Genomic DNA, 96,357 nt, shown 5'->3' with positions numbered 1-96,357 from the left:
AAACGCAGGAACTTGACCACTACGACCAATACAAACGATACCTAAAGGCGGGTCACTTCTCGGTGGAAACGCCGGGTCAGCTCTCAGTGGAAATCAACAGTCGCATCGCCAAATATGGAATTGTGTCATCCATCATGTCGTAAAGCGCCATCGTGATGGGGTTGCGCCTGACGCCGTGTGTCGCCGAAAAATAGGTTTCGAAGGTCGAAGCGATGTTGCCCGCGGATTTCGTTCGATTATTCAGGAAAACGAATTTTCTTAGGATCCAATTGCTATACCCGTGGGCGGCGATGATCCGCACGTAGCTTTCAAGCGCACCGTTATAGTCTCCCTGTTGCACGAGCTGGTTAGCAGCCGACAGCGCTTCGATGTATTCAAGAAGCTTCAAGGCCTCTTTATTAATTCGCGCAACTTGCGCATCCAGCTCGCTCTCAAGCGGCACATCTACCAGCCTTATAACGCTCGAGGATGTGACAGGGTACTTTGGGTAGTTGTCGAGATAGGGTTTTTTCTTGAACAGTGGGCTCTGCTCGATGTACTCATAGACCGCCCTGGTCTCATTCGGTTGGAGCGACCGTCTAAGATTGTTCAAAGTCTCTCGAAAGGGGCCCTCTTTCGAATTTGAAAAGAGCCCTCTGAGTAAATTGGCAGTTTGTGGACGGACTTTCAGGCGCATCGTGTTGTATTTCTTTGGAACGTAGAGAAGCAATGGAGCGTGACTCGCAATCGATGTCTAGTGCGGACTTCCATTGCATTCACCTTAAATTGCGGGTGAAGTCCACGAAGACCATCGCGGCAGACAGTGCTTGCGCCCCAACGCTCAGTTCACGAGTTGAGGAGCGCCGCTCAGGCGAAACAGGAAGCCGCTGTATGGCAGCCTCGCGATGATATGCCCGTTCTTCGCGATTGCGCCGGCGGTGACGCCCCTGCAAAACAGGCTCACTCCACCCTGCTTGCGCTGGCAGATTGCATCGGGGCTGTCGATCAGGTTCAGGCCCGGAAGGCCAGTCACCAGGACGGTTAAACCATCAGGTACCGCTCCGATCGGCTGGACCACCACGATCCTGACGCCTGCTGCCCACGCCGCTCCGACTGCGAGGATGGCAACTCCGAACACTACACAAAGGATTTTGGCTACGGTCATCAAGCACCCACTTTCGAACCGTCGAAGCGCAGGCCGCAATGCTTGCATACGTTCGCGACCATAAGGATCGTCTCCCCGCAGTCCGGGCAGGTCTTGGTGGGTCGGGCATCTGCAACCTGATTGAACGGAACGGTAGCGGGCGCCTGAAGAGAAGGCAGGCACGCGATCAGGATCAATCCAAAGATTCCCAAAATGCATCCGATCAGAAACCAACCGACGCCGGTACGACCTTTCGAAGATGCGATGATGCCGGTCACCACTCCGCAGATCAGCCATGTTATGACAATGAGCATACCGCCTACTCCCCGCAGCCGATCACGACGCCGCTATTGGTGATCGTGCATTCGTTGCCTTCGCTGTCGACCGAATGGACGCCCGTAGAATCCGACCAGCTCTTGACTGAATAGGAGTTGCCCTCGCTGTCGTCGCTTCTGATTTCCGTGCTCCCGCCCGGAAGAGTGCGCGTCGTTGAATCGACGCCGTACGAATTGCCCTCGGTATCCGACGAGCGAACGTGAAAATCGCCGTCGGCGTCCTGATAGCTCTCCGAGCATACCCTGTAGGAACCCTCGCCGACGCATTCGGCCTGGGCACAAGGTGTCATAAGGACATACGTCGCCGTCGCGGCGACAAGTATTCTTGTCCGCATCATAAGTTCCGTTTGTAAAAGTCACCCCAGCGTTGCAGAACCCCTCCGGCCACCGCATCGCAGACGCTAGATTGTTAGCGTAACAATCAACTGAAAGTCGATAGCAGTCATCGGCCCTTTTTGGGACTTTCACACCCCGCTCCGCGCGCTTCGGTCGCATCTGGGCCGCGCAGTCGCGACGTCAAACATCGACTGCGATTCCGTTCAAGACCGGCAGGCTATTTCCCGGCGCCTTCGTTCAAGAATGTCCCGATCCCACAATAAAGCCGAAGGATTCGCGCTTCAACGTCGACGTGATCGCGTGCGCCCGGTGGCAACCTTTCTTCTTGGTCTAGCCTTGAAGGCCATGATCGCGACCACCGCAATGATAAGGCCGAAGACTTTTGCGACGCTGGATCCATCCTTTTCCGGTTCGCTCCGACCCGTATCGTTAGTCCAACTGTTCATCGCAGGCTGAACAGGTGCAGCCGCCACGTCGGGTGACGGGCTCGCAGTTCCCGACGGCACAATGGCTGGAGGCGTGGCCGCCGTATCAGGTGTTGCCGTGTCGGGCGTCGGCGACACGACATCGGGGAAGAGTGAGCGGAGTGATGCTTGATCGACCACGCCGCTGGGATTCAGGCCCTTAGATCGCTGATATGCTTTCAACGCGGCGACCGACTTCGGTCCCCAGATGCCGTCCGGCGTGCCAGCGTCGAAGCCTTCTCCCGACAGAGTTTGCTGAACCTGCGGCACCGGCTTGATCTCGGCTCGGGCAGGCACGCCGAAGCACAGTCCGACGAGAGCCGTCGCCACCGCGAAAATGCATGTTCTGTCGTAGCGCAAGGTTGCACCGCTCGTCGTCAAAGTCGGGCCAGCATACACGCGCGCGCTCAACCGCCAATAGTCATCTCCAAGGGGGCGAGCCTCGGCTTGTCGAATTCGGTCTAAATGTTCAAAAAAAGTCACAAAACAACTTGGGCGGTTAATTTCCTGGTGGCAGTGTGGCCCGCATAGTTGCCAGAACCTGATTTGCCCCGTCAGAAGACACATCATGAATATTAAAGTCCAACCGGTCTTCGCGCCGTATCTCGAAGAAGCTATCGTTCGATTTTCCTACCTCTATCCCGGCGTGAAGGTCACGATCGAGGCCGACGGAGTGACCCTGGACGACGATGGCGCCGAGCTGCTGGCCGCGTTTCAGCACACCCTCTATCGACAGAAGATCTATCGCGAAACCGAAGGCACTCGCCGCCGCATGCTTGAGAGCCTGCTGTGATGGACGTCATGCCGTTGAAGTTCCGACCCGTCCCCTCCGGCCGCTTTCTCTTTTGTGACGACGCCGGCGGCTTCTTCGAGGCGCCGCAGGAATTCCTGGAGCGATATGCCGAAGGACGCCTGACCGGCGAAGACGAGCGGTTTCTTGAAAGCAACGGACATGCTTTCAACCGTCCTGGAGATCTCCGCTTTCAGTCATTCGGCTACAGATGGGCGCGACGCCTTCATATGCCGACGGAGCTCGACTACGTCATTCTCGTTCCCACCCTTCGGTGCAATCTTGCCTGCTCGTACTGCCAGGTCAGCCGCGTAAACCAAAGTACGCCGGGGCACGACTGGGACCGTCGCACGTTGCAGGCCGTCATCCACTGGCTGGACGGCCTGCCTACCGATAAGATCAAGATCGAATTCCAAGGGGGCGAACCTCTTTTGCGTCTCGACGTCCTTCAGGAAGTTCGCGGCTTCGCCCGCCAGCGGTTCAGGACGTCAGAGTTCGTCGTATGTACGAACCTGCAGGACGTGAGCGAAGGCGCCTGGGAATTCCTGTCCAGCGCCGACACCTACATTAGCACCTCGTTCGATCCGACCGTTGCCTTGCACGAACGAAATCGCACAGGCACGGAAGGCCTCACCGGCCGCTTCCTCGCGAACCTGGACAAGGCGCTCTCCCTCTGTCCAGGCCGCGTTTCGGCGCTGCCGACCTTCGATCCCGACGCGCTGCCCGATCCGGAAGCCGTCATCGCGACCTACGCCTCGCACGGACTTCAATCCTTGTTCCTCAGACCGGTCAACCATCAAGGATTTGCTCGCAAGCGGTTCCGCACCCGCGACGTCGGCGCAGAATGGAACGACTACGTCAGGCGTTTCATTCTCGCCCTTGTCGAGCATAACGCGACGTCCTCGATACCAATGGAAGAGTTCTACTTTTCCCACTGTCTTCGTCGCGTGCTGTTGAGCGGGCACGACGGACATGTCGATCTCCGAAATCCAAATCCGGTCGGATTGAGCTACGTGGTCGTCGATCACGACGGATCCTTCTACCCGACGGACGAAGCCAGGATGATGGGCCGGCTCGGACAGATCGACCTACGGATGGGCAACGTCCACGAAGGATTCGACGCCACGGTCGCTGAAGCGATAAACGCCGAGTCCTTGAACACCCTCGACGCCGACTGCGTCCACTGCCCCTACCAGGCTTTCTGCGGGGTCGATCTCATCGACGACCTTTCCAGGTACGGCCGAATTGACATGCCGCGTCATGAGACGGATTTCTGCAAAAGGCACCTTGGCATATTCGACCTCGTGTTCGAGCTGATCTATTCCGATGACGAAAAGGTCAAAAAGTCGGTGGCCTTATGGGCAGGGCTCGAAAGTCTCGAACCTGAACTTCTGCGGGTGCACTCATGATACAGCTTCGCATCCCGGTTCAGCCCTTTCCGGCGGTCGAACCTCTTGTCGTGCGCCTTCGCGAGACGGGCGATGCTCTTGGGCCGCACGACGCCGTTTTAAAGCGCGTCGACGGCGATCGCAGAGAATACGACTTCCAGGGCTTCGCTCTCGAGGTCGACGCACCTGCGCACGTCAACCTCGCCGACGACGTCATCCTGATCGCTCCTGGCCAGGAGAGCGCCCGGCGTCTCATCCGAGCCGACTCCCGCCACAATACGCTTCTGGTAACAGAACAGTGCGACCAGCTCTGCCTGATGTGCTCGCAGCCGCCGAAGAAACACCACGTCGATCTCTTCAGCGAACTGAAGATTGCGGCATCGCTGGCGCCGCCTTCCGCGTATATCGGCATTTCAGGCGGCGAGCCCCTTCTTCACAAGCGTCAACTGTTCGAGATGCTCGAAGAGTTGACCGCGGTGCGGCCTGATCTCACCTTCCACGTCCTGACGAACGGCCAGCACTTTGACGACGATGACGTCCTTGCGTTGAAGCGCATCGGCGTCGACAAAGTGCTGTGGGGGATACCGCTCTATTCCAGCGACGCCTCCCTCCACGACGCGATCGTGCAGAAGGAAGGCGCCTTCGAAAGGCTGCTCGAATCATTCAGCATCCTTTTCCGTGCAGGGTCCTCGGTGGAGCTCAGGACGGTGGTTCTCGAGCAGAACTACGCGTCGATGCCGGAGCTCGCCTCGTTCGTCGGAACCACCCTTCCCTTCGCCGAACGATGGGCGATCATGCAGTTGGAGAGCATCGGCTTCGGACGCATGAACTGGAGCCGGATATTCAAGGACACGTCGATCGACTTCGGGATGATAGCAAGCGCGATCAACATCGCGACGGCGAAGGGCGTGTCGGTCCAGCTCTACAATTTTCCACTCTGTTCGGTACCGGAAGCCTATCGCGGACGCGCGTCGGCGGCCATTTCCGACTGGAAGAACAAGTTCGAATCCTTCTGTGCCCAGTGCTCTAGCAAACCGCGCTGCGGAGGGTTTTTCGAATGGTACGATCACTCCAAAGGATTCAAGAAGCTGGGGCCGATATGAAGCGACGCGTTTTTCTCATTCCATCGCTCTTGGCCGCGGGCTTCCTGCCCGTGAAGGCCGACGCCATGCCGGCTTCGGAAGTGACGAAGAAGCCAGACCCGCAATCCGTTTTTGAAAGGCTCAAGCTGCGCCACGTGTTTTCGCTCACGGGACATCGCTCCCATTCGAGCCACAGCTCTCACAGCTCCCACAGCAGTCACAGCTCCGGCAGTGGCGGCGGATATCTTCCACGCACCAGCTATTCCGCTCCTTCTTATGATCCGGCGCCTGCTCCGCCACCGGCACCCCTGTACACGGCACCGACCTATACCTCGCCCGCTGTGCAGAATCCCGTCCCGTCGGCTCCGAGTGTTGTCGCGCCGGCGAAAGTGCTTCCGGGAAATTCCGCGAAGTTCAAGCAGATCGTCATTCTGGTTCAGTCCGGCCTGACCGCCTACGGTTACTATGCAGGCTCTCTCACTGGCGTTGTCGATGAAGATACTCGTGCCGCGCTTTCCCAGATGCAGAAGGATAACAATCTTAAAGTGACCGGAACGATTACGACGGAGGTCCTCACAGCCTTTCGTATCGAAGCCCGTTGATGGGCCAGCCCGTCACTGAACCAAGCACCCCCCTCCATGGCGGTGCCCGACCGCACGCGGGAACCGCTATCGGACCTGCGAGTTCCCTTTTCTTAGAAGGAGAACCCAAATGCCTACGAACTCTATCCCGAGCTCCGCGAAGCTTCCCCCGAAATCCTTGAACGAAGACACGCAGGACGACGAGCTTCCCGAAACCAATGTCGACGACCAGCGTGCCCCGCCCGTAAACATGGGTAACAGCCGCGAGGCCGGCGACGGCGTCACGGATGCCGATCCTGAGACCGGCAGAGCCGATCCGAAGGATCACATCCCGGCCCCGCAGACGGCGAACCGGGAGTAGCGCGATGGCCGATCGTGAAGGTTACACGAATACCGACGAACTGAAGGCAGATGACGAGATTTCGCCACGGCCTTCTCGCAGCGCGGGCGGCGATGCAACGAAACCGGCGACAACCAATGCCCACGAAGGCGATGATGACGCCCAGCGTGTCCCGCGGCCGGCGACATCCAAATAGGAGGACGACATGTCCAAGATCACAGACAGCCTGAACGACCGGCCGAAGGACTCCACCATCGCACAAAGCGGTCCCGGCCTACCGGATGATTCCAGCCAGCCGATCGAGGCAACCGAAGAGGAAGCGGATCGTATCCGCGCCAAGTTCGAGGACGACGCCCGAGCCAAGGTGAAGAGGGAAATCGACGAGCAGGTCGAGAAGCCACAGCGCGGATCGGCGTGATTGCAATGCCAGGAGCGTTTACCACGATCAGTATATTCGCTTTCGATCTCGATGACCACGGGCAGCCCGTTCAAGTCTGGGAGACGGTCGTCGACGGGGACGAGCCGGGCGCCGTGGAGGAAGCGAAGGAACTTGCCAAGCATCATGCGGGAACCCTCGTCGTCAAACGTGAGGGACTTCCGGCCGTCGGCGACGAAGGCGATCCGATTGTCGTCTTTCAGACTGGCAAGATCGGTGACTTCGACTAGCCCGCGAGCCGACGCTCCTCGCCCGAAGTCATCTTCCCCACCATCGTTGCAACGACACCCAGCCCATAGGGCTTGGGAACGAACACGGCATGGCCGGGGAGTTGGTCTGGCCGGAGGCGATGGCCGCCCGATGCAATGATGACCGGCACGTTCATGTGGGTCGCTGAAATCATCCTTGCGAGATCGAGGCCACTCAGGCCGCCAAGCATGTCAACGTCTGTGACGACGGCATCGATCTTCCGCTGTCCCAGCGCGGCTACGGCTTCAAGGACATTCGCAGCCTCGATCACGTCGTAGCTTCGTCGAAAAGCGTGTCCGCGAGCATCATCCTGATCAGGATTTCATCTTCGACAATGAGAACCGTACGCTGGTACATGGCAGTCTCCGCTCCGTGGTCGCAAGGTGAACTCGCGTATCCAGATATAGACTGCCCCTCGGAACGGAGTATTTGCCTACATGTTTAATAAAATGCGAATGATCGACCCTCCTCGTCCGATGCCTTTGCAGACTTAAAGCTGGCGGGATTGCTGCTCGGCCTGAAGCCGGGCGGCGCGCAGGTGTTCGGTCTTCGCTTCGCGGAGCCGACGTTCCTCCGCGAGGGCGTCGCGAGCTATCTGGTTGGTTCGTTCGCGGTTTTCCATCCGTTCCTGCGTCGTGAGGGAATTCCGACGCCGCGCCGAGTTCTCGGTCATGATGCTTCCTCCATATTGCGGGAGGAAAACGAACGACGAGGCGAAAGGTCTCCGTCCGCTATAGGACGGATGAGTACACTGTCGGCGCTGCTGCAGCCGCTAGCTCTTATCGGCCGACGGCCAGTCGTTTGCAGGCTCTTCGACCGCGAAGCTGTCGTCTTCCGGCGGATCCGGGTCTCGATCCACCGCGACTTTGAGGTTTCCAACCTCTTCGATGATGGCGTCGAAGACGTCGTCCTGCTTCGCTCCGGCGACGACGAAAGTGTCGACGAAGTCCTCCAGTTTGTCGCGCAGGCGCGCCCTCCAGTCGTCGGTCATGACTTCCTCCTCTTCTTGACGGGCTTATCGCTGAGTTCGATCCAAACCGGGGCATGGTCGCTGGTGTGCTCCCAGCCGCGGACATGCTTTTCTACCCCGGCTTTCGACAGCCGTTCGGCCGCCTCCGAACTCAGCAGGAAATGATCGATCCGTAGTCCGGCGTCGCGGGCGTAGGCGTTCCTGAAATAGTCCCAGAAGGTGTAGATGCGCTCGTTTGGATGCAGATGACGAAGGGCGTCCGTCCACCCCTGGTCGACCAGCTTCTTGTAAGCCTCCCGCGCCTCGATGCGGAACAGGGCGTCGTCCGTCCACCGCTCCGGCTTGTACACGTCCAGCTCTGTCGGCATGACGTTGTAGTCGCCTGCGAGGATGACAGGCACCTCCAGTTCGAGCAGCTCGGCCGCGTAGTCCTGCAGTCGCTTAAACCACCGAAGCTTATAGTCGAATTTCGGACCCGGATAGGGATTGCCGTTCGGCAGGTACAGGCCGCCGATGACGACCCCGTCGACGATCGCCTCGATATAGCGGCTGTGCTCGTCTTCCGGCTCGCCCGGCAGCCCCTTCCTAGTCAGGTGTGGTTGCTGCCCCTTGGCGAGGATCGCGACGCCGTTCCATGACTTCTGGCCCTGCCAGACCGCGCCGTAGCCTGCGGCCTCGATCGCCTTGAGCGGGAACTTCTCCTGCGGCGCCTTCAGCTCCTGGAGGCAGACGACGTCAGGCGATGCCTCGCCAAGCCAGCGCAGAAGGATTTCGAGCCGGCCGTTCACTCCGTTCACGTTGTAGGTAGCGATCTTCAAGCCTGCCCCTCTTCGAGATCGCGTTCCTCCTCGATCGCGGACAATCGGGTTTTCGCCGCGTCGAGCACTGCGGTCAGGAATTCGACGCGCGTCCATCCGACGAGATGGGCTTCCTCGACCAGGAGCTGGATGGCGTAGTCGACCGTCTGGTCGAGTTCTACTTTTCGCTCAGGGGTGTCAGGCTCGTTTGTCGGAGGGTCGATCATCAAAATCTCCGTGCCGTGGTGGTCGTGGCCGTTAACCCGCAGATGTAGCGATCGTTCCGCGCGGCGTCCGGGGCGGGGCCGACGGACGATATTGGCAACGATCTACCGTCCGGCGACGGAGTGCGGAACTCAGGGCGCAGACGGTGGTTGTGATCGAGAAGGAGATCGTGCCATGACAAAGATCACGGACGGGCCCAACGACCGCCCCAAGGACGAAACCATCGCTCAGACGGGCGGCGGCATACCAGACGATTCCAGCGCTCCGATCGACGCCTCCGACGAAGAGATCGCTCGCGTCCGCGCGAAACTTGTCGCGGACGACCGAGAGGGTGAGAAGAAAGACCTCGAGAAGAAGCTCGAACGCCCAAAGCACGGCACGGCCTGACCGAGGGACGCCCCGCATGAGCTACCTGGTCGAAATCCTTCTTCCGGTAACCGGCGACGACGGCCGTACGGTTCTTGAACGAGCCCGGAACGAACTTACGGAAGAATTCGGCGGCGTCACGATGCACCTGAATGCGCCTGCGGAAGGCCTGTGGGAGAACGATGGCGACGTAGACCGGGACAGGATCGTCGTCGTCGAGGTAATGACGGACGAGCTGGATCGGCAGTGGTGGGCTGCCTTTAGACGGGAACTGGAAGCTCGCCTCGATCAAGACGAGATCGTGATCAGGGCCGCTCAGGTAGAGCGGCTCTGAAGCGCTCCCGACAGTCAGCGATTGCCGATTTCAGCCTCGACCTTCTTGCGCGAGTTCCCGGCCGCCTTCACGGCCTTCTTGACCGTGTCTTTGGAAACGCCTTCCTTCTTCGCCTCGTATTTGACTTCGTGGTCCTGACCGCCGGCGACTTTAGCTCGGTCCTGGGCGCGGCCTCTCGATGTGGTTGCCATGATAGCCTCCTGAAAGTTTCGACCTCGAGAAAACGGGCGTCGAATCGAGAAGTTCCATGTCCTAGGGCGCGAGGCACTCCTCGCAGATGCCGCAGCCGTCGTCGTCCAGGAAGGATTGCGGTCTCCCGCAACAAAGACAGGTAAATGCGCCGTCGCGATCGACTTCGTCGTGCTCCGGCGGCAAGATTTCGATCTCGGGGGCGACTGTCAGTTCGAGGGCGTCGTGTTCCATCTCGAGTGCTCCAGGTTCGAGGACTCTTCTGAGATGGTGGGGCTTTCGACCGAAACAAGAAGGCCCTTCTCTCGCGCAGCGATTGGGGGTAAGTGGGCTGGATGTGCGACGGAACAGACCAGATGAAGACCCGATATCTATGGACGCTCGAGCAAGCCGGCCGAGAGGCCAGAAGCGGTCTCGACACTCTCGACGAGCTGGCCGTCGCCTTGTTGCGTGAAGACCTTCCGGGGGTGATGCCGGCCGACTGGATCGTGGCGACCCTCCAGATTGACGAAGACGACCGCGGCAGGGCGGAACATGTGTCGCCGTGCGGTTGGTCGCTGCGCGTCAGACGACTGCAAGACGCGGTCGATGATCATTCCTCGATCTCATAGACGGCCGCGTTGTCCTGCACGTCTCGCAGTCCCTTGTAGGACGCGTGCCTGAGCTTGCCGTCGTCGGTCCAGGCGCGGTATTCGACCTCGGCTATAAGGGTGGGCTGCGCCCAGACGACATTCTTTCGACGTCCGTGGTAAGTGATCGGCGGCTTCTTCATGACCAGCTTGTCAAGCATATCGCGCAGTTCCACGGCGTCCTTGTATTTGAATCCCGTACCGACGGAACCGACGTACTGAAGGACGTCGCCCTTGCGCGCGGCCAGCAGAAGGCTTCCGACGCCGCCGCGGGCAACAGCCGACTTCTCGTAGCCAACGATGAAGAAGCTCTCTGACTGGATGCACTTCACCTTGACCCAGTCGCCCGTACGGCCGGAACGGTACGGGCTGTCCGGGTCCTTGAAGATGACGCCTTCAAGCCCGTGTTCGCAGGCCGCGTTGAAGATCGAGACGGCGTCGCCTTCGATCTGCTCGGAGAACCGGATCGCCCCTTCCCGGCCGTCGAGCAGCTCTTCCAGCAAATGCCGGCGGCTCGACAGCTCCATCGTCTGGAGGTCGTGCCCATCGAGGTAAAGCAGGTCGAAGGCGTAGAAGACGGAACTGCCCGAGGCCAGCTTGCCTCCCCTGCCGCCCAACGACCTCTGCAATGCACCGAAGTCCGATCGTCCCTGCTCATCAAGCACGACAGCCTCGCCGTCCAAGATCGCGCTCGCGACGCCCAGCTCGCCCGCGGCGTCGGCAACGGCCGGAAAGCGCGCTGTCCAATCGTGGCCTCCTCTGGTGAGGAAGCGGACGCCGCCTGGTTCGATGTGGATCGCGCCTCGATAGCCGTCGAACTTGATCTCGGCGATATAGCGAGAGTCGGTGGGAGGCCTGGGCTTCAAGAGTGCCAAGGCCGGTTCGACGCGCAACGGCATCGGATCCAGAAGCAGATTCGGCTGGGCGGGGTCGCGACGCTTGCGCGCCCGGCCCCTGAGGGGATGGTCGTCGGCGAGAAGAGGCTGGGAACGCTTGTTCATTTCTCGAACTTTATCAGAAAAGGCTTATGGATGAATTGCCTGTGGCGGCGGGGATGCTACGATGAAGGAGTGTCGCCCGTTCCCGGACGCACCACTCTCCAACTGCCCCGCTCCGGCGGGGCCCTTCTTTTGTCATCACCCTGCCTTGCGCATCTCCGCCATGTCGTCGGGAAGCACGTGCATTCCAGCCGTGTGCGCAGCATGCACAAATGCCTCGCGAGCCGTTTCCGCGTCGACGTAGAGCTCCATCGCGTCGAGCGAAGTCGCCAGTGCTCGATGGAAGGCGGGATTGGTCTTCGCCGACTGTGGCCATCCCCCCATAAGCATTGCGGCCACGTCGTCGACGCAGAACGCCTGCCGGTACCTGCCGGCTCCGTCGATTTCTACATGAAGCGGACGGACAGGGACTTTCAGATCAGAAGTGGTCATCACGCAATACCTCTCGATGTCACAACGAATCACATGGGAGCTGATTCGTCGGCGTCGAGTCGATTTCTGCGAAAGGCACCGGGTGAGATAAATCGGACACAACCTGTACGACGTGCTAGGTTGCTTCATCGCTCGCCACTATCAAGGGCGCGAGCGCCGGGAGCCTTGGGCACTCTCGCCCCAGGAGGAGGTTCCGGCCATGGATGGCAGCGGCGCCGCAGATTTAAGCAGCAATCGTATTCTCAACATGCTTTCGAACGAAGATTTCGCATCGGTCGGCTCGTCCCTCGAAGAGATCGAGATGCCCCAGGGCTTCGTCATGGCCCGCGCCGAGGCACTGATCGACTACGTCTACTTCCCATCGTCGGGCTTCGGTTCGGTCATGGTCGTCGGCGAAAACGGTAAGCGGGCCGAAGCCGGCATGTTCGGACGCGAAGGATTCACGCCTCTTGCCGCGGCCGTCGGCGACGACCGTAGCATCTACGAGATCGTCATGCAGGCACATGGGGGAGGACATCGCGTTCCTATTGATTCCTTCTCGAAGGCTGTAAACGCCAGGCCGACGTTTGCAGCGGTCCTGGCCAAGTTCACCCACGTCTTTGCGGCACAGGTCGCCTACACCGCGCTTTCGAATGCGACAGATCACGTCGACCGGCGGCTCGCCCGCTGGATCCTGATGAGCCACGATCGGATCGACGGCGACGTCATCCGGATCACGCACGACTACATCGCAGTGATGCTGGGCGTCCGCCGTCCGGGCGTGACGACCAGCCTCCACGTGCTTGAGGGGCTTCTTCTAATCAAGTCGGAGCGCGGTGCCATCACGATCAGAGACCGACCCGGACTGGAGGCCTACGCAGGCAAGTCCTATGGCCGGCCGGAACAGGAGTACGAGCGGGTCTTCGTGTCGGGTACCCCAGAACCCCGTCTCGCGACAGGATGATCACGCTAGCCCATCAGGCGCCAGCCACTGGATCGGGTCGTCGCAGGGCGAGCGACCGCACAATGCCGATACGAGACAGCCGCTTCCATTTCGACCGCGTGACGGTTCCTTGGAACTCTGCCCCTGGCGTGGCGTTCGGTGCGGAGCGGAGAAGACGATGCACGACGACGACTACAACTGGATCAGCAGACGCGCGCACGCCATATGGCAGAGCGAAGGCTGCCCCAACGGACGCGACAGGGACCACTGGTCGCAAGTCGTAAACGACTGGCGCGACAAGCAGCATGCCCTCGCCTCAACCGCACCCACCGACGAGGTCCGGCGGGTGCTCGTGGTGGACGACGAGGCCAGTGATGATGATGGAAGAGCGAAAAGGCTATCAAAACACTGACGAACTTCAGGCCGACGACGAGATCTCCCCTCACCCATCGTTTGGCGGTAAAGGCGGCGCGACCGCTTCTCGAGATGCCGACGACATTGAGGACGACATCGAACGCATCCCTCGGCCTGCAACATCCGAATAGGAGGGCGCCGTGTCCAAGATCACAAACGGCCCCAACGACCGCGCCAAGGAAGTCACGATTTAGCCAGAGCGGTCCCGGCCTGCCCGATGATTCCAGTGAACCCATCGAGGTTATTGAAGACGAAGCGGAACGCATCCGCGCCAAGTTCGAGGCCGACGCCCGCGCCAAGGTCAAAAAGGAGATTGAAGAGCAGATCGAGAAGCCCCAGCGCGGTCGGCGTGATCACGATGCAGGGCATTCTATCCATCAGCATCTTCGCTTTCGATTTCGGCCATAGCGGACAGCCCGTGCACGCGTGGGAGGCGTTCGTCGATGCGACAGAAGCGGATAAGCGGAAACTGAGGGTTATTGCGGTCGTGCTGACCGGAGTGGAACAAAAATCGCACCGGCGCTTTCTCCTGTGCATCGAAATCGAGGAGAAAGACATGAAGAAGATCATGATTGCAACCGCCGCTATCGCCTGTTCGTTCGCGGCTTCTGCATACGCCGACGGCGCGGTCACTGGTCTGGTCGGCGGCGCCGCAACGGGTGCGATTGTTGGTGGCCCAGTAGGCGCGGCCGTAGGCGGCGTTGCTGGTGCAATCACCGGCGCGGTAATTGATCCGCCGCCGCGTGAGGTTGTGACCTATGTCCAGCAGGCACCGATCCCGCAGCAGACCGTCGTTGTCCAGCAGCCGGTCGCGGTAGGGGCGGCCTTGCCCGCGGACGTGGTCGTGACGCCCGTCCCGGAAAATCCGCGCTACGGCTATGTCGTTATGGGCCAGCAGCGCGTGATCGTGGAGCCGCAGACGCGCAAGGTCGTGCAGGTCATCCAGTAACGCGGCCAAGGGGCTGCCCGCGGCGGCCCCCTTTCAATTCCGTTTGATAAGCATGTCGTCCTCCCCGACGACCTCGACGCGGACGTCTGATGCGGCCGCTACCTCTCAAAACACGAAGGCCACATCCATGACGCCGCTCTTCACCCCGCTGCGCAAGGCGCCGCTGTCGGCAGTCTTCAAGTCGAGTTCCACCATTGGGAAACGGCGGTGGAACTCCGCCAGCAACTTCGGCAAACGGCTAACGCACAAGGTTTCAAGCGCACCGATCACAAGCCTTCCGGATACCACTTCGCCGGCCTCCGCGACCACCGAATGTGTCTCCTTCGCTAGCTTGAGCAGTTCGGCGGCATCGTCGATCAATCGCAGTCCCGCCGGGGTTAGCGTCAGTTTCCGACGGGACCCGTCGAACAGCTTGGTGCCGAGGTCGGTTTCCAGTGCCTGGATCTGCTCGGTCACGCTTGATTGCGAAAGATGAACTCGCTCTGCGGCGCGGGTGAAATTCAGGGTTTCGGCGACGGCGGCGAAAGTGGTGAGATGACGGAGCTGAATGACTACCTCCACTCGGAATATATGCAATGTCGCTGTAACATCATTCAGCGCAAGCTGCCACGCAGTAACAGTCTTGGGGCAGCCGGATTTCGAGCGCCGAGCCGCGAAGCTTTGCCGCCACAAGTTAAGGCGCTCTTGTAAGGCGCGGATGCCCGCCACTCGGCGAGCGCAGTCAAGCTAATCGGCGCCGGCATGGGTCTCGTCTGAAAGGAACTGCGACGCCCCTTCCTCAATACCACGACTCATTGATGGCGGCCGCCTAATGTAAGGAAACTGCAGTCGTTCGAGCCGCGGTGGTATTGGAGTTGGGCTCCTGGACCCTGATCAGTGATTGGAACAAACACTTGAGCTGAGTGTTCCTGAGCCACTCACGAACCCGTGAATGGAGGATGAAAGCAATGACCGAACCGGTTTCCACAGTCGCGCACATACACTCTCGCGACGACAATCCTTACCTTAATGCCGCGCTGAACAAGGTTCATGGGGCGCGGTCTTTGCAGGCGTTGCCGTCGCGCTCGTTGTCCAACTGCTACTCAACCTGCTGGGTGCTGGCATCGGCGCCGCGGTGATCGATCCTGGCACGAGCGACAACCCAAGCGCCGCCACTCTCTCCGTCAGCACGGCCGTCTGGTTCGTCGTTAGCGGTCTCATTGCCTCCTTCATCGGCGGCTACATCGCGAGCCGTCTTTCGGGTCGACCGGTGCGCTCGACCGGCGCCCTCCACGGGGTGAGCTCGTGGGCGGTCACCACGCTTGTCGTCGTCTACCTGCTGACGACTTCTGTAGGCGCGCTCGTCGGCGGCGTCTTTTCCGGTCTAGGCGGTATAGTCTCTAGCGCTGGATCGACAGCCGCGACGGCAGCCACGACTGCGGCCCCGGCTCTTGCGACCGCCACCGATCCAATGGCCGGCATCGAGCAGAACATCCGTGACGCTTCTGGCGGCAACGACCCTGCCGCTCTTCGCGACGCGGCCGTGGCATCGGTAAGGGCGGCGATCACGGGCGACCAGTCGAAGGCCGGGGAGGCTCGAAACCGAGCCGCAGACGCCATTCCCAAGGCGCAGAACATTCCTGTCGATCAGGCGAAGCAGCAGGTCGCCCAGTACGAAAAGCAGTATACGGACGCCGTCGCACAGGCGAAGCAGCAGGCCACCGAGGCGGCCCAGGCCGCAGCGACCGCCTTCTCGGCCGGTGCGATCCTGGCATTCATCGCCCTCGCCGTAGGCGCTATCGCCGCGTGGGTCGGCGGCGCCGTCAGACCACGCACGTGGTTCGATATGAAGAAGTCTTTGTCGCACGGTAAATTCGAAATCAACGTGAGGCCGTCCCAGTGACGGCCCCGACACGCAACGAAAAAGGAGAACATCGATGAGCATCTTCGACCGTATCAAGCACGCCATCTTCGGCGATGCCCATGCTGCGCCCGTACCGGAGGCATCGACCGCCGGGACCGCGGCTTCGGCACCGACCTCGCAGTTGCCGCAGTCTCCGACAACACCGTCGGCCGGCGTCTCCACCGAGGCAAGCACATCCCCGACCGCCGAGCAGATGGCGTCGCCTGCGCAGGAGCCGGCCCGACCAGGCAGGGACACGACGCCGAAACCCTCTGTCGACATCGAACCTATCTTGAACGCCGCAGCCCAGAAGTCGGGCCAGAAGCTTGACTGGCGGCACTCGATCGTCGACTTGATGAAGGCGCTTGGAATGGATGCCAGCCTCGAAGAGCGAAAGGAACTGGCGCAGGAGCTCGGCTATTCCGGGGACGCTCACGACAGCGCCAAGATGAACATCTTCCTTCACAAGGCGCTGATGAAGAAGCTTTCCGAGAACGGCGGCAAGGTGCCAGGCGATCTGCTCGACTAGGCTATTTGAGATTGCTGTCGCGTTGGCCGGCCTAAGTTCATCCTGGCCGGCGTTTTCGTGGCGGGTGCTCTCTCGTGTTCGCTTAGCACCGCACTAGGCTTCCGCGCGAATGGGACCGACCCAATGTGCTCGTCACGACCTCGGCGCTCTTCATCATCGCCCTAGAGCGGGGGGAGGCTCACGAACTCGAAGCGAGGCACAGAAGTGAAGAACCACGGCCTGACGGGCTCCCACCTCACCGTCAACGCCGTCTCCTTCAGGCTTCTCGATCCCGACGAGCTTGTCTGTGATGGCGGTGGCGAATTTGAAGAAGCATTTCGAAGATGCGCACCGGATGACGATACCGCCAACTTGGACAATAGCTCCAGGGATTCAGCTAGTGCAAGGCTGCTGACGTCGGCGCGTTGACGCGCGTTGACCACCGTCCGACGTAAGTGCCGATCAGCATGGTCGAAAGATCATCGAGAGAACGATATCCCTCGTTGAAAAAATCAATCGCCGCCGTGCAAAGCGTGTGGGAAGCGCGATCATCGGGATCGACCTCGTAATAGCGGTACCACGCCTGCACTGCCTCGGACAGCATTCGAAAGTCTTTGTCATGAGTAGGCATGAGGTTTCCTCCAGCCCCTTCAAGTAGCCCTCTGGGGTGGGACATCAAGTCCTGGATAGTGACTACGTTCTTCTGGCTCTCTTGTGCGAACGATATGATTTCGGTCGGTTGCAGTTGTCGAACTAGCGCATGCGCGCCTGCCGCTCAGCTTCAAGGCGGGCGGCCAGTCTCGAACGTTTGCTCTTCTAGCCGCATTGTCTGAGCTCTTCGTCGAGAGCTTTGCGTGCCACCTTATCTGGATGCCGTCGTGCCGCTAGCCTGTCCGTTGCAGTGTTTGCTTTTCCTGTCATCTGCCATCGTGGTGCCTCCATTGAACCACCCGCGACTTCAATATCGATTTCGAGCCTGTTGGGAAACTCCGTCTGAAAGCGGAGGAACATAATCGAGGCGTGCGCATTGGTGTTCGATCTCTGCGCCGACACCGCCGTCCCGCAGAGAACCGGCCACCAGGCCAACCAAACCTAGGAGGACATGATGGCTACCAGTTCCACAAAGACGCTCGATGATCTTTTCCTCGATACGTTGAAAGACATCTATTTCGCGGAAAAACAGATCTTGAAGGCGCTGCCGAAGATGGCGCGCGCCGCCGAATCGGAAGAAGGCAAGGCGGGCTTCCTGCAGCACCGCGACGAGACCCAAGGCCAGATCGAACGCCTCGAGCAGGTGTTCGAAATTCTCGGCAAACCGGCCCGCGGCAAGACTTGCGAGGCGATCCAGGGCATCATTTCCGAGGGCGAGGAGATCATGGAAGAGTTCAAGGGCTCGCCGGCCCTCGACGCCGGCCTGATCTCCTCTGCGCAGGCCGTCGAACATTACGAGATCGCCCGCTACGGCACGTTGATCGCCTGGGCCAACCAGCTTGGTCTGACAGACGCCGTGCCGCTGCTGCAGGCAAACCTCGAAGAGGAAGAAGCGACCGACGCCAAGCTGACGCAGCTTGCCGAAGCTCAGGCGAACGCCAAGGGCAAAGGACCCAAGGCAGCCTGAGCCGTCACGCTTTCCCCGGAAGGCCGTCTTGCGAGGCGGCCTTTTTGTTATTCGCCATCTTACGACAGGAGACATCGCAATGGCCAAGCGACCAACTAAACCGGCGGCTTCCGAGTCCGCAAGCGACACCGTCACCATCCACGACCAGCAACTGCATCGCGGTGCAGGCGGCGAGCTTCATCAGTATGCCGAGGACGGACACGACGTTCTGACCACGGCCCAGGGCGGACCGATTGCTGACGATCAGAATTCCCTACGTGTCGGTGCGCGCGGACCGCTTCTCGTCGACGACTTTCACTTCCGCGAGAAGATCTTTCACTTCGATCACGAACGTATTCCCGAACGCGTGGTCCATGCGCGCGGCTACGGCGCGCACGGTTTCTTCGAGACCTACGAATCCTTGTCGGACATCACACGTGCCGACGTTTTCCAGCGTGCCGGCGAGAGGACGCCGGTCTTCGTGCGGTTCTCCACGGTCGCCGGCAACAAGGGCTCTGCGGATCTCGCACGCGACGTTCGCGGGTTCGCCGTGAAGATGTACACCAAGGAAGGCAACTGGGACCTTGTCGGAAACAACATCCCGGTCTTCTTCATTCAGGACGCCATCAAGTTCCCGGACATGGTCCACGCAGCCAAGCAGGAACCCGACCGAGCTTTTCCGCAGGCACAGACCGCCCACGACAACTTCTGGGACTTTATCAGCCTGACGCCGGAGAGCATGCACATGGTCATGTGGATCATGTCGGACCGGACGATCCCGCGGTCGTTCCGCTTCATGGAAGGATTCGGGGTCCACACCTTCCGCTTCGTCAACGCCGAAGACAAGTCGACGTTCGTGAAGTTTCATTGGAAGCCGAAGCTTGGGCTGCAGTCGGTCGCGTGGAACGAAGCGGTCAAGATCAACGGCGCGGATCCCGACTTCCACCGCCGCGATCTCTGGCAGTCGATCCAGTCGGGCAATTTCCCCGAATGGGAACTCTGCGTACAGCTCTTCGGCCAGGACTTCGCCGACAGCTTCGACTTCGACATTCTCGACCCGACAAAGATCATCCCCGAGGAGATTCTGCCGGTCCGGCCGATCGGGCGTCTTGTCCTCGACCGCATGCCGGACAATTTCTTCGCGGAAACCGAGCAGGTCGCGTTCATGACGCAGAACGTCCCTCCAGGCATCGACTTCAGCAACGACCCGCTGCTGCAGGGTCGAAACTTCTCCTACCTCGACACGCAGTTGAAGCGTCTCGGAGGGCCGAACTTCACCCATCTGCCGATCAACGCGCCGAAGTGTCCCATGCACAACTTCCAGCAGGACGGTCATATGGCCATGCGCAATCCCGTCGGGCGGGTCAACTACCAGCCCAACTCGTTCGGCGAAGGACCGCGTGAATCCCCAACCCGCGGGTACCGTCACTTCCCTGCCGAAGAGCATGGCCAGAAGGTCCGCCTCCGTCCGGAGAGCTTCGCCGACCATTACAGCCAGGCGCGCCAGTTCTACATCAGCCAGACGGGGGCCGAACAACGCCACATCGCCATGGCGCTCACCTTCGAACTCAGCAAGGTGGAGACCCCGGCGATCCGCGAAAGGATGGTATCCCATCTGCTCAACATCGATGAGACGCTGGCGACGACGGTCGCCCAGAAGCTCGGCTTTCAGTCGATGCCCAAACCTGCCGACGCGGCGATGCCCACACGACAGGACCTTGAAGCCTCGCCCGCACTCAGCATCGTCGAGCGCGGACCGAAGCGGTTCGAGGGCCGGAAGCTCGGCATCCTCGTAGCCGACGGCGTCGACGCCAAGCTTCTGAAGGGTCTGACTGCGGCCGTCACCAAGGCGAACGCCGTGTTCGAGATCATCGCTCCGAAGGTCGGCGGCGTGACGGCGGACGACGGGAGCTGGGTGCAGGCGCACCATATGATCGACGGCGGACCATCGGTGCTTTTCGACGCCGTCGCGCTTCTGACGTCGCATCAGGCGATCGAGGACCTCGTCAAGGAAGCGACAGCGCGGGACTTCGTGGCGGACGCCTTCCAGCACTGCAAGTACATCGGCTACGACCCGTCGGCGGTGCCGCTCCTGGACAAGGCCGGGATTTCCGGATCCCTGGACGAGGGCACGATCGCCCTGTCGGACACGACGGGCGGCCTTGCCAACTTCGTGGAAGAGCTTGGCAAGCTTCGCGTCTGGGGACGCGAGCCCTCGGTAAAGCTCGGCAAGGCCTCGCCCCCCGTGGAATAAGAACTGAAGAAGGGCGCGGAGTGATCCGCGCCCTTCCCTCGCCGCTCAGCTCGCGGTTACTTGGAGTTCTTGTGGCTCTGCTCGCCGGCCTTCACGTGCTGCTCGTGCGAACCGCCCTGCTTGCCGGATGACGAGCTTGCGCCTTTCCCGGATGAAGCGCTTTTGCTGCTGCCCGATTTCGAACCGCCCTTGGATGTATCTGTCGATGCCATTTCATTCTCCTCCGTTGAGAGACCTAGCGTCTCCGGTAAAGAACTTGGGCGCCTTCTAACGGTTCCGGCGTACAGGAACAAACATTGCGGCGACGGGTTATCGCCCGACTTAGGAACCGAGAGGTAGAGATGGAGTGGCGGGGAAGAAGACAGTCGGATAACGTCGAGGATCGGCAAGGTCAAGGCGGCGGGCTCGGTGGAAGTCCGTTCGGTCGTGGCGGCGGCTTCAGCCTGCCCGTCGGGCGCAGGAGTGGCGGTCTCAGCATCGGCACCATCATCTTCCTCGTCGTGATCTACCTGATCTTCAAGGCCATGGGCATCGATCTTGTGCAAGTCATGGACGGGGGAAGTACCGGTTATGATCAGAGCGACCAGCAGAATGGGGGAAGTCAGACCGCCTCGACGGACGAGATGACGGCGTTTGTGAAGACCGTCCTCGCGGAAACCGAGGACACCTGGCAAGGCATCTTCCAGGCCCAGGGCCGAACCTACGATGATCCGACGCTCGTGCTGTTTCGCGGCCAGACAAGGTCGGCATGCGGGGCCGCCTCGGCGGCGTCCGGTCCTTTCTACTGCCCGGAGGATCAGAAGGTCTATCTCGACACCGCGTTCTTCGAAAAACTGAGCAACCGGTTCGGCGCGAGCGGCGATTTCGCGGAGGCGTATGTGGTGGCTCACGAGGTCGGCCATCACGTCCAGAACCAGCTTGGCATCCTTCCGAAGTTCAATGAAGCGAGGCAGCGGATGAGCGAGGCCGATGCTAACAAGATGTCGGTTCGCGTGGAGCTGCAGGCGGATTGCTTCGCTGGGATCTGGGGCAAGTACACGCAGCAGAAAGGCATTCTGGATGCGGGCGATCTGGAGGAGGCATTGAACGCGGCCCAGCAGATAGGTGACGACACGCTCCAGAAACAGACGCAGGGATACGTCGTTCCGGACAGCTTCAACCATGGGACATCAGCTCAACGCGTGAAGTGGTTCAAGCAAGGATTCGACAACGGGCAGCTTTCCGCCTGTGACACCTTCTCCGGGCCTGTCTGATGGCCGCCGGAACGAAGAGCCGCAAGCAGCCTCCACGTCCAGCGCCACCCGAAGTCGAGGACCATGGCGCCTTCCAGCGTCGCTTCTGGGCGGCACAGCGGATAGCGTGGGTCGTATTTTCCTTGATCTTGATCGCGTGCCTGCTGGGCCTTCTCGGCCGCGGGGGCATGTTCGCGACATCGACGATCGCTTCCTCGGGCGGCTCGATCGACATCCCGACGATCTCCAGGTGGAACGCGCCCGACGAAATGCGGGTCGCCTTGGCTCCTGACGATAAAGACCAGATTCTGTTCGTCGATGGGAGATTCCTCGAAGCCTTTTCAATCGAAGGCGTCGACCCTCCTCAAAGGGCACGCTCCAGAAGGATGGAAGGATCGGCTACGTCTTCGTTTCCGATCCTGCGGCCGAGGCTAAGATAGTTTTCAGGCTCCACACGCAGCAGCCGGGCCTCCGCGCCTTCCTCGTCGGCATCGGTGACGACGTCGCCGAGCACACTGCCTTTATCCTGCCCTAGGAGAAACCATGAGCGCCGTCGTACGCGGGCTCGCCATCTACTTCGTGCTGCTCATCATCATTCGCCTTTCAGGCAGACGCACGCTCGCGCAGATGACGCCGTTCGACCTGGTCATCGTGCTCGTCATCTCCGAGACCACGCAGCAGGCGATGCTGGGCGACGACTTCTCGATCACCAATGAACGGTCCTGCTTATCCTGACTCTCTTCGTCACGGACATCGGTCTCTCCTACCTGAAGAGATGGTGGCCGCGTGTCGGCCACGTTATTGACGGCGTGCCGACGATCCTTGTCACCGACGGGACGTACGACGAACGCGCCCTGCGAGGCTGCCGTCTGGACAAGGAGGATGTCATGGAGGCGGCCCGTTCACAGGAGGGGATCGAGAAGGTCGCGGACATCAAGTTTGCGATCCTCGAGGTCAGCGGAAACATCAGCGTCATCCCGAAGAAGGGATCGTGAAGGCCCGGCCGTTCCACCCGTCGTCGCTACCGCACATCGACCTGCTGTCGAAGCGGCGCCCCTCGCCGGTGTGGATCCCCGCAGTCGGAACCTTCGCCCGCGACCGATATTACTCCTTCCTGCAAGCAAGGAGATCGCCCGATGTTCGTACGTGACGTGATGACCCGCCAAGTCGTGACCGCAAGCCCTGACGCGAGCATAAGGTCCGTCGCCAGGCTGATGTCCGAAATCGACTCTGGGATCATCCCGATCATCAACAGCGAAATCCTCGGCGTCGTCACCGACCGCGACATCGTCGTGCGCGCCGTCGCGGAAGGACTCGACCTCGAACAGCCCGTTTCGGAAATCATGACTGCCGGGGTTGAAAGCTGTCTGGAGACCGACGATCTCCGCGAGGCGTCGGACCGGATGTCGGAACTTCAGATGCGCCGTCTTCTCGTATTCGACGACGCGGGCCGGGTCACTGGAATTCTATCGCTCGGCGATATAGCCGAGCTTGATGAGGAGCTCGCGGGCGTCACTCTGCAAGAAGTCAGCGAAAACTATTAACGGGCTTGGACCGAGGTCTGGGCGGGGCGACGTCGAGCCTCGCCGTGGTCCCGGACGCAGTCCCTTCCTGCCGCCTTGGCGGCGTAGAGCGCGGTGTCGGCGGCCCTGAGCAGCCATGCCGCATCGCCCGCCGCGTGGGTCGAAACACCGACGCTCACAGTGACGACCTTCTTCTCGCTGAAGAGATGAGGGAGGCCAAGGGCCCTTACGCTGGCCGTCGCCAGCATGCCCATCGCGCAAGCCTGATCCGATGGGATGCCCGGTAGGATCACCGCGAACTCCTCGCCCCCGTATCGGGCGACCACGGCTCCGCGCACGCCGGAGAAGACTTCGGACAGAGAGGCGGCGACGTTCTTCAGGCACTGGTCGCCTTCAGGATGACCGTAGCCGTCGTTGAACGCCTTGAAGTGGTCGACGTCGACCATCAGAAGCGACGTGACGCCGCGGCCGGCCGCGGCTGCGAGCGCTGCGTCGAAGGTCCTTCGGTTGGTGAGCCCGGTGAGGCCGTCCGTACTGGCAAGCGACGCAAGTCTCTCATTCAGCTCCCGAAGACGCTCCTCGCGCTCGCGATGGACCGTCACGTCGGAGAAAACGATGATTGCGCCGCCGTCGCCGGTCCGGCTTGTGCGGGCGTCGATCGTCCGCCCGTCCGCCAGCCGGATCGCTCTTTCGCCGGCCTTCATCAGTACGTCGGCAGTCCGTTCCACGACCCCTTCGAGATCGTTAGCAGGCCGCTGCTGCTCTCCGCGTTCCAACGATGCCCTGACGATAGTGCGGATGCACTCGCCAGGAGCCCGTACGTCTGCGGTCAGGGGAAAGAGTGTCTTGAACCTATCGTTGTGGAAGACCAGGACGCCTTCGGCGTCGAACATGGCGAGACCTTCCGCCATGCTTTCGATCGCATCCCGCAGGCGTGCCTGGCTCGCCTGGAGTTCCTGCTCCAGACGCTTGCGCTCGGTGATCTCACGATTGTGCGTCACTACTCCGACAATGACGCCGTCTTCGTCGCGGAGCGGCGCCTTTAACGTCGACAACCAGGTTTCCGCGCCGTCGGTCCTAACAAAGCGCTGCTCGACGGTCACCGGTCCGCCGGTGTTAAGGACTTCCAGCTCTGGGAGCCGGAAGAGATCGCCGGTCTGCCGACCGTAGAAGTCGCTGTCGGTCCGTCCCACCAGCCGTTGCACAGTCGTACCCATGAGTTCCGCGGTCGCCGGATTAGCAACGATGAAACGGCCGTCCCTGTCCTTGGCGTTCAAGCAGTCCGGCAGAGCTTCGATCACCGATCGGTAGAGCGAGTTCTCATGGGTCGCAGCCTGCCGCTTGAATTCCTGGACGATGGCTAGTCCGGACAGCAGGGTCGCGCCGAAGATGATGATCGCGAGCGGAACCGTCGTCGCCGAAACCTCGCCCCAGAAAGACGCAGGGTAGCGGACATAGAAGCCGACGACGCCGCAAACCGCCGCCCAGCAGGAGACAACGATCATGGGACTGAAAGAGTCGATGCGGCCTCGCATGATCCTGCGGAGAAGGAGCCCGCCGAGACTTGCTGCAAGAATCTGAGGAATGGCCACAGGGACGCCCGCGCCTCCGATCGCCAGTCGCCTCAAGATCGCCGCCGCAAGCGGGAACAGCGCGCTCAGAGGTCCCCCGAAGTAAGCCGATACTGCAAGCAGGGTATAGCGCGCGTCGAGGAACACGCCGGGAAGATATTCGACCGGGATCGCCATCGTGCCGAGAACGCCGGCACCCATCACCAGCCCGAAGGCAAGGTCGGTGGCGCGAACGCCGATCCTGACGACATGGCGGCGGCTTAGCATCCAGACGGACGTCGCGATCGCGATGATGGCGAGGTTAGGCAGAAGTGCATGCCACAAGTTCATTCGTGTCCCCCGGACTTTCATGAGCGTTATTTCATGCATTCGTAAAAAACTGCGGAATCCACAGACGAACTTCTGGCGAACGCAATCTTGGTCCAATAGCGGACAAAACCAACGATCTGTCGTTTTTCCGAGAGTTTTGCCGCGTCGTGGCGGAACCTTGCACGCTCCTGCAAGTTTTGGTCGTTGGTCATGGGGAACCTAGAATGCAGCCTGCGAATTTCCGAGCAGAATTCCGTGAAGTCCTCCAGGAACTTACAGATCTTTCCGGCGACGCGCCGGTGACCGACAGGGTGCTTTGGACCGTCGAGTATCTGACACGCGGACCGATCTGGTATCACTTCAATGGCTACTGCCGCGACGGCATGCAGGTCTCTTCGGGAAGAGCCTTTCATACCTCCGATGGCTCGGTAGCCAACGACGAGGGCATCATGATGACCTTCCGTCTTCTCGATTTCCAATACAACGGGTTCATCGGCGCGTATGCCGGCGACCGGCGCCTTTCGACCCAGATAGCCTCGGAATTGCTGAAAGGATTCGAGCGGGTTCCCGAAATAGTAACCGTCACTATAGATCGCGAGAGAGGCCCCTCCGAGAGCGGAAGTACCACCTCTACGACGAACTTCGTCTATGTCGGCTTCGAGCGGCTGGAAGACGTCGATGACGTCGGCAGCGGGAAGCAGTTGGCGGCGAGCCCGTCTTTCCTATCCCGCTACTGGTGCAGGGACCGGATCAGCATTGTGGGACCGGTCGACGAATACTGGCGGCCGAAGCCGCTAAACGCCGACGGAGCGATTTAACGTCCGCCCTGGAACCTAGCCGGCCTCCCTTGGTTGGGGGTCTGTCGTCCGGCGCGGCTTCTTGCAAGGCCACTGCGATTCTCCGGCCGTGCTGGGCGGCGCCCACGGCTTACGGGATCGCGGTCCCTCGAGGAGCGGAGCGACAACATCAAACCGCCTGAAGCCGTCCGGTCCAGTCGGATGACCTGACTCTTGTTCCGGCGACCGCGATACGCGGTGCTGTCGCGGAACCCATTCCTCGCGAGCGGCGTTTCTCGGGCGCCGGAGGACACAATGCAGCATGAAGACTACGATTGGATCAGCAGACGGGCACATGAGATCTGGCGGGCGGAAGGCTGCCCCCATGGGCGCAACCAGGAGCATTGGTCGCAGGCCGTCGACAACTGGCGTGACAAGCAGCATGAGCTAGCTCCGCCAGCACCCACCGACCATGTCAGGCGAGTGATGGTGGTGGACGACGAGGCCCTTATCCGCTTCGCTACCGTCGAGGCTCTGGAAGACGCGGGGTTCGAGGTGTTTGAGGCGGGCAACGCCGACGAGGCGCTCGTTCTGCTTCGACGGTGCGAATTCGACGCGGTCTTCACGGACGTCAACATGCCGGGGACTACCGACGGGCTGGGCCTCATGGCGATCGTAAGAGCCCGATCACCTCGGACTCGGGTGATCGTGACGTCCGGTCACGTTCGCCTCGGCGCTTTCGATCTCGCCAGCGGAGTATCGTTCATTCCCAAGCCCTATGCGTATGACGCGGTCGTCGGGATGCTCAAAGGGCCTGGCGCGTAAACATTGTCACATACTGACGAGGCTACGCATGAAGTTCTTTTTTCATGTCAGGGACATCGAATCCTACGAAGAAGACCTCGAGGGGACCGAGCTTCCTTCGCTTTCGGCGGCGGTCGAGGAGGCTCGACAAGCCGCGCGCGAGATGGTCGCCGAGCTTGTACTTCAGGACGCCCTGGTGGACGGCCGCCGGTTCGAGATCGCCGACGAAAACGGCAATGTCCTAGAGCTAGTCGGCTTCAAAGATGTTGTGCGGATGGAGTAGTGTCCGACGCCGGACGCCATCGGAAATCGATCCGCATGTAGACCTGCGGACATCAATGATTCCCACGTCCAGGCAGGAGCGAGGTCGGAGATCGTCGTAGGCGGCATTTTAGCCTGGGTCGCCAAGACCGGGCGATGCGAAGGTCATCTCGAAGACCAGGCCATCCTCACGGTAGTCCGACCGCGTGAGAGCGCGGGCCTGCGCCGGGAAGGCGCGTTCGATCAGGATGCTTCCAAAGCCCCTGTGCGACGGCGCGGCGACGACAGGGCCGCCCGACTCCCGCCACCGGATCTCCACGCGTCGATCTTCCTCGCGCCAGTCAACGTCGACCCTGCCCTCCTCGCAGCTCAGGCTTCCGTATTTTGTGGCGTTGGTCGCCAGCTCATGAATTACCAGGGAAAGCGGGAGGGCGACGTCGGCAGGAAGTACGACTTCCGGCCCTTGCAAGGACATGCGCTCGTCCCCGTCGCCTACGTGCGCCCGTAGCGACGCGCACAGTACCTTCCTTATCGAGGAGGAACTACCTTCCCGAAGGAGGATGATGTCGTAGGTGTTGGCGAGGGCGGCAAGACGTTCGGAAAAGGAGCGATACTTGTCCGGCTCGCTTTTGGCGAAAGTCTGACGGGCTATAGCTTGGACCAGGGTGAAGCCGTTCTTCACCCGATGAGAGAGCTCGCGGTTCAGCAACGCGCGTTCATCGTTCGCGGCCTCGCTCTGCCTTCGGCGATTGTCGAGTTCGTCCAGCAGGGCGTCCAGCGATGCTCCGACGGCTCCCAGCTCGTCCCGTCCCTTCATGCGGGTCCTCGCATCGAGTTCGCCGCGGCGCCATCGCTCCAAGACGCCGGCGATGCGAGCGATTGGCGAGAGCAGAAATCGCTCTCCGATGAACATTGAGAGGATAAAGGCGATCGCTGCTCCCACCGCGATGCCGATCGAATTGTTGATGGTGGCCCGGTTGATTGGTGCGAAGGCCTCGTCCGTCGAGAATCCTGCGCTGACGTAGAGAGGACTGCCGGGAAGCGCGATGGGCCGATACCCCAACACCCGGCGCGTGCCGTCCTGGCTCCGAACTTCGAGAACGCCAGGTTCGCTCGAATGGATGAGATGCTGGTATTCATCGGGGATTACCGTCCCGACAAATCGTTCCGCGTAAGGCACCCGTGCCACGATCGTGCCGTTTCCGTCCGCGAGAGTGACCGCGTTCCCCCGAGCTATCCCTCGCTCTTCTATCCGGCTCTGCAGCCAGTCCAGACGGATGCCGGTCACGATCACGGCCTTCACTTGACCGTTCTCGACGAGCGGCATGGCGAGCGGCAGCACCGGCGTGCCGGCGATCCGGCTTTTGGTGAACGTTCCGACCACGAAGTCCTGCGTCCTGATAGCAGCCTGGAAGTAGTCGCGATCGGCAAATGTCGCTCCCGCGGGCACAGCCGCGCTTCCACACACCAGCGAACCTTCGGGCGTAAGGACGAAGATCGTTCGCACGTTCGGGACCTTCGACGCCAAGGATACGAGCGCGTCGTTGCACAGCGCGACGTCGCGATTCCTAACGGAGGGGATCGCCGTTATGGCAACGAGGAGCGACCGCGACCCCTCGACGATCCGCTCGACTTCAGAGCCTGCCTGACGTGCGGCCTGTGCCGCCTGAGCGCGCACTTCTTGACTGCGCTGCTGGCGCATAGCGAACTCGTTGTAGCCCATCATCGTCACGACCGGCGCAAGCGCCGCCATGGCCACGGCCACCAGCTTCAACCTCATCTTGCGTCCCCTCAGGCGTCATCTTACGACCGCACTGTTCCTGCCAGACCGGGCGGCAATCCACTTGCGGAACTCCAGCAGCCCATCAGTCTAGCCCCGCTCGACGTCCTTCAAGGCGCCAGCCAGTGCGCCGTCCAACTGCTGCTGCGAGAACGGCTTCGACAATTTCGAGCAGCGGACGTCGACGCCGCCGGGGAGTTCGGCATAGCCGGTTGCGAGAACTACGGGAACGGTCGGATAACGGTTTGCGACGTCACGAGAAAGCTCGGCGCCTGTCATATGTGGCATGGCATGATCCGTGACGACCACGTCGGGAAGCGGCCCCTGCTCCAGCAGCTTCAGGGCCTCCTTGGCAGAACTCGCGGTCGCGACGTCGTGACCAAGATCTTCCAGCATAAGAGCGGTGTTCATAAGGACGAGCGCGTCGTCGTCCACAGCGGCGACATATAGCTTCCGGTTCGTCCCGACGGGCTGCGTCTCGACCTGTCTTTGGAGTTGAACGGTCGTGTCGGCGGCGGGAATCCAGAGCTCCGCAATGGTCCCCCGACCCGGAGACGATCTGACCACGAGGCTGCCCCCCGACTGTGCCATGAGCCCGTGCACCATCGGGAGACCGAGACCCGTGCCTTTTCCGACGCCCTTCGTGGTGAAGAACGGGGTTACGGCCTTTTCAAGCGTTTCGGCGTCCATTCCCTCGCCCTCGTCCTTCACCGAGAGACAAACGAACGATCCGGCAGCCAGATCCTTTACCTGCCCTTCCCCAACACCTGGACTCTCGCGGCGACGGTGATCGTTCCGCCGTCCGGCATTGCATCCCTGGCATTGACGACGAGGTTCAGGAGAGCGCTTTCGAGCTGGTTCGCATCGGTTGAAACCTTTGGAAGTCCCAGTGAGAACGACGTGACGATCTCGATCGTCGGCCCTATGGACCGGCGAAGCAGTTCGGCCATCCCAGAAACAAGGGACGGGACATCGACAGGTTCGAGCAGCAAATCCTGTCTGCGCGAGAAAGCCAGCAGCCGCTGGGTGAGCGACGCGCCACGCTTCGCGCCGGCGATGGCGTTGTCGATGAGACTTTCGACGTCGGGCATCGCCGCGACGCGCTTCTTCGCGATTTCCAGGCTCCCAAGTACTGCCATCAGAAGATTGTTGAAATCGTGCGCGACGCCGCCGGTGAGCTGGCCGACGGCCTCCATCTTCTGCGCTTGGAAAAGCTCTTGCTGCGCCTTCTCCAAAGCTTCCTGAGCCTGCTTCTTCTCCGTGATGTCGCGCGTGACCTTCGCGAAGCCCAGGAGCTTTTCATCTTCGCTCCGGATCGCATCTACGATTACATTCGCCCAGAAGCGGGTCCCGTCCTTGCGAACACGCCAGCCTTCGCGCTCGAACCTTCCCTCCACCTCGGCGGTCGACAGCGCCGTCGCAGGGAGCCCTGCATTACGGTCTTCATCCGTATAGAAGCGCGAGAAGTGCTGCCCGATGATCTCGTCGGCGTCGTACCCCTTGATCCGCTGAGCGCCGACGTTCCAGCTCGCCACGTTTCCTTCGGGGTCGAGCATGTAGATCGCATAATCCGTCACTCCCTGCACCAGACGGCGAAACTGCTCCTCGCTACGCTTCAGCTCCTCCTGTGCGAGCTTGCGTTCCGAAAGATCACGCGTGATCTTGGCAAATCCAACGAGGCGGCCATCCCGGTCGCGTACGGCATCGATGACAACGTGCGCCCAGAAGCGGCCCCCGTCCTTCCGAACCCGCCAGCCTTCAGCTTCGAAGCGGCCCTCGCGCTCCGCGGTCGCCAGGGCCGTAGCGGGAATGCCCGCCGCCTTGTCCTCAGGCGTATAGAAGCGCGAGAAATGTTCGCCAAGGATTTCGCTCTCGGCATATCCCTTGAACCGCTGCGCGCCCGCATTCCAACTGCTGACGTGCCCGCCCGTGTCGAGGAGATATATCGCATAGTCCGTGATCGCATCGACAAGAAGACGGTAACGTCCTTCGATCGAGGCCGTCTGCAATGTTTCCACGTGAGCCGTCATCTCTCCCCCGAGAATTTCATTGAGCTGCTGCGAACTTAGAAAGACGGTTCGACCTGGGCAAGGTCGTCGTTTAGCCCTTTTTTCGTTCTCGCCGGATTACCGTGACCGAAAGAGGAGCGGGTTTGCAGTCCTTCCGGGGTCAGCCTGCACATGGGCGCGTAAGGCATCGGGCCGGGCTCGAGAACGACCAGCCCCGCCTCCCGCGCACGAATGACGGTCTTGAGGCCGACATGCAGGGGTGGCGGCTTGAACGTGTCTTCGGTCAGATGGGCCAGCAGCTTCGCAATCCGGTTTGTTGAACTCCGCATCCGCGGCTCCTTGCCGAAGAATCATCCCGTGTCAAGCTTCTGCATCATAGGCCGGGGCGCCGCGCCTGTTGAGGCCATGTCTTCGACCGTACAAAGCTCCGGGGGCGGCAGTTGCGAGTTTTGATGGACTCGCTATAGGCGAAACACAACGAGGAAGCAGCCATGGACAGACATGCAAAGATACGCGCCGCCAAGGAACATGTGGCGGCGAAGATCGGAGACATCATTGTCAAGAACTTCGACGCCGGCGGGCTCGCCCTCGAAACCGAAGGCACTTTCACGGCGCTTCTCGAAGCCTTCCGCGCCGTGGAAATTGCGGAGAAGTATGATACTGAGACCGAGCACGCGAAGGACTCGGAGGACTACAGGCAGGGAGTGCTTCGGAACGTCGAGTAACGTCGTCCGATCACCAGCAGACCGGCTTGACAAAATTTGCATCGGCCGTCTTGCAGACAACTCCCGGCGAAAATATCTGGACGTTCCAAGAGCCTTATGATCGCCCCTTGGCATTTGGTCCCGAGACCAGCTCACGGGCACCTAGCAATCCCCTTTCAAAGCATGACCTGCGCATTTGCATCGACGTCGTGAAGACGATCGCGCGAGAGCGGGGGCTTGCGAAGGATCCGGCGGCGGTCGCCGAGCTGATGACGGCGGTAGCGCACACGTTCAACAAGGGCCGTCGAACCTGTGACGAACTGGTGGCGGACAATGAGGTCCGACGCCAGCCGCGCGGGGAGTGTCCGGTAGATGATTTGCCGGACGCTCCCCATGGAGCCTTCGGACTGAGGGTCTCCGGACAGGTGCAAGAGCATGTCAGGAGCTTTTCACTAGAACCTTGTCGATGCGGATGCCCGAAGTCAGCCGATCAGCACGATCTTCTTCCCATCGTGGATCGATCTGACGACGCGGTCCTTCCCCAGCGCCTCCCATTCCGAAGGCGTATAAAGCGTAAGATCGATTTCCCACGAGATCGCATTCCGTATCGTTTCGATCGCAGTTGCCAGATCGAATACGTCGAGTCCGCCGACAATCACAAGGTCGATGTCGCTGTCGGGGCGGTCGTCCCCTCGCACGACCGATCCGTACAAAAACGCAAGCTCAACCCTGTCACGGAACAGCTCAAGTTCGCGAGAGACGACCGAGGCGAGCCCGAAGCTATTCATGCAGATAGATCGTAGTTCGCCGAAGATCGGACTGCGCGTGTTGACCGCGTAGAAGCTGGTTTCCGCGCCGGGTTTTCGTGACAACACTGCTCCGTTCGAGGCCCGAAAGAACGTTACGTCCGGCACCGACGCCCGCGCCGCTTATCGCTATCAGCTCGCTGGTACCATACTGGCGGCTGGGGTTCATCAGCAAGGGTGTAAGCATCTTCTGCTGCCGCACCGACAACATGAAATCCAGCAACGACCTAGCGAACCTCTTTCTGGATCGATCGAACCATTAGTTGGACTTCGAGTTTGAACCAATTTCCCACCGCAGCCTTAGAGCAGGCGACCGCCGAGGCCGCAGGCCGTGGCGCCATCCGAGCGGACCTTGTAGATAGCGAGCCTCTCGTGTCGGAGTACCGTGGATCGTTCCTACGTTCCTTGCGGCTCCGCCATAAGACTGAAGAGGACGACTATGTACTGCTTCTCGGTCTTGCGACCTCGCTGAAAGGCGGCCTCTTCCACCTGTTGGTTTCCGGATTCGAACTTTTCTTCGAGAAGCGCTCGGCCGTGCGGGTTGGCAGGTTGTACGAATGGTTCGACCACGTTGCCCGAGACAGGACATTTCCATCGAAATCACAGAAGGACGGAACTCGGGGGACGGTCCCAGTGACCCACGACGCGGCGGTTGACAAGCGGCCGCTGTTGTTACCGGAGGGACGAGGATTCGTCGCGGTCGTTCAGCGGCGCGCTAAACGGGCGCGCGCGACGAGAGCAGATGTCAGACCGGCAGCAGCGTCATCTCACCCGGCAAATCGAGCTTGGAGGAGGCGTTGCGAACGGACTGGGCATACCCTATCGCCTGCGCCACCAGCTCCGGCCGGTAGGGTTTCTGAAGAACGCCGATCGCCGAAGTGCTCTGCATGACTGCCTCCGGGTTTCCCGTTGCGAAGATGACGGTGACGCCAAGACGGTGGAGATGATCCGCGACGAGCGGTCCGGTCGCACCGTCGCTCAACCGGACATCGACAATGGCTATCTCGGCCTCGCCCGCCACCTCCTTCGCCTGCTTCAGGGATCCGACCGGACCCACGACATCATGGCCCAGGGAGAGAACGACGTCCTCAAGCTCCATGGCGATGAGGAACTCGTCCTCTACAATCAGTATGCGCATCGACAACTCCGACGGGCTTCCATGCCCGCCTTATCCAAGAGCCTCCTTAAATGAGCAAGCGGTACCGGAAATCAACCTTAACGGCGCGACGGTGCGGTGCCGTACGGAACAGGGAGGCACCAACGACAATTCGCGTCCGCGAAACCTTTCGACGGGACACGCGTTCTCGCGACCGAGGAGGTCGCCATGCCCACACAGATTGGTAACACGATCCTTTCGTCGCTTCCCCGCCGGGAGCTGATCGCGCTCGAGCCGCTCATCGAGCGGGTTCCGCTGGCTCAGGGGCGTGTCATCGAGGCGTCGCGAAAGGAGATCGAGAGCGTCTGGTTCATGGAGCAAGGGCTGGCGTCGATGTTCATCGAGGCCGACCGTTACAAGAGCGTCGAGGTCGGCATGGTGGGATACGAAGGATTGGTGGGAAGTTCGGTTCTCAATGGCGTCCGCAAGGCCCTAACGAAGACGATCATCCAGGTACCCGGCACCGCATGGCGGATCGATGCAGAAGACTTCGTTCAGATGCTGCCATCCTGTCCGCAGTTGGAGAATTCCTGCCGCGACTTCTACCAGAACCTCGTCTGGCAGATGGCCGGCACAGCCCTGTCCAATGCGCGCGGCCACATCGAACAGCGTCTCGCGCGATGGCTTCTCATGTGCCAGGACCGGATCGGCGGCGTTCACATCCGGATCACGCACGACTATCTCGCCGCAATGCTCGGCGTCCGGCGACCGGGCGTGACGAACGCGCTCCATACCCTGGAGGGCGAAGGATTCGTTCGCTCGACGAGGGTGAACATCGAAATCCTCGACCGACAGAGGCTCGAAGCGTTCGCGGGAAGCTTCTACGGCGAGGCCGAGAGAATGAGGCAGCATCGCACCACAACGGACGGCACACAAGCGAGACCGCAACAGGGAACCTTTGGCACCGTTCACAGTTAGCGCGGCCGTAGGAGGTCGCCAATGTCTCGATACTACTTCAACCTACGCCACTTAGATCGAGTGCTGCCGGACCCCGACGGATCGGAACTCGCATCGCTTGAAGACGCCCGCCTTGAGGCCGTTGAGGTTCTGTTGGATCTCGTGGCCAATAGCATCGCCGCTAGGTCGCGCGACATCCCTCTCGGCGTGGAGGTTGCCGACGACGATGGCGCGGTATTGCTCGCCATCAGCCTTCAAGACGTCCTGCCGCCGGCTCTGCAGCGGGCGTAAGGGGCCGTCGCCCTGTTGATGAGACTTTAGAAGACCTGTTACGTGCCGAAGTTATTGGATGACCTTGTCCAGCGCCTCTTTCAACTGTTCCAGGCCGTGCGGCTTTGTTAGCAGCGCTGCCCGGGAGGAGTCTGCAAGTTCCGGCCCGGCATCCATACCCGTCGCGAATACGATTCCGATTTGCGGCCACCGCAGCCTCACCTCCCGGCAGAAGTCTTCGCCGGACATGCCCGGAAGCCCGAGGTCCGACACCAGGACATCGATGCCTCCGTTCTCCAACAGCGGGAAAGCATCTTCCGCCGATCCGGTCTCGACCACCTCGCAGCCGAGCTCCGTCAGCATGTCAGCCTCGGACATCCGGATGAGGTCGTTGTCTTCCACCAGAAGGACCCGCCGCTTTCTGTTGGCGATCTCCGAGGTGGCAGTTGCCGTTACCGCCGCGTCCGAAGCAGCCCCGTTGTCGCCGCTGCCTACACCCTCAGGACGCCTGAGGCCAGCCCTCATCTGCTTCGTATTGTTGAGGACGTGGCGGATCTTTCGAGCCATCGCATCTCGGGTGTAAGGCTTCGACAGGAGTTCGACGCCGACGTCGAGCTTGCCCCCGTGAACGATCGAATTCTCCGTGTAGCCTGACGTGAAGAGTACGCCCAGTTCCGGCATGCGTTTTCGCGCTTGGCGGGCCATTTCCGCAGACTTCAAGGGGCCGGGCATGACGACGTCGGTGAACAAGAGGTCTGAGGAAGTCGCAGTCGGACGCCTACTCCATTTCGTCGCGGCAAACAGCGCCGGCCAGCAATCTCTGGCAGGCGGCCGGCACGCTGCAGACCTTGGTGACCAGCCGCGGCGCTAAAAGCGGCCGACCAAGTTTGGAAGCAGACGGCATCTTTATATCGGCTCCGAACGCTTTCACCTTCTTCGTGGGCCAGCATCGAGATTCGATGGGGGTGCCGTGGACGGTAGCCCCATTCAGGACAGATCGAAATGGAACTGAAGCCGCAACGAGTTTCTTCGCGAGATCCGGACAACCAAGAGGCAAGGAAGACCGGGTTCAACACGCTCCGCTCGCGTCTGCAGGCGGATGAGACGCTGAGCCCGATCGTGATCGCAACCTTCCTTCCGGGAAGCGGACGTTCGACCGCCATTCGTCCGACGGGCGAGAGAACCGGGACGTGGACGTTGTTCGGCGGGAGAAGTACTTGCATCGCTAGTGGAAGATGGCGTACTCTTCATTATCAGGATCAACGCCGGGATCGCGCTTCAGGATTGGCATCAAGATCCGACTTGACCTTTTCGGTTCCATTCGATCTAAGCGTCTTAACTTGCGGACGCCCTCATTCGACATGATGGCCCGAGCTGTCGTTTTCCCACATGGCGTAGAAGGAAGCATTCCATGTCCGTTATGTTGCGGAACAACGTAAAGGTACGCGGCGACGGCCCGCGGACAATAGTATTTGCCCATGGCTTCGGCTGTGATCAAAACATGTGGCGGTACGTGGTGCCGCATTTCGAGAAGCACTACTCGGTCGTGACCTTTGATCATGTGGGCGCCGGCGGCTCTGACCTCTCCGCCTACAGCTTCGAGAAGTACGGCACGCTCGACGGTTACGCATCCGACATCATCGAAATTGGCCAGGAACTGGTTCTGTCGGACGCCATCTTCGTCGGGCATTCCGTCAGCGCCATGATGGGGGTCCTCGCTTCCATACGAGCACCAGGGATGTTCTCCAAGCTCGTCCTAGTCGGCCCCTCGCCGCGATATGTCAACGACGGCGACTATGTCGGCGGGTTTACCAGCGAACAGGTTGTCGAGCTACTGGAGTTTCTCGACAGCAACCACATGGGCTGGTCACAAGCGATGGCGCCGACGATCATGGGCAACGCGGACAGACCCGAGCTGGCCGAAGAACTCACAAACAGCTTCTGCAAGACGGATCCCGAGATCGCCAAGCATTTTGCCCGCGTGACTTTCACGTCGGACAATCGGGCGGATCTGGACAAGGTGACGGTGCCTTCCCTGATCCTGCAGTGTGCGGAAGACGTCATAGCGCCGGAAGCCGTCGGCCACTACCTTCACGGGCGCCTTCCCGACAGCCGGCTCATGTTGATGAAGGCGACGGGCCATTGTCCGAACCTCAGCCATCCGCAGGAGACGGTCGCGTCGATACGCAGCTTCCTCGATGCATGAGGTTGCGGGCGACGCAAATGTTCCGGCCGAGCTCGACGATCTCCTCGATCTGTTCGAGAACGCGCCCTGCGGCTATATCTCCGCCTCTCCCGACGGCCGGATCGGACGCGCGAACAAGACGCTGGCCTCCTGGCTCGGCACCTCGCCCGAGAAGATCGTCGGTCGCCGGTTTATCGACTTCCTGACCATTCCCGGCAAGATCTACTTTGAGACCCACTTCGCCCCATTGATCACCATGCAGGGCGTCTTCAACGAGGTTGCGCTCGACATGGTGAAGGCGGACGGGAGCCGTCTACCGACCCTGGTCAACGCCGTCGCCAGGAGGGACGAGAACGGCGGCGTTGAATTTATCAGGATCACCATCTTCAACGCGAGCGATCGCAGACGCTACGAACAGGAGCTGCTGGATGCACGCGCCGCCGCCCGGCGTGCGGCGGACGAGTTGAAGGAGCTGAATGCCACCCTCGAGGAACGGATCGCGTTTGCGGTTCAGGAAAAGACCGCCGCCGAGAGCGCTCTGCACCAGGCCCAGAAGATCGAGGCTCTCGGCCATCTGACTGGAGGGGTAGCGCACGACTTCAACAACATGCTGGCGGTAGTCATGGGCGGCCTCAACATGGCTCAGCGCCGGATCGCACGCGGCAACATCGAGGACGTTCCCAAGCTGCTAGCGGCGGCCATGGACGGTGCGACAAGAGCGGCCACCCTCACCCAGCGGCTTCTTGCTTTCTCGAGGCAGCAGCCCCTGTCCCCGGAGCCGGTGGACGCGAACAAGCTTGTGGCCAACATGGCCGAGATCCTGAACTCCACGCTCGGCGAGATCATCGAGAAGGAGACGGTGCTTGCTGCCGGTCTGTGGCGCACGAAGGCGGACGCCAATCAACTCGAGAATGCGGTACTTAATCTTGCGGTCAACGCGCGGGACGCCATGCCCGAGGGAGGCAAGCTCACCATCGAGACGGCCAATACCCACATCGACGATGCCTATGCGGCCCAGAACGAGATGGCACCCGGCCAGTACGTTATGATTGCGGTAACTGACACCGGGACAGGCATGCCCCCTGAGATCATCAAGAAGGCGATCGATCCGTTCTTCACCACCAAGCCGGTGGGTAAGGGCACAGGTCTCGGCCTCAGCCAGGTCTTCGGGTTCGCCAAGCAGTCCGGCGGCCACTTCAAGATCTACTCCGAGGTCGGCCTGGGCACCACGATGAAGATCTACCTCCCGCGCGACTATGGTACCGAGGAAGTGAGCGAGCGCGTCCGGAACGACAGTCTCCCCCATTCCCGAGGCAACGAAGTCGTTCTTTTAGTTGAAGATGACGCAAGCGTGCGGGAGGTCCACAGCCGGATGCTGGAAGAACTGAAGTACCAGGTCATAGCCGTCGATGGCCCGGTTGCGGCACTCGAGCAGTTAGAGCAGCACGCGGACATCACGCTGTTGTTTACGGACATTGTGATGGCGACGATGAACGGACGAAAGCTCGCCGACCAGGCACGCATCAAGCGTCCCGACCTCCCGGTAGTTTTCACCACCGGCTATACCCGCAATGCAGTCGTTCACAACGGCGTGCTAGACGCAGGGGTCGTCTTCCTTCAAAAGCCGACCACGCTCGGGGACTTGGCGAGGAAGATCCGTGAGGCGATCGATCAGTACCGCTCAAAGTAGGTGGTGCAGCGGAGCCGTCGCCCCGTCCTGACCCTTCGCCACACGCGCGAGGTCGTTTGACTAAGCGCCATGCAAGACGGACCAAGCTGATGCGCCGACCTGCAGGTCAGATCAGGCCTTTTCCATGCTTCGCTAACGGCGGGGAAGCTTTATCTGCGGCCGCGCAAGCGCCATTGCTCCAGCCGTCCGTCCGCGGCGCCCCGTTACGAACCAAGAAGGACTTGGCGCTCGACCGCGAATGCCGCGAGCTCCTTGCGGTCGATAATTCCCTGTGGAATGCTGCGGACGGGCAAACGCGAGTTTCTGGAAGCTTCATCGTTGAAGTTGAAGATGGCCTTCGCGAAAGACGCCTTATAAAAAACCCCGCAGCGACTGCGAGGCTTTCTGTCCTTGGTGCGAACGAATTACAGCCGGTTGACGCGATACCGGTCGCGCTCTCCAGCAATCTGCTCGTCGGTGTAGGGATCGGCCGTCTCGTCGAAACGGGTCCAGCCCTGCTCGGCATAGCGCGCCCGACGGTCTGCGACGTCCACTCGCGGCGAGCTGTTCAGGATCGCGTCGGCGGAAGCGCGGTGTTCATCTTCCACACGGGCGGTCACGAGAGTGCCGCCGCGACGAACGCCCTCGGCATAGAGGTGCGCGTCCTCTTCCGGCACGCCGGATTCGACCATCGCTCCGACGATTCCGCCGACGGCGCCGCCTGCGACAGCGCCTGCGGCCGCTCCAGCCGCCGTGGCAGCAAGCCAACCCGCGGCGACTACCGGGCCGACGCCGGGAATGGCAAGGAGACCGAGCCCGGTCAGGAGACCGCCTGCGCCACCTGCAAGGGCACCGATGCCGGCGCCGGTGCCAGCACCTTCACCCGCACGGTTCCCCTGTCCTTCGACGTCGACGCCGTTGGCCTTGTTGGTGACGATGCTGATGTCGTCCGAGGGCACGCCGGCGTCTTCGAGCGCTTTTACGGCCGCCTTTGCGTCGTCGTAGCTGTCATAAAGTCCGGTGATCGTGGTTTTCATGGGATTCCTCCGTTGTCGATATTTACTTGGCGAGAGTGACGTTGCCCTGGAAGTCAAGCGAGACGTTCACGGGCTTGCCGTCCTTGGACGCCGTGGCCCGCCAGACGCCCTGGTCGTCGAGCTTCAGTCCGGCCACGTCGGCGTAGCCGGCCTCTTCGATACGGGACTTCGCCTGATCCTCGGTGAAACTGTTCTTGCCCGCGACTGGGGCGCCGGGGTTCTGTTCCGTGTTCATGGCAGGCGTCGTCTGCGAGGTGCTCGGAGTCTGACTCTGCGCGAGCGCGCCAGAGGCGGCAAGAAGCAGGCCTGCAGTTAGAAGGGTAAATTTCTTCATTGGTGTCTCCTCTTGTTGGTGCATGGGAAACACCCGAAAAATCTATTAGTTCCAACTATTTGTGATATGCGGCTCGCCCTTCTCGAGGGCGTGAGGAAAGTGGTCGCCGAACGGACGCAGAAGTGTAGGGCGACAATCTGGATGAGATCACGCGTCTCATCTTGATTGTCGCGCTGCATAGCAGAGCTGGTCACTAAAACTTTTCAACGTTCGCGCACCGTCCGGGCTCGTCAAACGATTCCGAAGTCTGTAGCAATACTCTCCGGAGCCAATGATTATGCGCCTGTACGAACTAGGGCGACGCCGCCTTGCCATGCGACTGCCAGATGTGCGTGACAGCATCATGCGCGAGGATCGGTCATGGCAGCTCGAGTTGTTCGAAGCCTACCAACTTGCCGTCGAGTTCCGTGACGTCCTCAGGCTGGATCCGTCTTGCCAGGAGTTGTTCGAGGAGTACGAGAAGACCTGTCTCGACCTAGAGCGAGACGTCGACCGGGTCATGCGGGAGACGACGAACAGAGCGTGCGGCAAGGCGCGCCAATCCGACAATCCGACGGTCCTCGACGAGGCACGAAGGGTTCACGCCACTCGCGGCTGCGGCCGGCTACGCCGAAGCATCTTCGAGATGATCATGAAAGCGCAGGGGACCGTCGCAGGGCTCGTACAGCACGTTTTCTGATGCTTTCAACGCCCGTCTTTTTGAGCGGTTCGCCAGACTCTGGCTCGACACCGTGATTAAGCCCAATGTCGAGCACACGGGCGCGGTGACGAGGGGAGTATCACGCGCTCACCTCCAAAAGGAATCCAGCCCTCCGCTGCAGTTCCGCGGTCACCGCGCCTATATCGTAAGGCTTGCCATAGAAGGCGCACCCGGCCGGGAGTTCGTTTTCCTGGGGTCGTCGCATGTTGAGACAACGACAATTTTGATGGGTGGCCACCGTTCGCGAGTAATGGCCGCAGGCCTCAGGCCGTTCGCACTTCCGGGCATATCGACATCGGTCATGAGGATTTGGATGTTCGGGCGAGCCTCGGGAAGCAGGAGTGCCTCGTCGGCATTGGCTGCTTCAAGCGTATCCAATCCGGCGTCCTGCGCCACGTCGACCGCCAGCATTCGCACAAGACGTTCGTCTTCGATGATCAGAATTAAGTTACGCATTCCGCCTCGCGCCGCCCACCGTAGCCCCATGAACTTCGCCGGCCCGCTCCGGTTCCCGCAGGTCGAAGCTCATTTCGAAACATAGGCCTTCAGGACGGAAAAGAGACTTGCTGACGGCGTTTGCCTGCGACGGAAAGGCGCGCTCGATGAGAACGCTTCCGAAACCCTTCCTGGTGGGCGGGACCACCGGCGGGCCGCCCGCCTCCCGCCAACAGAGGTCGATGCGCCCGTCGATTTCGGTCCAGTCGATGGCGACCGAACCACCTTCGACATGAAGGCTTCCATACTTCGTCGCATTCGTCGCCAGTTCATGCAGAACAAGGGACAGCGGCAGGGCTAGATCGGGTAGAAGCGGAACATCCGGCCCCGAGACCGAAATCCGCCGCGCTTCGGACAAATGTGCACGAAGGGCGGCCGCGACGACGTCCTTCATGGAGGAAGCGGCGCCCTCCCTCGACAGGAGGAGATCGTACGTGCCCGCCAGTGCCGTAAGACGTTCCGAAAAGGATTGATAGCGCTCCGGGTCGGCTCGGCCGAAGGTCTGCCGGGCAATGGCCTGCACGAGAGCGAAGCCGTTCTTCACCCTGTGGGCAAGTTCCCGGACGAGCAGCGACTTCTCCTCGACGGCCGCCTCGTTTTGAAGCCTCCTGCAATCCAGTTGGTCGAGCAGGCTGTCCAGGGCGGCGCCAACCGCGTGCAGTTCGTCAATAGGATTCATCTGTGTGCGGGCGTCGCCGTCGCCGGACTTCCAGCGTTCCATGACGTCGGCGATGCGCGATATCGGGACAAGCAGGAAGCGATTGCCGATGAACAATGCGAGGATGAGGGAGACGGCTGCGCCGGCCGCGATACCGAGGGCGTTGATGATCGTCGACCTGTTGATCGGCGCGAAGGCGTCAGCAACGGATATGCGCCCGCGCTGACGTATATGGGACTACCCGGTTCCGCGATCGGACGGTAACCCAGTAGACGCTCGGTGCCGTCCTGGCTTTTCACCTCGATCACCCCCGGCCGGTCAGCGTGGATCAGCTTCTGGTATTCGTCGGGGATGACCGTGCCGACGAACTGCTCTGGGAGTGGTACGCGGGCAATGATCGTCCCATCGCTATCGGCGAGCGTAACCGCGTTTCCAGGCACCACTCCGCGCTCGGTGATCCGGTTCTGCAGCCAGTCGAGCCTTATTCCGCTGACGACGACTGCCGCAACGGCGCCGCCTTCGATGAGAGGCATCGCCATCGGAAGGACCGCAGTACCCGTGATACGGCTCTTCGTGTATCTTCCGACAACGAAGTCCTTCGTATCAATGGCCTTCTTGAAGTAGTCGCGATCGCCGAACGCGACACCGGCAGGAATACCTACGCTTCCGCAGACCGGGCTGCCGTCGGGGCGGAGAACGAAGATCGTGCCGACGTTCGGGACGTTTTCCGCAAGCGACTTGAGGGCCTCGTCACAGTTCCGCCCGTCCAGATGCCGAACAGCGGGCATCGAGGTTACAGCCACCATCAGGGAGCGGACGCCTTCCACGATGCGCTCGACTTCGGACGAAGCCTGGCGGGCTGCCTGAGAAGCCTGCGCTGTGACCTCGGACATCCGTGCCTGACGTGTAGCGACTTCGTTGTACGCGAGTATCGCGATAACAGGCGCAAGCGCCGCCACGGCGACCGCTACAAGCTTCAATCTCATACCGCCCTCCCTCAAGCCCGTAACAGCGTTATAAAGCACGGCTTCGCGGCGGAGAGAAGCAGCGAAAAGGGCGCTTCTCGACATCATGTCGGAGCGCCCTTGATCGGACGGATCGGTCTCGATGAGACCGCCGCCCGGCAATGCTAGAGAAAATCGATTCGATCGGAGCTGCAAGCCCCCTCCGGGCGTGAGCCCCCTTTGGTGAAACTCTGCTAGCATCTGTTCGTTTCCCGCGAAAGACGAGACGCTGCAATGAGATACTTCTTTCATACCCGGTCGGAAGACGGGGACGAGGACGACGTGGATGGGATCGAACTTCCGTCGGTCGAGGTGGCGCTGAGCGAAGCTAGAAGGTCGGTGCGCGAGATCGTGGCCGAACGCGTCCTTCATCAGGAACGTATCGACCACATGAGATTTGAAATCGCGGACGATCATGGACGCGTTCTCGGGACGGTCTTCTTCCGCGAGGTGGTCGACCTCGACTAGGATTTTAGAAGCACCGCCCGCCCTGACAGGCTTCCGCCAGCGCCCGCGACAACTGCGCCTGGCTGAACGGCTTCGACAGGCGGACGACACCGCCGAGATCGCCGACGCCTTCCGGAAGCTCCGCGTACCCTGTGGCGAGAATGATTGGGAGCGTCGGGTATCGCGCTTGGATTTCCTGACAGAGCCGCGCTCCCGTCATGTTCGGCATAGCATGATCGGTGATCACCACGTCCGGGAGGACCCCGGTCTGGAGCACGGCCAGAGCCTCCTCGCCCGAAGACGCCTGGATGGTCTCCATTCCCAGGTCTTCGAGCAGGAGAACCGTGTTCATGAGAACGAGGGCGTCGTCGTCGACCGCGAGAACGGTCAGCGCCGTCGGAGCGGGGTCTAGTGGCACTTCAGGCGCCGTCGGAGCAGTGGTCTCCACCTCGCCCTTAACGGCGACGGGAAGCCATAGTTCGGCGGTCGTTCCCTCGCCGACGATGGACCTCAGAACAAGTTCGCCGCCGGACTGGGCCATCAGGCCGTGCACCATGGGAAGGCCGAGACCCGTTCCCTTGCCGACGCCCTTCGTCGTAAAGAACGGAGTTGTCGCGTTCGCCAGCGTCTCCGGGTCCATCCCCTCGCCTCGATCGCGGACCGAAAGACACACGTACTCGCCGGGCGGCAGCGTGTGGCGCCTCCCAGGGGTAACAGTTTCCAGCGCGGCGGCGATGGTGATTTCGCCGCCGTCCGGCATGGCGTCGCGGGCGTTGACGACGAGGTTGAGAAGCGCGCTCTCAAGCTGATTGGAATCGGTGCGAACCTTTGGAAGGTCGGCCGCGAAGCTGGTGTTGATCAAGACCTCCGGACCGATTGTGCGGCGCATCAGCTCCGTCATACCACCGACGAGCTCGGCCACATCGACCGGGACGAGCTGAAGCTCCTGGCGGCGGGAAAACGCAAGGAGCCGCTGCGTCAGCGTTGCGCCGCGCTGCGCGCCTTGAATGGCATTGTCGATGAGGTCCTTCACGTCCTCCCGAACCGCCCGCTTCCTGGCGATTTGGAGGCTTCCGAGTATGGCCGTCAGGAGATTGTTGAAGTCGTGCGCGAGCCCTCCCGTGAGCTGTCCGACGGCCTCCATCTTTTGGGCCTGGAAGATCGCTTCCTGCGCGGCCCGCTTCTCGCTGATGTCGCGCGTGATCTTCGCGAAGCCGATCAGGTCTCCCTGGGCGTTCCGGATCGGGTCGATGATGACGTTCGCCCAGAAGCGGGAGCCGTCCTTGCGAAGCCGCCACCCTTCGCGTTCGAATCGCCCTTCCCTTGCAGCCGCATTCAAGGCGCGCGCCGGAAGGTCTTCGGCCCGATCCTCCTCCGTGTAGAAGGTCGAGAAATGACGTCCGACGATCTCCTGCTCGGTGTACCCTTTCAGACGCTCGGCGCCTGGGTTCCAGCTCGTGATCCGACCTTCCGGGTCGAGCATGTAGATCGCGTAGTCGGTAATGGCCTCGATGAGGATCCGATACCGCGCCTCGTCGGTAGCATTGTTTGTCTCGTCGTCCATGTCGCCCCCGATATCGAACCGTCAGCAAGATGACGCCTACCCACTAGCTCGAAGCTAATCCTCTTTTCTTACTGCGTAATCACGACGATGCAAGGATTCGATGAAGTTTCCCGCCACCCCGGACTTTGGTCCGTGGCGATGCGCAGACCATGGACATCCTGCCGATTCGGTGCGAGGTTGCCTGCAACGGCAGGAGGAAAATCACATGCCACGCAATCAAGGAGCCCCCGCCACCGCGATCGACGTCGAGGTCGGCGCCCGCATCAGAAGCAGGCGCAAGATTCTCGGCATCTCGCAGTCGGCCCTTGGCGAGCGGCTGGGCATAACGTTCCAGCAAATCCAGAAGTACGAGAAGGGGACGAACCGTGTCGGCGCGAGCAGATTGCAGGGGATCGCGAACCTGCTCGGTACCACGCCGGCCGCCCTTCTTGGCGAGGAGGAGCGCGGAACCGCCCAGAAGTCGCCCGAACTCGAGGCCATCGAGAAGATGATCGGAACCTCGGAAGGTGCCTCCTTGAACCGGGCCTTTACAAGGATCGCGGATGCTGGCGTCCGAAGATCGATCATCAGTCTCGTCAAGGCGCTAGCGACGGACGTCGAAGAAGTCGATTAGGCCCTCCGAACGATCAGGGAGGGGCCGGAAGACACCTCCCTCCATTCCGGTCAATCAGGCAGCCTGCTTTTCGCCTTCGATCTGAAGCGGGGCCATCGTCGCCTCGCCGCCGATGGCGATCTTCCGCGGTTTCATGGCTTCCGGAATCTCGCGCTTGAGTTCGATGCTTAGCAGGCCGTTCTTGAGGCTCGCGTTCTCGACGCGGACATGGTCGGCAAGCTCGAATCGACGCTCGAAGGCGCGGGCGGCGATGCCGCGATGCAGGTACTCCCCGCTGTTCGGCTCGTCGGCCTTCTGTGCCTTCACCACGAGCACGCTCCGCTCCTGCGTGATGTCGAGATCGTCCTCGGCAAAGCCCGCGACCGCCATCTGGATGCGGTAGCCGTCCTCCGCCGTCTTGACGATGTCGTAAGGTGGCCAAGTCTCGATCGCCTGCAGGCGCTGCGAGTTGGCGAGCAGGTTGAAGACGCGGTCGAAGCCGATGCTGGACCGGAACAGGGGTGCGAAGTCGAAGTCGTTTCTCATAACCAAAACCTCCTTGAAGCGAGTTGGAAGAGACGCGGAAACCTGCGTCTCCGTTACGTATCAGCCCCGTCTTGGCGACCGACGAAAATGATCTTGTTTTGCGTTTTTTCGGTTTCAATACCCGCGTTAAAAAAAATTTTTGGCAGTGCCGCATAGGCCTCTTGAACCTCGGAAGCGGACGAACAATCTCATCTGGTGCCTCAAGATTTTCGCAGTTTTGCCAAAGTTTTCAGGAGCCATCGAAATGACGATCGAAAGGAACGAATCCAGAAGTACCCCCGCCCGCGATGCCATATCCGCTCGCAGCCTTCTCAAGCGACGCCAGCGCTACGACCATCCGCGAGACGTGTTGGCAACGGCGCTCGACGCAGATGAAAAGCGCGCGATCCTCGCCTCGTGGGCCTCCGATCTGTTCGCGGTGGACTCGCGCCCCGAACTGAGGAAGCCGCCGGGGATCCGCGTCCCCATCCGGTGTCAGGACATCCTCGACGCACTTCGCAGTCTCGATGACCCGGAGGAGGCACTTAGCCCAGATCACGATCGACGCCAGATTCCAGGGAGGCCGTCATGACGAAGACGGACAAAAACGTTTCCGACATCGACGGAGTCGGAACGTCTCTGATCGGGGGCAGGATGATGGTCGCTTCGCGCTACGCCGAGTGCCTGCATCGGCTGGCTAGACAGGCGGGACGTCTCGATCTCGTGGAGCTCTCAGAGAAGCTTACCGAAGTCGCGAACCTGATTCAGGAGATGGCGGACGAGATCGAAGTCGATTCCCGCGGCGCAATCCTGCTCAGGAGGGCAGGCCGGCTTATTGGCACTGTGGAAGCCGCAGTAGACCATGCCGCACGGCGAGCCACGCTCCACTGATTGGAGAGGCGCTCGCCGATCTAACGACGTCCGCCACGGGCCGGGCGATGTCGACCCAGGTGCCGAACGTCATCAGCTCCAGGCTAACTGGTGATGTGGAGGACCGAGTCGTCATCTGCCGACCTGCGAACTTGCCGACAGGTGTCGCCATGAACGGGACCACAGTGGCCGAATTGGAGAAGATCGCCGAGACCGTCGAGCGGCTGGCGACGCCGCGCTGAAACCCAAGGATCTCGGCGGTTCGGAGGGAGCATCCCGGCGCTTCGAAGAAAGACGTTTCCCGAGCTGCGTTCTATGCTGTCACTCCCGGCGTCGGAGGATCGGACAGATAAAGTCGGCGATCTTCGCGACCTGGCGATGCAGACGCGCAACGCGCACGACGACACGCCGCTCGACAACCACTGACGACGGCGTGTCGACAGCCCATGCAATCCCTATCGTGCGAGTTCGCGAAGAAGACCTCGCGGGCCCGGCTGGGTTCGCTCTTCGACGCCGCGCTCACCGAGAACCGTTGGCTTTTCCGGACGGTTTCTCGGGAAAAACCTCCGCTATGATTTTAACTTCGATCCGGTGGACGGTCACGTTGTCGGAATTCGCATTACTGTCCTTGGTATACTTGAATGCTCCGAACTTGCGCGTCGTCGCCTTCTACGGCGACCCACCGAGCGGTGCGCTCGAGCGTGACCGCAGGCGGTGGAGCAGCGCATAGCGTTCCAGTTGGGCGAGCTCGTAGAATCTTGGTCCTGTCGCGTTCATGCGCCGTCCCGTTTTTCCAGCGGGAGCTCACGGATTCGACTTCAGCTCGCGGCCGACGCGGTCGAGAGATGGGAGTTCAACGGACAGGCTCATGCCGTCTTCCTTCCATTCGCGCGTGATTTTTCCGCCAAGCTGCCTTTCAAGCACGGCGCCGAGAAGGACGTTGCCGAAGCCTGTTCGCTCTGCGACCTGCCGACCATCCCCTCCAGTCTCGTTCCATTCGAGAAAGATGCCGTCGCCCTCCCTCCTCCAGCTTATCGCCAGAGCGCCTCCGCGACGAGACAGCGAGCCATGGACAGCCGCGTTCGCCGCTAGTTCGTGGATCGCGAGGCCAATCGGTTGGACGGACGGCGCCGGGATCATGATGGACGGCCCATCGATCTCGACGTTCTGCTCGCCGAACACGGAGACCTGGAGTGCGACTATCTCCCGAAGCGAAGCTTCCTGCCATCCATTTTCGGCGAGCAGCATGTGAGTGCGTGAAAGCGCCTGGACGCGCTGCTGGACGGACGCGGCATAGGCCGCCACGTTGTCGGCCCTTGTGAGCCGAACGATGCTGTCGACGATAGCGAGAACGTTCTTGGTCCTGTGGTCGACTTCGAGAAGCAGCCGATGCTCCGCCTCCTCCAGGGTCTGCACCTTCCGCAGCTCGGTGACGTCGATCTGGGACGCGAAGTAGTACGCGAGCGTTCCGTCGTCCTCTCGGATCGGGCTGAGGTGGAGCTGGTTCCAGAAGGGGCTGCCGTCCTTCCGGTAGTTGAGGATCTCTACCGTGCCCTCGCGCTCCTCGGCAATGATGGCGCGGATTCCGGCCACTGCCGTTCGCGACGTGTGCTCCCCCTGAAGCATCCGGCAATTATTCCCAAGAACCTCGTCTGCCGAATACCCGGTGAGGTCGAGGAAGGCGTCGTTCGCCAAAACCATGGGATAGTCCGGCTCGCGGGCGTCGGCGACGACAATCGGCATCCGCGTCCTCTGGAACGCGAACGTCGCCAATTCCTTGTGGTCCTCCATCCCCTGCTTCGACGCGGCCGCCGGGCGGTCGCCATGGAGGTTGGACTTCTCTGCTGAAGACACGGCACAACCCTTCACTGTTTCGACTGCCAAACGTCCAAAAGGGCCGATGGTTTCAGCTCTGCGTCCATCGCGAAACCGTCACTTGCACCCGTTGGTTCGAGGGCCTAGGTTACGGTCATGGCACACGATCGGAACATCGGGCACGCGCTCGTCCTCGAAGACGAGCCGTTTATTACACTGGATATGGAGGAGATGCTTCGCGACTTCGGCGCAACGTCGGTGACCTCGTTCGACACTAGGGCGGAAGCGCTTGCCTGGCTCGGTTCCAACCGTCCGGACATCGCCATCGTGGATCCCAGGCTGAACGACGGCCTGTGCTCCGACGTCGTCGAACGTCTCGTCGAGGCTCGCGTTCCCTTCATCGTCTACGCTGGTGCGGGCGTGGACGAACTCATATTCGAAGAGGGCGCTTGGGTCGACAAGCCGACGATGCCGGAAATCCTTGAGGAGAAATTACGGGGTATTTTGTCCGAAACCAGTGTCGCGAACCAGGACTGATAATGCCGTCCGTACTATGGTCGACCCGCTTATGGAGCGCGGCCTCCTAGATCCCGACCTGGTGCCGCTGGTGCAGAAGCTGATCAAGCAGCAGACATCGCATTGGTCACCTGACATGGTCAGCGATCCGATCCAGGAAAGTCTCCTCAAGCTTATCGAGGAGAAAAAGAAGGCGTTGAAGCCGAAGAAGTCTGCGAAGGCAAGGCCTCCGAAGCCGCTCCGAAGTCGAACGTGGTCAACATCATGGACGCGCTGAAGAAGTCGGTGGCAGAAGAGCTGAAGAACAGGAAAGCTGGCTAGCTACACGCCCGTGCGCGTTAGGTCCTACACAAGGAGCGGAAAGCTGCCAAATCGAATCCATGAGCATCGTGGCTACCGGATCGCGATCTACAGCCCGAGCGGACACCTAGCTGTCATAACGGGGCCAGGCAGCAACAGAGTAATCGACCTCGGACCCGCTCAGCCGACAGCTACGATTGTCGAGGGCGCGGAGGTTTGCGTTCAAAGAGCGATTGAAATCATCGACGAATGCTCGAAGGAACGGTGAGCTCGACGTCTCGGGACGCCTCGATGGCGACGCCGATGGAAAATCAGGAGAGGCAGATGCGAAAGATTGCGGTCTCGGCAGCTTGCGCTGCCCTCGTGCTTGAAGGAAGGATCACCTTGCAGCTTTATGACCTGGACGCCGCATCCGGCGCACTGGCGGGTGCAGCAGTAGGCGGTCTCGGGATCGCGGTTGCAAGAATCCGCCGCTCGGCGACCCGGCGGAACATTCGTCGGGAGCGACGGCGGCCATGAGGCGGCTTCAGCCTGATGCCGGCCTGCTCTCACGCTCCTCGGCCTTGTCCTCTGCGACTTCCTCGACGCATTGAGCCTTCTCCGCCAGCTTCTGACTCATTTCCCTAAGCTGCTGCTCGTCCAGCTTCTCGATGCCGACGAACTTGTTCTGGGCCTGCGATGTCAGGATCAGTTCGTCGAGCTTCGCCTGCAAGGCCTTGCCGTCGCGGTTCTGCGAGTTCTGCAGAACGAACACCATCAGGAAGGTGATGATCGTGGTGCTCGTATTGATCACCAACTGCCAGTTCTCGCTGTAGTCGAAGACCGGACCCGAGGCGGCCCAGACGATGACCAGTACCACTGCCAGCACGAATGTCGCCGGCTTCCCAGACACGTCCGCGATGGTCGTAGCAAACTTCGAAAAACCTTTGGAAAGAACGTTGTCGCTCATGGAAGACTCACTGTTGCCCGGCAAAATTATAACGCGAACAAGGCCAGAGCTGTTCCTGTCGGAGCGGCAGATAGGACTTTAGTCCGGGCCGGATCCTACCCACCGCAATCCAGCACGACGAGACACCTGACCGAAGGCTAGGCGACGGCCGCAAGCGCCGCTCTCAGAGCTTCCAGACCATGGGGCTTCGTTAGCATAGCGGTCTTTCCGGGCTCATCCAGCTCGGGGCCGCGGTCCATACCGGTCGCAAAGATGATGCCGACGTCCGGCCACCGTCGGCGCACCTCGCGGCAGAAGTCTTCCCCGCTCATGCCGGGGAGCCCGAGGTCCGAGATGACGACGTCGATGCCTCCCTGCTCCAGCAGCGGCAGCGCTTCCTCTGCGGAAGCCGCGTCGAGGACTTCATATCCGAGTTCGTCCAGCATGTCGGCCTCCGACATTCGAATGAGGATCTCGTCCTCGACGAGAAGGACGCGGACCCGCTTCGCGTTGTCTGGCGCCGTCGGGAACGAACCCACCTCTGGCGCCCTCTCGGAATGCGTCCGCTGCCGCCCGATCCGCTTTTGCGCCTCGTTGTTCAGCACGTGGCGGACCTTGTGGGCGAGCGCCTCGCGCGAGTACGGCTTGGATAGGAGCTGGACACCGTGATCGAGGCGGCCGCCGTGGACGATTGAGTTTTCAGTGTATCCCGACGTAAAGAGGACGGCCAGGTTTGGCAACTTTTCCTTCGCCTTGCGCGCCATGTCGCTACTCTTAAGCGGCCCTGGCATGACTACGTCGGTGAACAGCATGTCGATATGAACGCCGCTTTCGATGATCGTAAGTGCCGCTGACGCATCCGACGCCTTCAGGACGCGGTATCCGAGTTCCTGCAGCAGTTCGACGACAGTTGCGCGGACGCCCTCGTCGTCCTCGGCCACAAGGATGGTTTCCTGCCCGCCTTCTACCTGCAGATCAGTCTGAACGACTTCGACGTCTTCCTGCTGCACGGACCGCGGCAGGTACATCTTTACGGTCGTGCCGTGGCCGACTTCGCTGTAGATTTTGACGTGTCCACCGGTCTGCTTGACGAAGCCGTAGACCATCGAGAGGCCGAGACCGGTACCCTTGCCCTCCGGTTTGGTGGAGAAGAACGGCTCGAACACCTTCGCGATCAGTTCAGGTGGCATTCCGCTTCCCGTATCCGTAACCGACAACGCGACGTACTGGCCCGGCTCGACCTCCTCGTACCTGCGGGCGTAGGTGTCGTCGATATAGGCGTTGCCGGCCTCGATCGTCAGCTTCCCGAAACCCTCCATCGCGTCGCGGGCGTTGATGGCGAGGTTGAGGACGGCGTTCTCGATCTGCATGGGATCGATGAGAGTGTTCCAGAGACCGCCGGAAACGATCGTCTCGACTTCGACGCCCTCTCCAATGGTGCGCCGGATCATCTCGTCCATCCCACGGACCAGCCGCCCGACGTTAACGACGCGCGGATCGAGTGCCTGCCGACGTCCGAACGCCAGAAGCTGCGATGCAAGCTTCGCACCTCGGTCGACGCCGCCCAGGGCGTTGGCGATGCGCCGTTCCGCCTTGTCGTTCCCCACCACGTCCTTCATCAAAAGCTGGAGATTGCCGGCCACGACCTGCAGCAGGTTGTTGAAGTCGTGGGCGACACCACCGGTCAGGTTGCCGAGCGCCTCCATCTTCTGCGCCTGCTGGAGGGCGATTTCCGTCTTCCGCAACGCCGCGGCGGCTTCCCGTTCCTCCGTCACGTCCCGCCCGACCGCGTGTATGAACGCGTCGTCCGGAACCGCGGTCCAGGATATGATCCTGTAACTCCCGTCCTTGGCCTGATAGCGGTTCTCGAAGGAAAAGGTGGTGGCGCCGTCGGCGAGCTTTTCGACCTCAGCCAAGGTGGCTTCCTTGTCGTCCGGGTGGATGAGGTCCATGAACGAGCGCCCCAAGAGCTCGTCTTCCTCCCAGTGAAGCACCTTACGCCATGCAGGGTTGACGGCGGCGATCTTCGCGTCGAACCCGGCGACGAGCATGATGTCGGTCGACAGCCGCCACATCCGGTCCCGGTCCGCGGTGCGCTCGGCGACCCGCTCCTCAAGCGTCACGTTCAGCGCCTCGAGCTTCGCGCGCGTCTCGCGCTGTTCTTCGATGTCAGTGTTCGTTCCGATCCACCGGACGACGTGCCCTTCCTCGTCGGAGATGGGCACCGCACGGGCGAGGTGCCAGCGATAGTTCCCATCCGCCCGGAGAAGTCGAAACTCCTTTTCGTAGGATTCGCCGGAGGCTAGAGCCTCCAGCCATCGCTCTGCCGCCGAGACGACGTCCTCCGGATGGACGATCGTCGCCCACCCCTCCCCGTCGAGCTCTCCGACCGAACGTCCGCAATACTCGTAGACACGCTCGTTAAACCAGTCGAGCATGCCATCGGGCGTCGCGGTCCACACCTGGTTCGGAATTGCCTGCGTAAGCGCACGGAACCGGGCCTCGCTCTCACGGAGCTCGCGCTGAGCGCGGCGTCGCTCGGTGACATCTTGGACCACGCCGACGAAACGGATCGGTCTGCCCTGGGCATCGAACTCGAACTCGCCCTTGCGTGCAATGACGCGCTTGCGACCGTCGTCGGCCCGCCGGATGCGGTACTCGACGTTGAGAGGGGACTCGCCTGTCAGCCGTGTCCGAGAGTTCGAGCCGATCTCTCGATCTTCTTCCAGGACCAGTTCCTCGACGCGGACGATCGGGATTTCGCCTGCGTCAGGGAGGCCGTATATCTTGCTAAACTCCGGGGTGGGGCTGAGAACGTTCGTCTGGAGGTCGAGGGAGAAGACGCCGACCCCGCCCGCCTCCTGCGCCCGCCGCAGTCGTGCCTCAGCCTCCTTCACCGCTTCCGATGCCAGATGCTCCGGCGTCTTGTCGCGCAGAACCTTTACGAATCCTACCGGCTGGCTCTCTTCGCCGAAGATGGTGCTGATCTCTCCCTCGGCCCAAAACTGCTCGCCGGACTTTCGTACATGCCATCGCTCGTGATGAGCATGGCCAAAGTCGAGGGCCGCCCGCGCTGCCTCGCGGGGCTTGTCCACCTGTTCCTCGCCCGTGAAAAGCACATCCCAATGCACGCCCTGCATCTCAGCCTCGGTCCAGCCGAAGATCCGGTGAGCGCCTTCGTTCCACCGAAGTATTCGGCCTTCCAGATCGAGAGCGAGGATCGCGTAGTCCACGGCGCCGTCGAGGACCTGTCGACTCTGCATCTCGCTCGCTCGCAGGGCCTCCTCTGCCTGTACGCGATCGGTGACGTCCGTTCCCTGCGCGAATATGCCGACGACGCGGCCCGTCGCGTCGGCGACCGGCTGATATACGAGATCCACATGCTTCCGCTCGACAGGTGCCGTCGGCGAGAGCTGAAAGTCGACCGGAAGCGCCTTTCCTTCGAAGGCCTTGCCCGTCCGGTACACATCGTCGAGCAGTTCGAAGAAGCCCTGCCCCCGCAGGTCCGGCAGAGCTTCGCGCACCGGAAGTCCGACAACGTCGCGGTGGCCGACCAGTTGCCGGTAGGCCGCGTTCGTCAGCTCGAAGACGTGGTCCGGGCCGGCGAGCATCGCGACGAAGCCGGGCGCCTGCTCGAACATCAACCGCAGGCGCTCCTGCTCGCCCTGTCGCCAGCGCTCGGCCATCACTTTGTCGGTCGTCTCGACGACGATCGCCATCACGCCGCAGGGTACGCCTTCCGCGCCCATCACCGGCGAGTAGTCGAGATTCATGAAGACCTGTTCTGGCCGGCCCGTCCGATGGAGGGTCAGCTCCTGGTCCTTGTAGGCAAGCGTGCCTCCTGCAAGGCAGACCTTCATGACGTTGTCGTTGAAGTCGGCGACCTCGGGCCAGCCTTCGCGGACCTTCGAACCCAGGAGGACCGGGTGACGACCGCCGGCAAAGACCGCGTAGGCGTCGTTGTAGATCATGACGCCGTCGTCGCCCCACAGGGTGACGATCGGAACCGTCGACTGGAGGATCGTGGAGATCGTCACCTTGATCGCCTCGGGCCACCCGGAAGGGCATCCGAGCGAGGTAAGGCTCCAGTCGAGATTACGGATCAGCGTGGCGAGCTCGCCGCGATGGGAAAGAAAGTCGAACTTGTCGGTTGTCATGTCGGCCGATGCTGTTGTTTGGTGCCTATCTAGGCGAATGTCTCTGGTAGGAAAGTGCATACACCGCCAGGCAGAACTTTTCATATCAAAGACTTGGCGCCGTCCTGATTTCACCAGCCTATCTTTGTGTGATCGACGGAATGGTGACGGGAAACAAGTTGTCGAGTTCGGCGTTCCTCTTGCGCAAAATCCCCAGCCCAGCGCCTTGCTCAACAACGGAGAGCCCGATGCCAGATCCAAACGATTCCCCCGCGGTCCAATCCTATAATGCCGAGAGTGCCAGGAACCGGACGGCGAAGGATCCGCTTGAACAGGGCCTTGAAGATAGCTTCCCTGCCTCCGATCCGGTGTCCGCCGTCCACACTTCCGCGGCGAACGTTCGAGACGACGGCGCGAATTCGAGCGAAGACGAATATCCGCTCGTCGATGAAGCCTTGCGCTCCACGCGCCATTCCTCTTTCGGCGACGGGAGCGAACGCGTTCAGGCCCTTCGCAGGGATGCGGCCCGCATCACCGGCCAGGCTTCCGAAGTCGCCAGCGGCACGGCCGACCTCGCAAGGGACGAGTGGCGCTCCTTCGTCCGCGGCGTCGAAGGAAGAATTCGCGAGCGGCCGCTGACCGCGGTCGGGATCGTGGCGGCTCTCGCCTACATCTGGGGCGCAACTCGATGAATTCGGGCCCGGAACGAGCTCTCTGAAGAAAGGGCGCCCTGAGGTGGCGCCCTTCCCATCCGACAAGTTCTGTGGCTGGAAGAAGGTGGTTCAAGCGCTTCCCTGGTCGAGTTCGCGCTCCTCTTCGATCGCCGACAGTCGGGCATTCGCTACGTCCATTACTGCAGTCAGGAACTCAACGCGGGTCCAGCCGACAAGATGGGCTTCTTCGACGAGAAGCTGGATTTCGTAATCGACGGTCTGGCCGAGCTCGACCCTGCGTTCGGCAGTATGCAGTTCGTTGGACGGAGGATCGATCATCGTGGCTTCCCCTTGCTGGACAACATCACTTGTTTTCGGAAGCGAGTTCGCCCGGCCTGAAGCTTCCCGGCTCGTTCGAACGGATTGCGTCCGAGGAAGTCTCGCTTCCGTCCGGTGGATAGACCCCGCCGCCATGGTCCGACGACCACGTCTGTGGCGTCCCGCTCGATTTCGACCGATGGACCTCTTCGGCCTCGCGCCAATGTCGCTCGTGCTGGCCTTCCGGACGACCTTCGTCCTCCCAGCGTCTGTATGCGTCCTTTCGAATGTCGTCGTCCATCATCGCCTCCTCGGGCTAAAGCTGGCGGCCCTGCTCCTGCGCCTGTAAGCGAGCCTTTCTCAAACGTTCCGTCTTCTCCTCGCGCCGCCGACGCTCTTCGGCAAGCGCTTCACGGGCGGCTGAATTCGTGCGCTCGCTCGCAGCGAGCCGATCGGCAGCCGTCATTGAGTTTCTGCTCTTGGCAGTTCCGTCCTTCATGGTCGCGTCCTCCGACAGAGTAACGCGCCAACGAACGGATTGATCAGTACGAGAGCGTACTGAAACTCTGCCTATTTGCCGAGTTGAGCCTCGACTTTCTTGCGGGAATTTCCGGCCGCTTTGACAGCCTGCTTTACGGCGTCTTTGGAAACACCTTCTTTCTTCGCCTCGTACCGGACTTCGTGATCCTGCCCGCCGGCTACCTGGGCGCGGTCCTGGGCGCGGCCTCTCGATGTCTTTGCCATGGTCGTCCTCCTTATGATTGCACGCCGAGAAAACGGACGTCGTTTCAAGAAGTTCCCATTGTGACCCACCAGCGTCGGCCGGCAGGGCAGCTTCATGTTGATTTGCTTGGCTGTCGATCGTACTGGGGGTATGAGCTCTCACATGTTCGATGGAAGCCCTGACATGAAAGCACGATTTCTCTGGACCCTCGGGGCCGACAGCGATCTAGTCGGAGGTCTGGCCACCTCTGAGGAACTGGCAGACATGCTCCAGAGCGAAAACCTGCCGGGCGTCGCGCCGGCGGACTGGATCGTGACAGGGCTCTTGCTGGACGAAGACGCCAACGGCGTCGCCGCGCATGTCTCTCCATTCGGTTGGAGGATTTCCATCAAGCGGATGCAGTCGGCTGTTGAGGCGGCTCAGTCACCGCCCTCGTAGGAGAGCGCCGCCCCGACGCTGCGAAGTCCTTGTAGGAGCGTGCCTCGGGCTGCCGACGTCTCCCGAATCTTTATTCTCTTTGCGGACAACGTCGGCTGTGGCCGTAACGCTCTCTCGCGGCGACCGTCATAGATGACGGGTCGAAGCATGGAACAGCGGCCTCGCGGACAGCCGCGAGGCCAGCAGCTTTAGCCGTTCGGTCGGATAACGACCTTGACGCAGCCGTCGGCCTTGTCGCGGAACGTCTTGTAGGCCTCCGGCCCCTCCTCGAGGCCGATCCGATGGGTGATCAGGAAGGAGGGATCGATAGCACCCTCTTCGATCAGGTCCATGAGCGGCTTCAGGTAACGCTGAACGTGGGTCTGGCCTGTCTTCAACGTCAGTCCCTTGCCGACGAACGCCCCGAGCGGCGCAGGGACGGCCGATCCGACGAAGACGCCTGGCAGGGAGACCACCCCGCCCGGACGGCATGCCATGATCGCCTGGCTAAGGGCGTAAGGGCGTTCGGTCGAAGTGAGCTTGGTCTGCATCGTCTCCATGACGCCGCCGGCGCCGTGGCTTTCCATTCCGACGGCTTCGATGACGGCGTCCGGACCCCTGCCGCCCGTCATGTCAAGGATTCGCTGCTGAAGATCCTCGTCGATATAGTCGAGCGTCTCGGCGCCGGACTGCTGCGCCAGCGCAAGGCGTTCAGGAACGGTGTCGATAGCAATCACACGTTCCGCACCGAGCAGGAAGGCCGACTTGATGGCGAATAGACCGACCGGGCCGCAGCCGAACACGGCCACGGTCTGTCCCTGCTCGATGTCGCAGTTCTCCGCCGCCATGTAGCCTGTTGGAAAGATATCCGACAGGAAGAGAACCTGCTCGTCGGAAAGGCCGTCGGGGACTTTGATAGGGCCGACGTCGGCATAGGGCACGCGCAGATATTGCGCCTGGCCGCCGGGGAATCGGCCGTAGAGTTCGGAATACCCGAACAGGCCCGCCGTCGGATAGCCGACCTGCTTGGCCTGTTCCGCGCCATTGGGATTCGACCGCTCGCACAGCGAAAACTGTCCCCACTTGCACTGGCGGCATTCTCCGCAGGAGATGGTGAAGGGAACAACGACGCGGTCGCCGACTTTGAGTTTCGAGTTGCCGCGGCCGACCTCGACGACTTCACCCATGGTCTCGTGGCCCATGACGTCACCGGCGTGCATGCCCGGCACGAAGCCACCGTAGAGGTGCAGGTCGGAGCCGCAGATCGCGCAGCTCGTCACCTTGATGATCGCGTCGCGGTCGTCCTGGATGATCGGGTCGTCGACTTCTTCGCATCGGATGTCGCCGCTTCCGTGCCAGGTGAGTGCTTTCATTTGGTGTCTCCTTGAGAATGGTTATCGTGCGGAATCGAGGCCGCTTATGGCTGCCCGCCGCCGCCTGCCGCTCCGTAGACCTGGCCGGTCGCATAGCTTGCCTGCGGATCTGCAAGCTGAACGTAGATCGACGCTAGTTCGGCCGGCTGGCCGGGACGGCCCATGGGCGTGTCGCCGCCGAACTTCTCGAGCTTCTCCATCGTCGCCCCGCCGCTGACCTGAAGCGGCGTCCAGATCGGACCCGGCGCAACGCCGTTCACACGGATGCCCTTCGGCCCGAGTTGCTTGGCCATCGACTTGGTAAAGTTCATCATCGCGGCTTTCGTCATTGCATAGTCGACAAGATTCTCGGACGGATCGTAGGCCTGTTCCGACGTCGTCTGGATGATGACGGAGCCCGGCTGCATATGCTTAAGGGCTGCCTTCGTCAGCAGGAAGGTCGCGTAGATGTTCGTCTTCATCGTCGCGTCGAACGCGTCGTAGGTGATGTCGTCGATCGATTGCGCCTGCTGCTGGCGACCGGCGTTGTTGACGAGGATGTCGAGACCGCCAAGGGCTTTCGCTGCGTCATCGACAAGCTTCTCGCAGAAGGCGGCGTCGCGGAGATCGCCGGGGAGCGCTACGCCCTTTCGTCCTTCCTTCTCTATAAGCGCGATGACTTCCTTCGCGTCCGGCTCCTCGTCCGGCAGGTAGTTTATCGCGACGTCGGCGCCTTCTCGGGCATAGGCGATCGCCGCCGCGCGACCCATCCCGGAATCGCCGCCGGTGATCAGGGCCTTTCGCCCTTCCAGACGACTGGAGCCCTTGTAGGAGGTCTCGCCGTGATCGGGCTTCGGATCCATCTTGCCGGCGAGGCCAGGAAACGGCTGGCTCTGCTTCTGGAATGGCGGCTTCGGGTACTTGGTCGTCGGATTGTCCATCTTCGTGTTCTCCTGCTGGTTCGAAGCCGGCCAGGCAGCGGCCGGGAAAACCGAGCTTGCAAGCGTGGCGCTTGCCGCCGCCAGGACGGCTCGTCGGCTGATCGGGACTGGTGAGCGAGCAGTCATGAAACCCCCTTGGGATCCGGGCCGTGGTGCCCAGATCACCAACTTCGGTGGCAGCTCCTTGTTCCGTCGAGGAACAGAGCGTGCGGGTCGTTTCCGAGCTCGAGGGGTTGGCCCATACCTGGTCTGGACACGCCCGCCTGCACATCTCGCTTAAGGGAGCACGGCCGTGATCGGAAAATACGAGGGATCACCCGATGGGAACTGGGACTTCGACCCGAGAGCAGCCGCAGCGCGACCAGAGCTACCTTGAAACGGGCTTGGCGCCGTTGCTCAGGGAGACGATTTCAGCCTGCCGCCAATCCGATCGAGCGACGGCAGTTCGATGAAGAGGCGAAGGCCGTCGCCGCGCCACTCGCGGGTGATGGTGCCTGCGAGCTGCGGCTCGATCACCGCGCCGATCAGGATGTTGCCGAATCCTTTCGCGGGCTTCGCAGGTCCATCGGCGCCGCCCCATGCACCGCGGCGTTCGCCGCAAGCTCGTGTATGGCCAGGCCGATGCGCTGTACCGATGGAGTGGGAACCATCACCGTAGGATCGCTGATTTCGATGTTCCCGCCTCCGAAGACGCCGGTTCGGAGCGATACGATGTCGCCGAGCGGGACCTGCCGCCAGCCGTTCTCGGCAGCAGTCTGTCGTCGGTCGCCAAGAGCTAAGCTCCGTTCCTCGTGCTAAGTGAACGTGAGACAGCGAGAAAGTTTCGCTAGTTCTCGCTGGATTTGGCGCGGTTGAACTTTCGAAGCAGTTCCTGCAGTTCCGGCTCCACGACGATGCGCGTCGCGTCGTCCAACGCTACCCACGCGAGCTTGCGCTCGCGACGCTCGGGAAACCGGCGCTTCAGCCGCCGGACTTCGAGGACGTGCACGTCGACGCATGCGCGCACCACAGCACCGTCGGCGATCCTCTTCATGTAACAGAAGCTGCCGAATGGTCGCCTCCGTGCTCGGCCTTGGACGCCCGCCTCCTCCCAAGCTTCCTGCTCGGCGACCTCATGGGGCTTGAGGCCATTGATCGGCCATCCCTTCGGAATGGTCCATCTCTTGGTCTCACGCGTGGTGATCAGAAGAACTTCATCGCCGCCAAGAGCATTCTTGCGGACGCACAGCGCGCCAAACTGCTCGACCGGCACAATCTCTGCCGCAACTTCCGCGGCGACGTCCGGGAGGTGCTCTTGGTCCTGATCGTCCGGCATGGAGTGTCTCTGGGGTTCGAACATAGAACGGTCATTGGCCGCCACGGTTCCCAGGTCTCTCATCGGGGCATCGGCGCCACCTCGGCGTAAACAGTCGTAAAGCCGACCTATCCGAGAAAGTCACCGTCTTCTGGGTGCGGCTCCGACGACCGCGCGGTCGCGAATAGCTTGCTCATTCATCCGCATCTTGCAATGAGCACTCGCATGACAGCGGACCACGTGGAAACAGTCCGTCGTAGCCCAGGAAATCTCGGCGGCGGGCCTTTTCCGTTCCAGTCGAGGCACCTTTCCAACTTGCGGGATGGCGCTCGATGAACAGTCGTGGTGCGCATCAGGCTGGCGCGACGGAGGAGCTCTCCGGGGCGAACGGACAGACTGCCTCACTCCGGTGCTCGTAGCCCACCATAGTCGAGAATCGTCACCTTTCGAATGCCCGCGGTTTCGTGGAGCATATGGAACACGATGCCGAGAACGAAGTTCTGGGAAGAATGTCTTGAGGAGCCCATGGATCCTGTTTCTCTGGTCGGCTATGCCGCCTCCATATGCTCGGTCGTAAGCTTCATTCCACAGGCGGTAAAGGTCGCTCGGACCAAGGCCACCGAAGCCATTTCGATCCGGATGTACATTCTGACAGTGGCAGGCTTCGCGCTCTGGACCACCTTCGGCTTCATGAAAGGCGAAGTTCCCATCATCTTCGCGAACAGCATCTGCTTCTGCCTCTCAGCCTATATCCTTGTCGCAAAGCTCCGGGAGCGTCGAGAATGACCGAACAGTTGCGGATCAGCCACCAGGAGGTCTTTCGTCGGCCCGGCCATTTTTCGGCATGGCCGGCCAATTACGGTCTCTGGGCATGGGATAACGAAATTCTTGTCGTCTTCGCCGACGGAAGACTGGGCGATCAAGGCACGCTTCACGCCCGAGATAAAAGTCATGAATTCAACCCCCTTCAGGCGCGAAGCATCGATGGCGGCGCGACATGGTCATCCGAGCCATTCGCTGGCTTCGTGCCGGGCGGCGCGAGTCTTTCTGCCGATGAACACCTCGCCCCGTCTCTGCGGTCAGGCTCCAAGCTTGTCGAGCAGGACATTTCGGCACTTCCGACGCCTATCGATTTTCTGGACCCTGAAATTGCCGTGATGGTGGCGCGCACCGGTCTCGACGGCCGCGCCTGTAGCTGGTTTTACGTTACGAGGAACCGCGGCCGGCGGTGGGAAGGGCCTTTCGCTTTCAAAGGACTCGACATCAAAGGCCTCGCGTCGCGCACCGACGTCGTGCCGCTATCCAACGACCACGCCCTCTTCATGACGACCGTCGCGAAGCCCGACGGCGCCGAAGGCCGGTGCCTGTGCATTGAGACGACTGATGGAGGGCTGACATTTCACTTCAAAAGCTTTCTTCCTTTCGACGGAGAAGGTTATGCCATAATGCCGTCGAGCGTCCGGCTTCCGACGGGCGCGATAGTGAGCCTTGTCCGGCGTGGCCGAGGAATTGAAGAACCGGGGTGGCTGGAGACATTTCGCTCCGAAGACGATGGGACCACCTGGCAGTCGGTCGGCATTGCTGTCAATGACACTGGACCGGGCGGCAATCCAGGAAGTGTCGTGCTCTTGGATGGGCAGGCCCTAACTCTCATCTACGGCTTTCGGGGTGTCAACCCCGGCATGCGGATGATCAACAGCTTTGACGGCGGGCGGAATTGGTCAGAGACGGTCGAAATCCGCAGGGATGCAGTGCTGCCGGATATTGGTTATCCGCGTTCCGTGGTGCTGAAAGACGGGCGAATTCTTTCCGTCTACTATTACAACTTCGGCAAGGAGCGCTTTATCGCGGCTTCCACCATCTTGGGATATGGATTGTAGTGGCGGCTAGTGGTGCCGCCTCTACCAAGCGCGAGGCGCCCATCCGCCCCTGAAAGTCGACAGGAACTGCCGACGCGTCAGAAAGAAGGGGCTCAGGTTCAGATCATGAAAATGTTGACCACCTCAACATGCTGAAGGAAACCGATGTTTTCCGCGCTCCAACTAAGCTTGATTGGCGCGTCCGGCAGAACAATTCCGCTTCGATATTGATGGTAGGGAAGCGCCAACAGCGTTCATGCGCAAAAACGTCAGAGGCTGCTCACAGCCTCGACGATCTTGCGCAGGGCGATCGGCTTACGATATGGGCGAGTTCGTCCGGGATCACGTCCGGATCGTAGCCAGTCAGGAAAATGAAGGGTATGCCCTCCTTGACAAACGCATGGGCGATCGCGCGGACCTCCGCCGCAGAGGTTCAGATCAAGCGGGACGGCGGTCGGCGCTTTCTCCCCGTGAAGCACAAACGCATTCTCCTCGCTCGGACAGGACCCAGCACCTCCGCACCGGCTCAGCGCAGCGCCGCCGCCGTGTCTGCCGCGGCGTAGTAGGCGTCTTCGACCACAAGGACGATCCTTCCCGTGAGATCCGGCGCTCCGTTAATATCCACGGTTTCTCCATAGAGTCTGCTTGGCGCCGAGGCGTCGTCGTCGGTCTCCAGAGCGCTTTCAGCTTCGCGGAGTGGAAACTCGATGTGGCAATGCGCACTGCCCGGCCCGAAGGTCGTCGACCGACGCTCATCATGTCGAACGCATCGAGCACGCCCTCGACGAGGGAACTTTCGATCCCGTTCTAGGTTATCGGGCCGCTCAAGAACCTGGAGATAGATATGAACCGCCGAACAATGCTGACTGCCGTCGCCGCCGCGGCCGCTCTGCCCGCCCTTCTTTCCACTACCGCCGGCTTCGCTCAGACAGCCGCCGCCGCGCCCGGCGAGGCCGAGAAGAAACACGCGGACGATACGAAGAAGGTCGGATCGCTTTCGTTGGCGACGAGCCGTGTTGCGGTGGAGAAGGCTTCCGATCCCATGGTGAAGGAATTCGCGAAGTGGGAAGTCGCCGAGCAGGAGACGATCGCCGACATCCTGAAGTCGATGGAGATGGACCGCAAGGCCGAAGGCGCTCTCAAGCCGCCGTCCGACAGCGAGGTCGAGGCGATGCTCGACGCGGAAGGCAAGGCTGCGCTGGACAAGCTCAGGGCCGCCAGCGGCGCCGCGTTCGACAAGGCCTATGTCACGGCACAGCTCGACGGCCACAAGAAGCTGCTGTCGATCCAGGAGGACTACCTCAAGGTCGGCCACAACCGCGAGCACCTCAGCGTCACCAAGCTGGCTCGCGGCCAGATCAAGGAACACATCGACCACCTCGACATGCTGAAGTCGAAGGTCGGTTAACCGTCAGGTTCGGTGACCACGGATGTACTGGCACTGACCCGTCCAAGAGGCCGGAGATCGCTCTCCGGCCTCTTGGACAAGATGGGACCTCGCCTCATGAGTTCTTCGGACTTGGTGGGAAGACGGGTGCTCGTCGTCGAAGACGCGCCATTTCCTGGGCCTGTTCGTAGCTGGCGGACAACCTCATGCTTTCGGTGCTTGCAAATCGTGATCTGGAACGCGATCTTGCGGTCCTCAAAAGCGGGAGAGCGTAAGGCATGTGCGGCAGGTTCACGTTCGAACATGAATGGCCGGCGTTCGTCGACTTGTACGATTTGCCCTGGGACATCGAGCGCGGCCGCAATACGGCGTCACGCTTCAACATCGCTCCCACCCAGACGGTCCTGATGGTGCACAACGATGGCGAAGGTCGGCAGATCGCGGAGGAAGCGAGATGGTGGCTGGTCCCGTTTTGGGCGAAAGAGCTTCCGAAGGCGACATTGTTCAATGCCCGCGTCGAGACGGTCGACACGACGCCAGCCTTCCGCGACGCCTTCAAGACGAGGCGATGTCTCATCCCGGCGTCTGCGTTCTACGAATGGACGTTGAACCAGAACGACGGCAAGAAAGATCCCTGGCACATCCATCTGCCTGGGGACCAGCCGTTTTCTTTCGCAGGACTGTGGGCGCACAACGACAGGCTCGGCGTGACGAGCTGCACCATCGTCACCATGCCGGCGGGCAATCCAATGAAGACGCTTCACGACAGGCAGCCGGTAATACTGAAGCCCGGCGTCTATAAGGATTGGCTCGATCCTGCGACGCCCGGTCATATGGCGAAGGAGCTGCTCAGGGAGAACCTGGATGATCGACTGGAATTTCACCGGGTCAGCCGGGATGTAAACTCGTCAAAATTCGAAGGTCGGCCACTCCCTGAGGTGAACCCGCTGTGATCACCACCGCCGCGGCATTCGCTGCCCCGGCTCCATGGAACATGGAGGCAAAGATTGATGCGAAGGGCCGCAACTGGAGTTCTTGAAATCGCCTACTTCGAGTTAGGCGAAGCCGACGGCTGGCCAGTCGTCCTTTCGCACGGCTTCCCCTATGATCCTCATGCCTACGACGAGGTTGCGCCACGGCTGGTGGAGGCGGGAGCAAGGGTGATCGTGCCCTATCTAAGGGGGTTCGGCCCTACTCGTTTTCTTTCAGGGGCCTCCATGCGTAGCGGGCAACAGTCGGCGCTTGGCAAGGATATCGTGGATCTCTTGGACGCCTTGGAGATTCGGCAAGCCACCCTTGCGGGATACGACTGGGGAGGTCTCGCATCCTGCGTGGCGTCTGCTCTGTGGCCGGAACGCGTGGCCGGCCTGGTCTCGTACGCAGGCTACGACGTCATTGACGTAGAGCGGCTCCGCCACAGCTACGATCCCGCTCTCGAGCACGCGGTGTGGTACCAGCATCTGTTTCAGCATGAACGGGGCCGGGAGTGCCTGTCGCTTCATCGCCGTGATCTCTGCCGGATGCTTTGGATGCAGTGGTCGCCGACATGGGAATTCGACGAGGAGACTTTCGAGCGGACCGCGACGTCGTTTGACAACCCCGACTTCGTCGACATCGTGATCCACTCCTATCGCTTCGACTTCGGTCTGGCAGCCGGAGATCCTGCGCTTGAAAAGCTGGAGTCACGGCTGGCGCAGAAGCCGCCTATCAATGTCCCGGCTATAACCATCGATGGAACACAAGACCCGCTAAAGCCTGGTGGGACGGCTGATCACGCGAAGATGTTTAGGTCAAGGCACGAGCACCGGGTCGTCGAGTGCGGCCACAATCTTCCCTGGGAAGCTCCGGAAGAGTTTGCCAATGCCGTCCTAACGGTTCGCTCTTGGGCAGCGGAACAGTGAGACGCCCTTGGCTTCCTCCTGCCCAAGCTCACCCCTCAATGGAAATTTCTCGATTTCACCTTCAATGTATCGATGTGCAGGTCGCGCACGAAGATGTCCCTCGCCTCCGGCACCGGACGCGGCCGGTCCCTCGAATCCGGACTGCCCGGCGAACCATGAGCGAACTCGTCGCCCCTGCCCGTCGGCAGCTTGAAGTCCACGTCGCGATCTGCAAGCCCGGAGAGGTCTCCGGACAGGTCGAAGAGCTGCTGAGCCACGAGATGGACGACGTCGCCTTCCCGTTGGATGCGCCCGTTGATTGCCATCATCGACGCCCCTAAGACGACGCGACGCCGCTTCTCGAACAACGAGGGCCAAACGACGATGTTAGCCGGACCGGTCTCGTCCTCGATGGTGATGAACATGACGCCCTTGGCGCTCCCCGGCTTTTGCCTCACCAGCACCAAACCCGCAGCGTATACCCATCTGCCGTCGCGAGCGTTCATCGCTTCCGCGCAGGTGATGATGTTCCGTGCCCGAAGGTCGCGGCGCAGGAACGCGATCGGATGCTCGCGCAGCGTCAGGCCGATGTGGCCGTAGTCCTCGACGACGTTGTGGCCTTCCGTCATCTGGCGCAGTTCGACCTCCGGCTCCTGCTGCTCGGGGATGACGGCGGCCTCGCGCTCGGCCGCGGCCGCGAAAAGGGGAAGCGGCTCGTCGCGCAGCGCCTTGATCGCCCAGAGCGCATCGCGGCGTTCGAGGTTCAACGAGGGCCGGAAGGCGTCGGCCTCCGCAAGCTGGACGAGAGCCTCGGTGGGCACGTCCGAGCGCCGCCACACATTGTCGACGCTTTCGAACTCCTTGTTCATGCGGGCGGCGACGATGCGCGCTGCGTCCGCGACCGCCCACAGACCATGGCGACCTTCATCGCGCTCTCCTGAAACAGGGGCACGCCCAGCGTCTTGCCGAGGACCGCCTCCAGCTCCGGCGTCGGATACTCGACCTTTTCCTTGCCCTCGCGGCGTCGGAGGTACGGATGCACCATGTCCCCTTGGATCGGTCCCGGCCGCACGATGGCGACCTGCACCACAAGATCGTAGAAGGTTCTCGGCTTCATGCGGGGCAACATCGCCATCTGTGCGCGGGACTCGATCTGGAACGTGCCGAGCGTGTCGGCCCTCCGGATCATCGCATAGGTCGCGGCGTCTTCCTGCTTGATCGTCGCCAGGTCGAGATCGTCGTCCTTGTGTTCCTTGATGAGGTCGAATGCCTTCTGCATGCAAGTCAGCATGCCCAGCGCCAGGACGTCGACCTTCATGAACTTGAGGGCTTCGACGTCGTCCTTGTCCCACTCGATGATCTGCCGGTCCTTCATGTTGGCCGGCTCGATCGGAACGAGGTCGTCGAGGCGGTCGTGCGTCAGGACGAAACCTCCGGGGTGCTGGCCGAGGTGCCGTGGCGCGCCCATGAGCTGCTGCGCGAGCTTCAGCGTCAGGACGAGGCGGCGATCCTCTGGGTTGAGGTTGAGCTCGCGGACGTTACGGTCGCTGACCTCCTCGGACCACGACCACATGCCTGACGACAGCGCCTTGATGACGTCCTCGGGCAGACCGAGCGCCTTGCCGACGTCGCGGATCGCGCCCTTCGCCCGGTAGCGGGTGACGGTCGCGCAGAGGGCAGCCTTGTCCTTGCCGTAGGTCTTGTAGATCCACTGGATGACCTGTTCGCGCCTCTCGTGTTCGAAGTCCACGTCGATGTCCGGCGGCTCGTCGCGCTCCTTGGAGACGAAGCGCTCGAACAGGAGGTCGTTGGTCTCGGGATCGATGCTGGTGATGCCGAGGATGTAGCAGATTGCGCTGTTGGCGGCGGATCCACGGCCCTGACACAGGATGCCCTGAGAGCGGGCGAACTTGACGATGCTGAAGACGGTCAGGAAATACGGCGCGTACCTCATCTCTTTGATCAGCTCGAGTTCATGCTTCACTGCACGCAAGACTTTCTGCGGCAGTCCCTCGGGGTATCTGTTCGGGATGCATTCGCGGACGTAGTGCTCCAGCGACTGCTGGGCGTCCATGCCTGGAACGATGGCTTCCTCGGGATACTGGTAGGTCAGCTCCTCAAGCGAGAACCTGCATTTCTCGACGATCTCCATCGTCCGGGCGAGCGCCTCCTCGTACCGCGGGAACAGGCGCTCCATCTCGTGCGGCGGCTTCAAGTATCGGTCGGCGTGGCGCTCGCGTTCGAAGCCGACGGCGTCGATCGTGGTGTTGTTGCGGATGCAGGTGACGACGTCTTGGAGCTGGCGGCTGCCGGGCTCGTGGAAGAGGACGTCGTTGGTGACGACCGTCCGCACCTTGAACCTGAAGGCCAGTTCCGACAGTTCGTACAGGCGGAGCTGGTCGTTCGGCCGACGGCGCAGACAGAGCGAGACGTAGGCGCGGTTGCCGAAGATCTCGTGCATCTTCCGAAGCTGCACGGCGCATGTCTCGTCCGGCAGATCGGGCACGAGAACACCGATGAGACCTTCGGAATAGAGAGCGACGTCGTCGAGATGGAGGACGCAGTTGTTCTTTCCTCCGCGGCTCTTCCCGAGCGTGATGAGCCGGGTCAGACGGGAGTAAGCGGCACGATCGGTCGGATAGGCGAGGATCGACATGCCGTCCTGCAGATCGAGACGACAGCCGACGACGAGACGGACGCCTGTCGCGCGCGACGCCTCGAGCGCCCGCACGATCCCGGCTAGCGAATTGCGGTCGACGACGCCGACGGCTTCGATGCCGAGTTCCTTGGCGGTCGCGAACAACTCGTCCGCCGAAGAAGCCCCGCGGAGGAAGCTGAAGTGGGTCGTCACCTGGAGTTCCGCGTACTTCATGCGAATATTCCGTGCATGTACCATTGGCGGTCGCCGGTCTCCGGATCGACGCCGTCGCCGGAGCGGTAGACCCAGAACCTCTCGCCGATTTCGTTCTCGACCACGTAGTAGTCGCGCACCGACTCCAGCTCGCTGTCTCGCATCCACCACTCGCCGAATATGCGTTCCGGGCCGTCCGCCCGTTTCACCGCATGCCGCCTCCCCCGCCAGGTGATCGCACGCGGCGGATGGTCGGGGGTCAGCGCGATCGCGGTGATACGGTCGGGCCGGTCAAGGAGGCGGACCGGTCTCTTCCAATGGCCCACCCAAGTCTGCCCGACGTCGTCCGCGGCCGGGTCGATCCTCTGCACGCATCGCTCGGGAACGTCGGAGGCGATGGGAGCGAGGCGGTAGACGCGCTGGCCGCGGTTGCCGAGGATATCGATGAGCGGCGTGATGTCGGTCGTCTCCTCCTGCACGAGCGATGAGGAGCGCTGCTCTTCGTCGAGAGGCTGCGTCATCACTGCGACGAGCGTCAGCTTCTCGATGCCGAAGCCCGGCTCGACCCGCTCGGTGCGGTCCTTGAAGAGCTTTGTCAGCCAGGCCACGTCGCGCGCAGGCTTCGCCGTGCCGGAACGGATAGCCTGGCGGGTGCCATCGACCTTCTCGACGAGCAGGTCGGTCCGGCGGACGCCAAGGCCACGGCTCTGAAGCTCGCCGACGAGCTGGGTCACCAGCCGGCCGACGTACTTGTTGATCGTCTCCGCCGCGCCGATGGGTTCCGCGAATGCACGGGACACTTCGATCCATTCCGGCGCGCGCACAGGCTCGATCGGCTCGGACATCCGGCCGAACGTCTGATCGAGGCGACGCCCGATCTCCGGGCCGAAGCGGAGCGCGAGCGGCGCTCGCGCGGTGTTGGCGAGCTCGCCCACGGTCTGGAAGCCCAGCGTCCGGAGGTCGCCGACGATTTTCTCCGGGAGCCGCAGCAGGGAGAGCGGAAGCTTCTCGACCGCCCGAACGATCTCGCCTTTCGGGACGATGACGGTTTCGCGCGAGATCGCTCGCGCGCAGGCGTGAGCCGCACCCCAGGTGTCTGCGATCGCGACCCGCGCTGTCAGCCCCTTGGAGCGGAAGCGGTTGGCAATGCCCGCCAACATCGGTTCCTCGCCGCCCTGCAGATGGTCGGCGCCCTCGGTGTCCATGACGATGCCGTCCGTCCCGTCGGCGGCGACGATCGGCGAATAGACGGTCAGCGCCCACAGCGCTATCCGCTCGAGGGCGGCGGCGTCGGCCGCGGGATCGGCGTCAACCATCATCAGATCGCGGAAGATCGCCTGCGCCTTTGCGGCCGGCATCCCTACCCGCACGCCGACCTTCCTCGCTGCGGCGTCGGCGGCGGAGACCCAGCGCTTGGAGCCGGACTTCGCTATCACGGCGATGGCTTGCTCAGGCGATATTGATGGATCGGCCCGACGTATTCGATCGGTCGGCAGATCGGGAAGATAGATAGATACGACCCTTGTCATCGCAGGCTCCGATCTCAAACTCAGCACACTCGCCCGCACGCGATCTCATAAGTTCCAGGAGCCACCTCTCGCGTCCGAGTCCCGGAACCGGAAGCTCCTCAGACGGCAGCACGCTGACCCGCCACCTGGTCGTCGACGCCGTCGGCTGGCCGAAGTCGTTCGCCTCAGTCTGTCGTCTCCACCGCCTGACGGCGATGGCCATCGTCCCGGTCTTTTCGGCGGCGAGCTGCAGACGGCGGGACGCCGTCATCGGCAGCCGGACGAGTTCGCCGACGACGACGCCCAGTCCACCGAAGGAAAGGCATTCTTCCATGCTCGCGAGGACGTCCTCCTCCTTGTCGCCTTCGATGAAGACGACCCGGTCGGGATGAAGGCCGGCCTGCGCGAGCGCCGGAAAGAAGAGATCGGGCCGGGTCAGACACCAAGCGATCTTGCCCTTCGTCCGGGCGGCTATCCCGGCGGCGAAGAGCGCGGCCGCCGCTCCGTCGACCGTACCCGACCCGCCGCCCGCGAGCTCGTGCAGGGCGCCGCGGGCGAGACCGCCGCCCAGCAAGACGCGGTCGATCGGACACGCCGAACGGAAGGCAGCCCGCCTGCTTCGCGACGCCGCCCTCTAGGACGGAGATGCGTTCGCGCAGATCTGCCAGGACTGTCTCGCGGGCAACCGACATCGGTCACGAATCCTTTCGAAAATCGCGGTGGAACAGGGACGACATCATGTCGTGAAAACTTGATTGTTCTCTATCTGTTCCTTATCGTGCGCGGCGTCAAGACGGTCGAAAGAGCAGGAATCTAGTCCTAGGATTAGCGGACGCTTAGATTTGATAAGTGGAATCAAAATCGTAGCCAAATCTCGCAAGTGGGCGCCGCGATTGAAAATAATTTTGTCTTCGTCGGCGCCTTGCATGTGGATATCGGATTGAGTAGTCAGCCGCCGCTCTGGAATGAAGCCGCGGGCATTGGAGATGGAATGGGAAGACGACGACCTGCGCCCGACAACGAGGGCGGCCCAACCCTGAAGGATGTCCGTGTCGAAGTCATCGAAGTGGAGTGCTCCGTGTGCAACCGTCGCGACCGGCTCGACCGGAAGGTTCTCGTCGCACAGTTTGGAGCGAGCATCAGCTTCAAGCGACTGCGTCGCCGTCTGTCGATGGGCTGCGATCGAATGTGCCATCCGGAGGGCGACCGGTGCGGGACGCGGTTCCCATGCCTCGAAGCGTGACCACGGAGACGGTTGAACCTGCCGGCTTCCGCAGCACTAATGGCGGGTCTCTGGCGGGCTCCGGTTGGAATACTGGTGGACGAGCATGATGCCCTGCTCGAGCAGAAGCTCGGCGATTGGGAGGTCGCCGATGCCTAAAGTCCCTGACATACCTCGAATGGTGTTTGCGACGCAGGTCGAGTTGGTGGCAAACAGAACATCTCCCGCATCTTCGGCCTCTTCTGCGGTGGCCTCCAAAGCGTCGGCGACCCTGTCGAGGAGGCTGGAGCGCTCGACGAGCGTCATTTCATTCAGCGTTTTGGAAATACTATTCATGATGCTCTCCCCGCGCGTGCCGGTAGGTCGCAGCGTCGTAACCGAAGAAGTGTCGGCGGTGCTAGGAAGATGGTGGCCGTAGGCTGCATAAGCAAGGAATAGCTGCCTCGCGGCTCGCGCATGGCAGTAGCTTCTCCAAATGTCGCCCTGCGGCGACGGGGGTGCCGTAGCGCGGCGTCGTCACCTGCCCTGGCAGCGCCTGGAGCTGCGCCGAAATCTGCGGGTGCGGAAAATATATGTCGATCGGATGACTGTCGTGAAGACGCTGCTAACGATCGACAAGTTCGCAGTACGCTGCCTCCGATGCGTCGTCGGATGGAAACATGCATTCGAGCCGCATCTCTTCTGCCGCGATAGTCGAGGGCGCGCCAACCGTGGTGACAAGAGAGAACATCGAAACGATCTTCTGGCCCACACGAAACTTAAGTGGAACCACGGACGTCTCCGCTCTTTCTTCCGGAATCGCCTCTGCAGGCACAACCCCATATCCCGCAATATCGTCCAGCAGCTTGCGGATTTCGTCATCGATAATGCCCCCGATGGCCTCGCGTCGGACGCGCCAAAGCAGAGCTCGTGCGGCTTCGGAGAAGTTAATCAGAAATGGCCTTAACCCATTAGGGTCGAACACTAAGTGCAACAAATTCCTCGGCCTTGGTCTGCTCTGGAGATCAACAAATTTTTCGAAGAACCTGGGCGCTGCCTCGTTGGTCTCTACGACGTTCCAATATCGGTCGAGAACCAGCGCCGGGTATGGCTCCTGTTGCCGCAGCATGCGCTGAAGCGCCCGGTCGAGCTCGGGAGAAAGAGCCGACGTATCACTTGGCTGAAAAGCCGGTGCATAGCCGGCCGCGAGCAAAATATCGTCGCGATCCCTCAGAGGGACTGCTAGAGCGTCGGAGAGGTCGATCACCATTTGCCGGCTCGGCCTCGACCGGCCTGTTTCAACGAAGCTGACATGCTTTTGCGAAACTCCGGTATCCATGGCCAGCTCGAGCTGCGACTTCCCTCGCATCCCACGCCAGTGCCGAAGCAAGACGCCGAGGGCCGGCCGCGAGGTAGCGGACGTCGGGATCCTTGTGGCCATGATGTTGCTCCGCGAAGATGGACCGGCGCTGGTTGCGCTGGCACGAGGGGTTCATACTTTCGGCCAGGCATACTGCCGGAAGCGTTCTTCCAGCGGAGGGCGCGTGACGTTCACGGTATAATTCGTTATCGCGGACGCCGCGACAACGGCAATGACCTCCAACAGATGACGTTGATCGAATCCGGCCTGCAGAAACTGCACCGTATCGTCCTCGTCAAGCCGACCCCTTTTTGAAATAAGTGCACGTGCAAGGTCGGAGAGCGCTGCATCCTCGGGCTCCGCCGGGGACCTACCGTCGCGAATAACATCGACATCGGCGGGCAGAACCCCTGCACTCAGCGCGAGAGAGCTATGAAACGCAATCGCCCATTCGGCCTTGTTTGTCACGGCATTGGTAAGCAATAAGATCTGGATCTGGCGTTCGGTGAAGCTTCCGCCATGGACGTTGCTGAACAGTGCGGCAAGCGAATTGAGAAGAACCGGAGACGCGGCCATAGCGCCCGCGACGTTCGGCAGGAAACCGAAGGCTTGTTCCAGGCCGCCAAGCGCCTGCTTCGACCCGTCGGGTGCATCATCGATCGTGTATATCGGAAAGTGTATCATCTGATTTTCTCCATGCGCATGCTGAGCGCTTTATTAGTTGACCGGCCCAGCATGCCCACGGAGAGGAATGGCTTCAATTACATGCGAGGTAGTTGGAGCGGCGAGGCATCAGTTGCGCAAAACCTTCCGCCATCTGCATATCAAGGAAAATCCGCGCTACGGGTGACCTCGCTCCATGCGTCGAAGTTTTCCTTAAGTGCTTCAAGGCGTTTGTAGGCAAGATCCAGAGCCGAGCCGCCTAGTAGCAGGCGCAACGGAGGGTGGGCTGATTCCACTGCGGCCCGGATGGCCACAGCCGCCCGCGCAGGATCGCCGGGCTGATTGCCCGACACTGCTTTCGTGGATGACCGGCGTTTCCCGGACGTCTCGGCATAGTCGTCGATCTCGATCGGCGAGTCCGCCATGGAGCGTCCGGCCCAGTCGGTCCGGAAGGCGCCCGGCTCCACGATAGTCACCTTGATGCCGAGCGGGGCGACCTCCTGGCTCAACGACTCGGAAATCGCCTCGACCGCGAATTTGGTAGCGTGGTAGTAGCCGGTTGCTGCGAAAGCCATGAGACCGCCCAACGAAGACATGTTGACGATATGACCGCTTCTGCGGGACCGCATGAACGGTAGAACCTCCTTCGTTACATCGATCAGGCCGAAGAGGTTGGTGTCGAACTGTTTGCGAACCCCTTCGTCGTCGCCCTCCTCGATCGCGGCGAGGTAGCCATAGCCCGCATTGTTGACGAGGACGTCGATCCGATCGAAGTTGTCAATGGCCTTAGCAACTGCCCTTTTGATCGTCGCACGATCAGTGACGTCGAGTTTGAGGACGAGTGCGCGATCGTCGAACTGCTCCTTAAGATTCGCCAGGCTTTCTGGGCGACGGACCCCAAGGACCACACGATAACCAAAATTTAGCAGATCTCTGGCCAGCTCGAGCCCGAGGCCGCTCGAAGCTCCGGTGATGAACCATACAGGTTTGTCGGTCATTTTTGTTCCTTTTCGATTGCAGAGAGAAAACCGAGGCATCGAAGGAGAACTTCGATCGCCGCTTATCGAAAAGATACGAATGGGCGGAGGCGGCCGTTATGCCAAAAACCCCGAACATTCGTACGATCCTACCATTCACGGAGGCGAGACCTAGTTAGAGGCCTTGTAAGATACTTGGCGGAGGAAAGTCTTGAGGATCAAGGATGAGCTTATCGCGATCATTGACCGGCACGCTTTAACACCCAAACAGGAAACTCCCGTCACCGGGCTGACGATCTTCAAGGTTGTCGCCCCGACACTTCCGGCGGAAAGCATTTACACGCCCCGCCTTTGCGTCGTCCTTCAAGGGCGTAAGGAGATTTCACTCGGCGGCCATACGTTCGACGTCGACGATACCCAGTACTTCATTGCCTCTGTAAACCTGCCCGTCTCTGCACGCATTAGCGAGGCGTCGCGCGACGATCCGCACTTCGCGGTTTCGTTCGAACTGGATGGTGTCGCGACGGCCGAACTTCTACCCTACCTTTCAGCCGTCCCCACCTCCCCGCATCGCGAAGGTCTTTCCGTGGCTGGGCAGACAGACAACATCTTAAAGGCGCTTCATCGGGTATTGACACTTCTCGACCGCCCGGAAGATCTCGGAGCTCTTCTGAAGCCGGCCACTACGGAACTCTATTATCGCCTTCTACAGAGCGAGAGTGGTGCAATCCTGAAAGATTTCGCCACCGGAAACACGAAGCTCGCGCAGATAGGACGGGTGACCTCCTGGCTGAAGGAGCATTATCGCGAGCCGATGTCGATCGGCTTGCTTGCCGATCTCGCGGGCATGAGCCCGACGTCGCTCCACAGGCACTTCAAGGCGACGACGCTCATGACGCCGCTGGAATACAGGATGCACGTCAGGCTGCACGAGGCACGCAAGCTGTTGCTGATCGGCAGTTCGAATGCCAGAGCCGTCGGGTTCGACGTCGGATATGAAAGTCAGACCCAATTTACCCGCGAATACCGTCGCCTGTTCGGTCGACCGCCCATCCAGGACGTCCGCTTGCTAAAGGGCGATCGCACGCAGGTAATGTCGGTCGAGGAAGGCGAGGTTATATCTACGCGGCCTTAGACCCGTGCGGATCTCGGTTTGATGTCAATCCTCCGGCGGCAGCCGAGGTCGCCTTCATGTGATCAGCAAGCACCTGTCGCGAATTCTTCAAGAAGGCGATGAAGGCGCTTAGTCCCGCTGATTGATGGCGGCGGCTTGGGAAATACAAATAGATCGTTTCAAGAGGTGACGACCACTCCGGAAGAATTCGCCGCAGCCTTCCTGCTGTTAGAGGTTCGGCGACGCTTGAAATTGGCGCGAGCACGATGCCAAGGCCCCGCGTGGCCAAATCAATCTGCGAGGAAAGGTCGTGGACCACCGTCGCGCGAGGAGGCGTGACCTGGATGGTCTTTTCGGAAGTCTGCAACGCCCATGGAATGATTAATCCTGTCGCCTGGCTCCGGCACATGATCGCATGATGGTCGTTCAAGTCGCCAGGAGCGTCGGGCATCCCGCGACGATCAAGGTACAAGGGTGACGTGACAAGGATCGCCTGCGACGCGGGCGCGACCGGTACGGCCACCATGTCCTTGTCGATGTTACGACCATAGCGCAAGCCGGCGTCATAGCCTTGCTTGACGATATCGACCAAGCGCGCTTCCACCGCGATTTCGAGGTCGACGTCAGGATAGGCCTCCTGGAAATCCACGATTGTCTGTGCGAGCAGCATGTCGAATGGCGCGCGCGGCATCGTCAGGCGAAGTGGGCCTGATGGTCGCCCGCTCTTCCCGGACGCCTCTTCAGCCGCTTGTCTCAGTTGCGCCAAGGCCGGTGCTGCAGCAAGAAGGTAGTCGTTGCCGACGTCGGTAAGGCTGACGCTCCTCGTCGAGCGGCGCAGAAGCGGCGAGCCGAGCCTCTCCTCGAGCGCCCGGATAGCCTGACTGACGGCGGAAGGCGAAATACCGAGACGTCTTGCCGCTTCCGAAAAGCTGCCCGCTTCTGCGACGGCCACAAACATTGCCACACCTTCGAGCGGATCCCTCGGTCGCATGCGTCACCTTTAAGTTCTGCTTCAAGCCCCGTTCGCAATTAGGGCGCTTATAGCGGGTATCCAATCATTCTATGATCCAAAACGACAGCAGATAATCCCGAGCGACCGGGACTTGCGCGGGGTGTTCTCGGCAACAGGAGAGAAGATCAATGACGTCCGACCATCTTCAACCTGGCTCCTCAACAGCAATCACGCTTCCGCGGCGTATCTTTCTGCTCGCTATAGGGGTCGCCGCGGTTTCGGTATCGGCGGCAGCAGCACCGACTTACGTTCTCGTTTCCCGCTCGCTTAGAACCTCGCGTCAGACGACGCGCTACTTCGAATGCGGCCCAGCCGACGGTCCGCTGATGATCTTCCTTCATGGCTGGCCGAGTATCGGCCTGATGTGGCGCGCCCAGATGGAGGCGTTCTCCAAGGATGGCTGGCGATGCATTGCCCCCGATCTTCGGGGCTACGGTAGTTCTTTTGCGCCTTCTGAGATTGCGCAGTATACAATACGGGATGTGGTGCTGGACGTTGCTGAACTTCATGATCATCTCGGGGGCCGCCCCGCGATCTGGGTCGGTCACGACTGGGGCAGTGTAGTGGCCAGTGCGGTCGTCGCGCATGAGCCGGATCGCAGTCGCGCCCTGGTCCTCACGTCCCTCGCCTATCAGCCGCAGGGTCACGCGCTCAGCACTATCGTTCCACTGATCGACAGGAAGATTTACCCTGCTGACGAATATCCCGACGGACAGTGGGACTACTACCGCTATTACACCACGCACTTCGACGCCGCTGTGGCCGACCTCGATGCGGACAAGAAATCGTCCCTGGCCTCAATCTTCCGCTCCGGAGAGGTCGGAGGGGTTGGCAAGGCATCGCCAAACGCGGCGGTGACGCGAAACGGCGGACGGTTTGGCGCTGCTCACAGGGCGCCGCCAACGAAGCCGGACCCCGCCCTCTGGCCTCAGGCGGATTTCGACGTCTTGGTCGAATCTTTCGAGGGTCACGGCTTCCGACCGTCGTGCGCTTGGTACATGAACGATGATGCCAACGTCGCCTATGCTCGCGAGGCGCCGAACGGTGGCCGTTTGGACCGGCCAGTGCTGTTCGTGAACGGCGAGTTTGATCAGATCTGTACTATCACAGGAAACCGCCAGGGCGACCCGATGCGTGGTGCGTGTCCAGATCTGACGATCGAGAGCGTGGCGAGCGGACACTGGTTACCACTCGAACGCAAGGAGGAACTCGTTCATACCGTCCGCAACTGGCTACAAAGCAAAAATCTCACGAAGTGATCCGGCCAGGCGTCGACCGGGCGTCGGACGTTACCGCAAGTCCCGGAAATGGGAGCGAATGTCCGCTGCGAGCTCGCTCGGTCTCTCCATCGCAGCGAAATGACCACCCCTGTCGTGCTCGGTCCATTTGACAACGTTGTAGACACGCTCGACCCATGAACGCGGGGGCTGCGGCAGTTCCTTCGCGAAGTGAGACACGGCGAGCGGCGGAAGGACGCGTTCGCCTCTCGCGAAGGTCAAAGGATGAGCGCGGCTCTCCTTGTAGATCCTGAATGACGCGTCGAGCGAGCCGCTGAACCAGTACAAGCTGACTTCCGTGAGAAGGGTATCCATGCTGAAGACGTCCAGAACATTGCCCTCGCAATCGCTCCACGATCTGAACTTTTCGATAATCCAGGCGGCAAGCCCGACAGGCGAATCGGATAGCCCGTAGGCCAGCGTCTGCGGTTTCGTTCCCTGCATATGCGCGTAGGCGCCCTCCTTGTCCGCCCATTCGGCAGCGACGAGCTTGAATTGCTTCTCAGCGTCGGTCAGGGTCGGCAGGCCATCTCCAGTCGGTGGGCTGAAACTGCCGGGGATGTAGTTGAGGTGTATCCCAGTCACGACCTCAGGAAATCGAAAGGCCAGCCAGCTCGAAACCGCCGCTCCTATGTCACCCCCTTGGGCCCCGAATTTGCTGTAGCCCAAACCCTTCATGAGCTTCTGCCAAAGGTCTGCGATCTCGAACGGGCTCGTTCCAGAAGCCTTAGGCGCCGAGGAAAACGCAAAACCTGGCAAAGAAGGAATCACGAGATCAAAGGCGTCGTCGGGATTGCCGCCGTGAGCGCCCGGATTTGTCAGCAGCGGGATGATGTTCTCCATTTCGAGGAACGAGCCCGGCCAGCCATGTGTCATGATGATCGGGACCGGCGATGGCCCGCTCCCCTTCACATGGACGAAATGAATTCTGAACCCATCGATATCGGCAACATACTGAGGCATGAGATTCAGCCGCGCCTCATGCGCGCGCCAATCGTAACCACGGTGCCAGTATTCGGCCAGCTCACGCATAAATGCCAGGCTGGTTCCGTCCGCCCAACCGGCAGCGTCAATTGAACCAGGCCATCTTGTCTGACCAACGCGACGCCGCAGCGCGTCGAGACTTTTCTCGCTGATCTCGATCTTGAACTTTTCGATCTGCATGTCTGCCTCCCGATGATGGGCTAGCACGTAGGGCGAGTTTGTCCTCTGGCCAGAAGCGTTCTCTCACAGCGGCCGCGCTGGGGCTGAACGTATCTGAAGGCTGGCGTTTAGCCGTTATGTCATCCGGAACCAGAGCAGAAATCGCAGCGCCGCCTGCTGCATCCCCTTCTGCACCGGGGACCCGGTCATTCCCGACTGCCGGTGACACTGACAGACCAACGCCGACCATTTCAGGGCCATACGACGCGAGTTAATTCAGGATTTACCTACCTCCTTATGGGCTCGATAACTGGAGACAGGTTAGGACCTTCGCCAGATCACTGAAAGAGTCCATCATGCATTCTCAAGCTACCGCGCTAAACGAAGCTCGCAAAAAGATCATCAGTCTCCAGCAAGAGATGACAGAGCGCGTTATCAAGCTCGCGGAGGAAGTTGAAAAGCTCGACGCGATCCTTCCAAATAAAGAAAATCGCGAGTTCCTGAGGACTCGATGCGGCCTGGCTTCATCCGAAATTTCAACGTTCTCCAAGTTCTCCACCACCCTTAAGGACCACAGGCAAACTCTGCTGAAAAAGCGTGTCCCATTTGCTGTAATCAAGCGCCTCGTCTCGACGAATGAAGAAGTACGCTCGGAGGCGATGTGTCGAATTGCGTCGGGAGCTCGTTTCGATCTTTCAGATCTCACGGTAATCAAGAGGTCGTTCAACAAGTTGAGCGAGTTCGAAATGATTGCGCGGACGCAACGCAAAACCGTGCGGCGTATCGTGAAAACGCGGACTGCCGAAAAGCTCGCGCGTCTCGAGAGCGACGCGGTTGTTCTGATGGGTAAAGTCGCAGCGCTGCCGCAGTCTTCATTCCGTCCATCTGTTCAGAACCAGGTTGCCGCTATCAAAGAGGATGCTCGGCGTGTCCTACCGCAATTTGAAGAGTTGCTCGGTTCCGACCATCCGTTTCCCTCCGATGCCTCATTCACTGCTGTGAAGCGTGGAGAAGCACGGATCGCGTTCGCGCACAGAGCGCTGACCAATCTAGCCTTCAGGCTCGACACTTCCGGGCGCTCGATCGCCGCGCAGGCAGAGTTGATCGCGAGAGAGAAGGAAGCTTTCGCCGGCGCGATCGCACGCGCGCTCGGCAACATTAAATATCAGACGCCGCGCCCTCGACCCTGGAAGGCTCCCCGAGGCGCCTTGAAGGCGCTGACGAAACGTCGACTGTCAGCCCTGGAACTCTGCGCCGGAGCTGGAGGTATGGCCCTTGGCCTTGAAGCGGCGGGCTTCAATCACGTTGCCCTTATCGAGATGAATAGCGACGCTGCGGCGACCATGCGCACCAATCGGCCAAAGTGGCCAGTGGTTGAGGCCGACATGACTACGATCGATTTCACTCGCTATGCTGGAAAAGTCGACTTGGTGTGCGGTGGCCTACCATGCCAGCCTTGGTCGGAGGAGGGTGAAGGTCTTGGAATGGACGACCCGAGGGACCTTTTGATGGAGGGCGCGCGTGTCGTAAGGCAGGTAAAGCCAAAGGCGTTTCTTTTCGAGAATGTCCGCGGCCTCCTGCACGCGCCGCATGCTGCTCAACTCGCTCGGTTCGTGAAGGAACTTGCCGACGCCGGTTACGAGGTCCAGATCGTCGAGGTCAACACGAAGGATTTCGGCATAGCGCAAGACCGGCCACGAGTACTCATTCTGGGGATGCAGACGCAGTACCGCAAAAACTTCAAGATGCCTCCGAAATTTCCGGGACGCCGATCCAATCTGGGCACGCTGCTTCTCGACCTGATGTCGGCAAAGGGCTGGAGCGGCGCATCTTCCTGGGCAAAGGAGCGACAAGAGCAAATATTCGAGGGCGAGGATGGTTCCTCGGCCGTCGGTGCCCTCGCTTGGACTTTGAAGGGTCGACAGGGGAAGGCACGCTTCTTCGAAGCCCGCCGATGGGCGGGCGTCGGACTCACCGCGGCCGGGCTGCCGGATGATGCCCCTACGGACGAACTGGTCAACAAAGCCGGCGGCTCTTTCGTTCCTGGAATGACACTTAGGATGAGAGCGCGCATCCAGGATTTTCCCGACGACTATGTCTTCTGCGGCGGGAAGGAGTCCGTTGCAAAGCAGATTGGCAATGCAGTGGCGCCGAGGCTCGCCCAGGCAATCGGTCTTGCAATCCATGCCGCCATCAACCGGTGCGAGTTCGACTACGAGGCCATGCTTTGGCCCGAAGATCTGACAACCCGTCCCGACGCTGAGCACCGTATCGAAATCGTTCCTCCGCCGATAGGATTGGATACGTCGAGGGCCGAGGAGTACGGGCACGGAGAGCAAGTGGAAAGAGCGATTAGGAGCAGACGTCGCTTCGCGGCCACATAAGATTGCGCGCGAGAGCGTTCAGAGGCATCTCGCGTGGCGTCCGGGCGAGCACGAGAACTTCTGGAAAATTGCGCTCACCTTCTGGCCGATCTTTCAACTCCTGCCGCTCCATTCGCGAGAGTCGTCGCACACCAAGCGCTGCGCTACCTGCACGAACGGGCCATTGGCGTCAAATTCTAGGATCGTAGCGACTTTGTTCCTTCAAGCGCTGGGCATTAACGGCTCGCACCGCTCCTTGATGGAACGGTGGCTGAAAAGCCGCGTCCCTATTTTCTTCGGGGCGACAGCACGCTTCCCAGCAGTACGTTTGATCGCAACCTGGTGCGCGAACACGCAAAAAACCGCCGTCTCCTTCTCATGCTTTGGAGACGGCGGCTCAAGTTGGCCCCGGTTGGATGAGCGGGACACCTGTTCGTTAGCTCAAGCCGCCGACGGAGGCTTTCAGAAATTTGATCTTATTTTCGCGGCCGGTCGTTTTGTATGGGCAATGCACGCTCCTGACGCTGCCTGCTGCTCAGTATCGTCCTCACGATTTCAGCCCGCGAGTGCAAGTCGATGTTCTCCATTGTCGTGCCCTTCAACGCATCTTGCAGTAGTTCACTCCAGGTAAGCGCCGCTCCGTTGGCGAGGTCTTTGCATAAGTCCCTAGCCTCGCCTGCGACGCCGTTCTCTACCTTCAATGTCGCGCCCCGCTTTGCTCCGCCGCCCAATGCGGCAGCCGGCTCTGCTCCGCGGCCATCGCCGCTAATGCTTTACGAACGTTCAGCATCGTCTTCCTGTGCCAGGCACGGCGCTTGGTGTACGGAACGCCGGGTACGAGCGCGCTGTCCGGCGTCTCATGTCCCCAATCAGCGACCGCCTCGCCCGTTTTCATGGAGACCACCTCGACGATCCGATCGGGCGCCAACCAACCGAAATAGATGAAGAACTTGTCGGAGTTGAAGCCATCCGCCGCATCCAGCGCAAGTTTGGTTTCTGGGGAGATATGAGATTTGGCCCACTCGGTCCACTTCCACAGGAGTTGGTTGTCTGGCACGTCGACCCGCAGGCGATATTCGGTCTTGTCGACACCGCTTCCCCGCAGTCCGTGGCCGTCCGCAATTTCGGAGGAGGTTAGCCAGACGCCGACTTTTCCCCTGAAGGATTGGAGATCCGTTACGACGTCTCCGACCGTCAACCCATGCTGCCGGATGCCGTGAAGGTGTGCCGCTGAAGTGAAGTGAAAAAGCTGCATGGTCCGTCTCCTTTGATGCTGTTCCAAAAAGGCTGGCGTCGTTCGTTACGGGCGTCAACCGCGTTCCTCTGGCACGCATCAGGAGAATTCGGCCGGAGACCAATCGAACTTGTGAAGGACTACGGACTGCTCGATCGCGTCGGCAAACAGCGCCGGTGTGCCGAAGTGTCTTCTCATCAAACCCGGATTGTCTAAAAGGCCAGGCTCCATGCCGTTTGCCTCCAGCATTTTGAGAACAAATGGCGTCTTGAATGCTACGCCGAAGTACACGTAGCGTTGGGCGTCATCCCAAGTGGGATCCACGACCCGCCCATGCGCGTCAGCTAGCCATGCGTGCTGGATCGGCAGCCATAGGCCACCTGCTTCCATCGCGAATCCCTCGCAATAGAAAAGCTCATCCGAATTGCTCTTACCCTGCGAGACCAGGGCAAAAATCGAATTTGCGTAGCACTGCTTCGGGGCGCCAGGCTTGATATAGTCCGGCTTCTCGCGGACGACATGCATCAACCCGCCGTTCGACAAGAGGGCTTCATTTGGGCTGAAGGAGGGGCGAAGCTGCCCCCGCATATCGCACAGCCGACGGAGATAATCCGTTACCACGCTCTGCTGATACTCTTGTTCCGTCATGCGATGCCTCCGTGTGTAGTGCACGAAAAGGCTGGCGTCGATTTAGCGAGGCGTCAACAGCGATGCGCGAACTTGGCAGGAGTCTTTGGGGAGCGGAAAATCACGGCTTCGGCTCGTCGAATCCTGAGGATTGACTTGAAGCTTGTAACTGGTGGGGCTCTTGAAAACTTGATCGTAAGACCCGACCATGAGCGGTCCGGAGCCGACGAATGGCGGCTAGGTGTCAATGAACGTCATTCATCGTCAGGACCGCCGCCTGCCAGAAAATCCTCAGCACTCTCTCGTTTATAGCGAGGCGAGTAGGACACACTAAAGACGCCGTCCGCGTCGAACACAACCTGCGGCCCATCCTTCTTGGCTGCCGCAAATACGCGGGCCAAGTCCTTTGTATCGTCAGGCAACCGCCAACGATCTTCGGCCTTCATTGCAGGTCTCCTACCTATGCGAATCCTTATAGCTCTTCCTTAACGATTTGGTAACCATGTTGGCGTCGAATCCATGGGATGGAGCAACCGCGAAAGGGCGTCGCGGGCATGGCATCACGTTTTTTGGTCGATACCAGCGTACTCAGCGAAGCGCGGAAAGCCAGCAGCAAGCTGGACCGCGACGTCGTGTTTTTCCTAAGGCAACTGCCTCCCGGCGCCTTGGCGATACCTCTTCCGGCAGTCTTTGAACTTCAACGCGGGGCTCTCAAGAAGCAGCGGACCGATCCCGTCCGGGGAAAAGCATATTCGAGATGGCTTAACCGGCTCCTGGCAACCGATGTGTGGGTTCCATCGGTGGATGCGGAGGTCAAAAAGCTGGTGGCGGAGATGGCCGTCACGCCCGAACTGGAGCGGTATTGGCTCAGTCGCGGTGATCCGCCAAGGATTCAATTCGGGTGCGACCCAGAGATCGCCGCGATCTCGATAATCTACGACATCCCTGTCGCCTCGACCAATGTCAGGGACTTTCTCCACATCAACCAGCACTTTCCCATCCCTGGACTCTATAATCCGATTGCGGGTGGCAAATGGCATTTGCCTCCGCCCGACGGCTGGCAACTGGGCGACCATTTCGAAGCCGAATTGCCGGATTGGCGGAGCTTAATAGGGCCGTTGGTTTGATCGTCCTATCGTCATGTCATGGGCGCATCGGCGGGCGAATCCTTTAAGGATTCGTAAACTGTCTTTTCAGCAACACCTCTCAGCGCGGCGCCCTTTTTACCCCGAGGCGTCTTGATTTGATGCGCAATCGACGCCTTACTGTCGGAGTACTCAACCCTGTCCAAGGCGGACCACATGTACTCGATACAAGCATCGCAACAACAAGGTTGCCGCTCAGCGGCCTAAGGCCCGGTGTATCGATCGCCGTGCTTCAAGGCGCGGCGGCTCCTCAAGACTGAACTTCGCAATGAGGATGTACAGATGGCAGGATTGATCTACCCACACACGACTCTCCAACGACGCTCGATCGCTAAGGGGTCAGCGCGCTAACTCCGGAAGGTCCCTTCCGACGGCGCGAGCTGCTTCCGAAGCTTCGATTTGTCTGCAACTGCGTGGATCGCGGTCGTGATGTCGTGCGTCGACACCACCGGATCCCAACAAGAGGTACTACGATGACCAACGACAGCAAGGGCAACAACAAGAAGAAGATGGTCCGCACCGGCGCGATCATCATCGGCGATCACAAAGGCTACAAGCCGCATCCGCTTTCGGGTCCGGACGAGCTGCGTCTCGACCGCATGTTCGGCTTCCTGGACGCGGCGATCAATGAGACCGCCAAAATGAAGCGCGCCGCCGAGCGCAAGGCAAAGAAGTAAGCGTAATGCGGCCGCCCTCACAGGGCGGCCGCACGCGAAGAAAGAAGGAAGGAATTATGATGATCAACAATTATCTGGCCGACGATTTGTCAAAATTCGAACAGGAGGCAGCACCTGTTTCGCGAGTTACGAAGAGCACGCCGCTGGACGCCCCCCGTCACTACGCCGACTTCGTCATCAGCTATCGGAACGGCGAACGTCGTCTCTACAGTGTGAAGTCTTTCACCAAGTGATTTCATTGCCGCCTCCCACAACCGGGAGGCATTGACATGCGAGGACGCACGATGATTTTCCGCATCAATTCCAGCCAACGGTAGCCGGCGCGATCTTTCCAGAAGGGGCCCTCCTGGAGCGCGCGCCGGCTTTTCGGATCGTTCGCAATCACGCGAACGAGCGCTCTGTCTTTACGCCCTGAAGGAGGGGTAGATGAAAAAGGCCGAATTCGTACTTCAGTATCTTCATTTTAAAAAATCCGGCCTGGATGTACTCAACATCCAGCACTCTCGCATGACCAACTTTGCGAATCCCGATAGCCAGCTCGAGACGGCCCAGAGCCGGAGCTTACAAAGGGCGGACCGAGCAGCGGTATCAGCATCGAAGAAAAGCTCGGCTTCGAGATCGAGCCTGACCCGGTCTCGCCGGCAGACCGCAACGTTCCTCTAGGATCACCGTTCCATTGTCACGTCGTCCTCTCCAATCCGTTGGGGACGGGCCCGTTGCGATGCGAGTCCTGGTTCGAGGCTATGTGCGCCACCTATCTGCTCTCGCGGCGCGACGTCGCCGACATCTCCTGTCAGCGCCGCGTCGAGTATAGCAAGGGAAAGGAGCACTACTTCGATTTCCGTGTTCTTTATAAGAACGGTTATGTCCGGCTGATTGCCGCTCGACCTGCGAACAAGCTGAAGCATGGCGATCTCGTGAGCCGCCTTGAACAGTTCACTAACTATTCGCTGAAAAATCATGCGGATGGATGGCAGATCATGACTGATCACGACGTCACGCAGGCAGTTTTTTTACACTCAGCCAACATTCTCCGCGCCCGTGCACTCAAGAACGAAGAGGACTGCGTCCGGATGCGCCGCCTGCTGTCGAACATGAGCGACATCGTGAAGGTCAACGAACTCTTCTTGGAGTTTGGGCGGCGCGGAGCGGCGCGCACAGCAATGTGGAACCTCGTCGACGAGGGGCTTCTGAAGCTCGAAACGAGCGAACCGCTTCGTAAGACTATGACTGAAGTGTCGTTTCTACGACAGGTCGCATGACAGGAGATTGGGATGGGTAAGGCATCGGAAGTCCGCTACACCAACGTCAAGATCACGGACAAATGCTTGGTCCGCAAACAAGGAGCCGAGTGGAGGGTCGAACCAGTTGGGAACAGCGGCTACCGACTGATCGAACAGCGTACAGATGGCCGAATCCACGATGTTCCGAAATCCATAATGATGCGGGATATCGCTCTCGGGATTGTAGCGGTTGATCCGCTGTATTTCGAGGACGACGCCATCAAGGCTCGTAACTTCGAACTGGATCGAGACCTCGATCCAGCGGACATGTCTCTGGACACTCGTCGTCGCGTCCGCGCCGTCACGGCGTTCGTCGATGGAATGCGGCGAGGGAAATGGAAGCGATCAAGGCCCCATGCCATCGAGTTTCTCAAACAGTTTGCCGAAGAAGAAGGCAAGATAGAACAGGCTCGTGTATCGGGCGGGAAGGCCCGAGGCGGCGTCGCGATCGACAGGGACATCCAGCTCGCCTCAGACAAGGTGATGGTAGATTGGTGCCAGTTTCTCCGTTTGGTAAGGAAGTATTTGGCTCACGGATGCTCGCCCAGCACGTTGGTCTCTGGAAACCGTGGAAGCATTAAAGGAACGCGGATCAAGTTTGACACTCAGAGCTTCATTCGCATGAAGTACCTGAGCGGCCAGCAGCCCAGTGCCGTGGCGATTCTTGCGGACATCCAATCAGAAAACCTACGGCGCAAGAACGCCGGTATGGATAGGTTCCTCGAAGAGCCAGACAAGCGTACCATCCAGCGGTTTGTAAAGGGAATAAGGGATCTCGAGGCCAAGGCCGGACGCCATGGCAGCAAAACGGCGAGACTGGAGTTCGCCCTGAGCTACGGCGGTCCAACTGCGGATTACCCTCTGCAGCGTGTCGAAATGGATGAAAAGCTTCTCGACTTAGAGGCGTTCCTTACCGACACAGGACTGATCAAGGTCATTCATCCAGTCGCCCTAGCGCGTTTGATCGAGATGGGTCGGGCGGAGGTGCGGGATGATAAGAGGAAGAGAAAGAAGAACGACAGGATCAAGCGCCTTTGGTTGTCTGTAGCGTTTGACGTCGCCACGCGCTCAGTACTTGGAATGAAGCTCCTCAGAACCGAACAACCGACCGCACGCGATGCGATCGAGGTTCTTGAGATGGCCGTGAACTCAAAGGCACATATCACGGACTACCTGAAGACGGAAACCGAATGGCCCATGATGGGCAAGCCAGAGTGGGTGTACGGCGATCACGGCGCCTACGCCACGTTCGAATTCCAAGACTGCGTCACGGCCCTTACCGGCAATGTTGTTAACCCGCCTACGGATCACCCAAACCTTCGCGGCGCGATCGAACGCTTTTTCAAAACCTTGGATGACAGGTACATGCATATGTTCCCAGGTAGGACATTCGGCAATCCAATAGCGAGAGGCGACGCGGATCCAAAGGCACTCGCGGCGCTCACCGATGTGGAACTTGCCGAGTGCCTGGTCCGTCTGATCGTCGATTGCTATCACAACACCGCGCACTCCGGTCTGGCGGACCTGAGTCCCCTCGAAGCCTGGTACTTCCTGAATGATGGTCATGACGTAGCGTTGGTACCTGAGCGCGTTCAGCGCCGCGCGTTCGCGGTTACATTGAAAGATCGTAAGATCACCAACGACGGTCTCGTCGTCATGGGCTTGCCCTACGGCGATGAACGTTTGCAGGAGCTTCGCAATCAGACGAAGGACGGATCTTTCACAATCAGGGTCAGCGGTCGAAGCCTCAAGCACATCTGGGTTCGGAAAGTCGATGACGACGGTTATTTCAAGCTTGAGTGCAACCTTCCGGGCGTGGATGCAAATATGACGTTCTACGAGTGGCGGGCCGCACTTTTGCACCTCACGGCCGAGAACAAGAAGAAGCTTGTCGGAAACTGGGAAAAGGCGAAGGCAGCGCGCCTTGAAGTGCAGAAGATGGTCACAGACGCCCAGAACAAGGCCGGCATCACCATCGCGCCTTTCACTGCAGACGCTGTCCACGATGTGGAAACCGAGACAGTGAAAGGCGTAGTATTCAGGTCGCAGTCGACGCCGGATTACGGCGAAGAAACACTCGAACGGCAGAACCCTGGCAACGGTCGTCGCAACACGCCTACTGAAAGCGTCAAGCCTGCCTCGTTCGAAGATTTGGACGCCAAGTATGGAGCGCCGGACGACGGCATTCATCGCGATCCCAATCGCTTCTTAGAGCAGCCGGAGGCGTCAGAGCGTAGGGAATCGCGGACTCTCGGAAAACTCAAGTCTAGCGAGAGCGCGCCATCGCCTGAAGAGCTTCCCCCCTCCATGCCGGGGCCAACTCGAACAAGAATTGGTCGCCCCACCGATGTTTGGAATGATGACGAGGATTGAAAATGCGTCGACCCGATGACGAAATCGCAAAAACCATCCGAGAGCGGCTCGATGATGTTCAAAAAGGCTTCACTGACATCATGGCGGATGTCGAGGCGTATTATCGCATCACGGACAATGACGAGCCCATCAAGCGAGAGATTGATGTCATAGCGCGTGCTGCGGGGAGATCGTCCAAGGACGGTCATATCCTCCTGATTGTCGGAGAGTCGCACACTGGCAAGTCAATGTTGATCAACCACTGGCTAGACGAGAATGAAGCGCTTCGTCCGATTGAGATCGACAACGGCAATTTCGCCTATCCAATCTTCCGCTGCAAAGCTCCGAGCAAGGGCGATGTCACGGCGATGGGACGCGAGATGGCTTTTCGCCTCGGCTACCGAAACCAACGTCAGCTCAATAAGGATCTAGTCTTCCAGCGCGTGCGAGCCCAACTACAGCTTCGGGGAATCAAACTGGTCTTCATAGACGATTTCCAGAACTTAGTGTCCGGGCATAAAGCGAAGGAAATTGCCCAGGAACTAAAGCTGCTGCTGCAAGACGAAGATTGGCCGGTTCATATCATGATCGCGGGCTTGCCCAACTCGGAACTGATCACCCTCGAGGATCCGACCATGGAGATGGAGGCTCGCATACGGCTCCGCCACTTAAAGGAGCTCAATTTTCGACAGCATCACAAGAAGATCAGAAAAATGATCCTCGAGGTTCTTCAGATCGCCGGTCTGGAAACGTCGATGCCGCTGCATGAGGAATTTCTCGCTCGGTTGATCCACGGGGCCCGTAACCGACTCGGCCTCATATTCAAAATGCTGCATTTTGCAATCGAGGATGCCCTTGATAGCGGCGAAAGAGCCATCGGAAGTGACCACTGGGAAAGAGCATACATGGAGCTCGCGAAGCGCGGAAGAAACGTCTTTACCGATCCCAAATGGCGGACCATCTTGCGTGGCGTGAAGGCTGACGGAACCCTCACCGACGAGGACGAGGAGGACCAGTACAAGGCCCCAGAAGAGGCGAAAACAGTTTGAGCATCGGCCTCTACAAACTGCGGTTCCATGACGATGAGACTGCCGCGGGGTTCTGCTCTCGGCTCGCTGCCGCTTGTGGTATCAGCTCGGATGCATTTTGTGAGGACATGGGGTTTAGGTATCACATGATCCTTAGAGCCGACGAGAAGAGCCTCCGTCTTTTGTCCGAAGTGAGTTCAGTGCCTTTCGAGAAGCTTCGACATAACGCCATTCGGCCCTTGAAACAGGGACAGTCGATGGTTCGCGGCGAACTGATGAGGATGCCGTTTTTTCAGACGGGAACGAGCCGACTTTGCCCCCATTGCATTAATGATGATCGAAAGATGCGAGGCCCTAGTCCAGCCTACGACCGCCTCGCTTGGCATTCACGCTTTATCCGCACGTGTCATATCCACAATACTGAGCTATTCACCGGTCCCGGCAAAATACGAGACTTCACCACTTTGCTCGAAGATCAAGCGCTAGCGATCCATAGGGCGGCTCACAATCCTAACAAATTAGCGTTTTCCAAGTTCGAAAATTTCGTATTGGACCGACTGAATGGGATAAAGGGCCATAGCGTGTTGCTCGACGAGCTCTCGCTCAACACGGGAGGAGACCTCGCCGAGTTGATCGGCGCCTTCACCCTGTTCGGCAAATACACCAACCTTGAAAACCTGACGACCTCGCAGTGGCATCAAGCAGCTAGCGCCGGCTTCGATTTTCTTCTCCGCGGGCCTAGCGGCCTTCGCGACTTCGCCGCACAGATTACCGCCGATGTCGATTGGACCCGGTTCCGGGGGCGAGGAACGAGGCTGTTTGGTGGTTTTTACTACCGCCTGCAGCTTCGTCGGAAACATATTGGTTACGAGAAGGTCTGTGATGCACTTCTGCAGCACGTTGAAGACCATTTTTCGGTACCAACGGGAATCAAAATATTTGGAAAAGAGGTCAGAACCAAACACGACGCCATTTACCGAACTGATCGCTTTTCTGGTGAACACATCGACACCGTTAAAGCCGCTTTGTCAGTTGTTGTAGGGGACGATTCGCGGAAGCGAACGGTCTTTTCTATCGAGACATTTGAGGAGGCAGCACAGTATCTAGCGTCTTTGGTCACCAGGGGTGAGGCGGAAGCGCTCCTTGCAATCCATCATGATCAGTTCCGGCAGCTATTGGAACGAGGATGCATTCAGCCAAGTGAGTCTTACGGCAGGGCGAGACCAGCAGGGAACCCGAGATACTCACGAGAAGAGGTTCTCGCATTCATCCGGTCTCTCCGCATCGATCAGCCCGTCGACCTCTCGGATGATATGCTGCCGATCATGACCGCAGCAATTTCAGCAAGCGTCGAGTTCGGCGATATTGTCACCTTGTTACAAAAGCGTAAGCTCAAGAAGGTCCACTATGACGTCTCCAAGACTGGATTGGCTCAGATTTATATCGCTCCCTCAGAACTCCGGGAGCATGGCGAGCGCCCTGCCAACTGGATCGACTCGGAGGAAGCCGCGTCACGCCTTGGATATGATGAACAGTTCTTCTGCTTGCTAGTTCGGGCGAAGTTGCTCACCCCGCAAAAATTTCGGGTATTCGGCTATCGGCTGGGTTCGAACTTTTTCCACGTCGACGAGATCGACGCCTTCGCGAGGAGTTACACGACAGCCCGAGACGTGGCCGCGATGTTTGAAATTCCATTTGGAACTGTGAGACACATGCTCAGGGTCAGATCCGTTGGCCACGTTATGTTCGAAAAAAGGTTGGTCTTTGTACGAAGCGAGGCGGAAGCGGTGGGCCGGGAGATCCGCCAACGTCTTCTGGGACTCGCGCAATCTTGAAATCTCACAAAATATTCTGATGCTGTGGGCTACTGGAACCAGTTCGCTAACCGACTTCGCTGTCGACCCATTGGCCTACCTGACCGCGACTCTCGCCTCCATCGTAAGTGGTCACTAGCAGAGCCGGATCGGCGAGCTTATGCCGTGGAATTACTCGGGGCGATCAGGCGGCTGAAGTCTGCTATCGGCCCAAACCGGACATGCAGCCAAATTCCTTGGAAGCGGTCTTATGAGGTGCTTTCGGTCGTCGAGGAGCAGCGGTAATTGGAGTAGGCCTCCGGTATCTCAATCAGCAGCCTGCACGACAAAGTCAATGAATGCCCGAGGACTTGGCTACGAAGTTCAGGTTCACGGTCCCGCAGTCGCACCTTATGGCTTCCTTGCTCCCGACGACGGGGGTGACGGAAAGCATCGTACCGCAGTCATGACATGAGAATTGCTGCGTGTAGACTTTGTACGCAGCGACGACGGGGGCGAACTCCTGTGACGTCAGGTCAGCCCACGGATTGTAGTGGATCGTCTTGTTGATCTGCCATTGATCGGCGTTCGCTGCCGTGCGCGCCGCGACGAAGTTGGCTTCATACACTTCTATCTTTTCAAGCACTTCCGCCTGACTCCAGGACTTAGCCGCCACCTTGGCTTTCTTGAAACCGTCGCCCAGTGCGGCCGTTGCTCCGCTCATGAGATCGCCGAAAACAAAATCTCCGTCGCCACGGTACTCGACCTTGCCTCGTAGTCGGTGGCTTGCTTCTCCCGCAAAGTACTCGAGGTATCGCCGGAGCGTGGCCGACGCCGTGCTCACGTCACCAGCCGCATTGGCGGCCTCGATTTCTTCCCAAACGGACTTGGTGTCCCAAGAGGTCGGACCTGCATCCACCGTCCACGTCTTGAAATGTGCCGACGAATTTTTTCCGGACAAAAGGCCTGACGATTTAAGGTGCCGTAACCAAACCTCGTCGTGGGTAGTGAAAATGAACTGCGTCTTGGGAAATTTCAGCTTCAGTAGACGGCAAACCTCACGTCGGTGTCCTCTGTCCACAGACATCAAGACATCATCGAGGACCGCGAAGGTGAAGCTATCGCCTAGAAGGTGATTCATCAGAGCGAGATACAGGCATAGGCCCATCCCATCCTGATGGCCCTCGCTGTGATAGGCTCCAGGTGGAAAATGGCCGCGACCATAGAAATCGACATCGAGCCCAAGCTTTCCATTCGACGGTGTCAGATGGGCGCTGAATGTGCCCTCGTCGTCCTTGTTGATGTCAGCATAGTAGTCGGCGAATGTGTCCTGCACTTTCGCATAGATGTCGCTCAACGCCTGCGTCGTCGTCTCAGCATAAATCTTGTGGAGGTCGGTCGCCCTTTTCGCCTTGATGGTGGCCTTATGATGTTCCCGGCGCGCCTTCTGAAGATTCCGGAACCGTTCTCGCGCGATCGTCAAAAACGTCTTTGCCTGATCTTGAGCGTTAGCCTCCGGAATTCTTCCGATAGCTGCCTCCAACTCCGATATCTTGGGTTTTAGGGACGCGTGCCCGTAGTCGGCCTTGAGTACCGCTGCAGTATCGTCCAAAGGGTGCTGCTTTTCGAGTTGCTTGTAACGTCCACCCAACGTGACCCTAAAGTCTATCAAGAGCGTGAGGTCAATGGCTGGTTCCACCAACGCACCATAGGATATCGTCGTGGTCAAGCTCGAACCCGCGGCCCGTATCGCCTCCAGAAGCTTCTCGATGAGCTTGCCGATTGCGGCCTTTTTCGATCCGATCTGGTCGAAATGCTGAAGTTCAGACTTGACGTGTTCCTCGAGCTGTCCCGGCAAAAATGATGTGTCGCAGACTGGGCAGCGCGAACCATCATAGTCTTCAAGAGCCGATTTAAGCAAATCTTGGCGTCGAAGGTCCCTGGAAGCCAAGGGGTCGGCCGTGATCTCATCGACCTGGACGACGATCTGAGCGATGAGGGCCTTCACCGCTTCACCCGAGAGAATTTCTAGGTTCTCACGTAGCGCCTTTAAATCCGACAGCGCGAGCTCTTTGTTGATTTTGGGTGCGGCGGGCGCAACTGACGTATCTTCCAGCCCTTCGAGAAAGTCCGTGGTAGCAGTCAGTTTGGTTAGAGCCTGCACGCCAAGCAAGGTTCTCTGGCTGTTGATGGCAGACAGAACACCGTCAGTCGAAAATGAAGCGAGCTGCACCGCGTCGAGAAAATGTTGCCGCGCATCATCATCCACAAGCTTGAGCGGCGACACCTCTCTTGAGAGGCGATTGGAAATCTTGAAGAGCGTCGCCCTGAGCTTCTCGACATGCTCGAGGCGGAGAAGCGCCTGGACTTCCGTTGCACGGTCCTTTGGCTCGGCGAGGACGTACCTTATGAGCTCCCGCCGGGACAGCGCGAACTCAGGATGTTGGGCGACATGGTGAAACGCGTTGCGGACGTCCTGTGTCGAGGGTTCGATTTTCGGATATGCGGGCGAGCCAGCCGTTCGAGTAATCCGGGCCTTTTTCCCTCCCAAAGACGGCAAAGTAACATGGAGGGTGACCGACGCTTCCTCGGGCGTGTTGCGGAAATCAACGTGTGGACCATGAAGTTTCACAGACAGGCCGCCAGTCCCCCGGCCCGACAGTCTCGAAATGCCACCTGTTAGCGCGAACTCGATAGCGTCGACGATGCCGCTTTTGCCAGTGCCGTTTGGGCCGCAAGCGGCGAAGTTCGAGCCGCCAGGTTCGATGGTCAGGTCGATGATCCCCCGGAACTTCCTGATCTCAATCTTCTCGATCCGGATCATGGCTCCTCCGGGAAAAGCAGCGCCATGATCGCGGGCTCGGCCATTAGCCCGTCTTCGACGACCAGCTTCCGGAGTTTTGGCGCGAATTCAGAGAATTGGTCGTTGTTCGCGAGGTTCTCGAAGAACGTGTCCAATACCGCTGTAGCGAGGATCGGGATCGGTGAGGACGGGTTATCATCTGGATCGGCAGACATAGGTCGAGAACACTCCTAAGACAGGCTGTCTTCTCGCCGCTTTCGGAAAAGACATCATCGGTCAAGCATCTTTGAAGATTGCATGGCCTGACAAAAACTTCAACAAAAGCGTGTATGTGCGCCGCATCACTCTGGTATCGGGGCCGGGCGACGCGGATTGTGTGGGAAGAGGCTTACGGTCTGAGATCGTGCCTGCCTGTCACGCGACGCTGAAGCCTGCCAACGGCCCATGGCGGACGTCACGATCGCAAGCTGCAGCTCTACGTTTTTTTCTGCTGCCATCACACGCGGCTTGAAGTGATGCAAGAATATTCACTTCGCTTTCAGCAACGTATCTTCAACATGTCCGTGCTGTAACTTTTGTCGGCCTTACCTGTTGACCAATCAGCCCGAATTTCTCAAGTTCACGCTAAACGGGTATCATCCAGCGCCGAGGAAATGAGGGACGCATGTCGAACGTCGTTGTAGTAAAGGCAAATGAACTGATCGACCCGCAAGCCCAGTTGCTGGTGAGTTTCCTGCAACATATGGGCCTGCCGGCCGACAACATCATTGCCGACCAGAACCAACGCTCGATCATCGGAAATAATTTGGAAAGCCTTATTACATCGATTCCGGCCGAACATCGGAAGGACGCGCGGTACCTATCGAAATTCGTAGTCGGCGCTGGATTCGGACTTTTCGACTATTCTCTCAATGCCATTTGGAATGAGGTTGTCCTCAAGTTGCGGACAAAGGCCGTAATGTATGGCCTCGACATCTTTTACGATGCCGCAGTCGGTGGCAGCAAGGCGAGGGAGTTTTACTCAACTGAGGAACACCTGTCGTCCTTGAAGGATTCGGTGATGCTCGACACGTGCCGAAAACTGGAGCTGATCTCCGATACAACCTATAAGAAGCTCAAGCACATCTTGGACATGCGTAATGATACCGGCATTTCGCATCCAACCAGCTATTCGATCAACGCTTTTGAGTTGCTAGGCTATCTGCAGAACTGCGTTCAAGACGTCCTCAACGAAAATCCGACTGCCGCCGCGCTCCAGGTCCAAGGTTTCATCGCCAATTTGAAGTCCCTGACCGGAACACTGGACAATACGACTAAACAGTCCATCGAAAACAAGATAATCGAGCTGCCTACCCACCTGTGCGGCAACCTGCTCCGTACGGTATTCGGCATCTATGTCGCTAACGATACCGATCCGGCTGTGCGGAAAAATATCTCGCTTTTCGCCCCAAAGTTATGGGCAGCCTGCTTGGACGAAACTAAGTTCAAGCTAGGAATCGTACTCGAAGGTTACAACGTCAACCTCTACAAAGAGAAGCACGAACTGGGTTGTCAATTCTTCGAAGTGGTGAATGGGCAGGCTTTTAGATCGCCATCTGAGCGGGCAATCATAGTCGACGATCTCCTTTCGAGTTTAATAAATACCCATAACGCCTGGGACAATTTCCACCACGAGCCGCCGCACGCTGCGGAGCTTTACTCGTTCGTCCCTGACCAAGTTTCCGTCATCGAGAATCAGGCGAACCGCCTTTTCAAAGTGGTATTGACCTGCCGGATCGGAAATGGCGTTGCGTATCAGTCAGGCGTATCGCCAGGTGCGAAGCCCTATTACGACAAAATTCTCGGGATAGCGGGAGACAAGTTTGCGCCGCATGTGATGGCAGCATTGGCGCATTACGAGATCAAAGCTCGCCTCGGAAATGAACGGTGCCGAAGACATGCGCGAGATGCGCTCCAGATTGTTCGAGGCATTGTGATCAATCAGCGGATCGCCGAATGCCTCGACTATTTGATCGACCGCCTTCCGGATAACGCCTCCTGCGTTGACAGCCTTGAGTTTAAGCAACTGTCGGCCGGCTACATCACCTGGAGCTAAAGCTGCAATCTGAAGCGGCGTGCTGAGGCCGGGCGATTTGCCTAAAGCGAATGTCCCCTTTTGGCGCATTCCTGCCGTCAATGTCATGGTACGGCACGCATCCCCCAACGGGCGTCTATCAACACAAGCGGCAGACCCGCGATGACGCTGTAGTCGAGTACCAAGCGTGGGAGCTAGCGTAAGCCCACGGTGAAGGCCGTCTTGCGATGACGGCCTGCTGACTGCCAGTCCTAGTGGTAACACTAGGAGTAGTCATATGACGAAGCATCCAATTGAGGTGATCACGTCTGTGGAGCGCCGTCGGCGTTGGTCACGCGAAGATAAAGAGCGGCTCGTCGCTGCGTGCTTTGAGCCAGACGCGGTCATCTCCGAGATTGCCCGCGCGGCCGGCATCCATGTCAGCCAGTTGTTCCGTTGGCGCAAAGAGCTTTGTCGGATCGAGGAGCCAAGATCTGACACTGCGGCTTTGGTGCCGGTGATCGTGTCCGAGGCCGCTTCGACAGTCTCCCCCGCTCAGCCGGAACCACCCACCAAATTCCATCCTCGTCGGAAGCGCAGTGATG

Annotated in this window: 110 protein-coding genes and 6 pseudogenes; 58 read left to right on the top strand and 58 right to left on the bottom strand. The window is 60.2% G+C overall.

The window, feature by feature from the left end; genetic code table 11:
• Window positions 1-76 precede the first annotated feature (76 nt).
• The 5 genes from ACQZ5H_RS30275 to ACQZ5H_RS30255 form a co-directional block, all read right to left on the bottom strand.
• Window positions 77-676, bottom strand: a complete 600-nt coding sequence (locus ACQZ5H_RS30275) for a hypothetical protein (protein WP_449099957.1) — start codon at window positions 674-676, stop codon at window positions 77-79.
• A gap of 144 nt (window positions 677-820) precedes the next feature.
• The gene (locus tag ACQZ5H_RS30270; protein ID WP_449099956.1) at window positions 821-1,144 is read right to left on the bottom strand and encodes a hypothetical protein; all 324 of its coding nucleotides are present in this window, start codon (window positions 1,142-1,144) and stop codon (window positions 821-823) included.
• Window positions 1,144-1,437 carry a hypothetical protein gene (locus tag ACQZ5H_RS30265; protein ID WP_449099955.1) on the bottom strand — a complete coding sequence of 98 codons (294 nt, stop codon included), beginning with the start codon at window positions 1,435-1,437 and terminating at the stop codon, window positions 1,144-1,146. The genes ACQZ5H_RS30270 and ACQZ5H_RS30265 overlap by 1 nt, the downstream gene beginning before the upstream one ends.
• Before the next feature lie 5 nt (window positions 1,438-1,442).
• Complete coding sequence (locus ACQZ5H_RS30260; protein ID WP_449099954.1) at window positions 1,443-1,748, bottom strand: hypothetical protein; 306 nt, start codon at window positions 1,746-1,748, stop codon at window positions 1,443-1,445.
• Between the two features lie 327 nt (window positions 1,749-2,075).
• The gene (locus ACQZ5H_RS30255; RefSeq protein WP_449099953.1) at window positions 2,076-2,828 is read right to left on the bottom strand and encodes a peptidoglycan-binding domain-containing protein; all 753 of its coding nucleotides are present in this window, start codon (window positions 2,826-2,828) and stop codon (window positions 2,076-2,078) included.
• Between ACQZ5H_RS30255 and ACQZ5H_RS30250 the strand changes: the two genes are divergently transcribed.
• The 8 genes from ACQZ5H_RS30250 to ACQZ5H_RS30215 all read left to right on the top strand — a co-directional run bounded on the left by ACQZ5H_RS30250 (window position 2,827) and on the right by ACQZ5H_RS30215 (window position 7,105).
• Complete coding sequence (locus tag ACQZ5H_RS30250) at window positions 2,827-3,051, top strand: hypothetical protein (RefSeq protein ID WP_449099952.1); 225 nt, start codon at window positions 2,827-2,829, stop codon at window positions 3,049-3,051. The two genes, ACQZ5H_RS30255 and ACQZ5H_RS30250, sit on opposite strands and share 2 nt — an antisense overlap.
• On the top strand, window positions 3,051-4,457 hold the full coding sequence (gene hxsB / locus ACQZ5H_RS30245; RefSeq protein ID WP_449099959.1) for a His-Xaa-Ser system radical SAM maturase HxsB: 1,407 nt from the start codon (window positions 3,051-3,053) through the stop codon (window positions 4,455-4,457). The genes ACQZ5H_RS30250 and hxsB overlap by 1 nt, the downstream gene beginning before the upstream one ends.
• Window positions 4,454-5,539, top strand: a complete 1,086-nt coding sequence (gene hxsC / locus ACQZ5H_RS30240; RefSeq protein WP_449099951.1) for a His-Xaa-Ser system radical SAM maturase HxsC — start codon at window positions 4,454-4,456, stop codon at window positions 5,537-5,539. Before hxsB ends, hxsC begins: the two co-directional genes overlap by 4 nt.
• Window positions 5,536-6,120, top strand: a complete 585-nt coding sequence (gene hxsA, locus ACQZ5H_RS30235) for a His-Xaa-Ser repeat protein HxsA (protein ID WP_449099950.1) — start codon at window positions 5,536-5,538, stop codon at window positions 6,118-6,120. The genes hxsC and hxsA overlap by 4 nt, the downstream gene beginning before the upstream one ends.
• 109 nt (window positions 6,121-6,229) lie before the next feature.
• Window positions 6,230-6,460: a hypothetical protein gene (locus ACQZ5H_RS30230; protein WP_449099949.1), complete on the top strand. Its 231-nt coding sequence runs from the start codon at window positions 6,230-6,232 to the stop codon at window positions 6,458-6,460.
• Between the two features lie 4 nt (window positions 6,461-6,464).
• Complete coding sequence (locus ACQZ5H_RS30225) at window positions 6,465-6,635, top strand: hypothetical protein (protein ID WP_449099948.1); 171 nt, start codon at window positions 6,465-6,467, stop codon at window positions 6,633-6,635.
• Between the two features lie 9 nt (window positions 6,636-6,644).
• Window positions 6,645-6,857, top strand: a complete 213-nt coding sequence (locus tag ACQZ5H_RS30220; protein WP_449099947.1) for a hypothetical protein — start codon at window positions 6,645-6,647, stop codon at window positions 6,855-6,857.
• 5 nt (window positions 6,858-6,862) lie between these two features.
• Entirely contained in the window at window positions 6,863-7,105 is a 243-nt protein-coding gene (locus ACQZ5H_RS30215) for a hypothetical protein (RefSeq protein WP_449099946.1), read from the top strand.
• Here ACQZ5H_RS30215 and ACQZ5H_RS30210 read toward each other — a convergent pair.
• From ACQZ5H_RS30210 to ACQZ5H_RS30190, 5 genes are all read right to left on the bottom strand, one after another.
• A complete protein-coding gene (locus tag ACQZ5H_RS30210; RefSeq protein ID WP_449099945.1) occupies window positions 7,102-7,395 on the bottom strand; it encodes a response regulator in 294 nt (97 codons plus the stop codon). The genes ACQZ5H_RS30215 and ACQZ5H_RS30210 overlap by 4 nt on opposite strands.
• A 219-nt stretch (window positions 7,396-7,614) precedes the next feature.
• A complete protein-coding gene (locus ACQZ5H_RS30205) occupies window positions 7,615-7,797 on the bottom strand; it encodes a hypothetical protein (protein WP_449099944.1) in 183 nt (60 codons plus the stop codon).
• Window positions 7,798-7,896: 99 nt separating this feature from the next.
• Window positions 7,897-8,115, bottom strand: coding sequence for a hypothetical protein (locus ACQZ5H_RS30200; RefSeq protein WP_449099943.1), 219 nt, complete (start codon window positions 8,113-8,115; stop codon window positions 7,897-7,899).
• A complete protein-coding gene (xth, locus tag ACQZ5H_RS30195; RefSeq protein WP_449099942.1) occupies window positions 8,112-8,912 on the bottom strand; it encodes an exodeoxyribonuclease III in 801 nt (266 codons plus the stop codon). Before xth ends, ACQZ5H_RS30200 begins: the two co-directional genes overlap by 4 nt.
• Window positions 8,909-9,118: a hypothetical protein gene (locus tag ACQZ5H_RS30190; protein ID WP_449099941.1), complete on the bottom strand. Its 210-nt coding sequence runs from the start codon at window positions 9,116-9,118 to the stop codon at window positions 8,909-8,911. Before ACQZ5H_RS30190 ends, xth begins: the two co-directional genes overlap by 4 nt.
• Before the next feature lie 172 nt (window positions 9,119-9,290).
• Here ACQZ5H_RS30190 and ACQZ5H_RS30185 point away from each other — a divergent pair, with 172 nt between their 5' ends.
• Complete coding sequence (locus ACQZ5H_RS30185) at window positions 9,291-9,503, top strand: hypothetical protein (RefSeq protein ID WP_148195024.1); 213 nt, start codon at window positions 9,291-9,293, stop codon at window positions 9,501-9,503.
• Between the two features lie 16 nt (window positions 9,504-9,519).
• Window positions 9,520-9,816, top strand: coding sequence for a hypothetical protein (locus ACQZ5H_RS30180; RefSeq protein ID WP_449099940.1), 297 nt, complete (start codon window positions 9,520-9,522; stop codon window positions 9,814-9,816).
• Between the two features lie 14 nt (window positions 9,817-9,830).
• Here ACQZ5H_RS30180 and ACQZ5H_RS30175 read toward each other — a convergent pair whose 3' ends face one another.
• On the bottom strand, window positions 9,831-10,007 hold the full coding sequence (locus tag ACQZ5H_RS30175; protein WP_130278529.1) for a DUF3606 domain-containing protein: 177 nt from the start codon (window positions 10,005-10,007) through the stop codon (window positions 9,831-9,833).
• Between the two features lie 61 nt (window positions 10,008-10,068).
• Window positions 10,069-10,239, bottom strand: a complete 171-nt coding sequence (locus tag ACQZ5H_RS30170) for a hypothetical protein (protein ID WP_449099939.1) — start codon at window positions 10,237-10,239, stop codon at window positions 10,069-10,071.
• 122 nt (window positions 10,240-10,361) lie between these two features.
• Between ACQZ5H_RS30170 and ACQZ5H_RS30165 the strand changes: the two genes are divergently transcribed.
• Window positions 10,362-10,616 (top strand): hypothetical protein, encoded by a 255-nt coding sequence (locus ACQZ5H_RS30165; protein WP_449099938.1) that lies wholly within the window; start codon window positions 10,362-10,364, stop codon window positions 10,614-10,616.
• On the opposite strand, the gene ligD is transcribed toward ACQZ5H_RS30165, so the two are convergent.
• Both ligD and ACQZ5H_RS30155 read right to left on the bottom strand, forming a co-directional pair.
• A complete protein-coding gene (ligD, locus tag ACQZ5H_RS30160) occupies window positions 10,598-11,635 on the bottom strand; it encodes a non-homologous end-joining DNA ligase (RefSeq protein WP_449099937.1) in 1,038 nt (345 codons plus the stop codon). The two genes, ACQZ5H_RS30165 and ligD, sit on opposite strands and share 19 nt — an antisense overlap.
• 135 nt (window positions 11,636-11,770) lie before the next feature.
• Complete coding sequence (locus ACQZ5H_RS30155; RefSeq protein ID WP_449099936.1) at window positions 11,771-12,064, bottom strand: DUF982 domain-containing protein; 294 nt, start codon at window positions 12,062-12,064, stop codon at window positions 11,771-11,773.
• A gap of 199 nt (window positions 12,065-12,263) precedes the next feature.
• On the opposite strand from ACQZ5H_RS30155, the gene ACQZ5H_RS30150 reads away from it, so the two are divergent.
• Complete coding sequence (locus ACQZ5H_RS30150) at window positions 12,264-13,007, top strand: Crp/Fnr family transcriptional regulator (protein WP_449099935.1); 744 nt, start codon at window positions 12,264-12,266, stop codon at window positions 13,005-13,007.
• Window positions 13,008-13,164: 157 nt separating this feature from the next.
• Window positions 13,165-13,398, top strand: coding sequence for a DUF2934 domain-containing protein (locus tag ACQZ5H_RS30145; RefSeq protein WP_449099934.1), 234 nt, complete (start codon window positions 13,165-13,167; stop codon window positions 13,396-13,398).
• A 185-nt stretch (window positions 13,399-13,583) separates the two neighbouring features.
• On the opposite strand, the gene ACQZ5H_RS30140 is transcribed toward ACQZ5H_RS30145, so the two are convergent.
• Window positions 13,584-13,769: a hypothetical protein gene (locus tag ACQZ5H_RS30140; protein ID WP_449099933.1), complete on the bottom strand. Its 186-nt coding sequence runs from the start codon at window positions 13,767-13,769 to the stop codon at window positions 13,584-13,586.
• Between the two features lie 187 nt (window positions 13,770-13,956).
• On the opposite strand from ACQZ5H_RS30140, the gene ACQZ5H_RS30135 reads away from it, so the two are divergent.
• Window positions 13,957-14,349, top strand: coding sequence for a DUF1236 domain-containing protein (locus tag ACQZ5H_RS30135; RefSeq protein WP_449099958.1), 393 nt, complete (start codon window positions 13,957-13,959; stop codon window positions 14,347-14,349).
• Between the two features lie 105 nt (window positions 14,350-14,454).
• Here the strand turns inward: ACQZ5H_RS30135 and ACQZ5H_RS30130 are convergent, their stop codons facing one another.
• Window positions 14,455-14,910: a LysR family transcriptional regulator gene (locus ACQZ5H_RS30130; protein ID WP_449099932.1), complete on the bottom strand. Its 456-nt coding sequence runs from the start codon at window positions 14,908-14,910 to the stop codon at window positions 14,455-14,457.
• 553 nt (window positions 14,911-15,463) lie between these two features.
• Here ACQZ5H_RS30130 and ACQZ5H_RS30125 point away from each other — a divergent pair.
• Window positions 15,464-16,231 (top strand): PhnA-like protein, encoded by a 768-nt coding sequence (locus ACQZ5H_RS30125; RefSeq protein WP_449099931.1) that lies wholly within the window; start codon window positions 15,464-15,466, stop codon window positions 16,229-16,231.
• Between the two features lie 34 nt (window positions 16,232-16,265).
• Window positions 16,266-16,760: a DUF3597 domain-containing protein gene (locus ACQZ5H_RS30120; RefSeq protein ID WP_449099930.1), complete on the top strand. Its 495-nt coding sequence runs from the start codon at window positions 16,266-16,268 to the stop codon at window positions 16,758-16,760.
• Between the two features lie 376 nt (window positions 16,761-17,136).
• Here the strand turns inward: ACQZ5H_RS30120 and ACQZ5H_RS30115 are convergent, their stop codons facing one another.
• The gene (locus ACQZ5H_RS30115; RefSeq protein WP_449099929.1) at window positions 17,137-17,370 is read right to left on the bottom strand and encodes a hypothetical protein; all 234 of its coding nucleotides are present in this window, start codon (window positions 17,368-17,370) and stop codon (window positions 17,137-17,139) included.
• 474 nt (window positions 17,371-17,844) lie between these two features.
• Between ACQZ5H_RS30115 and ACQZ5H_RS30110 the strand changes: the two genes are divergently transcribed.
• Together ACQZ5H_RS30110 and katE are read left to right on the top strand one after the other, a co-directional pair.
• Window positions 17,845-18,357, top strand: a complete 513-nt coding sequence (locus ACQZ5H_RS30110; protein WP_449099928.1) for a YciE/YciF ferroxidase family protein — start codon at window positions 17,845-17,847, stop codon at window positions 18,355-18,357.
• 79 nt (window positions 18,358-18,436) lie between these two features.
• Window positions 18,437-20,590, top strand: coding sequence for a catalase (gene katE, locus ACQZ5H_RS30105; protein WP_449099927.1), 2,154 nt, complete (start codon window positions 18,437-18,439; stop codon window positions 20,588-20,590).
• A 56-nt stretch (window positions 20,591-20,646) separates the two neighbouring features.
• Here katE and ACQZ5H_RS30100 read toward each other — a convergent pair whose 3' ends face one another.
• Window positions 20,647-20,802 carry a hypothetical protein gene (locus ACQZ5H_RS30100; protein ID WP_183796398.1) on the bottom strand — a complete coding sequence of 52 codons (156 nt, stop codon included), beginning with the start codon at window positions 20,800-20,802 and terminating at the stop codon, window positions 20,647-20,649.
• Between the two features lie 129 nt (window positions 20,803-20,931).
• On the opposite strand from ACQZ5H_RS30100, the gene ypfJ reads away from it, so the two are divergent.
• Window positions 20,932-21,843, top strand: a complete 912-nt coding sequence (gene ypfJ, locus ACQZ5H_RS30095; RefSeq protein WP_449099926.1) for a KPN_02809 family neutral zinc metallopeptidase — start codon at window positions 20,932-20,934, stop codon at window positions 21,841-21,843.
• Between the two features lie 343 nt (window positions 21,844-22,186).
• On the opposite strand, the gene ACQZ5H_RS30090 is transcribed toward ypfJ, so the two are convergent.
• Window positions 22,187-22,336, bottom strand: a complete 150-nt coding sequence (locus ACQZ5H_RS30090) for a hypothetical protein (RefSeq protein ID WP_449099925.1) — start codon at window positions 22,334-22,336, stop codon at window positions 22,187-22,189.
• A 29-nt stretch (window positions 22,337-22,365) separates the two neighbouring features.
• On the opposite strand from ACQZ5H_RS30090, the pseudogene ACQZ5H_RS30085 reads away from it, so the two are divergent.
• Window positions 22,366-22,817, top strand: a pseudogene (locus ACQZ5H_RS30085) (DUF421 domain-containing protein).
• A 141-nt stretch (window positions 22,818-22,958) separates the two neighbouring features.
• The gene (locus ACQZ5H_RS30080; RefSeq protein WP_449099924.1) at window positions 22,959-23,366 is read left to right on the top strand and encodes a CBS domain-containing protein; all 408 of its coding nucleotides are present in this window, start codon (window positions 22,959-22,961) and stop codon (window positions 23,364-23,366) included.
• Here ACQZ5H_RS30080 and ACQZ5H_RS30075 read toward each other — a convergent pair.
• Entirely contained in the window at window positions 23,363-25,246 is a 1,884-nt protein-coding gene (locus tag ACQZ5H_RS30075) for a diguanylate cyclase domain-containing protein (protein ID WP_449099923.1), read from the bottom strand. The genes ACQZ5H_RS30080 and ACQZ5H_RS30075 overlap by 4 nt on opposite strands.
• Before the next feature lie 203 nt (window positions 25,247-25,449).
• Between ACQZ5H_RS30075 and ACQZ5H_RS30070 the strand changes: the two genes are divergently transcribed.
• The 3 genes from ACQZ5H_RS30070 to ACQZ5H_RS30060 all read left to right on the top strand — a co-directional run bounded on the left by ACQZ5H_RS30070 (window position 25,450) and on the right by ACQZ5H_RS30060 (window position 27,088).
• Window positions 25,450-26,043, top strand: a complete 594-nt coding sequence (locus ACQZ5H_RS30070; protein WP_449099922.1) for a hypothetical protein — start codon at window positions 25,450-25,452, stop codon at window positions 26,041-26,043.
• 273 nt (window positions 26,044-26,316) lie between these two features.
• Window positions 26,317-26,826, top strand: coding sequence for a response regulator (locus ACQZ5H_RS30065; protein ID WP_449099921.1), 510 nt, complete (start codon window positions 26,317-26,319; stop codon window positions 26,824-26,826).
• Window positions 26,827-26,854: 28 nt separating this feature from the next.
• Window positions 26,855-27,088, top strand: a complete 234-nt coding sequence (locus ACQZ5H_RS30060) for a DUF6894 family protein (protein WP_449099920.1) — start codon at window positions 26,855-26,857, stop codon at window positions 27,086-27,088.
• A 108-nt stretch (window positions 27,089-27,196) separates the two neighbouring features.
• Here the strand turns inward: ACQZ5H_RS30060 and ACQZ5H_RS30055 are convergent, their stop codons facing one another.
• From ACQZ5H_RS30055 to ACQZ5H_RS30045, 3 genes and pseudogenes are all read right to left on the bottom strand, one after another.
• Window positions 27,197-28,846 carry a cache domain-containing protein gene (locus ACQZ5H_RS30055; protein ID WP_449099919.1) on the bottom strand — a complete coding sequence of 550 codons (1,650 nt, stop codon included), beginning with the start codon at window positions 28,844-28,846 and terminating at the stop codon, window positions 27,197-27,199.
• A gap of 90 nt (window positions 28,847-28,936) precedes the next feature.
• Window positions 28,937-30,876 (bottom strand): annotated as a pseudogene (locus ACQZ5H_RS30050) (hybrid sensor histidine kinase/response regulator).
• A gap of 35 nt (window positions 30,877-30,911) precedes the next feature.
• The gene (locus ACQZ5H_RS30045) at window positions 30,912-31,184 is read right to left on the bottom strand and encodes a hypothetical protein (RefSeq protein ID WP_449099918.1); all 273 of its coding nucleotides are present in this window, start codon (window positions 31,182-31,184) and stop codon (window positions 30,912-30,914) included.
• 162 nt (window positions 31,185-31,346) lie between these two features.
• Here ACQZ5H_RS30045 and ACQZ5H_RS30040 point away from each other — a divergent pair, with 162 nt between their 5' ends.
• Window positions 31,347-31,580 carry a hypothetical protein gene (locus ACQZ5H_RS30040; RefSeq protein ID WP_449099917.1) on the top strand — a complete coding sequence of 78 codons (234 nt, stop codon included), beginning with the start codon at window positions 31,347-31,349 and terminating at the stop codon, window positions 31,578-31,580.
• Between the two features lie 155 nt (window positions 31,581-31,735).
• On the opposite strand, the gene ACQZ5H_RS30035 is transcribed toward ACQZ5H_RS30040, so the two are convergent.
• The 3 genes from ACQZ5H_RS30035 to ACQZ5H_RS30025 all read right to left on the bottom strand — a co-directional run bounded on the left by ACQZ5H_RS30035 (window position 31,736) and on the right by ACQZ5H_RS30025 (window position 33,503).
• On the bottom strand, window positions 31,736-31,954 hold the full coding sequence (locus ACQZ5H_RS30035; protein WP_449099916.1) for a hypothetical protein: 219 nt from the start codon (window positions 31,952-31,954) through the stop codon (window positions 31,736-31,738).
• A gap of 87 nt (window positions 31,955-32,041) precedes the next feature.
• The gene (locus tag ACQZ5H_RS30030; protein WP_449099915.1) at window positions 32,042-32,431 is read right to left on the bottom strand and encodes a nucleotidyltransferase domain-containing protein; all 390 of its coding nucleotides are present in this window, start codon (window positions 32,429-32,431) and stop codon (window positions 32,042-32,044) included.
• 679 nt (window positions 32,432-33,110) lie between these two features.
• Window positions 33,111-33,503, bottom strand: a complete 393-nt coding sequence (locus ACQZ5H_RS30025; protein ID WP_449099914.1) for a response regulator — start codon at window positions 33,501-33,503, stop codon at window positions 33,111-33,113.
• A 186-nt stretch (window positions 33,504-33,689) separates the two neighbouring features.
• Between ACQZ5H_RS30025 and ACQZ5H_RS30020 the strand changes: the two genes are divergently transcribed.
• Both ACQZ5H_RS30020 and ACQZ5H_RS30015 read left to right on the top strand, forming a co-directional pair.
• A complete protein-coding gene (locus ACQZ5H_RS30020; RefSeq protein WP_449099913.1) occupies window positions 33,690-34,439 on the top strand; it encodes a Crp/Fnr family transcriptional regulator in 750 nt (249 codons plus the stop codon).
• A 21-nt stretch (window positions 34,440-34,460) separates the two neighbouring features.
• Window positions 34,461-34,709: a DUF6894 family protein gene (locus tag ACQZ5H_RS30015; RefSeq protein WP_449099912.1), complete on the top strand. Its 249-nt coding sequence runs from the start codon at window positions 34,461-34,463 to the stop codon at window positions 34,707-34,709.
• 51 nt (window positions 34,710-34,760) lie between these two features.
• Here ACQZ5H_RS30015 and ACQZ5H_RS30010 read toward each other — a convergent pair whose 3' ends face one another.
• On the bottom strand, window positions 34,761-35,438 hold the full coding sequence (locus ACQZ5H_RS30010; protein ID WP_449099911.1) for a response regulator: 678 nt from the start codon (window positions 35,436-35,438) through the stop codon (window positions 34,761-34,763).
• A gap of 661 nt (window positions 35,439-36,099) precedes the next feature.
• Between ACQZ5H_RS30010 and ACQZ5H_RS30005 the strand changes: the two genes are divergently transcribed.
• Complete coding sequence (locus tag ACQZ5H_RS30005) at window positions 36,100-36,894, top strand: alpha/beta fold hydrolase (RefSeq protein WP_449099910.1); 795 nt, start codon at window positions 36,100-36,102, stop codon at window positions 36,892-36,894.
• Window positions 36,887-38,563 (top strand): ATP-binding protein, encoded by a 1,677-nt coding sequence (locus ACQZ5H_RS30000; RefSeq protein ID WP_449099909.1) that lies wholly within the window; start codon window positions 36,887-36,889, stop codon window positions 38,561-38,563. The genes ACQZ5H_RS30005 and ACQZ5H_RS30000 overlap by 8 nt, the downstream gene beginning before the upstream one ends.
• A gap of 404 nt (window positions 38,564-38,967) precedes the next feature.
• Here the strand turns inward: ACQZ5H_RS30000 and ACQZ5H_RS29995 are convergent, their stop codons facing one another.
• Both ACQZ5H_RS29995 and ACQZ5H_RS29990 read right to left on the bottom strand, forming a co-directional pair.
• On the bottom strand, window positions 38,968-39,579 hold the full coding sequence (locus ACQZ5H_RS29995) for a general stress protein (RefSeq protein ID WP_449099908.1): 612 nt from the start codon (window positions 39,577-39,579) through the stop codon (window positions 38,968-38,970).
• Window positions 39,580-39,601: 22 nt separating this feature from the next.
• Window positions 39,602-39,913: a PepSY domain-containing protein gene (locus tag ACQZ5H_RS29990; RefSeq protein ID WP_449099907.1), complete on the bottom strand. Its 312-nt coding sequence runs from the start codon at window positions 39,911-39,913 to the stop codon at window positions 39,602-39,604.
• 277 nt (window positions 39,914-40,190) lie between these two features.
• Between ACQZ5H_RS29990 and ACQZ5H_RS29985 the strand changes: the two genes are divergently transcribed.
• A complete protein-coding gene (locus ACQZ5H_RS29985; protein ID WP_449099906.1) occupies window positions 40,191-40,592 on the top strand; it encodes a hypothetical protein in 402 nt (133 codons plus the stop codon).
• 159 nt (window positions 40,593-40,751) lie between these two features.
• On the opposite strand, the gene ACQZ5H_RS29980 is transcribed toward ACQZ5H_RS29985, so the two are convergent.
• Both ACQZ5H_RS29980 and ACQZ5H_RS29975 read right to left on the bottom strand, forming a co-directional pair.
• Entirely contained in the window at window positions 40,752-41,069 is a 318-nt protein-coding gene (locus tag ACQZ5H_RS29980) for a response regulator (RefSeq protein WP_449099905.1), read from the bottom strand.
• Window positions 41,062-42,752, bottom strand: a pseudogene (locus tag ACQZ5H_RS29975) (sensor histidine kinase). The gene ACQZ5H_RS29980 and the pseudogene ACQZ5H_RS29975 overlap by 8 nt, the downstream one beginning before the upstream one ends.
• A 252-nt stretch (window positions 42,753-43,004) precedes the next feature.
• On the opposite strand from ACQZ5H_RS29975, the gene ACQZ5H_RS29970 reads away from it, so the two are divergent.
• A complete protein-coding gene (locus ACQZ5H_RS29970; RefSeq protein WP_449099904.1) occupies window positions 43,005-43,238 on the top strand; it encodes a DUF6894 family protein in 234 nt (77 codons plus the stop codon).
• A 4-nt stretch (window positions 43,239-43,242) separates the two neighbouring features.
• On the opposite strand, the gene ACQZ5H_RS29965 is transcribed toward ACQZ5H_RS29970, so the two are convergent.
• A complete protein-coding gene (locus tag ACQZ5H_RS29965) occupies window positions 43,243-44,781 on the bottom strand; it encodes a PAS domain S-box protein (RefSeq protein WP_449099903.1) in 1,539 nt (512 codons plus the stop codon).
• A 205-nt stretch (window positions 44,782-44,986) separates the two neighbouring features.
• Here ACQZ5H_RS29965 and ACQZ5H_RS29960 point away from each other — a divergent pair, with 205 nt between their 5' ends.
• Window positions 44,987-45,394, top strand: coding sequence for a helix-turn-helix domain-containing protein (locus tag ACQZ5H_RS29960; protein ID WP_449099902.1), 408 nt, complete (start codon window positions 44,987-44,989; stop codon window positions 45,392-45,394).
• A 54-nt stretch (window positions 45,395-45,448) separates the two neighbouring features.
• On the opposite strand, the gene ACQZ5H_RS29955 is transcribed toward ACQZ5H_RS29960, so the two are convergent.
• Entirely contained in the window at window positions 45,449-45,919 is a 471-nt protein-coding gene (locus ACQZ5H_RS29955; RefSeq protein WP_449099901.1) for an Hsp20 family protein, read from the bottom strand.
• 244 nt (window positions 45,920-46,163) lie between these two features.
• Here ACQZ5H_RS29955 and ACQZ5H_RS29950 point away from each other — a divergent pair, with 244 nt between their 5' ends.
• The 3 genes from ACQZ5H_RS29950 to ACQZ5H_RS29940 are packed head-to-tail and all read left to right on the top strand — an operon-like array spanning window position 46,164 to window position 47,010.
• Window positions 46,164-46,490, top strand: coding sequence for a hypothetical protein (locus ACQZ5H_RS29950; protein WP_449099900.1), 327 nt, complete (start codon window positions 46,164-46,166; stop codon window positions 46,488-46,490).
• Entirely contained in the window at window positions 46,487-46,789 is a 303-nt protein-coding gene (locus ACQZ5H_RS29945) for a hypothetical protein (protein WP_449099899.1), read from the top strand. The genes ACQZ5H_RS29950 and ACQZ5H_RS29945 overlap by 4 nt, the downstream gene beginning before the upstream one ends.
• A 47-nt stretch (window positions 46,790-46,836) precedes the next feature.
• Window positions 46,837-47,010: a hypothetical protein gene (locus ACQZ5H_RS29940; protein ID WP_449099898.1), complete on the top strand. Its 174-nt coding sequence runs from the start codon at window positions 46,837-46,839 to the stop codon at window positions 47,008-47,010.
• A 562-nt stretch (window positions 47,011-47,572) separates the two neighbouring features.
• Here the strand turns inward: ACQZ5H_RS29940 and lov are convergent.
• The gene (gene lov, locus ACQZ5H_RS29935) at window positions 47,573-48,622 is read right to left on the bottom strand and encodes a blue-light-activated histidine kinase (RefSeq protein ID WP_449099897.1); all 1,050 of its coding nucleotides are present in this window, start codon (window positions 48,620-48,622) and stop codon (window positions 47,573-47,575) included.
• Window positions 48,623-48,739: 117 nt separating this feature from the next.
• Between lov and ACQZ5H_RS29930 the strand changes: the two genes are divergently transcribed.
• Window positions 48,740-49,120: a response regulator gene (locus ACQZ5H_RS29930; protein ID WP_449099896.1), complete on the top strand. Its 381-nt coding sequence runs from the start codon at window positions 48,740-48,742 to the stop codon at window positions 49,118-49,120.
• Between the two features lie 49 nt (window positions 49,121-49,169).
• Window positions 49,170-49,420 (top strand): annotated as a pseudogene (locus tag ACQZ5H_RS29925) (Ku protein); the annotation flags it as partial.
• A gap of 505 nt (window positions 49,421-49,925) precedes the next feature.
• Here the strand turns inward: ACQZ5H_RS29925 and ACQZ5H_RS29920 are convergent.
• Together ACQZ5H_RS29920 and ACQZ5H_RS29915 are read right to left on the bottom strand one after the other, a co-directional pair.
• The gene (locus tag ACQZ5H_RS29920; RefSeq protein ID WP_449099895.1) at window positions 49,926-50,348 is read right to left on the bottom strand and encodes a low affinity iron permease family protein; all 423 of its coding nucleotides are present in this window, start codon (window positions 50,346-50,348) and stop codon (window positions 49,926-49,928) included.
• Between the two features lie 137 nt (window positions 50,349-50,485).
• Window positions 50,486-54,484: a PAS domain S-box protein gene (locus tag ACQZ5H_RS29915; RefSeq protein WP_449099894.1), complete on the bottom strand. Its 3,999-nt coding sequence runs from the start codon at window positions 54,482-54,484 to the stop codon at window positions 50,486-50,488.
• Window positions 54,485-54,711: 227 nt separating this feature from the next.
• Here ACQZ5H_RS29915 and ACQZ5H_RS29910 point away from each other — a divergent pair, with 227 nt between their 5' ends.
• The gene (locus tag ACQZ5H_RS29910; RefSeq protein ID WP_449099893.1) at window positions 54,712-55,155 is read left to right on the top strand and encodes a hypothetical protein; all 444 of its coding nucleotides are present in this window, start codon (window positions 54,712-54,714) and stop codon (window positions 55,153-55,155) included.
• Between the two features lie 90 nt (window positions 55,156-55,245).
• On the opposite strand, the gene ACQZ5H_RS29905 is transcribed toward ACQZ5H_RS29910, so the two are convergent.
• From ACQZ5H_RS29905 to ACQZ5H_RS29890, 4 genes are all read right to left on the bottom strand, one after another.
• On the bottom strand, window positions 55,246-55,455 hold the full coding sequence (locus tag ACQZ5H_RS29905) for a hypothetical protein (protein WP_449099892.1): 210 nt from the start codon (window positions 55,453-55,455) through the stop codon (window positions 55,246-55,248).
• A gap of 25 nt (window positions 55,456-55,480) precedes the next feature.
• The gene (locus ACQZ5H_RS29900; protein WP_449099891.1) at window positions 55,481-55,735 is read right to left on the bottom strand and encodes a DUF2934 domain-containing protein; all 255 of its coding nucleotides are present in this window, start codon (window positions 55,733-55,735) and stop codon (window positions 55,481-55,483) included.
• Window positions 55,736-55,750: 15 nt separating this feature from the next.
• A complete protein-coding gene (locus tag ACQZ5H_RS29895; protein ID WP_449099890.1) occupies window positions 55,751-55,900 on the bottom strand; it encodes a hypothetical protein in 150 nt (49 codons plus the stop codon).
• Window positions 55,901-56,004: 104 nt separating this feature from the next.
• The gene (locus ACQZ5H_RS29890) at window positions 56,005-56,178 is read right to left on the bottom strand and encodes a DUF3606 domain-containing protein (protein ID WP_449099889.1); all 174 of its coding nucleotides are present in this window, start codon (window positions 56,176-56,178) and stop codon (window positions 56,005-56,007) included.
• Between the two features lie 163 nt (window positions 56,179-56,341).
• On the opposite strand from ACQZ5H_RS29890, the gene ACQZ5H_RS29885 reads away from it, so the two are divergent.
• Window positions 56,342-56,596 carry a hypothetical protein gene (locus ACQZ5H_RS29885; protein WP_449099888.1) on the top strand — a complete coding sequence of 85 codons (255 nt, stop codon included), beginning with the start codon at window positions 56,342-56,344 and terminating at the stop codon, window positions 56,594-56,596.
• A 188-nt stretch (window positions 56,597-56,784) separates the two neighbouring features.
• Here ACQZ5H_RS29885 and ACQZ5H_RS29880 read toward each other — a convergent pair whose 3' ends face one another.
• Complete coding sequence (locus ACQZ5H_RS29880; protein ID WP_449099887.1) at window positions 56,785-57,948, bottom strand: zinc-dependent alcohol dehydrogenase; 1,164 nt, start codon at window positions 57,946-57,948, stop codon at window positions 56,785-56,787.
• 44 nt (window positions 57,949-57,992) lie between these two features.
• Window positions 57,993-58,994 (bottom strand): SDR family oxidoreductase, encoded by a 1,002-nt coding sequence (locus ACQZ5H_RS29875; protein ID WP_449099886.1) that lies wholly within the window; start codon window positions 58,992-58,994, stop codon window positions 57,993-57,995.
• Window positions 58,995-59,446: 452 nt separating this feature from the next.
• Between ACQZ5H_RS29875 and ACQZ5H_RS29870 the strand changes: the two genes are divergently transcribed.
• Window positions 59,447-59,647 carry a hypothetical protein gene (locus ACQZ5H_RS29870; protein WP_449099885.1) on the top strand — a complete coding sequence of 67 codons (201 nt, stop codon included), beginning with the start codon at window positions 59,447-59,449 and terminating at the stop codon, window positions 59,645-59,647.
• 47 nt (window positions 59,648-59,694) lie between these two features.
• Here ACQZ5H_RS29870 and ACQZ5H_RS29865 read toward each other — a convergent pair whose 3' ends face one another.
• Window positions 59,695-60,183: an NUDIX hydrolase gene (locus ACQZ5H_RS29865; RefSeq protein ID WP_449099884.1), complete on the bottom strand. Its 489-nt coding sequence runs from the start codon at window positions 60,181-60,183 to the stop codon at window positions 59,695-59,697.
• Window positions 60,184-60,687: 504 nt separating this feature from the next.
• Between ACQZ5H_RS29865 and ACQZ5H_RS29860 the strand changes: the two genes are divergently transcribed.
• The 5 genes from ACQZ5H_RS29860 to ACQZ5H_RS29840 all read left to right on the top strand — a co-directional run bounded on the left by ACQZ5H_RS29860 (window position 60,688) and on the right by ACQZ5H_RS29840 (window position 65,309).
• Window positions 60,688-60,948 (top strand): SemiSWEET family sugar transporter, encoded by a 261-nt coding sequence (locus ACQZ5H_RS29860; protein WP_449099883.1) that lies wholly within the window; start codon window positions 60,688-60,690, stop codon window positions 60,946-60,948.
• Entirely contained in the window at window positions 60,945-62,042 is a 1,098-nt protein-coding gene (locus ACQZ5H_RS29855) for a sialidase family protein (RefSeq protein WP_449099882.1), read from the top strand. Before ACQZ5H_RS29860 ends, ACQZ5H_RS29855 begins: the two co-directional genes overlap by 4 nt.
• A gap of 823 nt (window positions 62,043-62,865) precedes the next feature.
• Window positions 62,866-63,429, top strand: a complete 564-nt coding sequence (locus ACQZ5H_RS29850) for a DUF4142 domain-containing protein (RefSeq protein ID WP_449099881.1) — start codon at window positions 62,866-62,868, stop codon at window positions 63,427-63,429.
• Between the two features lie 257 nt (window positions 63,430-63,686).
• Complete coding sequence (locus tag ACQZ5H_RS29845) at window positions 63,687-64,361, top strand: SOS response-associated peptidase (protein ID WP_449099880.1); 675 nt, start codon at window positions 63,687-63,689, stop codon at window positions 64,359-64,361.
• A 57-nt stretch (window positions 64,362-64,418) separates the two neighbouring features.
• Window positions 64,419-65,309 carry an alpha/beta fold hydrolase gene (locus ACQZ5H_RS29840; RefSeq protein WP_449099879.1) on the top strand — a complete coding sequence of 297 codons (891 nt, stop codon included), beginning with the start codon at window positions 64,419-64,421 and terminating at the stop codon, window positions 65,307-65,309.
• 35 nt (window positions 65,310-65,344) lie between these two features.
• On the opposite strand, the pseudogene ACQZ5H_RS29835 reads toward ACQZ5H_RS29840, so the two are convergent.
• From ACQZ5H_RS29835 to ACQZ5H_RS29800, 8 genes and pseudogenes are all read right to left on the bottom strand, one after another.
• Window positions 65,345-68,160: pseudogene (locus tag ACQZ5H_RS29835) on the bottom strand (PHP domain-containing protein).
• On the bottom strand, window positions 68,157-69,668 hold the full coding sequence (locus ACQZ5H_RS29830; protein ID WP_449099878.1) for a Y-family DNA polymerase: 1,512 nt from the start codon (window positions 69,666-69,668) through the stop codon (window positions 68,157-68,159). Before ACQZ5H_RS29830 ends, ACQZ5H_RS29835 begins: the two are co-directional and overlap by 4 nt.
• Window positions 69,589-70,339: pseudogene (locus ACQZ5H_RS29825) on the bottom strand (ImuA family protein). The gene ACQZ5H_RS29830 and the pseudogene ACQZ5H_RS29825 overlap by 80 nt, the downstream one beginning before the upstream one ends.
• Window positions 70,340-70,383: 44 nt before the next feature.
• On the bottom strand, window positions 70,384-70,842 hold the full coding sequence (locus ACQZ5H_RS29820) for a hypothetical protein (RefSeq protein WP_449099877.1): 459 nt from the start codon (window positions 70,840-70,842) through the stop codon (window positions 70,384-70,386).
• An 84-nt stretch (window positions 70,843-70,926) separates the two neighbouring features.
• On the bottom strand, window positions 70,927-71,205 hold the full coding sequence (locus tag ACQZ5H_RS29815) for a hypothetical protein (protein WP_449099876.1): 279 nt from the start codon (window positions 71,203-71,205) through the stop codon (window positions 70,927-70,929).
• 268 nt (window positions 71,206-71,473) lie between these two features.
• Window positions 71,474-72,289, bottom strand: a complete 816-nt coding sequence (locus ACQZ5H_RS29810) for a helix-turn-helix domain-containing protein (RefSeq protein WP_449099875.1) — start codon at window positions 72,287-72,289, stop codon at window positions 71,474-71,476.
• A 51-nt stretch (window positions 72,290-72,340) separates the two neighbouring features.
• Entirely contained in the window at window positions 72,341-72,892 is a 552-nt protein-coding gene (locus ACQZ5H_RS29805; protein WP_449099874.1) for a carboxymuconolactone decarboxylase family protein, read from the bottom strand.
• A gap of 140 nt (window positions 72,893-73,032) precedes the next feature.
• On the bottom strand, window positions 73,033-73,869 hold the full coding sequence (locus ACQZ5H_RS29800) for an oxidoreductase (protein ID WP_449099873.1): 837 nt from the start codon (window positions 73,867-73,869) through the stop codon (window positions 73,033-73,035).
• A gap of 190 nt (window positions 73,870-74,059) precedes the next feature.
• Here ACQZ5H_RS29800 and ACQZ5H_RS29795 point away from each other — a divergent pair, with 190 nt between their 5' ends.
• Window positions 74,060-74,983: an AraC family transcriptional regulator N-terminal domain-containing protein gene (locus tag ACQZ5H_RS29795; protein ID WP_449099872.1), complete on the top strand. Its 924-nt coding sequence runs from the start codon at window positions 74,060-74,062 to the stop codon at window positions 74,981-74,983.
• Here the strand turns inward: ACQZ5H_RS29795 and ACQZ5H_RS29790 are convergent.
• Window positions 74,970-75,920, bottom strand: a complete 951-nt coding sequence (locus ACQZ5H_RS29790) for a LysR family transcriptional regulator (RefSeq protein WP_449099871.1) — start codon at window positions 75,918-75,920, stop codon at window positions 74,970-74,972. The two genes, ACQZ5H_RS29795 and ACQZ5H_RS29790, sit on opposite strands and share 14 nt — an antisense overlap.
• A 182-nt stretch (window positions 75,921-76,102) precedes the next feature.
• Between ACQZ5H_RS29790 and ACQZ5H_RS29785 the strand changes: the two genes are divergently transcribed.
• The gene (locus ACQZ5H_RS29785) at window positions 76,103-77,233 is read left to right on the top strand and encodes an alpha/beta fold hydrolase (RefSeq protein ID WP_449099870.1); all 1,131 of its coding nucleotides are present in this window, start codon (window positions 76,103-76,105) and stop codon (window positions 77,231-77,233) included.
• Between the two features lie 30 nt (window positions 77,234-77,263).
• Here the strand turns inward: ACQZ5H_RS29785 and ACQZ5H_RS29780 are convergent, their stop codons facing one another.
• Window positions 77,264-78,415, bottom strand: a complete 1,152-nt coding sequence (locus tag ACQZ5H_RS29780) for an epoxide hydrolase family protein (RefSeq protein WP_449099869.1) — start codon at window positions 78,413-78,415, stop codon at window positions 77,264-77,266.
• A 335-nt stretch (window positions 78,416-78,750) separates the two neighbouring features.
• Here ACQZ5H_RS29780 and ACQZ5H_RS29775 point away from each other — a divergent pair, with 335 nt between their 5' ends.
• On the top strand, window positions 78,751-80,778 hold the full coding sequence (locus ACQZ5H_RS29775; protein WP_449099868.1) for a DNA cytosine methyltransferase: 2,028 nt from the start codon (window positions 78,751-78,753) through the stop codon (window positions 80,776-80,778).
• Window positions 80,779-81,454: 676 nt separating this feature from the next.
• Here ACQZ5H_RS29775 and ACQZ5H_RS29770 read toward each other — a convergent pair.
• The 3 genes from ACQZ5H_RS29770 to ACQZ5H_RS29760 all read right to left on the bottom strand — a co-directional run bounded on the left by ACQZ5H_RS29770 (window position 81,455) and on the right by ACQZ5H_RS29760 (window position 83,064).
• The gene (locus ACQZ5H_RS29770; RefSeq protein ID WP_449099867.1) at window positions 81,455-82,012 is read right to left on the bottom strand and encodes a hypothetical protein; all 558 of its coding nucleotides are present in this window, start codon (window positions 82,010-82,012) and stop codon (window positions 81,455-81,457) included.
• Between the two features lie 78 nt (window positions 82,013-82,090).
• Window positions 82,091-82,639, bottom strand: a complete 549-nt coding sequence (locus tag ACQZ5H_RS29765; protein ID WP_449099866.1) for a hypothetical protein — start codon at window positions 82,637-82,639, stop codon at window positions 82,091-82,093.
• 233 nt (window positions 82,640-82,872) lie between these two features.
• On the bottom strand, window positions 82,873-83,064 hold the full coding sequence (locus tag ACQZ5H_RS29760) for a hypothetical protein (protein WP_449099865.1): 192 nt from the start codon (window positions 83,062-83,064) through the stop codon (window positions 82,873-82,875).
• A gap of 108 nt (window positions 83,065-83,172) precedes the next feature.
• Here ACQZ5H_RS29760 and ACQZ5H_RS29755 point away from each other — a divergent pair, with 108 nt between their 5' ends.
• The 8 genes from ACQZ5H_RS29755 (at window position 83,173) to ACQZ5H_RS29720 (ending at window position 90,938) form a co-directional block, all read left to right on the top strand.
• On the top strand, window positions 83,173-83,745 hold the full coding sequence (locus ACQZ5H_RS29755; protein WP_449099864.1) for a hypothetical protein: 573 nt from the start codon (window positions 83,173-83,175) through the stop codon (window positions 83,743-83,745).
• A gap of 491 nt (window positions 83,746-84,236) precedes the next feature.
• Window positions 84,237-84,440, top strand: a complete 204-nt coding sequence (locus tag ACQZ5H_RS29750; protein ID WP_449099863.1) for a hypothetical protein — start codon at window positions 84,237-84,239, stop codon at window positions 84,438-84,440.
• A gap of 56 nt (window positions 84,441-84,496) precedes the next feature.
• On the top strand, window positions 84,497-84,673 hold the full coding sequence (locus ACQZ5H_RS29745; RefSeq protein ID WP_449099862.1) for a hypothetical protein: 177 nt from the start codon (window positions 84,497-84,499) through the stop codon (window positions 84,671-84,673).
• Between the two features lie 193 nt (window positions 84,674-84,866).
• On the top strand, window positions 84,867-85,103 hold the full coding sequence (locus tag ACQZ5H_RS29740) for a hypothetical protein (RefSeq protein ID WP_449099861.1): 237 nt from the start codon (window positions 84,867-84,869) through the stop codon (window positions 85,101-85,103).
• 80 nt (window positions 85,104-85,183) lie between these two features.
• Entirely contained in the window at window positions 85,184-85,702 is a 519-nt protein-coding gene (locus tag ACQZ5H_RS29735; protein WP_449099860.1) for a hypothetical protein, read from the top strand.
• A gap of 12 nt (window positions 85,703-85,714) precedes the next feature.
• The gene (locus ACQZ5H_RS29730) at window positions 85,715-88,096 is read left to right on the top strand and encodes a hypothetical protein (protein ID WP_449099859.1); all 2,382 of its coding nucleotides are present in this window, start codon (window positions 85,715-85,717) and stop codon (window positions 88,094-88,096) included.
• 2 nt (window positions 88,097-88,098) lie between these two features.
• On the top strand, window positions 88,099-89,124 hold the full coding sequence (locus ACQZ5H_RS29725) for an ATP-binding protein (RefSeq protein ID WP_449099858.1): 1,026 nt from the start codon (window positions 88,099-88,101) through the stop codon (window positions 89,122-89,124).
• Entirely contained in the window at window positions 89,121-90,938 is a 1,818-nt protein-coding gene (locus ACQZ5H_RS29720; RefSeq protein WP_449099857.1) for a TniQ family protein, read from the top strand. The genes ACQZ5H_RS29725 and ACQZ5H_RS29720 overlap by 4 nt, the downstream gene beginning before the upstream one ends.
• A gap of 310 nt (window positions 90,939-91,248) precedes the next feature.
• Here ACQZ5H_RS29720 and ACQZ5H_RS29715 read toward each other — a convergent pair whose 3' ends face one another.
• A complete protein-coding gene (locus ACQZ5H_RS29715) occupies window positions 91,249-93,720 on the bottom strand; it encodes an AAA family ATPase (protein ID WP_449099856.1) in 2,472 nt (823 codons plus the stop codon).
• Window positions 93,717-93,914, bottom strand: coding sequence for a hypothetical protein (locus ACQZ5H_RS29710; protein ID WP_449099855.1), 198 nt, complete (start codon window positions 93,912-93,914; stop codon window positions 93,717-93,719). Before ACQZ5H_RS29710 ends, ACQZ5H_RS29715 begins: the two co-directional genes overlap by 4 nt.
• Window positions 93,915-94,363: 449 nt before the next feature.
• On the opposite strand from ACQZ5H_RS29710, the gene ACQZ5H_RS29705 reads away from it, so the two are divergent.
• Window positions 94,364-95,794 carry a hypothetical protein gene (locus ACQZ5H_RS29705; RefSeq protein WP_449099854.1) on the top strand — a complete coding sequence of 477 codons (1,431 nt, stop codon included), beginning with the start codon at window positions 94,364-94,366 and terminating at the stop codon, window positions 95,792-95,794.
• Between the two features lie 256 nt (window positions 95,795-96,050).
• The coding region (tnpA, locus tag ACQZ5H_RS29700) for an IS66-like element accessory protein TnpA (RefSeq protein WP_449099853.1) at window positions 96,051-96,357 on the top strand (307 nt) is incomplete at its 3' end.

Source organism: Rhizobium sp. 21-4511-3d, assembly GCF_053522545.1.
The sequence above is the reverse complement of the archived record's forward strand: the minus strand, read 5'-3'. Positions and strand labels throughout refer to the sequence as shown.

Excerpts from the sequence above, each read along its gene's own strand:
- ACQZ5H_RS29890 (WP_449099889.1), bottom strand. The coding sequence starts at position 56,178 with ATGGCAAAGACATCGAGAGGCCGCGCCCAGGACCGCGCCCAGGTAGCC.
- ACQZ5H_RS29750 (WP_449099863.1), top strand. The coding sequence starts at position 84,237 with ATGACCAACGACAGCAAGGGCAACAACAAGAAGAAGATGGTCCGCACC.
- ACQZ5H_RS29875 (WP_449099886.1), bottom strand. The coding sequence starts at position 58,994 with ATGACTGCTCGCTCACCAGTCCCGATCAGCCGACGAGCCGTCCTGGCG.
- ACQZ5H_RS29705 (WP_449099854.1), top strand. The coding sequence starts at position 94,364 with ATGTCGAACGTCGTTGTAGTAAAGGCAAATGAACTGATCGACCCGCAA.
- ligD (WP_449099937.1), bottom strand. The coding sequence starts at position 11,635 with ATGAACAAGCGTTCCCAGCCTCTTCTCGCCGACGACCATCCCCTCAGG.
- ACQZ5H_RS29815 (WP_449099876.1), bottom strand. The coding sequence starts at position 71,205 with ATGAATAGTATTTCCAAAACGCTGAATGAAATGACGCTCGTCGAGCGC.
- ACQZ5H_RS29755 (WP_449099864.1), top strand. The coding sequence starts at position 83,173 with ATGGCATCACGTTTTTTGGTCGATACCAGCGTACTCAGCGAAGCGCGG.
- ACQZ5H_RS29770 (WP_449099867.1), bottom strand. The coding sequence starts at position 82,012 with ATGCAGCTTTTTCACTTCACTTCAGCGGCACACCTTCACGGCATCCGG.
- ACQZ5H_RS29950 (WP_449099900.1), top strand. The coding sequence starts at position 46,164 with ATGACGATCGAAAGGAACGAATCCAGAAGTACCCCCGCCCGCGATGCC.
- ACQZ5H_RS29785 (WP_449099870.1), top strand. The coding sequence starts at position 76,103 with ATGACGTCCGACCATCTTCAACCTGGCTCCTCAACAGCAATCACGCTT.
- ACQZ5H_RS29745 (WP_449099862.1), top strand. The coding sequence starts at position 84,497 with ATGATGATCAACAATTATCTGGCCGACGATTTGTCAAAATTCGAACAG.
- ACQZ5H_RS30060 (WP_449099920.1), top strand. The coding sequence starts at position 26,855 with ATGAAGTTCTTTTTTCATGTCAGGGACATCGAATCCTACGAAGAAGAC.
- ACQZ5H_RS29725 (WP_449099858.1), top strand. The coding sequence starts at position 88,099 with ATGCGTCGACCCGATGACGAAATCGCAAAAACCATCCGAGAGCGGCTC.
- ACQZ5H_RS29965 (WP_449099903.1), bottom strand. The coding sequence starts at position 44,781 with ATGGACGACGAGACAAACAATGCTACCGACGAGGCGCGGTATCGGATC.
- ACQZ5H_RS29800 (WP_449099873.1), bottom strand. The coding sequence starts at position 73,869 with ATGACCGACAAACCTGTATGGTTCATCACCGGAGCTTCGAGCGGCCTC.
- ACQZ5H_RS30110 (WP_449099928.1), top strand. The coding sequence starts at position 17,845 with ATGGCTACCAGTTCCACAAAGACGCTCGATGATCTTTTCCTCGATACG.
- ACQZ5H_RS29760 (WP_449099865.1), bottom strand. The coding sequence starts at position 83,064 with ATGAAGGCCGAAGATCGTTGGCGGTTGCCTGACGATACAAAGGACTTG.
- ACQZ5H_RS29980 (WP_449099905.1), bottom strand. The coding sequence starts at position 41,069 with ATGCGTAACTTAATTCTGATCATCGAAGACGAACGTCTTGTGCGAATG.
- ACQZ5H_RS30275 (WP_449099957.1), bottom strand. The coding sequence starts at position 676 with ATGCGCCTGAAAGTCCGTCCACAAACTGCCAATTTACTCAGAGGGCTC.
- ACQZ5H_RS30225 (WP_449099948.1), top strand. The coding sequence starts at position 6,465 with ATGGCCGATCGTGAAGGTTACACGAATACCGACGAACTGAAGGCAGAT.
- ACQZ5H_RS29930 (WP_449099896.1), top strand. The coding sequence starts at position 48,740 with ATGGCACACGATCGGAACATCGGGCACGCGCTCGTCCTCGAAGACGAG.
- ACQZ5H_RS30155 (WP_449099936.1), bottom strand. The coding sequence starts at position 12,064 with ATGACCACTTCTGATCTGAAAGTCCCTGTCCGTCCGCTTCATGTAGAA.
- ACQZ5H_RS29945 (WP_449099899.1), top strand. The coding sequence starts at position 46,487 with ATGACGAAGACGGACAAAAACGTTTCCGACATCGACGGAGTCGGAACG.
- ACQZ5H_RS29780 (WP_449099869.1), bottom strand. The coding sequence starts at position 78,415 with ATGCAGATCGAAAAGTTCAAGATCGAGATCAGCGAGAAAAGTCTCGAC.
- ACQZ5H_RS30145 (WP_449099934.1), top strand. The coding sequence starts at position 13,165 with ATGCACGACGACGACTACAACTGGATCAGCAGACGCGCGCACGCCATA.
- ACQZ5H_RS30100 (WP_183796398.1), bottom strand. The coding sequence starts at position 20,802 with ATGGCATCGACAGATACATCCAAGGGCGGTTCGAAATCGGGCAGCAGC.
- ACQZ5H_RS29765 (WP_449099866.1), bottom strand. The coding sequence starts at position 82,639 with ATGACGGAACAAGAGTATCAGCAGAGCGTGGTAACGGATTATCTCCGT.
- ACQZ5H_RS29790 (WP_449099871.1), bottom strand. The coding sequence starts at position 75,920 with ATGTTTGTGGCCGTCGCAGAAGCGGGCAGCTTTTCGGAAGCGGCAAGA.
- ACQZ5H_RS30065 (WP_449099921.1), top strand. The coding sequence starts at position 26,317 with ATGCAGCATGAAGACTACGATTGGATCAGCAGACGGGCACATGAGATC.
- ypfJ (WP_449099926.1), top strand. The coding sequence starts at position 20,932 with ATGGAGTGGCGGGGAAGAAGACAGTCGGATAACGTCGAGGATCGGCAA.
- ACQZ5H_RS29820 (WP_449099877.1), bottom strand. The coding sequence starts at position 70,842 with ATGGCACATTCGATCGCAGCCCATCGACAGACGGCGACGCAGTCGCTT.
- ACQZ5H_RS29740 (WP_449099861.1), top strand. The coding sequence starts at position 84,867 with ATGAAAAAGGCCGAATTCGTACTTCAGTATCTTCATTTTAAAAAATCC.
- ACQZ5H_RS30140 (WP_449099933.1), bottom strand. The coding sequence starts at position 13,769 with ATGCCCTGCATCGTGATCACGCCGACCGCGCTGGGGCTTCTCGATCTG.
- ACQZ5H_RS29865 (WP_449099884.1), bottom strand. The coding sequence starts at position 60,183 with ATGCCGGACGATCAGGACCAAGAGCACCTCCCGGACGTCGCCGCGGAA.
- ACQZ5H_RS29805 (WP_449099874.1), bottom strand. The coding sequence starts at position 72,892 with ATGATACACTTTCCGATATACACGATCGATGATGCACCCGACGGGTCG.
- ACQZ5H_RS30135 (WP_449099958.1), top strand. The coding sequence starts at position 13,957 with ATGAAGAAGATCATGATTGCAACCGCCGCTATCGCCTGTTCGTTCGCG.
- ACQZ5H_RS30215 (WP_449099946.1), top strand. The coding sequence starts at position 6,863 with ATGCCAGGAGCGTTTACCACGATCAGTATATTCGCTTTCGATCTCGAT.
- ACQZ5H_RS29810 (WP_449099875.1), bottom strand. The coding sequence starts at position 72,289 with ATGGCCACAAGGATCCCGACGTCCGCTACCTCGCGGCCGGCCCTCGGC.
- ACQZ5H_RS30265 (WP_449099955.1), bottom strand. The coding sequence starts at position 1,437 with ATGCTCATTGTCATAACATGGCTGATCTGCGGAGTGGTGACCGGCATC.
- ACQZ5H_RS29840 (WP_449099879.1), top strand. The coding sequence starts at position 64,419 with ATGCGAAGGGCCGCAACTGGAGTTCTTGAAATCGCCTACTTCGAGTTA.
- ACQZ5H_RS29955 (WP_449099901.1), bottom strand. The coding sequence starts at position 45,919 with ATGAGAAACGACTTCGACTTCGCACCCCTGTTCCGGTCCAGCATCGGC.
- ACQZ5H_RS30070 (WP_449099922.1), top strand. The coding sequence starts at position 25,450 with ATGCAGCCTGCGAATTTCCGAGCAGAATTCCGTGAAGTCCTCCAGGAA.
- ACQZ5H_RS29960 (WP_449099902.1), top strand. The coding sequence starts at position 44,987 with ATGCCACGCAATCAAGGAGCCCCCGCCACCGCGATCGACGTCGAGGTC.
- ACQZ5H_RS30205 (WP_449099944.1), bottom strand. The coding sequence starts at position 7,797 with ATGACCGAGAACTCGGCGCGGCGTCGGAATTCCCTCACGACGCAGGAA.
- ACQZ5H_RS30120 (WP_449099930.1), top strand. The coding sequence starts at position 16,266 with ATGAGCATCTTCGACCGTATCAAGCACGCCATCTTCGGCGATGCCCAT.
- ACQZ5H_RS29870 (WP_449099885.1), top strand. The coding sequence starts at position 59,447 with ATGCACCGCGGCGTTCGCCGCAAGCTCGTGTATGGCCAGGCCGATGCG.
- ACQZ5H_RS30230 (WP_449099949.1), top strand. The coding sequence starts at position 6,230 with ATGCCTACGAACTCTATCCCGAGCTCCGCGAAGCTTCCCCCGAAATCC.
- ACQZ5H_RS29860 (WP_449099883.1), top strand. The coding sequence starts at position 60,688 with ATGGATCCTGTTTCTCTGGTCGGCTATGCCGCCTCCATATGCTCGGTC.
- ACQZ5H_RS29985 (WP_449099906.1), top strand. The coding sequence starts at position 40,191 with ATGCGCCTGTACGAACTAGGGCGACGCCGCCTTGCCATGCGACTGCCA.
- ACQZ5H_RS30000 (WP_449099909.1), top strand. The coding sequence starts at position 36,887 with ATGCATGAGGTTGCGGGCGACGCAAATGTTCCGGCCGAGCTCGACGAT.
- ACQZ5H_RS30035 (WP_449099916.1), bottom strand. The coding sequence starts at position 31,954 with ATGGGGAGCGTCCGGCAAATCATCTACCGGACACTCCCCGCGCGGCTG.
- ACQZ5H_RS29715 (WP_449099856.1), bottom strand. The coding sequence starts at position 93,720 with ATGATCCGGATCGAGAAGATTGAGATCAGGAAGTTCCGGGGGATCATC.
- ACQZ5H_RS29900 (WP_449099891.1), bottom strand. The coding sequence starts at position 55,735 with ATGGACGACGACATTCGAAAGGACGCATACAGACGCTGGGAGGACGAA.
- ACQZ5H_RS29775 (WP_449099868.1), top strand. The coding sequence starts at position 78,751 with ATGCATTCTCAAGCTACCGCGCTAAACGAAGCTCGCAAAAAGATCATC.
- ACQZ5H_RS29880 (WP_449099887.1), bottom strand. The coding sequence starts at position 57,948 with ATGAAAGCACTCACCTGGCACGGAAGCGGCGACATCCGATGCGAAGAA.
- ACQZ5H_RS29850 (WP_449099881.1), top strand. The coding sequence starts at position 62,866 with ATGAACCGCCGAACAATGCTGACTGCCGTCGCCGCCGCGGCCGCTCTG.
- ACQZ5H_RS29920 (WP_449099895.1), bottom strand. The coding sequence starts at position 50,348 with ATGAGCGACAACGTTCTTTCCAAAGGTTTTTCGAAGTTTGCTACGACC.
- katE (WP_449099927.1), top strand. The coding sequence starts at position 18,437 with ATGGCCAAGCGACCAACTAAACCGGCGGCTTCCGAGTCCGCAAGCGAC.
- hxsB (WP_449099959.1), top strand. The coding sequence starts at position 3,051 with ATGGACGTCATGCCGTTGAAGTTCCGACCCGTCCCCTCCGGCCGCTTT.
- ACQZ5H_RS29905 (WP_449099892.1), bottom strand. The coding sequence starts at position 55,455 with ATGATCGATCCTCCGTCCAACGAACTGCATACTGCCGAACGCAGGGTC.
- ACQZ5H_RS30005 (WP_449099910.1), top strand. The coding sequence starts at position 36,100 with ATGTCCGTTATGTTGCGGAACAACGTAAAGGTACGCGGCGACGGCCCG.
- ACQZ5H_RS30175 (WP_130278529.1), bottom strand. The coding sequence starts at position 10,007 with ATGGCAACCACATCGAGAGGCCGCGCCCAGGACCGAGCTAAAGTCGCC.
- ACQZ5H_RS29990 (WP_449099907.1), bottom strand. The coding sequence starts at position 39,913 with ATGAAGAAATTTACCCTTCTAACTGCAGGCCTGCTTCTTGCCGCCTCT.
- hxsC (WP_449099951.1), top strand. The coding sequence starts at position 4,454 with ATGATACAGCTTCGCATCCCGGTTCAGCCCTTTCCGGCGGTCGAACCT.
- ACQZ5H_RS29970 (WP_449099904.1), top strand. The coding sequence starts at position 43,005 with ATGAGATACTTCTTTCATACCCGGTCGGAAGACGGGGACGAGGACGAC.
- ACQZ5H_RS30115 (WP_449099929.1), bottom strand. The coding sequence starts at position 17,370 with ATGCCTACTCATGACAAAGACTTTCGAATGCTGTCCGAGGCAGTGCAG.
- ACQZ5H_RS30055 (WP_449099919.1), bottom strand. The coding sequence starts at position 28,846 with ATGAGGTTGAAGCTGGTGGCCGTGGCCATGGCGGCGCTTGCGCCGGTC.
- ACQZ5H_RS29910 (WP_449099893.1), top strand. The coding sequence starts at position 54,712 with ATGCCAGATCCAAACGATTCCCCCGCGGTCCAATCCTATAATGCCGAG.
- ACQZ5H_RS29735 (WP_449099860.1), top strand. The coding sequence starts at position 85,184 with ATGTGCGCCACCTATCTGCTCTCGCGGCGCGACGTCGCCGACATCTCC.
- ACQZ5H_RS30150 (WP_449099935.1), top strand. The coding sequence starts at position 12,264 with ATGGATGGCAGCGGCGCCGCAGATTTAAGCAGCAATCGTATTCTCAAC.
- ACQZ5H_RS30040 (WP_449099917.1), top strand. The coding sequence starts at position 31,347 with ATGGACAGACATGCAAAGATACGCGCCGCCAAGGAACATGTGGCGGCG.
- ACQZ5H_RS30025 (WP_449099914.1), bottom strand. The coding sequence starts at position 33,503 with ATGCGCATACTGATTGTAGAGGACGAGTTCCTCATCGCCATGGAGCTT.
- ACQZ5H_RS30260 (WP_449099954.1), bottom strand. The coding sequence starts at position 1,748 with ATGACACCTTGTGCCCAGGCCGAATGCGTCGGCGAGGGTTCCTACAGG.
- ACQZ5H_RS30255 (WP_449099953.1), bottom strand. The coding sequence starts at position 2,828 with ATGATGTGTCTTCTGACGGGGCAAATCAGGTTCTGGCAACTATGCGGG.
- hxsA (WP_449099950.1), top strand. The coding sequence starts at position 5,536 with ATGAAGCGACGCGTTTTTCTCATTCCATCGCTCTTGGCCGCGGGCTTC.
- ACQZ5H_RS30165 (WP_449099938.1), top strand. The coding sequence starts at position 10,362 with ATGAAGACCCGATATCTATGGACGCTCGAGCAAGCCGGCCGAGAGGCC.
- ACQZ5H_RS30190 (WP_449099941.1), bottom strand. The coding sequence starts at position 9,118 with ATGATCGACCCTCCGACAAACGAGCCTGACACCCCTGAGCGAAAAGTA.
- ACQZ5H_RS30170 (WP_449099939.1), bottom strand. The coding sequence starts at position 10,239 with ATGGAACACGACGCCCTCGAACTGACAGTCGCCCCCGAGATCGAAATC.
- ACQZ5H_RS29915 (WP_449099894.1), bottom strand. The coding sequence starts at position 54,484 with ATGACAACCGACAAGTTCGACTTTCTTTCCCATCGCGGCGAGCTCGCC.
- ACQZ5H_RS30250 (WP_449099952.1), top strand. The coding sequence starts at position 2,827 with ATGAATATTAAAGTCCAACCGGTCTTCGCGCCGTATCTCGAAGAAGCT.
- ACQZ5H_RS29830 (WP_449099878.1), bottom strand. The coding sequence starts at position 69,668 with ATGACAAGGGTCGTATCTATCTATCTTCCCGATCTGCCGACCGATCGA.
- ACQZ5H_RS29710 (WP_449099855.1), bottom strand. The coding sequence starts at position 93,914 with ATGTCTGCCGATCCAGATGATAACCCGTCCTCACCGATCCCGATCCTC.
- ACQZ5H_RS30200 (WP_449099943.1), bottom strand. The coding sequence starts at position 8,115 with ATGACCGACGACTGGAGGGCGCGCCTGCGCGACAAACTGGAGGACTTC.
- ACQZ5H_RS29845 (WP_449099880.1), top strand. The coding sequence starts at position 63,687 with ATGTGCGGCAGGTTCACGTTCGAACATGAATGGCCGGCGTTCGTCGAC.
- ACQZ5H_RS30080 (WP_449099924.1), top strand. The coding sequence starts at position 22,959 with ATGTTCGTACGTGACGTGATGACCCGCCAAGTCGTGACCGCAAGCCCT.
- ACQZ5H_RS30015 (WP_449099912.1), top strand. The coding sequence starts at position 34,461 with ATGTCTCGATACTACTTCAACCTACGCCACTTAGATCGAGTGCTGCCG.
- ACQZ5H_RS30220 (WP_449099947.1), top strand. The coding sequence starts at position 6,645 with ATGTCCAAGATCACAGACAGCCTGAACGACCGGCCGAAGGACTCCACC.
- ACQZ5H_RS29895 (WP_449099890.1), bottom strand. The coding sequence starts at position 55,900 with ATGACGGCTGCCGATCGGCTCGCTGCGAGCGAGCGCACGAATTCAGCC.
- ACQZ5H_RS29995 (WP_449099908.1), bottom strand. The coding sequence starts at position 39,579 with ATGAAAACCACGATCACCGGACTTTATGACAGCTACGACGACGCAAAG.
- ACQZ5H_RS29730 (WP_449099859.1), top strand. The coding sequence starts at position 85,715 with ATGGGTAAGGCATCGGAAGTCCGCTACACCAACGTCAAGATCACGGAC.
- ACQZ5H_RS30020 (WP_449099913.1), top strand. The coding sequence starts at position 33,690 with ATGCCCACACAGATTGGTAACACGATCCTTTCGTCGCTTCCCCGCCGG.
- ACQZ5H_RS29940 (WP_449099898.1), top strand. The coding sequence starts at position 46,837 with ATGTCGACCCAGGTGCCGAACGTCATCAGCTCCAGGCTAACTGGTGAT.
- ACQZ5H_RS29885 (WP_449099888.1), top strand. The coding sequence starts at position 56,342 with ATGAAAGCACGATTTCTCTGGACCCTCGGGGCCGACAGCGATCTAGTC.
- ACQZ5H_RS30185 (WP_148195024.1), top strand. The coding sequence starts at position 9,291 with ATGACAAAGATCACGGACGGGCCCAACGACCGCCCCAAGGACGAAACC.
- ACQZ5H_RS30180 (WP_449099940.1), top strand. The coding sequence starts at position 9,520 with ATGAGCTACCTGGTCGAAATCCTTCTTCCGGTAACCGGCGACGACGGC.
- ACQZ5H_RS30075 (WP_449099923.1), bottom strand. The coding sequence starts at position 25,246 with ATGAACTTGTGGCATGCACTTCTGCCTAACCTCGCCATCATCGCGATC.
- ACQZ5H_RS29855 (WP_449099882.1), top strand. The coding sequence starts at position 60,945 with ATGACCGAACAGTTGCGGATCAGCCACCAGGAGGTCTTTCGTCGGCCC.
- ACQZ5H_RS30045 (WP_449099918.1), bottom strand. The coding sequence starts at position 31,184 with ATGCGGAGTTCAACAAACCGGATTGCGAAGCTGCTGGCCCATCTGACC.
- ACQZ5H_RS30270 (WP_449099956.1), bottom strand. The coding sequence starts at position 1,144 with ATGACCGTAGCCAAAATCCTTTGTGTAGTGTTCGGAGTTGCCATCCTC.